Source organism: Acanthopleuribacter pedis (assembly GCF_017377855.1).
Lineage (GTDB): Bacteria > Acidobacteriota > Holophagae > Acanthopleuribacterales > Acanthopleuribacteraceae > Acanthopleuribacter > Acanthopleuribacter pedis.
Genome location: NZ_JAFREP010000038.1, coordinates 1 through 96,430 on the forward strand (window position 1 = coordinate 1; position 96,430 = coordinate 96,430).

The 96,430-nt window shown below is 56.1% G+C and carries 62 protein-coding genes; 27 read left to right on the forward strand and 35 right to left on the reverse strand.

Annotated elements, in window-relative coordinates; all coding sequences use genetic code 11:
* Together J3U88_RS28665 and J3U88_RS28670 are read left to right on the forward strand one after the other, a co-directional pair.
* On the forward strand, positions 1–400 hold a 400-nt coding region (locus J3U88_RS28665), incomplete at its 5' end, for a hypothetical protein (RefSeq protein WP_207862451.1).
* 16 nt (positions 401–416) lie between these two features.
* Positions 417–1,187 carry a hypothetical protein gene (locus tag J3U88_RS28670; RefSeq protein ID WP_207862452.1) on the forward strand — a complete coding sequence of 257 codons (771 nt, stop codon included), beginning with the start codon at positions 417–419 and terminating at the stop codon, positions 1,185–1,187.
* 168 nt (positions 1,188–1,355) lie between these two features.
* Here the strand turns inward: J3U88_RS28670 and J3U88_RS28675 are convergent, their stop codons facing one another.
* Both J3U88_RS28675 and J3U88_RS28680 read right to left on the reverse strand, forming a co-directional pair.
* Positions 1,356–1,799: a hypothetical protein gene (locus tag J3U88_RS28675; RefSeq protein ID WP_207862453.1), complete on the reverse strand. Its 444-nt coding sequence runs from the start codon at positions 1,797–1,799 to the stop codon at positions 1,356–1,358.
* Between the two features lie 654 nt (positions 1,800–2,453).
* The gene (locus J3U88_RS28680) at positions 2,454–2,693 is read right to left on the reverse strand and encodes a hypothetical protein (RefSeq protein ID WP_207862454.1); all 240 of its coding nucleotides are present in this window, start codon (positions 2,691–2,693) and stop codon (positions 2,454–2,456) included.
* Positions 2,694–3,412: 719 nt separating this feature from the next.
* On the opposite strand from J3U88_RS28680, the gene J3U88_RS28685 reads away from it, so the two are divergent.
* Positions 3,413–4,972 (forward strand): helicase HerA domain-containing protein, encoded by a 1,560-nt coding sequence (locus J3U88_RS28685; protein WP_207862455.1) that lies wholly within the window; start codon positions 3,413–3,415, stop codon positions 4,970–4,972.
* On the opposite strand, the gene J3U88_RS28690 is transcribed toward J3U88_RS28685, so the two are convergent.
* Positions 4,926–5,495, reverse strand: a complete 570-nt coding sequence (locus J3U88_RS28690; protein ID WP_207862456.1) for a hypothetical protein — start codon at positions 5,493–5,495, stop codon at positions 4,926–4,928. The genes J3U88_RS28685 and J3U88_RS28690 overlap by 47 nt on opposite strands.
* A gap of 148 nt (positions 5,496–5,643) precedes the next feature.
* Here J3U88_RS28690 and J3U88_RS28695 point away from each other — a divergent pair, with 148 nt between their 5' ends.
* The 3 genes from J3U88_RS28695 (at position 5,644) to J3U88_RS28705 (ending at position 8,552) form a co-directional block, all read left to right on the forward strand.
* Positions 5,644–6,438, forward strand: a complete 795-nt coding sequence (locus tag J3U88_RS28695) for a hypothetical protein (protein ID WP_207862457.1) — start codon at positions 5,644–5,646, stop codon at positions 6,436–6,438.
* Between the two features lie 24 nt (positions 6,439–6,462).
* Positions 6,463–7,353, forward strand: a complete 891-nt coding sequence (locus J3U88_RS28700; RefSeq protein ID WP_207862458.1) for a tyrosine-type recombinase/integrase — start codon at positions 6,463–6,465, stop codon at positions 7,351–7,353.
* 398 nt (positions 7,354–7,751) lie between these two features.
* Positions 7,752–8,552 carry a tyrosine-type recombinase/integrase gene (locus tag J3U88_RS28705; protein WP_207862459.1) on the forward strand — a complete coding sequence of 267 codons (801 nt, stop codon included), beginning with the start codon at positions 7,752–7,754 and terminating at the stop codon, positions 8,550–8,552.
* Between the two features lie 12 nt (positions 8,553–8,564).
* Here J3U88_RS28705 and J3U88_RS28710 read toward each other — a convergent pair whose 3' ends face one another.
* A complete protein-coding gene (locus tag J3U88_RS28710; protein WP_207862460.1) occupies positions 8,565–8,852 on the reverse strand; it encodes a hypothetical protein in 288 nt (95 codons plus the stop codon).
* A gap of 193 nt (positions 8,853–9,045) precedes the next feature.
* On the opposite strand from J3U88_RS28710, the gene J3U88_RS28715 reads away from it, so the two are divergent.
* Both J3U88_RS28715 and J3U88_RS28720 read left to right on the forward strand, forming a co-directional pair.
* Complete coding sequence (locus tag J3U88_RS28715) at positions 9,046–9,990, forward strand: tyrosine-type recombinase/integrase (protein WP_207862461.1); 945 nt, start codon at positions 9,046–9,048, stop codon at positions 9,988–9,990.
* Between the two features lie 109 nt (positions 9,991–10,099).
* On the forward strand, positions 10,100–10,486 hold the full coding sequence (locus tag J3U88_RS28720; RefSeq protein ID WP_207862462.1) for a response regulator: 387 nt from the start codon (positions 10,100–10,102) through the stop codon (positions 10,484–10,486).
* 23 nt (positions 10,487–10,509) lie between these two features.
* On the opposite strand, the gene J3U88_RS28725 is transcribed toward J3U88_RS28720, so the two are convergent.
* The 9 genes from J3U88_RS28725 to J3U88_RS28765 form a co-directional block, all read right to left on the reverse strand.
* Positions 10,510–11,334, reverse strand: coding sequence for a hypothetical protein (locus J3U88_RS28725; RefSeq protein ID WP_207862463.1), 825 nt, complete (start codon positions 11,332–11,334; stop codon positions 10,510–10,512).
* A 189-nt stretch (positions 11,335–11,523) separates the two neighbouring features.
* Positions 11,524–12,954, reverse strand: coding sequence for a tyrosine-type recombinase/integrase (locus tag J3U88_RS28730; RefSeq protein ID WP_207862464.1), 1,431 nt, complete (start codon positions 12,952–12,954; stop codon positions 11,524–11,526).
* A 738-nt stretch (positions 12,955–13,692) separates the two neighbouring features.
* Positions 13,693–14,772 (reverse strand): efflux RND transporter periplasmic adaptor subunit, encoded by a 1,080-nt coding sequence (locus tag J3U88_RS28735; RefSeq protein WP_207862465.1) that lies wholly within the window; start codon positions 14,770–14,772, stop codon positions 13,693–13,695.
* 45 nt (positions 14,773–14,817) lie between these two features.
* Positions 14,818–16,065, reverse strand: a complete 1,248-nt coding sequence (locus tag J3U88_RS28740; protein WP_207862466.1) for an ABC transporter permease — start codon at positions 16,063–16,065, stop codon at positions 14,818–14,820.
* A gap of 14 nt (positions 16,066–16,079) precedes the next feature.
* The gene (locus J3U88_RS28745; RefSeq protein WP_207862467.1) at positions 16,080–17,327 is read right to left on the reverse strand and encodes an ABC transporter permease; all 1,248 of its coding nucleotides are present in this window, start codon (positions 17,325–17,327) and stop codon (positions 16,080–16,082) included.
* Positions 17,324–18,013, reverse strand: a complete 690-nt coding sequence (locus J3U88_RS28750; protein WP_207862468.1) for an ABC transporter ATP-binding protein — start codon at positions 18,011–18,013, stop codon at positions 17,324–17,326. Before J3U88_RS28750 ends, J3U88_RS28745 begins: the two co-directional genes overlap by 4 nt.
* Positions 18,014–18,349: 336 nt before the next feature.
* A complete protein-coding gene (locus tag J3U88_RS28755; protein WP_207862469.1) occupies positions 18,350–19,687 on the reverse strand; it encodes a DUF92 domain-containing protein in 1,338 nt (445 codons plus the stop codon).
* A 36-nt stretch (positions 19,688–19,723) separates the two neighbouring features.
* Complete coding sequence (locus J3U88_RS28760) at positions 19,724–21,934, reverse strand: LPS-assembly protein LptD (protein WP_207862470.1); 2,211 nt, start codon at positions 21,932–21,934, stop codon at positions 19,724–19,726.
* Positions 21,935–21,939: 5 nt separating this feature from the next.
* On the reverse strand, positions 21,940–22,554 hold the full coding sequence (locus J3U88_RS28765) for a hypothetical protein (RefSeq protein ID WP_207862471.1): 615 nt from the start codon (positions 22,552–22,554) through the stop codon (positions 21,940–21,942).
* Positions 22,555–22,809: 255 nt separating this feature from the next.
* Between J3U88_RS28765 and J3U88_RS28770 the strand changes: the two genes are divergently transcribed.
* From J3U88_RS28770 to cutA, 5 genes are all read left to right on the forward strand, one after another.
* Positions 22,810–25,401 (forward strand): protein kinase domain-containing protein, encoded by a 2,592-nt coding sequence (locus J3U88_RS28770; RefSeq protein WP_207862472.1) that lies wholly within the window; start codon positions 22,810–22,812, stop codon positions 25,399–25,401.
* Positions 25,402–25,461: 60 nt separating this feature from the next.
* Positions 25,462–25,695 carry a hypothetical protein gene (locus tag J3U88_RS28775; protein WP_207862473.1) on the forward strand — a complete coding sequence of 78 codons (234 nt, stop codon included), beginning with the start codon at positions 25,462–25,464 and terminating at the stop codon, positions 25,693–25,695.
* Positions 25,696–25,905: 210 nt separating this feature from the next.
* Positions 25,906–26,793 carry a M23 family metallopeptidase gene (locus J3U88_RS28780; protein WP_207862474.1) on the forward strand — a complete coding sequence of 296 codons (888 nt, stop codon included), beginning with the start codon at positions 25,906–25,908 and terminating at the stop codon, positions 26,791–26,793.
* A 340-nt stretch (positions 26,794–27,133) separates the two neighbouring features.
* Positions 27,134–29,776, forward strand: a complete 2,643-nt coding sequence (gene secA / locus J3U88_RS28785; protein WP_207862512.1) for a preprotein translocase subunit SecA — start codon at positions 27,134–27,136, stop codon at positions 29,774–29,776.
* Positions 29,777–29,882: 106 nt separating this feature from the next.
* A complete protein-coding gene (cutA, locus tag J3U88_RS28790; protein WP_207862475.1) occupies positions 29,883–30,215 on the forward strand; it encodes a divalent-cation tolerance protein CutA in 333 nt (110 codons plus the stop codon).
* Between the two features lie 150 nt (positions 30,216–30,365).
* Here the strand turns inward: cutA and J3U88_RS28795 are convergent, their stop codons facing one another.
* The 13 genes from J3U88_RS28795 to J3U88_RS28855 all read right to left on the reverse strand — a co-directional run bounded on the left by J3U88_RS28795 (position 30,366) and on the right by J3U88_RS28855 (position 49,344).
* The gene (locus tag J3U88_RS28795) at positions 30,366–31,373 is read right to left on the reverse strand and encodes an NHL repeat-containing protein (protein WP_207862476.1); all 1,008 of its coding nucleotides are present in this window, start codon (positions 31,371–31,373) and stop codon (positions 30,366–30,368) included.
* Positions 31,374–31,500: 127 nt separating this feature from the next.
* Positions 31,501–32,595, reverse strand: coding sequence for a glycosyltransferase family protein (locus J3U88_RS28800; protein WP_207862477.1), 1,095 nt, complete (start codon positions 32,593–32,595; stop codon positions 31,501–31,503).
* A gap of 11 nt (positions 32,596–32,606) precedes the next feature.
* On the reverse strand, positions 32,607–34,082 hold the full coding sequence (locus J3U88_RS28805; RefSeq protein ID WP_207862478.1) for a GH3 family acyl-acid amido synthetase: 1,476 nt from the start codon (positions 34,080–34,082) through the stop codon (positions 32,607–32,609).
* Positions 34,079–35,332: a hypothetical protein gene (locus tag J3U88_RS28810; RefSeq protein WP_207862479.1), complete on the reverse strand. Its 1,254-nt coding sequence runs from the start codon at positions 35,330–35,332 to the stop codon at positions 34,079–34,081. Before J3U88_RS28810 ends, J3U88_RS28805 begins: the two co-directional genes overlap by 4 nt.
* A 76-nt stretch (positions 35,333–35,408) precedes the next feature.
* The gene (locus tag J3U88_RS28815) at positions 35,409–36,530 is read right to left on the reverse strand and encodes a DHH family phosphoesterase (protein ID WP_207862480.1); all 1,122 of its coding nucleotides are present in this window, start codon (positions 36,528–36,530) and stop codon (positions 35,409–35,411) included.
* 84 nt (positions 36,531–36,614) lie between these two features.
* Positions 36,615–38,186 (reverse strand): murein biosynthesis integral membrane protein MurJ, encoded by a 1,572-nt coding sequence (murJ, locus tag J3U88_RS28820; protein WP_207862481.1) that lies wholly within the window; start codon positions 38,184–38,186, stop codon positions 36,615–36,617.
* 70 nt (positions 38,187–38,256) lie between these two features.
* Positions 38,257–38,727 (reverse strand): hypothetical protein, encoded by a 471-nt coding sequence (locus tag J3U88_RS28825; RefSeq protein ID WP_207862482.1) that lies wholly within the window; start codon positions 38,725–38,727, stop codon positions 38,257–38,259.
* A gap of 135 nt (positions 38,728–38,862) precedes the next feature.
* Entirely contained in the window at positions 38,863–39,423 is a 561-nt protein-coding gene (locus J3U88_RS28830; protein WP_207862483.1) for a hypothetical protein, read from the reverse strand.
* Positions 39,424–39,482: 59 nt separating this feature from the next.
* The gene (locus tag J3U88_RS28835; RefSeq protein WP_207862484.1) at positions 39,483–40,571 is read right to left on the reverse strand and encodes a WD40 repeat domain-containing protein; all 1,089 of its coding nucleotides are present in this window, start codon (positions 40,569–40,571) and stop codon (positions 39,483–39,485) included.
* A gap of 35 nt (positions 40,572–40,606) precedes the next feature.
* A complete protein-coding gene (locus J3U88_RS28840) occupies positions 40,607–44,728 on the reverse strand; it encodes a DUF6531 domain-containing protein (protein ID WP_207862485.1) in 4,122 nt (1,373 codons plus the stop codon).
* A complete protein-coding gene (locus J3U88_RS28845) occupies positions 44,725–46,032 on the reverse strand; it encodes an ATP-binding protein (protein WP_207862486.1) in 1,308 nt (435 codons plus the stop codon). Before J3U88_RS28845 ends, J3U88_RS28840 begins: the two co-directional genes overlap by 4 nt.
* A gap of 219 nt (positions 46,033–46,251) precedes the next feature.
* Complete coding sequence (locus J3U88_RS28850; RefSeq protein ID WP_207862487.1) at positions 46,252–48,258, reverse strand: type VI secretion system Vgr family protein; 2,007 nt, start codon at positions 48,256–48,258, stop codon at positions 46,252–46,254.
* 303 nt (positions 48,259–48,561) lie between these two features.
* Positions 48,562–49,344, reverse strand: coding sequence for a DUF6503 family protein (locus J3U88_RS28855; protein WP_207862488.1), 783 nt, complete (start codon positions 49,342–49,344; stop codon positions 48,562–48,564).
* Between the two features lie 388 nt (positions 49,345–49,732).
* On the opposite strand from J3U88_RS28855, the gene J3U88_RS28860 reads away from it, so the two are divergent.
* A complete protein-coding gene (locus J3U88_RS28860) occupies positions 49,733–50,614 on the forward strand; it encodes a sigma-70 family RNA polymerase sigma factor (protein WP_207862489.1) in 882 nt (293 codons plus the stop codon).
* Entirely contained in the window at positions 50,611–51,468 is an 858-nt protein-coding gene (locus J3U88_RS28865; protein WP_207862490.1) for an anti-sigma factor family protein, read from the forward strand. Before J3U88_RS28860 ends, J3U88_RS28865 begins: the two co-directional genes overlap by 4 nt.
* Before the next feature lie 24 nt (positions 51,469–51,492).
* Here J3U88_RS28865 and J3U88_RS28870 read toward each other — a convergent pair whose 3' ends face one another.
* Positions 51,493–52,560, reverse strand: a complete 1,068-nt coding sequence (locus J3U88_RS28870; RefSeq protein WP_207862491.1) for a hypothetical protein — start codon at positions 52,558–52,560, stop codon at positions 51,493–51,495.
* Positions 52,561–52,724: 164 nt separating this feature from the next.
* Between J3U88_RS28870 and J3U88_RS28875 the strand changes: the two genes are divergently transcribed.
* The 3 genes from J3U88_RS28875 (at position 52,725) to J3U88_RS28885 (ending at position 59,571) form a co-directional block, all read left to right on the forward strand.
* The gene (locus J3U88_RS28875; RefSeq protein WP_207862492.1) at positions 52,725–55,823 is read left to right on the forward strand and encodes a CHAT domain-containing protein; all 3,099 of its coding nucleotides are present in this window, start codon (positions 52,725–52,727) and stop codon (positions 55,821–55,823) included.
* Positions 55,824–55,894: 71 nt separating this feature from the next.
* Positions 55,895–56,893 (forward strand): hypothetical protein, encoded by a 999-nt coding sequence (locus tag J3U88_RS28880; RefSeq protein WP_207862493.1) that lies wholly within the window; start codon positions 55,895–55,897, stop codon positions 56,891–56,893.
* A 239-nt stretch (positions 56,894–57,132) separates the two neighbouring features.
* On the forward strand, positions 57,133–59,571 hold the full coding sequence (locus J3U88_RS28885) for a zinc metalloprotease (protein WP_207862494.1): 2,439 nt from the start codon (positions 57,133–57,135) through the stop codon (positions 59,569–59,571).
* Positions 59,572–59,625: 54 nt separating this feature from the next.
* Here the strand turns inward: J3U88_RS28885 and J3U88_RS28890 are convergent, their stop codons facing one another.
* Entirely contained in the window at positions 59,626–62,502 is a 2,877-nt protein-coding gene (locus tag J3U88_RS28890; RefSeq protein ID WP_207862495.1) for a WD40/YVTN/BNR-like repeat-containing protein, read from the reverse strand.
* Between the two features lie 489 nt (positions 62,503–62,991).
* Between J3U88_RS28890 and J3U88_RS28895 the strand changes: the two genes are divergently transcribed.
* The 4 genes from J3U88_RS28895 to J3U88_RS28910 all read left to right on the forward strand — a co-directional run bounded on the left by J3U88_RS28895 (position 62,992) and on the right by J3U88_RS28910 (position 70,054).
* Positions 62,992–64,242: a tetratricopeptide repeat protein gene (locus J3U88_RS28895; protein ID WP_207862496.1), complete on the forward strand. Its 1,251-nt coding sequence runs from the start codon at positions 62,992–62,994 to the stop codon at positions 64,240–64,242.
* Positions 64,239–68,813, forward strand: coding sequence for an RHS repeat-associated core domain-containing protein (locus J3U88_RS28900; RefSeq protein ID WP_207862497.1), 4,575 nt, complete (start codon positions 64,239–64,241; stop codon positions 68,811–68,813). Before J3U88_RS28895 ends, J3U88_RS28900 begins: the two co-directional genes overlap by 4 nt.
* Before the next feature lie 100 nt (positions 68,814–68,913).
* Positions 68,914–69,471: a hypothetical protein gene (locus tag J3U88_RS28905; RefSeq protein ID WP_207862498.1), complete on the forward strand. Its 558-nt coding sequence runs from the start codon at positions 68,914–68,916 to the stop codon at positions 69,469–69,471.
* A gap of 49 nt (positions 69,472–69,520) precedes the next feature.
* Entirely contained in the window at positions 69,521–70,054 is a 534-nt protein-coding gene (locus J3U88_RS28910; protein WP_207862499.1) for a hypothetical protein, read from the forward strand.
* Between the two features lie 288 nt (positions 70,055–70,342).
* On the opposite strand, the gene J3U88_RS28915 is transcribed toward J3U88_RS28910, so the two are convergent.
* The 5 genes from J3U88_RS28915 to J3U88_RS28935 all read right to left on the reverse strand — a co-directional run bounded on the left by J3U88_RS28915 (position 70,343) and on the right by J3U88_RS28935 (position 84,804).
* Positions 70,343–73,807 (reverse strand): transglutaminase-like domain-containing protein, encoded by a 3,465-nt coding sequence (locus J3U88_RS28915; protein ID WP_243436215.1) that lies wholly within the window; start codon positions 73,805–73,807, stop codon positions 70,343–70,345.
* On the reverse strand, positions 73,699–74,349 hold the full coding sequence (locus J3U88_RS35475) for a DUF3857 domain-containing protein (RefSeq protein ID WP_423842092.1): 651 nt from the start codon (positions 74,347–74,349) through the stop codon (positions 73,699–73,701). Before J3U88_RS35475 ends, J3U88_RS28915 begins: the two co-directional genes overlap by 109 nt.
* 725 nt (positions 74,350–75,074) lie before the next feature.
* The gene (locus tag J3U88_RS28925; RefSeq protein ID WP_207862502.1) at positions 75,075–78,227 is read right to left on the reverse strand and encodes a non-ribosomal peptide synthetase; all 3,153 of its coding nucleotides are present in this window, start codon (positions 78,225–78,227) and stop codon (positions 75,075–75,077) included.
* A 405-nt stretch (positions 78,228–78,632) separates the two neighbouring features.
* Entirely contained in the window at positions 78,633–80,183 is a 1,551-nt protein-coding gene (locus J3U88_RS28930; protein ID WP_207862503.1) for a sigma 54-interacting transcriptional regulator, read from the reverse strand.
* A 661-nt stretch (positions 80,184–80,844) separates the two neighbouring features.
* Positions 80,845–84,804, reverse strand: coding sequence for a protein kinase domain-containing protein (locus J3U88_RS28935; RefSeq protein WP_207862504.1), 3,960 nt, complete (start codon positions 84,802–84,804; stop codon positions 80,845–80,847).
* 278 nt (positions 84,805–85,082) lie between these two features.
* Between J3U88_RS28935 and J3U88_RS28940 the strand changes: the two genes are divergently transcribed.
* The 3 genes from J3U88_RS28940 (at position 85,083) to J3U88_RS28950 (ending at position 88,028) form a co-directional block, all read left to right on the forward strand.
* On the forward strand, positions 85,083–85,967 hold the full coding sequence (locus J3U88_RS28940) for a CsgG/HfaB family protein (protein WP_243436219.1): 885 nt from the start codon (positions 85,083–85,085) through the stop codon (positions 85,965–85,967).
* Between the two features lie 6 nt (positions 85,968–85,973).
* Positions 85,974–87,527 (forward strand): alcohol dehydrogenase catalytic domain-containing protein, encoded by a 1,554-nt coding sequence (locus J3U88_RS28945; RefSeq protein ID WP_207862506.1) that lies wholly within the window; start codon positions 85,974–85,976, stop codon positions 87,525–87,527.
* A 114-nt stretch (positions 87,528–87,641) separates the two neighbouring features.
* A complete protein-coding gene (locus J3U88_RS28950) occupies positions 87,642–88,028 on the forward strand; it encodes a hypothetical protein (RefSeq protein ID WP_207862507.1) in 387 nt (128 codons plus the stop codon).
* A gap of 93 nt (positions 88,029–88,121) precedes the next feature.
* Here J3U88_RS28950 and J3U88_RS28955 read toward each other — a convergent pair whose 3' ends face one another.
* Complete coding sequence (locus tag J3U88_RS28955; RefSeq protein ID WP_207862508.1) at positions 88,122–90,158, reverse strand: (Fe-S)-binding protein; 2,037 nt, start codon at positions 90,156–90,158, stop codon at positions 88,122–88,124.
* 682 nt (positions 90,159–90,840) lie between these two features.
* Positions 90,841–94,512, reverse strand: a complete 3,672-nt coding sequence (locus tag J3U88_RS28960) for a serine/threonine-protein kinase (protein WP_207862509.1) — start codon at positions 94,510–94,512, stop codon at positions 90,841–90,843.
* A gap of 777 nt (positions 94,513–95,289) precedes the next feature.
* Between J3U88_RS28960 and J3U88_RS35120 the strand changes: the two genes are divergently transcribed.
* Complete coding sequence (locus tag J3U88_RS35120; protein ID WP_207862510.1) at positions 95,290–95,928, forward strand: DnaJ domain-containing protein; 639 nt, start codon at positions 95,290–95,292, stop codon at positions 95,926–95,928.
* Between the two features lie 162 nt (positions 95,929–96,090).
* On the forward strand, positions 96,091–96,279 hold the full coding sequence (locus J3U88_RS28970) for a DnaJ domain-containing protein (RefSeq protein ID WP_207862511.1): 189 nt from the start codon (positions 96,091–96,093) through the stop codon (positions 96,277–96,279).
* The last annotated feature ends 151 nt before the right edge of the window (positions 96,280–96,430 follow it).

A 96,430-nucleotide genomic window follows, 5' to 3' on the forward strand; every position in this document is an offset into this window, starting at 1 on the left:
CGAAACACCACCATCAACCAAAGGCTCTTCACCTCAAGCTGAGAGAGCCGGGAATCCGTGTACCCACAAAAACGGTGGGTCCCTTTTCGGTGATCGAGGTGGGTCCCTTTTTGCTTGCCAAATACAGGAAGGAATGCGCCAGATTCAAGACAAGATCATCGGCTATCAGCTCTACCACCAACAAAAGGTGTTTCAGAAGTTCGGCCCCTTCTCAGGCTTCCGCGTGCTCATCCAAACGACCTCACCTAAGCGCGCCAAAAACATGCGTCATGCTCTCCTCAACATGGCCGGAACCGAATTAGCCTGGATTACTGACCGAGAGCAAGTGTGGGAAGACACGGTGCTCAGTGGTGAAATTTGGCAAGATCATGAGCTGGAAATCAAAAGCATTTTGAAATAATCAGGGGGTATCCAGGATGAATGGAAATCAACAAGAGCTTACAAATAAAGCTCTCATACTCCATGATGTTTTGAAAAAGTACAACTCCTCCCATTCATCTACCAAAAAAAGTCGCTTTGTTAGCGGAGTAGATTTTTGGAAAAAAGTATTTCGCAAATATGGCTTTGAATTCACTGAGCGACAGATACTTAAAACCTTAATCAGTCTAGAGGATCTTGTTGATCAACTAGAAAAAGATGTTTTATCAATCAGTGGCGCAGATCATCAGCTTTATTTGAAATACATACCGAACATTAGAAAAATTTTTGATTTTTCAAAACTAAAGAATACCCAGGATCGCCCCAAGGTGAGCGGTGAAATGTTTCTCTCTCTTAGATACACTTCGGAGGTATTGAAAATATCAGGATATGAAGAAATTAAACTAAGTAACGAGAAAATAAAAGAAATAAGCAAGATGGCAGAAGAAATCATTGCAAGAATTGAAGAAAGTCATCTTCCTGGCGATCTAAAAGAGATAGTAATATCTCAAATGAGGATCGTAAAAGAAGCTTTGGATAGATACGAAATATTGGGTGGAAGTCACCTTAGAGAGCCATTAGAGCAACTTATTGGAAAATCTTATTTGGCAGCACCTATATTAAAAGAAAACCAAGAAGAAGAAATCGTCAAAGATGCAAGTGATGTAGTTGGCCGATTTTCAAAAGTGGCCGAAAGTGCTCATAAGTACACCGGGTATCTTAAATCTGGTGAGTATATTTTAAAGTTGCTTGGAATGAACCAGGACTAATGTCAATCGAAATCTTCGAGTAGAGGCATTAAATTTTGTTCCTAGCCCTGATTTCCTTGGAGTCAGGGTTTGGTGGGCTGCTTATTAACATCCAGTCATTCGATAAATCTTGATTCATTCCTCTTGCGTCATGAATTTTTGAAATACTTCAATGCCAAGCACAGAAAATCATTTATTATCGTCTTTGAGAATGCGAAGAATTTGCATTAGTTTGTTTTCAATGTTGGCAAAATTTTCGTCAACACTCATGCCATTCGATACCATACTGGTATTTTCTTCGCCATAAAGCAATGCCATCCACGATACCTTCAAGAGCTTCGCAACTATTTCCAATTCTTTGAGGCGTATTTTTCCTTGCCGGAGGTTTCGAAGGAGGCGGGAGTAATACTCTCGTTTATTGGCTCCCGATGAGTTCTTTGGTGCGCCGAGGGCTTCTCCCAGGTCAGATATTTTGATCTGGGGAGAGGTCTTTATATACAGGTCTACTCTTCGGGCTAGTTGTTCGGAGAAGGTTTTGATGTCCATTAAATTTAAACAAAATTTAAGAAAAGTGAGGATCGCATAGTACGGTAATTTCTCCTCGGGCGCAAGTTTTTTTACTTGCGCTTTCAATTTGAATGCTTGCCATTGAAATAACTCAAGAGTAGCATCGCGCCTTCTTTTGGTTTTTTAAATACACAATGGTTTTTTGGATCTTTCAATCATGGCACCACACTATTCGAGGGTTTCCTTAGAAAACTGCCCAGTCATCCCCCTCACTTTCTCACCTTTTGACTTTTTCTTCTGACCATGAACTCTTCTCATCTGCTTCCCATTGGCCACTTGCGCAAAGTGCGCGGGCATTTGTTTCAGATTCAAACTCTCCTGGGGCACCTTCAAGCCCAAATGCCGGATGACCGCTGGAAATCTTGTTTCGACCAGATCCAATCGGCGCTTGTTGCCGCTTTCAAAGGCATCTCTCGGTTTGGCAAATACTGCGCTTCACCAAATGACTAAGGCTCTGGGATCGAACTCTTTTTCTCTTTTTGTTTTTCCATGCCTCCCCCTTCGTTCACTGCCCCAACTCTTTCCCGGCCTTCGCAACTGGTCACCACCATCTCTGACCAATACACCTCTTCGCCTTCCCGCCTTTTCCCAGATCTTCCGGATTTTGAGCATTGGATCGCAGATCAATACTCTCGTCTGCCATTGCGGGTGGAATTCGTTGATTTTGACCCGTATCGCGCTCTGGAGCCAATGCGAGCCGAAGTAGCCTCTACTAGAGTGCTACAAATTACCACTCGGCATAATGAATCTGTATTTGACCCCCGGATCAATCTGATGTTTCGAGCGGTTCATGACGTTGATCATATCCACCATCGCTGCCGGTTTGATTTGCATGGTGAGGTGAAGGCTTGTCGGGCTATCTCTGCTCGTTGTGGTGATGAGATGGGCCGAGCACTCCTCTTTAGCGAAATTGTTGGCCAAGCCTGCGTGGCTTTGGCTGAAGGCGATTTCCAGCAACAAAAATTTGTGCTCTTCCCACTCACCCTCCGTGACCAAGTTCTGCGGGGAACTCTGGAGTACTGATTTGCCGGATCATTTTTCTTTTTGCTCTATGCTGCTTGTTTCTGCTCGTCCACCGCCATTTTGGGAGTTTCTGGCTCTTCTGTTTATGATTCTCTGTTTTTCTGCTCTTTTTTGATTTTCGTATGTCATCTGCTGGCTCCGGTTCTTCGTTATTGTTCGTCATTGAATATTTGGAACGTGCATTCGTAAGAATGCGCGTTCACCTTTCCGCTATTCATCGGTTTTGGTATTGGGATACAGAATTAATGCGACATGTTCGAGCATTGCATGTTCGATTGGAAGTAGTACGAAATGTCTTACGGATTTTGAAGAGATAGTGTGGTGTTTTCGATATTCTCTTTAGAATTCTCTCCAAAAGGAGAGAAAGGGCCAAGGTCACTTTGGTGCAACTACCGCTTTTAAACTGGGAATTGCCTGTAACAGTGGTGATCGCCAAAATTGCCAGCAATATTGACACGTAAATTACCACCATAATTGCATTGTTTTGTTTCTGATACTGTTTCCAATTTTTTACCTTCCAACTTTCGGCTTTAAAAACTTTTGACTTCTGCCTTTTGAGATCCCGGATATTTTTCTCCGTTGCACTGCGAAAAATTCCGGGATGACATAGCCCTTGACTTTCGACTTTCGACTTTTAACTTTGTAGACTTCCCCCCATGACCCTCAAACAACTTTTCCTCTATTTTTTCGGGTTTGTTGGCGGCACTCCAGGTGTACCCTCCCTGCGTCTGGGTTTCTGGCCGTTTCCGATCTTCGGAAAATGGCTGGCTCTCTGGCGATTCAAACGCCGATTACGGATTTCGGCATTGCAACGCCATGCAGTGGTGATTGGCAAAAGTGGCAGCGGAAAATCGGAACTCTTGAAGCTCATCATTTTGGCCCTAAAATCCAAATGGATTCGCTTTGTGCAGCGCAAACGAACCGTTCTTGTGCTTGATCCCCACGGGGAAGTGGTACAGGAATGCGCCAAGAACACATTTTTTGTTCGAGAAGCGGAGGCGGCCTTGGCAGCCGGAAAAAAGCCAGATTTGGTGCTGATCTCTCCGTCCTTACGTCCTGGCTACTTGCCCACCCTCAATCCTTTTGACCTGCGTGGACAGTCCGTTTCATTTCGGATGGCGGAGGTGCTGGCCCAACATCTCACCGCAGCCTTTACCACCATGCTCAGCAAAGGTGATATGAAGCTCAGTTTTAACATGGAAACCCTTTTGACTCCGATGTTTACCGTACTCATCTCCATGTCGGCTGCACGCAAACGTACTCCATTGACTTTATTTGATCTGGAACAGTTCTTGGACGATGAGCGTAATTCTCGATTTTTGAGTTTTGCCCACAACCGCTTTCACTCCGAGGGATTGGGACAGTTTTTTCGGAGCACTTTTCATTCCCCACTGTTTCGTGCGACCAAATTTGCCCTCCGAGTGAAGCTCTCTCGGTTGCTCACTTCTCGGCTTTTTGTGAACCTTTTGGCCCGCCCTCGCAGTACCTGGAACCTCGAGCAGTGCATGAAGAGCGGAAAAACCGTGCTGATTGATGCTTCCCAGTCAGCCCTGGGACGTGAAGTGAGCGAAATCTATGGGCGCACCATTACCGCATTGGTTCAGAGCTATGCCTTTCTGCGCAATCCCTCTCAGTTCCATACTCCGGTCTTTTTTCTGATCGATGAGGCCGCCTCCTTTATCACCCCTGAGATTGAAACTATCCTGACGCAATCGCGCAAATATGGATTGCACCTGCTGCTGGCGATGCAAATGGTCAAACAGGGCGGGATCTCTTCCGGCCTGCACGATGCCATTATGGGCAACACGGCGCTCAAAATTCTTGGTCACAGCGGGCACCGCAGCAAAAAAGTTCTGAGTGACGAAATGGAACTGAGCACCGGCACACTGCCCAAATTGTCCGTGGGTTGGTTTGTGGTGCAACGAGACGGAGCGAAAGCAGAAAAACTCAAAATGCCGACTTCTTGGTTGGGTGAGAAGCACACCGTTTCCGATTCACGGTTTGCAAAGCTCAGAACTTTTTTTGTCCGGCAATACCATGCAGCGGTATCCGTTCCGGCTGCCACAAAGTCATCCGAATCCAAGTGTCAGGGCGCTCATCAAAATCTGAATCAACTCTTGCCTCATTGCAATGTGCCCAGTCCGTTTGAAGCCAGAGGAAATAATGAAATCAGGCACCTACCGGAACATGGTGAAAACGTTCCTCATGATCTTTAATCTGGTAATCGGTGTATAGCATGGCTTTCTCATCGCGTGCATCCAAACGGGCAATGACTTCCTCTTCGATGAGCGTAACCAGTGCATGATGTGAAATATCTTTGTCCTTGCGCATCTCCTCCAAAGTGGTTTCAATCCGCTCAAACCGCTCCGCATTCTCAGTATTGATGACAATTTGTTCCGCTGCAAATTTGCTCAAATCATCCAAGACTTTATCCCGCCGTTGTCCAGAAGTTTGTAATTCGGCAGTCATGGTTTGTAATTCGGCAGTCATGGTTTGTAATTCGGTAATTGCTTCATCTCGCTTTGCGCTGGAAGCTTCGATATTTTCTACCTTCTTTAAAATGAGCAGCAGTGTTTCTTCTTGAGTCATGGGAAATAGAAAGGTGACACCATGTATCCTACTCCTCAAATGAAAAAAATCAACAGCGGGTTTGGAATCGTTTTTACCATGTTTGTTTTCACTGGAAATCCCGGATATTTTGTTCCACATTACCCGAAAATCCGGGGTGGCATGGCTCACTGCCCCTCGCTCCCAAATCCCGACTCAGATTTTCCCACCCTCAACTTTCGATTTTACGACTTTTGACTCACGCCCCATGATCCTCACCCCACTCCAAAACTCTATCCTCCTGAGTTTGGCAACGTACCATTTCCTTACTCGAAGCCAAATGCACGCATTGCAGCTTGGCTCTATGACCGCCTTACATCGCGCTTTGCGGGCATGGTCGCAGATGTCTTCGTGCTCCTCCTTGGTGAATGTCCACTCGTTTCCCCCTTCAGCTCGTTGGGGCCGACTGGAATATGTCTACAGCCTCACTCCGGCCGGATATTCCGCTGCCAAGGAATCTGCACCGGACATGATGGATTCAGCGACTCAAAAGGAAGTTCTGCCAATGTATCCACTGGATTATTTCCACCGTTTCCACACGATTTCCTTTCGTATTGGATTGGAAATAGCCCTGAAACGTTCCTCATTCTCTCTGGTCAAATACGACCAGTATTTTGAAAAAATCCCCCAAGGTCAGGGAGTATCCTGCATTGCCACACAAGTACCGCTCACCGAACAAATTTTCTTTCGGCCCGATAGCATTTTTATCCTCGGTAACGGCCGCTGCCAAGGGGTTTTTTCCCTGGAAACAGTTTGGACTCCCAAGCTTTCCCGGGTTTTGCACCATGTCCGGCAGCATATGGATGGCCTCAGCAGTGGAATGGTAAGTGCCCAATATGGGTTGCCTGGCCAAGACTACCGGGCACTTTTTCTGATCCGTGATGAATCCATGCTTTCCAACGTACTCACCCAGCTCCAACGCAGCACACAATTTACGCCGTTTCGCAGGCACTTTATGTTTGCGTCCATTACCGATTCCCACAGAGATGTTTTGCGCTGCTGGCGCATCGTCGGCGATGCCAAGCACCTCTATCACTTCTTTATGGGACATAAGACCTTTCGCCTATCTCGCTAATTTTTTTTCTTCATTCTGCCGTTTATGTTACTTCATTCTCTCCACCACGAATTTAAAAGTTTCTGTTTAGCCGAACGCAATATTGAGCCCAAATCATATCGAACTATTTGGAACGCCCTGCTTAAAGCAGCTCAAGTGCTCAAGACAGAAAGCTTACTCGAATTTTCCGAAGAAAAGCTTCGCCAGTTCCTCTATAAAGGGAAATGGGAATGGCAGTGGTCACCAAAAACCTTTCGCAATTACTGGCAATCGTTTAAAACTTTTTTTGATTGGTGTGTCTCAAGAGGGCATTCCTCAAGTAATCCAATTTTGAAAATCCAGCGCCCCAAGCTTCCTGAAGTGTTACCACGTTGCATATCTCACCAACAAGCCAAAAAACTGTTGGAGACGAGCTTTGAGTTTTCCTGGAACAGTCGGTTTCAAAAGGCTCGCAACACCTGCATTATCGCCACCTTTCTCATGACCGGAATACGCCTTAATGAATTACTCCACCTCACGTGTGCCGACATAGACCTACCGGCAGAAAATATTGGAGTGAGAAAAGGAAAAGGCCGCCGTGAACGAGTTGTCCCAATATACCCCCTTCTTACGCCGATACTTCATCAATACGTACAGGAACGAATGCGAGCAAAAAAGAATTCCGAATGGTTTTTTACCGGACTACGCTCTCATAAACGACTGTATCCAAAGAATATCTATACTATTTGCAAAAAACTATCATGTGCTTCTGGTGTACGCTTTACACCACACATGTTGCGCCATACTTTTGCGCGTGAACTTATAGACAATGACTTTGATATTCGTAAGCTTATGGATCTCATGGGACACAAACACGTCACTACCACGCAACGATACACCGCCCTTACTCAAAGCAGAGTGCGAAAAAGCTTTCTTACCACTTCCATCTACACATGATTTTACAAAAAATATAGCACATGGTAGCGTAGAGTTGGTGTCTCAAATGTGACCTCCCCGAAAGACCGATTTTCTCATTTTCTTGTTGTCGTACAAACCGTACTTCGCCGCAGAACACAGAGAAAAACCTGAAAATATGATGGGATAAACGGGCTCATAACCCGAAGGTCGACGGTTCGAGTCCGTCCCCCGCAACCAATGGCTTCATACAGCCATAAAACAGCGATCATCTCCATCAATTTTCACCAAAAATCTTTCGGGCACAACCCCATGGTCAAACCCCGTTATTTTCTTATGTGTTTATGATGGATCTTAATAAGCTTGTCAACTGCTTTTTGGAAGAGTCATTCCGACTCAAAGGAAACACTCCTGATACAATTCGAGGATTCCGGTCGATCTTGAATTCTTTTTTGAAGTATTCCGATATTTCATCACTCGATGGAATGAACCGAATTCAGATTAAACATTTCATCATGGAACATGGGAACAAAAAGAAGTGGTCTCCAAAGACCACTCGGAATTACTTACAAACGCTGAGTTTATTTTGTGATTGGCTTGTGGCTGAGGAGTTTATCTCTGTAAATCCCGTGAAAACTATTCAGAAGCCTCGGTTGCAAAAGTCAGTTCGCTCGTTTCTTTCGGTTGAACAGGCTGAAGATTTGTTGGAATGTGCAAGGGTGTTTCCGGGGAAATCAAAATTTGAACGACTTCGAGCATATGCCATCCTGGCGACCTTTTTGTTTACAGGTATTCGCAAATCTGAACTTTTAAATCTAAAAATTGAGCATATTCTTTTTGATCGTGAAGATATTTTGATTCAAAAGGGGAAAGGCCAAAAAGATCGACTTTTGCCCATGATTCCTCGTTTAGTTGATATTCTCACTTTGTATTTTAAAGTTCGAGAACAGGAAGGCTATACGACCAGCTTCTTCTTTCCGGCTCTGCGAACCAATAGCAGACTCGGGAGTAAATCTCTACAACGAATGGTGAATATTCTCAAAGAGCAAAGTGGAATCAATTTTTATCCGCATCTATTGCGCCATACGTTTGCGACACAACTTCTCTCACAGGGGGTAACATTACCGGATGTTTCGTTTTTCTTGGGACATGCGAATGTGCAATCAACACTTCCCTACTTACACTCAGCGGTGAATCCGTATCGCACAACCATTAGGAAGCTGCCTTTTGCTCATCGCTAATTTTTAACGCCCTTACCACGGCTCCCCCTTCACAGTATGAACAGCCCCCATCCACCGCCACCCAAACCAACCTGGTACGGGTGGTTGGCCTTGGAGGGTCACAAAGCCGTCGCCTTCGTCAGGAAAGCGGTGATTGTTGGAGAGTCGACCCATGGCGATGCGGATGCGTTGGTAGATGAGACGAGCTTCTTCTTCGTCGGAGAATTCCACCATGCCGTGTTCAAAGGCAAACATGGCAATGGTAGCTGGGGTGTAGATCTGGTCTTCGTCCAGTTCCAGCAAGATGTGTTTGTATTTCATGGGTCGTCCGGTGGGTGCCATCTCTGTTCCTTAGGGAAAGCATCGCAGCTTTGACTTTGATCAAAGATCGAATTCCCGGTAAGCTGATTTGCGACAACCACTTGCGGATTTAATTGGCGATATTATTCGTTATCACAATAGACCTCCGGCTTTCCTCCACACCCTTTCTCGCTGCTGGCAGAAGCTTATTCGCATGATCCAAGGCGAGCCCCTTTCCACTCTGTGTGCTCAATTCCTGCAACTCCAAAAATCCGAGCGCACCAAACGTGCCTATCGCTGCGACCTACGTCAGTTTTTGGCATTCATGAGTTTGCAGAATGCTGGTTGCCATGCCCTTACTCGATACGGCCGTGCTGATCTGATTGGGCATTGCTCACGATTTGTGGAATCCTTTGCCAAACACGATGCCCATTCTCTACATCTGACCAATGGCACCACGCTCAATCGCAAGCGGTTCACGCTGGTGAAGTTTTTCGATTTCCTTATCGAGGTACAAGAGTACCCATTCAATCCAGCGCGCAAACTGCCCGTCTATCCGGCCAAGGAATACAGCAACACCCCAACACTCAGCAAAGACCAGATCAGCCACTTAATCGCCGCCATGAGCGTGGATCGCATCAAGAGTAAAGCTCATTTTCGCAATTACTTGATCATTAGTGCTCTGTTCCACTTTGCCCTGCGTCGTCATGAACTGGTGAACCTCAAGTGGTCACAGATCTACGAACACCCCATTCCTCACTTCCAGGTGAGACAAAAGGGTAACCGCTGGAAGTACTTACCCCTCTTTTCCAAATACCAACGCCGTCTTGATGAGTTTGTATCGCTCCATGGAAATTCAGGCGACTACCTGTTTTCACCCCTCAAAAACAATCGCACCAAGGATTTAGCAAAGCCCCTTTCCACCAACGCGGTACTCTTGATCGTCAAAAAAGTCTCAGACACCTACCTCAAAGGAATTCCCTTAGTGCCCCACAGCTTCCGCGCTACCTTTGTGTGTTTGGCTCGTGATGCGGGAATCGATGACAAGTCGATCATGAATACCACAGGGCAAAAAAGCACCCGCATCCTGAATTATTACGACATTCGATCCTTGCTCCAAGCCAATGCCGTACATCATTTGGCTGAGATTTTTGTGTGATCCTCGCTTTAGAACTGGGTCAAGATATGGTAGTTTGTATTCGTGAAATCAACTTGCGTTTATTGGTGATAACGAATAATATCACAACTGAACTTTTTCTTTCTTTTTTATGAAACAACAAAAGAAACCACGGGCATTACTGGCCGAGGATCACCCCAAGTTACGTGATCTGTACGGCACGTGTTTGGATGCCTTGGGATTTACCAGTGTCAGAACAGCAAACGGCGCTGAGGCCTTCCAACAGTTCCAGGCAGCACGATTTGATCTGCTGGTCACGGATCATGAAATGCCGGAGATGAACGGCTTGCAACTCATCAAAAAGATTCGCGCCTATGAACAAGAAAAAGCCCTCCCGCGAATGCCTATTGTGGCGATCACGGCAGGGCATGGGGAGCTTTTACAGCAGCTTAGCGAGGCAGGGGCGGATGAGGTGTTGACGAAACTATGTGTTCCGAGTCAGCTTGCTGAAAAAATAAAAGTCCTTCTTAGAGACTGACTTATTATTGCTGATCTTTAGCTTTATTCAAACATGTTTCGTCGTATTTTGTCTTTCAATGCCTGGCTATCAGTCCAGTTAAATATCTCTCTAAGGTCGTTCTTGTATTCGCAAGAAGCAAAAGCTTTTTCTGGTATGTTTTTAACCAGTATCATCTCGAGCACTGGTTTTAATTTAGTATCTTTGCAACGCTCGTCTGTAGCTATGCAGCTCACCGCGCTTATTACAAAATCTCTACCTACGTAGTCACTGTGCCTGTTGAAAAATGTCAATATCTCATTATACCTTTCAGTGTCTCCGTCTAGGGATTGTTTGTCAGCCAAAAGCTCAAACTGCGCAGCTTCATTAAACATAGAAGGATGTTTCTCCAAAAAAGAAAGGAATTTATTGATGTCTTTTGTTTTATTGAGCAGACTATTCAATCTGGACGAATGACCATGAAAAGCCTCATAGCTTTCTTCAACCTCTCTCATGATGATAGAATACGCATCAGTGTCTTCAAGAGGATAATCTTTTTTTTCTTCAAGCAAATTTTCGCGTACCAAACGCTGGTCATTTATCTTAACATGCGTAAACTGCATACGTAGTTCTTTGGCACATCGGTTAATAGTTCTAGTGACTTTCTTAACCATATCTGTATCACAACGACGAGGAAGCCCCATAAGCTCTAGTAGTCGATCTATTTGACTTGAGAAAACTTCTGTATACGGCAAATTATACATCCCTGTTCTCTCGTTGAAAAAACCAAACCCTGCATACCCCTCCTCCAGATCGTCGAGTGTATTATCCCTCGCTCGCATCATACTTTCTGCGATCGTTAAAACCTCTCCCATATCTTCCTCATTCACAAACGGATCCACACCCCATGTTTTATTACCTATTTCCATACAAAATATGATAAAAATTTAGACAAAATAATACATCTTAATAATATTTTGTCAATACAACAGATCTTTCATCTGCACAATCTCTATGGGGTCATGCTGAGTAAACAAAAACAGGCATTGCTATTCGATATAAAATTATTACGCAACGTTTCACGCCACCCATCCCACCTCTCCCTCAGTAAAAAACAGCCTCAAATCCTCATCACTCAACCCCAACTCCAACGCATACCGCTGCACCTTAAGCAGGGCTTCCTTGTGATTGAAGTCCTGCTCTTGGCGCCGTTTCTGCCCCAAAAACTCTGCCTTGCAGCGCAAGATGTAGTCACAGACCAACTGGAAGTATTCTCGGCGTTTGGCCGGGTTAAAGCTGGGATTGATGTACCCACCGGTAACCCCACCTTCAAAGCTGTGGTTGAGGGATCGTTTCACCTTGAGGAAATCCAAGCCCACCTCATCGGCAATTGAGGCAAAGGTACGCCGACAGGCATGGAGGGCAAAGGGAATGCCCACCAGCTCACTGAGTTCTTGCGGTGCCGTTCCGTATTTGGAGAAGGGTTTGTGCGGTGATGATACCGAAGGAAACACAAAGGGGATCATGCTGGCACGGCTCTGATGGAGTGTTTTGAGTAATTTTGCCGCTTCAGTCGACAAAGGAATCAGGTGATCCCGTTTATTTTTGGTGCCCTCGAATCCCATTCCTTTGGTTTTGACTTGTCCGGGTAAGATGATCACTTCTTCTTGGAGATCGATGTATTCCCACCGCAGGTTCTTGGCCTCAATGCCTCGCATTCCGGTAAAGAGGCAGAGCAGCACCAGATGACAAAACCGTTGCTGGAACACTGAGGACGGATGCCCTGTGATCTGGTTTTCGCCCCACTGTTCCACCAGCGCCACGAACTTTCCCAAATGGGCTGCCGGAATAATGATGCGCTGGGGTTGGTCTTGTTTGATGTGCCGGATCATCTGCCGGGCTAAGGGCACGGGGTTTTCTTTGAGGATACGTTTGTCCTCTGCATCCAAATAGAGCGGAGCGCAGGTACTCCAGACATTATTGAAGACCTTCAAGAACTCAAAACAGCGATCCCGTGCGGTTTTTCTGATCTCATGGAACTGCTGCACCAACATTTCCGGGGTGATGCTGGTGATGCACTTGCTTTTCCAGGAGGCTGGAAAATGGTTTTTTGTCTCCGTGCGGTATTTAGATAGCGTTGCGGCATTAAGGTGGGCTTTCATGGAAAAAAACCGGTTGATAGCTTCTTGCAGTGGCACACCGCTGGATTCGATGTGATGTGCTGACGGTTGTTTCTGCTTTCTGGGATCGATGCCTTTTTCGCAAAGGTTGGCCAGTCGTCTGGCTTCTTGCCGGGCTTCTTCAATGGAAATAACCGGAAAGGCTCCCAGGGTGATGGTGATGGGTGACCCTTTACGACCGGAGATACGCTTCTCGAAATGGAAAGTCGACCGCTTTCTCCCCACGGAAAACTTGAGGCCAGAAACTTCGGTATCACTGATGGTCACTTTCTGTTGCTCACGGACGAGATTTGAGAGCAGGGTTTTGTTGAATCGTTTCTTTTTGGACATGTGTAGTCTCCTTCTTTTTTAAATGTGAGAAGGAGAAAAGCGCTTTTCTCTGCCGACATCCCGCCGACAAATCCAATGTACAGGCCAGGTGACCGGAAGTAAAATCCGTCCCCTGTCATGACCTTTACATATCATAAAGCGCTCTATAAAAAGACGTTATTCGATTCGAGCTGACATTTTTAGACACCAGTTGATTTGGCATCTTAAGCCCATTCAGGGCCTTCCGGTTCGTGAACCCCATAGACCCAGGGTGCGACCATTTTCAATGGTCGTACCCGGGGCTAATATATGGCACCCCTTTGGGGTGCGTCCAGTGTGGCCGGGCTTCGCCCGGCGTTCAATCAAAGCATGGTCCATGGAGGGGGTGGTGCGGCCCGCTCCGGGGCGCGCCGGGTCAGCGCCAAACCATGCCGGGTTGCAACCCCAGCACCGGGGCTAATATATGGAATCCCTTCAGGATTCGTCCAGTGTGGCCGGGCTTCGCCCAGCGTTGAATCAAAGCATGGTCCATGGATGGGGTGGTGCATCCCGCTCCGGGGCGCGCCGGGTCACGGCCAAACCAAGCCGGGTGACGACCCCAACACCATGGCACGCCGGGTCCATACCAAACCAAGCCGGGTGACGACCCCAACACCATGGCGCGCCGAGTCCATACCAAACCACGCCGGGTGACGACCCCAACACCATGGCACGCCGGGTCACGGCCAATCCACGCCGGGTTCCCGGCATCTAGGCGGCTCAGTTCTTTTTGATGGCGGTTGAGGCGTCGAGGCCGGCCAAAACCTCCACGTGGATGCCGTCCGATAAACCCAGTTCCACCGCGCGCTTTTCGAAGGACTGTTCGGCGACTTCTACCTCGACGAAGGGTTTGTCGTCTTCGAAAATCAGGTCAGCCTCCCGCACCGCCAACACGTTTTCACGCTTGTCCAACACGATATCGGCGTTGGCGCTGTAACCCGCGCGCAAGAAGGTGCCCGACGGCAAGTCGATTTTGGCGCGGATCTCAAACTGAATCGCGCCGTCCTGCTCCACGCCCTTGGGCGCGATGAATTCCAAGGCCGCACCAAAACTTTCTTTGTCGAGCGCGCCGATTTGCAATTCCAGTGGCAAACCTTGACGGATTTTGCCAACCTCGGATTCGTCGACCCAGCCCTCAAAAATCATTTCGTTCATGTCCGCCACGTTGGCGATGGTGGTGCCGTCGTTAAAGGTGTTGGACTCAATCACGAAATTGCCGATTTCAATCGGGACATCCAACACCATACCGCTTGCCGTGCTGTAGATCAGGTTGGATTCGGTCGTGCCCGCGCTTTTGGAAACACCCTCGCGAACCACTTCCAAATGGCTGATTGCGTTGGCCAAATCCTGCTCTTCGATTTTCATCGTGTCCTGAAAACCCAAATACTCGGTCTCCGAGATCAGCTTCTGCTCGAACATCGCCTTTTGTCGGGCCGCCTCGCGTTTGGCGGTATCAAACTGGATTTGGGCGGCTTTGACCGAGGACTGCGCATTGTTCAGTTGCACCATGCTGGGAATGATGCGGATCTTGGCCACCAACCGACCCACCTCAATCTGATCTCCTGGCTGAACGTAGAGTTCGTCAACGACCCCGGAGACGTGGGATTTGATTTCGATTTCCTTGCGCGGGTTGATCGAACCCGTCGCCACCGTTTTTTTGACGATGTCCTTGTGGCTGGGCTTCACCGTCTCATAAACCACCGGCGGTTCCTGGTTTTTTTGGTAAAGAAACCAGCCGGTGCCGATGAAGCCGGCCACCACGGCCAAAACAAACAATGTGACAAAGGCTTTTTTGATCATAAAAGTCTCCCTGGAGCAACGTAAGCGGTAATTGGGTGAAGCGCTTTAGCTTTGAATGGCTTCGATGGGTTTGATCGAGGCGGCGCGTTGGGCCGGAATCAGGCCCGCACAACAACCACCGATCACCAAAATGAGAAAGGATGCAATGGCCGTGGGTAGATCGACCGAGGGGCGCAGGAACATGGCGGCGCCGTCACCGATGGCCAAATTAAGCAGTTCGACGACGCCGATCCCGAGCAAAAGGCCGATGTAACCCGCGAATGCGGTGATCACCACCGCCTCCTGCATGATCAGTGACACAATGGAAAAAGGCGTGGCGCCGATGGCGCGGCGAATGCCGATCTCGCGGGTGCGTTCCCGCACCACGATCAGCATAATGTTGCTGACCCCGATCACGCCTGCCGCCAAGGTACCCAGGCCGACGAACCACACGAACCAGCGAATGCCGTTGAACAAACCCAACATTTTGTTGAATTCTTCCTCGAGGTTTTCGTGGCCCAACGCGCTGATGTCGTCGGGATGAACCCGCTTGCGTTGCCGCAACAGCGCCATCATGTCGTTTTCAACGGTCATCGCCGACACGCCCGGTTTGGCGATGAAGCCGAACCAGCCGACCTGGTTTATGCGGTTAAAGGCTTGCTGTGCCGTGGTTAACGGAACATGAATCATTTGCACGTCGCGCGAGGCGTTGCGACCGGAGCGTTTTGAGGAAAACACGCCGACCACCTTAAAGAAAACCCCGTTAATGCGAATATACTCGCCAATCGGATCGACGCCCTGAAACAAAACCCGTTGCACCTCGCTGCCGATCACCGCGACCTTGCGGCGTTCCGCCACGTCGAGTGGGTTCAAGCCACGGCCTTTGTCGAAATTGACCAACAGCAATTTGTGGAAGGCGTCGGTGTCGCCGTAAATGCTGAAGGCCGCGGTTTTTTCTCTGTAAACCACATTGTTGCTGCCACCGAAACCGCCCAATTGCAGGCGCGGTGCCAGATGGTGCAAACCGTCCACCTCGTTTTCAAGCGCGGTCACGTCGTTCATATCGAAACGAATCGGGCGCCCCGGGCGCAGGCCTTGGTAGGGCATGGTGGTGCGTCGGCCCCACACAAAACCGGAACTGGTGGCCCAGGCCCCAAAATCCTTGGTGACCCCGTTGCGCAAACCTTCGCCGGAGCCCAGCAACAACAGCATGAGGAACAAACCCCAAAACACGCCGAACATGGTCAGCACGGTGCGTAATTTGTTTTTGCGGATCGTGGCCCAAATCTCCTGCCACTTGTCGTAATCAAACACGAGACGGCTCCTTGTTACTCATCACGCAGGGCGACGATGGGGTCGATGGCCGCGGCACGCCGTGCCGGAATCAAACCGGCGACCACGCCCGCCAAGACCAGAATCAGGGCGGCGCCCGCGGCGGCGTGCACGTCCACATGGGGGTCGCGGAAGAACTCGGGCGGGTTGCCCATGGTCCCCAACACGTGCTGCACCAGCTCCACCGTACCGATCCCCGCCACCAAACCAATGTAACCGGCGAGCACGGTTAAGGTCATTGATTCCAGCAGGAACAGGCCGATGATGTCGCTGGGTGGCGCGCCGATGGCCTTGCGCAAGCCGATCTCCTTGGTGCGTTCTTTGACCGAAATCAACATAATGTTGCCAACCCCGACAATGCCCGCGATGATGGTGCCGATGCCGACAATCCAAATGAACAGGGCGATTCCTTGGAACAACTGCAAAAACCGCTGGTAGTTTTCCACGTGGTTAAAAAGCCGTATGGCGCGCGGATCGTCGGGGCTGTAGACATGGCGTTCCGCCAGCAGGTTGCGCACATTTTGTTCGATGCGTTTGCTTTCTTCCAAATCGGCATCGCCCATGGTGAACATCAGGCGGTGAATGCGGTTGGCGCCGCCGTAGGCCGCTTGACCGGTGGTAATCGGAATATAAATCATGCGCTGTTCGCCCACGCCGCCCACGTCCGTGAAGACGCCGACCACCTTGTACTGAATCCCGTTAATGTCGATCCATTGGCCGATGGGATCGGTTTGCTTAAACAGGGTGTCAACCACGCGGTTGCCGATGACAGCCACCTTGCGGCGTTCGTCAATATCGCGTTCATTCAAAAAACGCCCCCGACGCATCTCTGTTTTTTCCAAGTACTTGTGGCCAGGATGGACGCTGCGAATGGGAAAGCGCGAGAATTGCAGACCGTTGCGAACCAAAAAATTGCCGCGAAGGTTGAAGCGCGCCGTAATGTGTTCCACGCCGGGAATGGTATCGCGTACCATCTCATAATCTTCAATCGTCAGGTTCACCGAACGGCCCGCCTTAAGCCCGCGGAAGGGTTCGCCGGTGATGCGCGGCGTAATCCAAATCGAGTTGGCCGCGTCGTCGCGAAACTGGTAGCGCACCCCGTTTTCCAAGCCGCGCCCGGCCGCCAGCAGCAGGATCAGCATAAAAATGCCCCAGGCGATGGAGAACATGGTTAGCGCGGTGCGCAACTTATTTTTTCGAACCGTTTGCCAAATTTCGAGCCAGTGATCCAGGTTGAAAATCACGAGGCGACTCCCGCGTTGTGGGTGTCGTTTTGGACCACGCCGTCGCGCAGGTGAATGGTGCGGCTGGTTTTTTCGGCGACTTCCGCCTCGTGGGTCACGATCACCACGGTTTTGCCCGATGCGTTCACTTCTTTAAATAGGTCCATCACTTGGTCGCTGGTTTGGGAGTCAAGGGCACCGGTGGGTTCGTCGGCGAGGATTACCTTGGGATCGCTGATCAAGGCGCGTGCGATGGCGACCCGTTGTTTTTGACCGCCGGACAGCTCGTTGGGCATGTGCTCGGCACGGTCGCCCAAACCCACCCGTTCCAGGAGTTCGCGCGCCTTGCGGTTGCGCTTACGGCGGCTGACCTTTTGGTAATAAAGCGGGAGCGCCACATTTTCCAGGGCATTCTTGAATTCGAGTAAGTGGAATGATTGGAACACAAATCCCAAGTAATGGTTGCGGTAATAAGCCGCCTTGCGTTCCGACAGACTTTTCATGAGGGTGCCGGCAAGGTGGTATTCGCCTTCTTGGTATTGATCGAGAATCCCGAGGATGTTGAGCAGGGTTGATTTGCCCGAGCCGGAAGGACCCATGATGGAAACCAGTTCGCCTTCCTCAATGTTGAGATCAATGCCTTTGAGTACTTCGAGAGAAAGTGAACCCATTTGGTACGACTTTCGGATTTGGTTGATGTGAATCATGAGCGCCTTTTCCAGGAGATGTGACCGAATCGTAGAGCAACAGGCGGGGAAACGGGAGAAAAAATCAAAGGTGGCGGAAAAAAGCGCACCTTGTCCCACGAGGCCGAGATGGGTCTTGCAGAGCGTATCACTTCTATAAGACGTTGGCTTTTCCGATAAGGTTTTGACGAGGTGCATTTTCTTTTAAAAAAAACGGCCCTTTGTTGTGAGATTTTGAAACTACTTGGCATGATGCTGGTTACGCGGGTGTTTTTTCGGGATGAATCAAGACGGGTTGGCCGGCTGTGGCCACGCGGGTGGTTGTGGTGGCGGCATGAGGGAGTCCCGTGAAAACCATCAACCCACAAAAGCGACCAAGGAACCCGTAACGACGGCGCCGATGAGGGTGTTGGCGAAATTCACCGAATCGTTGGTCATCAGGTCTTTGCGTTGGAAGGTGGCGCCCAGGATGCTGTCGGCGAGGTTGCCAACCGCGCCGCCCAAGACCACCGCCGCCGCGCCCCATAATCCCGCGCCGCCCCAAAAAGCGACCGCGGCGATAACAACCGCACCGATCAAACCCAACAAGGTGCCTTCCAGGCTGACCACGCCGTCATCGCCGCGTTGGCCGGATGTGAAGGTGACCACGTCCAGATAGCGGCGACCGTAGACATTCCCCAATTCAGAGGAAAGCGTGTCGGCCGTTGCCGAGGCCAGGGCACCCGCCGCGGCAACCGTAAAAACCGCTGCATGTTGGGGGAGCAGCAAGGCCAGCGTTGCCGCCGTCGCCGCCACCGCGCCGTTGCTGACCGCGTGCCGTACCGAGCGTTTGCCACCGTCTTCCTGGGCCACCCCGAGTTGGGTTTTCTCGGCGAACTTCCACTTAGAGGCGCCGACCGCCAACACAAAAAAAGCGAACAGGGCGGTAAAACCGGCCGGTCCGGCGCCGAGGTACAGAAGCGCCGCGATGACAAAACCGGCGATGCCGCCGGGAAGATCCATTTTTCGGGTGGCGATGCTTGCAAAGGCCAGAGCGCCGGCCAGACCGACGCCAAGCCACCATCCGCCTGGCAAGGGTGGCAATGCCTGCACTTGGCTCAGGGCAAAGACGGTGCAGGCCGCGGCGGTGGGTACCACCAGGTTGTCGTCAATCGTGCCTCGTGCCGATTCAAAGGCGGCCGCAACCACCAAAGCCGGTGCCAACCAAAGCAGCCAGGTGGCGCTGTCCGCGCCGAGTCGGCTCGCTTCCGGTAAACCCATGATCAGCAGCCAGGTTGCCGGGGTGCCGAGTAACACGAAAGCCGTCAGGCCTGAAATGCTTTTGTGGGGGTTCCAGGGAATCCGTGGTCCGCCCAGTTTTTCGCCGATAAGCCCGGCAAAACCGTCACCAAACGCCATCGCGCCCCAGCCGACCGCCATAAACACCTGGTTCTCGTAAAAAACCAGCGACAAAACCAGCAGGATCGCCGGGTAACACAACATGCCGATGGAGAAACCGCGGCGGCGATCCTCGGGGCGTTCCAGCATGTGACGGCTCACCAGGGGCAGGATCTTCCAGTTGAACACAAAGGCCGCGACGCACAAGACCGTGATCAACCACGGCGGTAGGCGTCCGATACAGAGGGCGAAACCAACCATGGAGATGTGGACCAAGCGGCGATAAAGGCCGCGGTAGGGTGAGGGTTGCGAACGCATGATTGGGGGAGGTTCCTTCGCGCGACCTGAAGCGGTCTAAAATTTGGTGCCCAGCTCGCCCAAGTTGCGCAGGTTAACCGTGAACCGCAAAAAGTCCTGGTTGTTGGCGTTGCTTGAGTCAAATGGTGAGCGTACATAATTAATCGTGAACCCGACGCACTGGCCCTGGTAGCCGTAGAGCAGTTGTTGGCTTTTGACATCGCTTTGGAGGATGTCGTAGTCAATGTAGAGTTTGAAGCGGGAACGGAACCGATCCAACCGCAATTCGCTGATGCCGATGAAGCTCTCTTGCTGGACCTGATTCATATCGGTGCTGGAACGGCGTTTGACGTAACCACCGTAGCCGCGCCAGTTGCCCTTGTTCACGCTGCCGTAAAACGAGAGGGCGTCGAGTACGCCTTCGTCCGGGTTGTAGTCGATGAAGCCGTTGCCGTGCAAGCCGCCCAAGCCGGAAAGTCGGAAGCGGGCCTTGATGGGTTCGTTGGGACGATCCGCGCCGTTGTCACTTTCCCAAGAAACTTCTTGGCTGACCTCGATTTCGCCCAGGGGACGCACTTTGCCGCGTGGTCCCGTGAACAGGCGGTGGTTCATGCGCCAAACCGAGGAGACATCGTCCCGGGTTTGGTTCAAACGGATTTCCAGTTCGTCCATTTCAATGCTTTCGATGAAGGAATCCTTGCGGCGACCGACCCCGGCGCGGATGTCGACGCCGGTATCGAAGTAGTGGACCAGACGGCGGTCCTCCAAATCGTAGGTGCGCCTGAGGCGGGGTCCCAGCAGTTCGGCGAACCCAAAAGCGCTGCCGCGCTCTTCATCGCGTTTGACGTCGTTGTCGTTACCCGGCGTTTCGTTGCCGTCGGGTACGGCACTGGAGAGGTCACCGGAATAAGACGCGCCGAACGCGGCAACGCCGAGTCTTGCGTGCAGGAAGGAGGTGAGCTCCACTGGTCGCGAAAGTTCCAGATCCATCCCGAAACGCGACAGGTCGCCGTCCAGTTGGTTGCCGCCGAGGTTGTCGAATTCGTACCAACCCGCGTAGATCTGGTTGCGGTAATAGAAACCCGCGCCGATATGGCGTTTGGGTTGGTAATAGCGCACATCCGGTAAGGCGTGAATGCCGATCACCGCGGGGTTGAGCCCGTTGGCGCGCTCGGCCTCGGTCAGGGACAGGATGCGGTCGAGACGGCCGAGGTTAATCGAAAGATGATCGCGGCCGACACCGCGGGCCCAGCGCGCGCGATAGGTATAGTCGCGGATGCGGGTTTGCTCGGCTTCTTCCAGAAAGTCGCGGTCGACGCTGAAGTCGGAGCCGGATTCGATGTCCATGGTGAAATCGGCGTTCCACAGTTTTTGGCGGTGAAACCAGTCGGCGCGAAAGCGTTTCTTTTTAAGCGGCTTACCGTCCTCGGTCGGGCGGTCGGCGACCGCTTGATCACCGATAATGTTGTCCAGGTAAAAGGTGCCTTTGAGTTCGCCCAGGAAGTTGTGGCGCGGCATATAGCGCATTTCTAAATCGAGGTTAAAACCGGCTTTATCGGCGTAGGCGGGTACAAAGGTCGCGTCGAAATCAGCGCGCGGCGCCCAGTAATAAGGCACGCTGAAGAAGGACCCGTTGCGGTCCGAACTCCCGGTGTCGGGTTGGAGGAACCCGGATTGGCGCTGACTCAATACAGGAATGATAAACCAGGGCAAGTAAATCACCGGCAGGCGTTTAATGCGAAATTTGGCATTGCGCACCACCGCATAACCGCCCCGTTCAATGGTGGCGTGGCTGATGTCCATCGACCATTGGGCGACGGGTTGGTTGCAGGCGGTGACCTTGCCGTTGTTGATGACGAAATAGGTGCCGCGATCATAGGCCTCGAGGCGGCTGCCGACGAAATAAAATTCGTCGCCGAACTGAGAGAAGACTTCCTCAAACACCGCGCCGCGGTTGTTGACGTCGTAGCGCACGGTTTGGGCCGCGATTTCAATCACGCCCATTTCGGTTGTGTAATCGATTTTGACATTGCCGGCCGCTTCAATCACGTTGGTGTTGGTGTAGTAAATCAGCTCATCGGCGGTCATGAGGATGTCGCGTCCGATGGTGACGCGCACGCCGCCGGTCACGATTTGACGGCCCTCGGCGTCGCGGTACTGATCACCGAGGTGTTGGATGATCAGTTCACGGTCGGCCAGATCGGCTTGGGCGCTCAAGGGCGCGCCACCGAGCATAAGCCAGGCGGCGAGAAGCAATCGGAAAAGCATGGATCTCACTTTTTGGCCCTTTCGCGTTTCAAATCATAGCGGCAGGCAAAATTCAGCAAATCGACACCGTGGTACAAACGGGGGATGCTGAGGGTGATCTGCTTGGGCCAGGTTTGGCCGGCCATTGGGCGGAACACCAAGAGTTGAAAGGCCTTGCCGCCGGGTGGGATTTCGGTGGTGCCGCGGATGAAGAGGCGCGCGAACCGTTCTTGTTCGACGGCGCGACCTGGCAGGGCCGACGGCCACAAATCGAGCATGCCCAATTTGGTGCCGACCGGGCGTCGTTTGCCGCTGAGGAGCTCGATTTGGTCCGGGTTAAACAGCAGGCGGTCCATGCCGCGGTTCTCGAGGGAAATCATAAAGGAGATCGATTGTTCGAGTTTTCGGGCGATGAGTTGGTGTTCCTGAACGGCCTTTGCGGCACCCATTCCGGCGAGGTAATCGCGCAATTCGTCGGCGGTCAGGTGGGTGATGCGGCATTCGACAGGTTCGCGATGGAGCACGACAGTGCGGTCCTCAACCTGGCCGATCTCGGGGATAACCGGTTGACCTTGGCTGACGAGAATGGTTTCGGGACCTTTGAAGAAGGCAATTAAATAAATGATAAGGAGTGTGTTCACCCAAACCTCGATTGGCGGTCAGACTGCGGACCCGGTTTCGCGTTCGGCGGACCAAGACAACCGATTTTAGCTCAAAGCGTATCAGCGCGCAAAAACTGTTTCGCGCCAAGTCTTTGGCCACCCTACCTGGGCGTTGCGTCGGGGGGCGGAAAATACAGAGGTCGGCGGGTATAAGGTTTTACAGCGGCTTTGCGAATGTGATATGTTGAGGCATTCGAGGCCCCAAAATAGTATTGCTTACTGGATCAAAATTTCATGACAAAGCAGGCGAAGATTCTCATCGCGGAACACGAAGAAAAAAGCCGTGATTCGTTGCAAAACCTCCTGAGGTCGGTAGGTTTTGAGGTGATTACAGCCCAAAACGGTCGAGAGGCCTTAGCCGTGGTGGATCGGGTGCTGCCGCAAGTCGCGATCATCGATCCACTCTTGAGCGGGATCGACGGTTTTTCCGTGAGTCAGCAGGTTTCCAAGAGTCATCCAGAGACGCGGATCATTATTTCCAGCGGCTCCCATCGCGGTGATCGTTACCGGCGCGACGCCCTTTCGAAGTATGGCGCCGCCGTGTTTTTGGAAAAACCTTACGCGGAACGCGATCTCATCGCCGCGGTCAAGTCGTGCCTGCGGCAGTTGGGTTTTAAGGAAGCCGCGGCCTCCCCGGAAGGTGAGTTGGATGCGACCTTACGCGACGAGAGTTTGGCGGGGTTGGCCCGTTCTGAATTTGACGACGGCGACGATATGAGCTTGGATGAAACCTACCGCGACGCCAGTCTCGACAATGTTGCGGTGGAGTTTGGCGGGATGACCGGCGAAGATATGGATGAAACCGTGCGGGACGAACCCAAGTTATTTGAGTCTTTTGGCAAGAAAGAGGGGTTACCCGACGAAGTGAATGAATTGCTGGATCGCCAAATGGGCGATTTTTCCCTGAAGCAGGGCAAAGCTTCCCCGGCCGCCGGCGCGGCCGGCTCGAAATCCGGTTTCTTGGGCAAAGGTGGTAGTAAACCCAAGCGCGAAGAAAGCCCGGCCATGACCATGCAGGTGCGCCCGGAAGACCTGCAGCGGGAGATCGAACGCATCAAAGAGAAAAACAAACAACAGTTTCCCGAGAACAAACGGGAGGAGCGCAACGCGGCTTCCCGCGTAAAAATCACCCAGTCCGAGGACGATACCTCCGGTATTTTGACCAGCAACGACATTTTTGGCGCCCTGATTGACGATATTGAATCGGGATCGGTGCCCGATTCGCCCAATGAGATTGCCGCCAATGGGGTGATTCACGCCTCCGATAACGATGCCGGCGTGGCCGCGGAGCAGGAAGCAGAACGCGAGCGGTTGAAGGAACTCAAGGCGGCCCGCGCCAAACAGAAAAATCAAAAAGGCGGGAAGGGCAAAAAAGCGAAAAACGCCGCGGCTGAAGCGCCTTCGACGGCTGAGTCGCCTTCGACGCCTGAGTCGCCTTCGAAATCCGAGGCGAAACCGGAACCCAAAGCGGAGCCTGTCGCCGAGCCGTCTCCTGCTGCCGGCCCGGAGCCCGTGATGGCCGAGGACGCCAAGGTGCCGCTGCCGCGGGAAACGCACCGGGACAGTCCCTTTGCGACCCAGCCGATTAGCGAAGAAGACCGCAAAAAAGCGATTTCCACCAAGCCGGTTGAGGACGATCTCGACCTGGACGATTTTCCCGATTACAGCAAAGAGTTGTTTTCCAACAACGCTACGGGTGGCAGCGGTAGCAACGAATACCAACTGCTCAGCAAAATCGCCTCCGGCGGTATGGCCGAGGTTTGGAAAGCCAAATTGGTTGGTGAGAAGGGTTTTGAAAAAATCGTCGCCATTAAGAAGATCCTGCCGCACCTGAGCGACAACGAAGAATTTATTTCGATGTTCATCGATGAGGCCAGGGTCGCCGCCAACTTGACCCACCCCAACATCGCGCAGATTTACGAACTGGGTAAAATGGACGACAGCTTCTTCATCGCCATGGAATACGTCGCCGGGCACAATCTGCGCATGGTGTTGAACCAGCTGAACCAGTTGAAGGTGACCATGGCACCCGAGGTGGTGGTGTTTGTGGGAATGAAGCTGTGTAACGCGCTGCAGTATGCCCACGTCAAAAAGAGCCACGACAACACCGCGCTGAACATTGTGCATCGCGATATTTCACCGCAAAACATTTTGATTAGCACCGAGGGTGAGATCAAGCTGGTGGACTTTGGGATTGCCAAGGCCTCGATCAAAGCAACCCAAACCGTGGCCGGTTCCCTGAAGGGTAAGTTGCTGTACATGTCGCCGGAGCAAGCCGAGGGCAAACCGCTCGACGGCCGCTCCGACATTTTTAGCTTGGGATCGGTGTTGTACGAGGCGTTGACCGGCAAAAAATTGTTTGCCGGCGACTCGGAGTTGTCGATTCTGAAGAACGTGCGTCAGGCAAAGTTCACCCGGCTCAGCGATGTGAATCCTCATGTGCCGGTTCGTCTGGAAAAAATCATTCTCAAGGTGCTTTCGAAAGATCTCGACAGCCGTTATGATCGGGCGAAAACCCTGGAGAAAGAGTTTAAGACGTACCTCAAAGAGGAGAAGATCCACATCAACGAAAGCGATGTGGCCGACTATATTCGCCTCATTTACGACAAAGACGTCGAGCGCCTTAAAAAGTTTGGGCGACCGGACGACGAACCCGGTGCCGATGAGGTGCCGAACAAGCCGAAGGTGATTTTGCCGGATACCGGTCAAATTGAGGCGTTTGAAGAGGAAGCCGTCGAAACCAAAAAAGGCATATCGCCGTTGGTTTGGGTCGGCCTCGGGCTCGTGGCCGCCGCCGCGGTTGCCGCTGTGATTTTATTGACTTGATTGAGCGACGGCTCTAGCCCGTCCAGGTACCGTCATTGACTTTTATTTGGGAGGACCCTTTTGATGGATGAAGAACGCAAGCAACGATACGAGGTAATGCTCTCCGAAACCCAAGAGATCATTCAAAGTATCGAACAAACGATGGAAGATGTGATTGCCGAAGCCAAACGCAAGGTTGAGGAGCTCAATGTCGAAAAAGACATCCAGCTGAACATCTACGGCAACTACTGTAAGTTGTTGGGCGTCGAAAACAAACTCGCCGGCGAGGATGACGACGACGAAGACGACGAATAATGTGATCGGGCCTGAAAAAGCGCAACGCGTTTCTTTTCAGGCCTTTTCTTTTGTGGATGCCGCATAGTGACCTCGGCCGTTTCGGCCGGGGACGCCGTCCCTTTTTTTGAAGGGCTTTTCAATTTGCGAATCTATGCTAGACTAACCCCCGGCTTGGGCAAGGTATGCCCATGAAACGCTGTACAAGCACCGAGTAGGTTCACACCCTCCATGAAAAAAACCAAGTACAACATCGTCGTTTTTAGCGACGACGACGGTTGCCACCGCCAATTTCGTATTACGTCCCGGTCGCTGCAAGTCGCAGCCGGTGTGGTAGGAACGGGTTTTATCGTTCTCGCCGGGCTCGCGCTGGTGGCCTATAAGAATTTTTCCCACAAAGACGAATACCTTAAGGTGGTTGACGAGAACGCCCAGCTTCACGAAGCCAACGAGCGTTACCTTTCCGCGACCATCGAGATCGAAAAAAAGTTAAAACACTTCCAAGAGAAAACCACCAAATTGGCCCAACTTGTCGACGCGGACACGGCCTTGATGGGATCCGGCGGGATCGGCGGTGCCGATGTTTTTGCCGAGGAGGAACTCAACCAGTTCCTGCGTTACGATCTTGGATTGTTGCGTCGACGAACAGAATTACTGCAATCGGAACTTGACGACGTTGAGCGTGATTTCGTTACCAAAAGCGAGATCCTCGAATCGACACCGTCGATCATGCCCACCCAAGGGTGGATTTCCAGCACCTTCAATTATCGGAAAGATCCTTTCACCAAACGGCGAACGTGGCACAACGGCCTCGATATTTCTTGTCCAACGGGCACGCCGATTTACGCACCCGCGCGGGGGAAAATTTCCTACCGCGGTTACCAGGGTGGCTTTGGCAACCTGATTGAAATCAATCACGGCAACGGGATCACCACCAAGTATGCGCATCTCAGTAAGTTCAACGTCTCGAAAGGCCAGATGGTCAAACGAGGCGATTTGATCGGTTTCGTCGGAAATACCGGCCGATCGACCGCCCCTCATTTGCACTACGAAGTGCATAAAAATGACAAGGCGGTCAATCCTCGGAAGTTTATTTTCGACGAAAGCCTAACTTACTGAGCCCGGAGCCGCATACATTCCGATAGACAATGAAACGGTCGCCGTTTCGTTGGGGAGTTGTTGCTAATACCCGTTGCCTCAACCTACATTGTTATTCCGTGGGGAATCGCCCTCACCCGCGCCCGCGCGACCGAACCCGGTTGGCCCGGGTCGTCCGGGATCGGCGATTTTTCCCGTTTGACGCACGCGCCCTCGCGTGCTTTTGCCTTTTCGAGCGGTTCTCTTTCGAGACAGCCCCTCGGAAGCGCGGTTTTGAATCTCTAGCGCGTTCCTTACTGCATCGGGTATTTCGCTTTGTGGCGCATAAACTTGGAAATACACCCACCTTGGAGTCTTAGACATGCTGAAAGCATTAAAAAAGGTTTTTGGTTCGAAAAACGAACGAGAAATCAACAAATTAAAGCCGGTTGTCGAATTTATTCATAGCCTTGAACCCGAGTTTCAAGCCCTTTCCGACGACCAACTGAAAGCAAAAACCGGTGAGTTCATGGAACGCATCGAGGGCGGCGAACCTGTCGATTCCATCCTGCCCGAGGCCTTTGCCGCGCTGCGCGAGGCGTCCGTCCGGGTGATGGGCATGCGCCATTACGATGTCCAGATGATGGGTGGCATTATCCTCAACCGCGGTTCCATCGCCGAGATGCGGACCGGTGAGGGTAAAACCCTGACGGCAACCCTGCCCGTCTACCTCAACGCCCTGACCCGCCGCGGCGTCCACGTTGTTACGGTGAACGATTACCTGGCCAAACGGGACTCGGAGTGGATGGGTCGGCTTTACAACTGGATGGGCTTGTCCACCGGTTGCATCCTCAACCAAATGAGTGATGACGAGCGCAAAGCCGCCTATGAATGTGACATCACCTATGGGACCAACAACGAATTCGGCTTCGATTACCTGCGCGACAACATGAAGTTTCAACCGGACACCTTGGTTCAGCGCGAGTTCCACTTCGCCATTGTTGACGAGGTTGACTCGGTTCTGATCGATGAAGCGCGTACCCCGCTCATCATCTCCGGCCCCTCCGAGGGCAATACCCAAAAGTACTACGACGCCAACCAGTTGGTACTGAAACTGTCGCCGGAACACGCCGATGTTGATGAAAAAGACCACCTCGCCATGTTCAACGAGGCGGGCATCAAACGCCTGGAAGAACTGCTCAAGGTCGAGAACCTTTACGACATCGAACACATCCAAATCCTGCACGCGCTGGAACAAGCATTGCGCGCCCACAACCTGTTCACCCGCGACGTGGATTACGTGGTTAAAGAAGGCGCGGTTGTCATTATCGACAGTCACACCGGGCGTCCCCAGCCGGGTCGTCGCTATTCCGACGGTTTGCACCAAGCGCTGGAAGCCAAAGAAGGCGTGACCATCGAGAAGGAAAACCAGACGCTGGCGTCGGTTACCTACCAGAACTTCTTCCGCATGTACGAAAAGTTGAGCGGCATGACCGGTACCGCCGAAACCGAGGCCACCGAATTCCAGAAGATCTACAAGCTGGAAACCTATGTCATTCCCACCAACAAACCCATGATTCGCGACGACCGCAACGATCAGGTTTACGGTTCGAACAAAGCCAAGCTCGAAGCCTTGGTGGAACAGATTCAAACAGAAAACGCCGTCGGCCGACCGGTTCTGGTCGGTACCGTGGCGATTGAATCCTCGGAACAGGTTAGCCAGTTTTTGACCCAGCGCGGCATTAAACACGTTGTTCTGAACGCCAAGTTCCACGCGCAGGAATCGGAAATTGTCGCTCAGGCCGGCCGTCTCGGCGCCGTGACCATCGCCACCAACATGGCCGGTCGTGGGACCGACATCATCCTGGGCGGTAACCCCGAAATGCTGGCCCAGTCGGAAGCGGCGCGCAACAAAGACGCCGATTACGAGGAACTGCTTGCGAAATACACCGCCCAGTGCGAAGCCGACAAAAAGAAAGTGCTTGAGTTGGGCGGCTTGGCCATCCTGGGCACCGAGCGCCACGATTCGCGCCGCATCGACAACCAGTTACGCGGCCGTGCCGGCCGTCAAGGTGACCCCGGTATGTCGCTGTTCTTCCTGTCCTTGGAAGACAAACTGCTGCGGTTGTTCGGCAACGAGCGCATGAAAAAAATGATGAAAGCGCAAATGACCGACGGGCTGCCCATCGAACACTCATGGATTTCCAAGGCCATTGAGCGGGCCCAGAAATCGGTTGAAGGCCGTCACTTCGAAGCGCGCAAACACACGCTCGAGTACGACGACGTCAACAACAAGCAGCGCAACACCTTCTACGCGTTGCGTCGCCAAATGCTGTTCGGCAACGCGCGCGAGTACCTGTTCAAGCGCGCCCGTGCCATTGTCGAATTCACGGTGAACGACTACCTGGCCCTCCAGAAAGCCAATGAAGATGATCGCGGTCGTGTCGAGGAAACCCTCAAAAGTATTTTTGCCTTTGAGTTGCCCGAGGATCGCAAGATCGAGGAATCGCTGATCGAAGAAGTCATCACGCGCATGCAAGAAGACTACAGCGAGAAATGGGACCATCTCGGTTTGCCCGAGGACGTGATTGAAAACCACGAGCGTTTCATCATGCTCTACATGATTGACCAGCAGTGGAAAGACCACATGCGGGTGATGGATTCCTTGGAGCGCGCCGTAAAACTCCAGGGTTACGCCCAGCAAGATCCGCTAACCGTGTACAAACGGGACTCCTTCAAAGAGTTCAACGCCTTGATGGACCGTTTGGACGAGGAAGTCGTCAAAACCTTGGTTCACGTTCGCCCGCAATTGCAAAGCGAATCGCTGAGCCAGATGAAACGCGAACGCGAAAAAGAAGAGAAGGCGATGCAAATGGCCGGCGGCGGCGAAGACAAAGCGGAAGAACCGCAAAACGTCAAAGCGAAACCCGTGCGCCGCACCGAGCCCAAGGTCGGCCGTAACGAGCCGTGCCCCTGCGGCAGCGGGAAAAAGTACAAAAAGTGCCACGGCCTCGCCAAGGTCTAAGCAGCGTTTTTCGTTAGCATAAAAAAGGCGTGTCTCCCCGGGGACACGCTTTTTTGCGTTTCGGCGCGGCGTTATACTGACAAAACCAGACAGGGGAGGGGTGGTTATGAGCGCGGTTCAATCCGATTATGTTTGGGTGTATATGACCCATGGTCAAGTGGACGAAGCGAAAGCCATGGTGCGTCAGTTACTGGAAGAGCGGCTGATTGCCTGCGCCAACATCAACGACGGCATGACCGCCATGTACTGGTGGGACGGCGCGGTTCAAGAAGACAGCGAGTGTTTCATCATCGCCAAAACGCGGCGCGACCTGTTCGAGCAATTGACAGACCGGGTCAACGCCCTACACCCCTACGAGGTGCCTTGCGTGATCGCCCTGCCGATCCAGGGCGGCCACGAACCCTATTTGTCCTGGCTAGAAAAAGAGACACGCGGCTGATTAAGTCTAAGAAGTGCGATTAACCGGTCTGCTTATCTTTCACTTTCCGTGTGTCTCGTTTGCGCCGATTCGCCCATTTTGCTAGGAAGGTCTGGTGCTGCCTTGTTCGTGATAACAGAGCTTTTCAGTTTGGATGTGGGGCTTGCTGATTTATCGGTTCTTGCTTGCGGCTAAAATGGCCGGCAACTCAGAAAGCTGAGCTTTTTGGATGAAAACCTCTTCATTTTTGAAGATATTGACATAGGCGAACCCGTTGTACTGCATTAATACCCTGAAAATTTTATCCTCTGGGCCTCCCTTTATGGGGACGCGTTTGCCTGATAGATCGAATGCGAAGTCGGGTTTAATTCGTCCCGGCCTTAATAAGCCATAGGCGATAAGATGGTCGTCCACCGTGTATTCCAGTTTCTGAATAGGCGGGAAATAGTTAGGGAAATTAAAAGACGAAGGGGTCGAATCCAAAGCGTTATACGCTGTTAGCATTGCAAGCATTCTTTTTGCCGATATTTCTCCCCATTCCCGGTCATAGGGAATGCGTTCTACTTTTTCTTTAATCGTATGCAGTAACGTCCCCGTGTGTGTATCGAAAACCTTAATAGAAAAACGTTGTTTATCGGCGATTGCCATTCGATTTCGCATTTTTGAAAATGCGGGCGGAATCGGTCGTCCTTCTGGATTGAAGGAGGTTCCTTCAAAAGAAGTATCAAGGTCGGTGGCCAGAATTCGTTGCTGCTTGAAGTCACGGGAAAGCCAGATAAGCTCAATGTACTGCATGCTTTTTGAACGTTTAAGCGCAATCCAACTTTTTCCGGTGGGAAACCAGTCAGCATCAAAGGGTTTTCGGATTTTTTCACGTGGCTTACCATCATCATGAAAAAGCGTAAAGAAGCCCGTGTCCTCCACATAAACAGCGCCGTCTAGGTAGTTGATGCTGCTCGAAAAGCTGAATTCACCGGGACCTTCGCCTTTTCCGCCAAAGGTCTTTAAGCGTGTTATCTGGGTAGAATAATGGCGCACTTGATGCTCTTCAGGATCTAAAATGTAAAAGGTCCCATCATCTCCCTTGGCAAAGTTCCTTGGAAAAAGGGGTTGGTAAAGATCTACAGGTCCTATCGTGGTTTGGCTCTGCAGCGCTAAAGCAAAAAGAAGATATATCATAACTGCCCTTTTATTAGCTTGTTGGTTGCATTTGTTGTGCTTCCCCAAGTGAATTTTGATGATATTCAGCAGGGGATAATAAAGACCTGGATTTTTTTGCCGAAATCACCGTGAGTTATCGCGCTTCTTAGGTTAAAGAACCCAGGCGTGGGATTAAGTAATTCGCGACTTGGTCCGCGCCGTTGATCTTTTCTTTGCGGTTGGGCGGCAAGGCCAGGTAATCGCCCAATTGATCCAACCAGCGACCGTTGTGGAAGTCGCCCTCGGCCATGGCGCGGGCCGGCATCTTCGCCTTGATAAAGGCTTCGATGGCAATGGATTCGCGAAAGTTGTCGCGGGGAATATAGGCGAAGGGCACACCCGCGTGGTACACCTCCGCGAAGGTGCTGTAACCCAGCTTGCCGACCACCAAATCACAGGCCGCGATCAGGTCGGGATGGTAGGGATTGTCCTCCCAGCGCGGGCAAATTAAGTTATCGCCCGCGTGGTCGGTTCCTGGCATCATGAAGGTGATGTCGTGCCGCGTTTTTAACGCTTCGATATAGTTCATCTCTTGGCCGAACCCGCCCATGGTGATGAGGACCAGCGGACGCGCGTCGGCCAAACCGAGCCGCCGACGTTGTTCCACACGGCCCAAGCGAATCGGCCGTGCAATGGGTTCGAAGCAAGGGGCGCCCGGTTGGGGATCGCTCACGGGTTTGGTTTGCAAATGGAAATCGGCCTTTTCGCACCAGGTTCGCAAGATATCGATGATTGGCTGAAAGCCTGGCTCGTCCTCCAGGAAATCCTCGTAAATCCAATGAAAGGTGAAGTTTTCAATCAGGACCGAGGGCACAGCCGCTTGCGCCGCGACCGCGATGCCCAAGGGCGCGATATCGCAAAACACCGCGCGCACCGCCAACCGTTTCACCTGCTCGGTCAAATGCGAAACCTTGTCGGGATCGAGGGGATAAAACCGATTAAGGGCCGCGAGGCTCGCGGTTAAGTCTACTTCCAGCGCGCTTTGCTGAATCAAACCCACGTCGGTTTCGGTTGGGAAAATGGTGAAACGATCCCCCAAAACCTGGCGAAACAAAAGCTCGGGCAGCTTGGAGAAGATGTGGAAATGGAAACGGGGTTCCCGCGCGGCAAGGGCCGCCATCACCGCCGCCGCGCGCGTGGCATGCCCGAAGCCGTGGTGGGTGATGAAATAAGCGACATTCAAGCGATCCGAACCGGGCATCGGGGACCTCCCTAACCAAAGGTGTCGAGCAGGGTTTGCACTTCCTCCGGGCTGAGTAGGCGCGGGAATTTTCGCTGGCCGCCCTCGGCACGACCGATGGCTTCCAAGAAGGTGCCCCGTTGTGGGACCATCACCAGCCGCGGCGGGTTGATGCGCCCGTCGCCGCGGTAATCGTCATAATCCTGGTTCTCACCGCGCAAGCCTTGGTCCAAGCGGTCGGCCCAGGCGGCATCCGGCTGGTGTTCCCCGATGAGAAACCAGACGTGTCGCCGTGTTTCGATGTCGGGACCCAGCGAGAAGTCGGCGAAGGAGGGGGTGACGGCCATCATCGCACGTTGGAGTTCTTGTTCCGTGACCTTTTCGTCAAAGGCGCTGGTGGTTTTGTCGCGCCCGACCCGGTCGAGGACGAGCGGGTTCACTGAACGGAATATCAGCACGTCGCCGATACGGTAACGCCACAGGCCGGAACAGGAACTGACCACCACGCGATAGGGGGTTTCGACCTCTAAGTCAGCGTAACCGTGGAGTTTGCCTTGATCATCCTCAAATTCGTAGAACACGCCGTAGTGATGCTGGAAGCGCATGCCCTGTTCGCCGGGCACTTGGAAGGCGCCGATCCCGATTTCCGAGGCCGCGTAGACTTCCACGGTGGTGACCCGCGGCCCGGCCAGCGCTTCAATTTTGGCGCGGTAGGGTGTGATCGCCATGCCGCCGTGAATCAAAAATCGCAGGTGCGGCATGGTTTCTTCAATCGAACGACCGCTTCGTGCGGCAACGGCCTCCAACAACGTGAGTTGCCAAATGGGAATGCCGGATATGGCGCCGACGGCTTTGCCCGAACAGCAAATGTCGACGAGGGCGTTGAGGCGACGTTCCCAGGGTTCGAGCGACGCCACCTCGGGCGGCGGTTGGGTTAATCGGTCTAACAAACGGGGGGCGAGGTATTTGGTTAGCGCGGACATATCGCCTGCCAAGACGCCGTTTTCATCACGGGCCAGGTTGGTGCTGCCCGCCATGTACAGGGTCTGGCTCAAAAGCGGTGCTTGTCCCGGCTGGTCGGCGAGCAAGTGCGCGAAAAAATCGATGGCGGCTTTGCGGTTGATCGACGCCATTTCGGCGGAGTAGGGCACGAATTTGGTGCGGCCGCTGGTGGTTCCCGACGACAGGCAAAACATGTCGACTCGGCCTGGCCAAGCTTCATCAACCAGGGGTTGAACGCCCGCGGCGGCGAGCGGACTCCGTGCGCCGAGCCATTGCACCCAGGTGTCGTAATCCAGCACCGGCACGCGCTGCTGGAAGGCGGCAAACAGATCGGGCTGCCGCAACACATCCGCGAAGCCGTACGCTTTGCCGTAACGCGTGTTTTGGGCGCGGGTCAGCAGGTCGCGCAAGGTGTCGTGCGGGGTGCCGCTTGGGCGTCGTTGTGTGCGGCGACGGGCCCAGGCGCCCGCGAGCGGTTTGATCAACGGCGCCAAGAGTCGGGTCATAGGGTTAAACCCTCCAGCCAGGGGTCCAGGTGTTCAATAAAACGTTCCGCCTGGAAAATCAGATCCGAGTGGGTGACCTTGCGACTGGGATCCTTGCTGTACACAAATTCGACCTTTCCGTCGGGGAAAATGGTTTTGAGGGTGTTGATGTCGGAAAAGGATTTGAGCGTGGGCGAGTTGGGTGCCATCACGTCGCCTTCACCCTCGGCAAACAGCACCATGGTGGGAACGTTGGACAAATAGCTGTTGGTCAGTGGCTCCAAGTCTTTGAGGTCCAGGTAACGGTGGAAGTAACCGGAATCGGAGCCGATGTCCTGCTCGAAGATGGCCAGGACCTCGTCCTCAATGGAAAACACCGGGATCAGGTCCTTGGAGGTGAAGTTGAGAAAGTCGCGGCCGGAGACAAACATCTTCTGGAAAATGGCGCGGGCCTTTTTCATGGCTTGGGCGACGGCTTCCGGGTCGTTGGGATCGATCCCGACGAGGTTGGAAATGGCGCGGCCCACCAAGGTTTTTTGGCGTTTGGTGGCTGAATCGACCACGTCGTCGAGGCAAAGGACCGGGCTGATGAGGGCGACGCCGCGAATTTGCACGCGGTCGATGTTGCCGGTTTCGTTGAGCCAGCGCAGGAAGTTCACAATCACGCTGCAGCCGAAACTGGTACCGATCAGGAACGGCGAGCCTTTTTTGCCGACGTGTTTAATTTTGCGGTTGTTGATATCGAGGATCAGATCGAGGATCTGGTGAAACACTACTTCCTTGTGGAACCGACGGGCGGGGTAGTTGATGTAATAAGCGGAGCCGTACTTGAGGAAGGCCTTGCGCAGCAGGTAAAACGCCTCGTTGCCGTCGGGCACGAACCCGGGAAAGAGCAGGGCGGGGTTGTTGCGCATGCGGTAGTGTTTTTCTTTGTAAATCGCGCAGGCCAGTTCGTCGAAAGGGCGCGAGGTGCTTTCGATATCGCGGCGCAGTTCGTGCAAGCGCGGATTGGCGCGGCCTTTGAGCTTGAAGCGTTTGATTTTACGGCTGAGGTGGGTCCGCGCGATTTTGGCGACGACCAAGTTTTCGACGATTTGAGAAATGGCGTCGTCGTCGAGGGGTCCGCGTCGGTTATCGATACGGCCGACTTTGGCGTTGATTTGTTCGGCCACTTCCTTGATTTTGAAGAAGCGACTTAGTTTTACAAATTTCAGATACCAGCGAACCTTGGGATTTAGGTTCTCACCGATCTGAAAATAATCCTTGTCCATGTGTGCTCAACAAAAGACACGGCCTCGGCGCCGCGTCGTGGGATTCTTCCGGTCGGGGTGAGCCGATGTCGCGGGTTTATTGGCCGGAAATTTTGTCGATGATTTCGGCGGTGAGCTTGGTTTTGAGGGCTTCCCACACCAGGTTGCGAACTTCTTCTTTGGCGTTTTTGGGGGCCATCAAGCCCAGTGGTACGCGGGCGCCGCCGGAGCCGGTTTTGGCGCCGGAATAACTTTCGCCAAAGATGGAATGGCAAATCGAGTTGAGGCTGATGGACTTGTTGGTGGTGCGCAAGCTGGCGACCAGGTAGTCGTCGATAATGCCGAAGACGACGACCGTCTCAATGCCCTCCATGCGCAGGAACTTGTCAGCGATGTAGGGTAGGGCGTCGCGGCGGTCGGGTTTGAGGAATTCCAAACCGGTGACGAGCACGGAACCGACGATTTTTTTGTTCTGGTTGGCAATCTCTTCCAGTTCAAAGAAGTAACGGGGAATGGGGTAGTTGCGGACATTGGTAATGATGTTGATATCGACCCGTTTGAGCAGGTACAGGAAACAATCGATATCGAGCTGACGGGTGTTTTCCGAAACCAGATTGCCGGTATCGTTTTCGATGGCGAACAGCAGGGCGGTGGCGACGTTGACATCTTCCTCGGACTCTTCATTGAGTTGGAAGCCGGAATTGAGCAGGTACTCGCAAATCATGGTGGCGGTGGCGCCCATGACGCGAATGTCTTTGAGGATGTAGTCGCCCTCGGGATTGTCCTCGTGGTGGTCGATGATGATGTCGGGCTGAACGGTTACGCTCTGCAGGTTCTTTTGACCGGAGCTGGCCACGTCCACAAAAATTTTGAGGCTGTATTCGTCGTAATCTTTGGCGTTGTCGACGCGCCGCATTTGGATGTTGAGCAGATTGACGAAGGTGCGGTTCTGGGGATGGGAAATCTCGCCCCCGTAAAAAATAACCACACTGGCGCTGGAATTGATTTTTTTGATCAGCCAGGACAAACCAAAGGCCGAGCCGATGGCGTCGGGATCGGGATTGTCTTGGGTGAAAATCGCCACTTTGTCGCCACGTTTCAGGTCTTTCACCGTTTCGGCAAGAATTTCATGGGGTTCGGTGGGCGCGGGTTTTTCAGTGACCGCAACCGCCGTCTCTTCATTCTCGCTCGGTTTTGTCATGGGTTCGACACTACTCATGGCTTGTAACTCCAAACTTCTTTGATCACGGGGTGTGAAAGGGGCTGAAACAAAGGACAGACCTTTGACGAGTGGGCCATTCTATCACGGCTTACCCCGTTTGCGACGGAGCCGTGTGACCCAAGAGACGCGCATGAAAACGATCAGAATGCCATACACCAATATAGAGGAAACCAAACGCAAGATCAAAGGAAGTGGTTCGGGATCCCCCGCACCGGGGGTAAGCCAAATGGGTACGAAGGCCAGTGCCGCGGCCGTAACCTTCGTTAAATCAGTGGTAAACTCGCGTGGCCAGCGCACCTGAAAATGGTGATAAGCCTGTTGTAAGGCCAGCGCAAACAGCAGCCAAGAACTGACCAAAGTCGCCAATGCAACCCCGCAATGGGCCAAATTTTTCGGGAAAAATGAGGGGAAGATAAAACAGCCCGCCATGTTGACCACGGCCGCGATGGTGGCGACGACGACGGAAATCGATACTTTTTTCTTGGCGTAAAAGGATTGGCTCAGAATGCGGTACCAGGAAATCGGCAGCAGCGCCATGCTGTGAAAGATCAGCGCGCTGTAGGTTAGCGTGAGGCTGCGGTCGTCGAACGCGCCGCGTTGAAAGAGCAGGCTGAGCACGGGGGCGCCGGAGACGAGCAGCCCGACGGCGGCGGGGAGGGTGACCAGGCTCATGGCGGAAAGGCCGGCCCACAGGCTTTGGTTCATGCCGTGTTCGTCTTTTTTGCCGGCTTGGCGGGCCAGCAACGGCAAAATGCTGGTGGAGATGGCGGCGGCGAACACGCCCAAAACCAATTCGATCATGCGGTTTGAGTTAAACAGCGCCATGGAGGCGCCCTCAAACAGGTTAACCGCCACGGCGGTGCTGACCAGCGCGTTAATTTGCACGACGCCCGCGCTGAAGGTGGTGGGCAACCACAGGCGGAAGGCTTCGGCGGTTTTGGGGGTCCACATGCGCGTGGTGGGGTTGAGCGGAAAACCCAAACGCATTAACTGGAGCCATTGCAGGAAAAATTGCAAAAAACCGCCGCACAAAACGCCAATGCACAGGCCCCAAATCGGGCTGTCCCAGTGGTCGCGCAGGGTCCAGCCGAAGCTGATGATGCAGATGTTGAGCAGGATCGGCGTGAAGGCGGGCAGGGCGAAGCGATTTTTGGTGTTGAGCACGCCTTGGCAGATGGCGGCGAGGCTGATAAAGATCAGGTAGGGGAACAGCATCCGCGTGGGTAGGATCAGGCGAGCGAGGAATTCGGGATCGCTGCCGCCGCCGCTGCTGGGCGTGAGCACCCGCAGGATGAAGGGCAGCATGACCGGCATCAACAAGATAATGGATCCGACGACCAGGGTCGCGGCCACCAAGATCAGGCTGAACATGGCGCGGGCGAATTCGCGGGCGCGTTGTTCGGCTTCCTCCGGCGGTTCGCCGCCGAGTGTTTCCGCCAGGATCGGCACGAAGGCGGACGACATCACCCCTTCCGCCATCAGGCGGCGGAACAGGTTGGGGAGCATAAAGGCCATCACCCAGATGTCGGCGGAACGACTGGTGCCCAACAGGTAGTTGGTCAACAGGTCGCGCATCAGGCCGAACACGCGGGAGCAGGCGGTCATCATCGCCATCACTTGACTGTTGCGGAAAAACTGTTTCAGCTCACTCATAACCGGCGGAGCATAGCAGATTCAACCAGGGAAAACAGGCTAAATCCTTCGGTTATTGCACTTCTTAGGTTTAAGGCGTTGTGGCAAGGTGTTTCAAAAAGCGCTTCAGTTTGGGGTGCAGATAGGTTTCGGAGTACAGGATCAGCAGATCTGTCTGGTGCTGAATGATCATAAATCGGGTTTGGATGAGGGTTTGCCTCAAAAAAGGCGGTTGGATGTGTTGGAGGTGTTTGGCGGCACGAGTTGCGGCGGCTTCAGCCTCATACGATAAAGAGAGGATGCCCAAGTGATGGCGGTAATGCTCAGGATCCCGAGCGAGGAAATAATCGGTTTTGGTCACGCTTTGAAGGCCGATCAAGAGGTCCGCGTGAAGGTGGCGGCTCACGTACTTTTCGGCATGAGGGCCTTGCTGATGGTATTCGGAAAGCTGATAGCCGTCCCAGTCGGCGCTGATGTGGGCGACAAAGGTGGCGCGGATCCTGTCGGCATGCGCGGAATCGGAAAGGGTGATCACAAGTGCAAAGAACCAAAGCAGCGGCATCAGGGGGTCCTTGTCGGGTTTCAGGGCGGGTTAGGGTCATTGAACAATGAGGTCTGGGATAGGTGCGAGGATGATGCATTCTTTAGCGATTTATTTCATCCGCGAGGCGGCGTTCGCCAAGCCCGGCCGTTTGGGTTATGGCGCCTTTTTTAACGGGGGACGGGTGGCCTTGTGGTACGTGATGGTCATGTTGCGGGCTTTGCCGATTTGCGCGAGCCGGTCGGCGCGCCCGGCGGCGGTTGCCCCGGAAAGAGCGATGAGGTAATCGTTGAACATGTCGAAGCCGCGTGGACCGTTGCAGATTTCAATACAACCAATGGAGGCGTAAACCTCGGTATGGGGATCGTCGGGACCATCGTGGATGAGAAAGTTGTCGTAGACCTGCCACGCGCCCCGCTCCACGGAACGAGCGGAGTGGACGGTATAGTGCGGCAACCAACTTTTGATGACGTGGGTTTGTAAATCGGCCAAGCCGACAACCCGTGCCTCGGGTCCCTTACCCCGATCTTTGCCTTGAATGCCAAAGCGGAAGACTTCAAAGTGACGTTCGGCTTTTTTGCCCAGATCATCGCTGCCCGCGACGGTCAGTCGGTAGGTGGGAATGAGGAAATGACCCAATGCGTGGCCGTCGGGGTACGCCCAGGTGAGGGCTTCGCCCACAATGACGTTGGTCATGGTCAGTTTGATGGGTCTCACGGTTCGACTCCTCACGGACGGCGGTTGGGTTGCAGGGGCGGGACGGTCGCGGCCTATGGTTAGGGGGCTTCGATGACCGCCAAATCTTCTTGACGGGGAAAGGGGGTGGTTGGTCGCGCGCGCGCTAGAAAACCCTGGGTTCGCGACGCCTTGAGATCGGCCGTAACCGGTTCGTTTTTCGGCGTTTTCCATAGGCAGACGCGGCCGTCGCGCCCGGCGGAAGCCATGCGACCCGAGGCGTGATGGGCCTGGATGGCGCAAACCGCTTCCCGGTGGGCGGGAACGCGGCGCGCGACTTGCCCGGAACCGAGGTCGACGGCGACGAGGTTGCCGGAGGCGCCGGGGCACCAGAGCGTGGTGCCGTCTGCCGAAAAAGCCTGCTGCGCGACCAAGGGCGTGTGATGGGAAAGGGTCCAGGGTTGGGCGGGCGGCGGGACGTCGTCCTCGCCGTACCATTCCAGTACCTGTTCGCATTCCGGGAAGCGAAAGACGCAAACCTCGGGACCGGGAAAACCGCCGAGGGCGGCGAGGTAGGCCCCGTCGGGACTCCAGGCGAGGTGCGGTGTATCCATGAAATTTTCAAGTTCGACGTTGAGCGGGACCAAGTTTTCGCGATCCAAATGAAGAAAACGAACGGCGCAGGCGCCTTGTTCAAAGAGGGTGTTGGCCATGAGTTGCGCCTCGGGGTGCAGGGCGAGCGTGTCCATGCTGCCGCGGCCCCAATAGGTGAATGCCAGGCGCCCGTCGCTGAAGTTAAATACGTCGGTGCCTTCAGAACCCCAACGGGCGGCAAAGAGCCGTTCACCCCGCGCATCGAATGCCAGCGATGTGTAACCCGGTTGTGTGTCGGCGGCGGGCGGTGTCCCCAGTTCGCGAAGTTTTTGGCCGGTCGCGCTGTCGTGAATCTCAATCATCCGTTCGGCGCCCGCGGTTGCCAGCAACGGCAGGCTTGGATGAAAGGCGGCGTCAAAAAGTCGGGGGTCCGAGGGGTTGCCAAAGGTGTAGGCCGGGATCAGTTCTTGGTCTTGAAGGGTGAGCACGGCGTTGTGGTTTTTGTCCGCGGCCAGGATGAGTAACTGGTTGCCCCGCGGGCTGAAAAATACCTTGGCAATGGGGCCCCCAAAAGAATAACAAGCCGTCAAATCCATTGTGATTTACTCCCTTAAAACAAGGTGATGGTTGTTTAGCAGTAGGGCGCTACGGTTTTCGAATGCAATTTTTTTCCGGCCGTACGGGTGGGTCCCTTGGGATTGTACTTGAAGTGATAGGTCACGGTCGCATTCGGGGCGTTTTGTTGTAGGAATTTACCGCATCCGGCGTAGTCACAGGGCTCCAGTTCGGTATAAACCCTTTTGATGCGGCTGGTGTCGTTTTTGACGTATTGGGGGAGGGCGGCGAAGGCGTTTTTTTCCGCGTGTTTGCCGCCGAAGGTACTGGTTGCCACCTTGTACATCTTCCTGCCGGTTGGGGTGACGTATTCGAAAACGGCCACGCACTGGCCTTTGGTCGTGGATTTGGCTGTTCCTTTTAGGCGGACGCGGTGGTTCAGGGCCCTTTTGCTCAGCGGGTGCACGCCGTACTTCGATTTGAGTTGGCGCGGCATTTTGGCCAAACCGTAGGGGTCGATTTCGACGAAGGGGTTGTCCACATAGGCATAGGCGTGAAATCCGCCGTCCAAGCCGATGGGGTCCGGGGTGAGGAAGCGACGGTCGCGCGTGTCGTAGTAACGCCAGAGCGCGTAGCCCAAACCGGTTTCCTCGTCCACAAACATTCCGGGCAGGCCAAAGGCCGGCGAAAGCTCGCCCTCCGACAGCAAGGCTTCGCCGTACTCGCCAAACCAGCCGCGCCAAACGCTTTGGCCGTTTGTGTCGGTGATGAGGGTCGGTGTTCCCGTATGATCCAGGTGGTAGAAGTAGGCGTCGCCCGCGATCATTTCCACCAAGGGTTGGTGATCGACGATCACGAATTCGCGGGTTTGGGTGGCCGAGATTTCCGCGAGCAGGTCACAATCATCCCAAAGGTAGGTGAACGCGTTTTCAGGGGTGACCTTTTTGACGCGGCGGCCCAGGGCGTCGTATTCATAGGTCGCAAGCGTTTGACCTCGGCGGTCACACACGGCGGTTAATTGGTGGAGTGGGTCGTAGTGCATCAGGCTTGCTGTTTCCGGTGTATCCCCCGGCCGTTCCACCACATCGCCAAACCCGTTGTAGCGGTAAGGTAGCCCGTTGCGGGTCGCGAGCCGGTTGCCCGACGCCGTTCGGTAGCCGGCGGCGCCGATGTGGAGGAAGTTACCGTTCTGATCCAGGGACATGGTTTCCAACCCAAAACCCCGCTGGGTTTGAATGGGGCGACCCAGTTCATCCAGTTGGTAGGTGCGGCTCCCAAAGCGACTGTCGGATACCGTTATCGCGCGGTCCTCGGGTTGGGCGTCGAAGGTTCTGCGCTGGGAAAAATCGCGACCTTCAAAATGCTGGGTGACGGGTTCGGTCTCGCTTCCTTGGTGCACCGCCTCGCACGCGTTGGGGAAATAGGTTTTTTTTGAGAACCAATCCCGGTCGTACGCATAGCGAATGCGATGGATTTGCGCCGCGCTGGTGGTCACCTGAACCGATGAAAGTAAGTTTTCGAAAAGGTAGTGATAGCTTACGCGGGCGCCGCTTGGTGCGTGGCGCGTGATCAGACGATCCGCCTGATCATATTCATAACGCACGATTTGGCCGTTCTGGTCACTTTCGACGAGGTTCCCGCCGCCGTCGTAAAGAAAAGCGAGGCGGTAGGAGGGGGTCTCGGCGCGCGCGAGTCGGCCGCCTTCGTCATACCCATAGCTGTACCTTGTGCCGTCCGGCAGGTCCAATGTCAGCACCCGGCCCGCGGGGTCGCGCGCAAATTTGAAGCGTGCGTGGTCGCGCACCGGCTTGCCGTCGCCGTCCCAACCGGTTGCGACGCCGATTTCCTCAAGCAGGGTCACATGATCGGAAAAGCCGTAGCCATACTTGCGGACCACGCCTTGGAAATTCCTGGTTTCTAACACTTTGCCGGAAGCATCATAGGTAAAGGTGTAACGCTCGCCGGCGGGATTGACGACGGCGGTTAATTGCGCCTCGGTATCGTATTCAAAACCATGGGTTTCACCCAAGGGATTGGTTTCGGCAAGCGGTTTGTTAAAAGGGGTATAGGCGGTACCATGGACCTCACCGCGATCATTCTCTTCCCGAACCAAATTGGACGCGGCATCGTAGGCCAAGCGCAGAACCACTTTTCCTTCGCACTGGACCGTCGTCAGATTGCCACGGGTGTCAAAGGTGTAGGTCGTGCAGGTGCCGTCGGGATCGGTACGGCGCTGAATCGCGCCCCAAGCATTGTAGACGTACCGGGTCTCGCGGTTGCCCGGCTGGATGTGGCGCACCAGATTGCCCCGTTCGTCGTAGTAAAAGTGCGTTACCGCGTCTTGGTTGTCGATGATCCGGCACAGGCGATTGCGGTGATCGTATTCGTAGCGGTATTCGGGCCCTTGATCGCGACTTTGGCGGATCATGCGGCCTTGGATGTCGTAGCTGTACCGAACCGAGGCCTCGCCCGGCGCGGTTTTGGTGATCAGGTGCCCCCGCGCATCGAAGCAAGCTTGGTGAACCAGGCCGTCTGGTTCGGTTAGCTTGGTGACATTTCCTCGCGCATCGTAGGCGTATTGGGTGCTGTTGCCGTAGGGGTCGGTTTCGCTCAGCAGCCGCTTAAGATCGTCGTAGCGGCGTTCAATACCGCGCCCGCGGGCGTCGTATACGCGGGTAACGAGCCCGTCTTCATTCCAGAGGTAGGTGGCGGTGTCGTTCAGTGAATCGACGACTTTCGTCATACGGGCCGGGTTGTCATAGGTTAGTTGCCGGCGGTACAGGTTGCCGTCACCCCAGGTGGCGACGCATTGGGCCTCGTTTCCCGGTTGATCGTATTCGAAGAAAAATGAGAAGCCGTTGCGGTTGGTTTCACGAACAATTAAGTGGTCTTGATAGTGATAGCGGAAGGGTTTGAAATCCGCATCCCACACCTCGGTCAGGTCGCCCCGTTCATTATAAATATAGCTAACCGGGGCGATTTCCTCGTCTGGGTTCTCGGGATGGGGCGCGAAAATAGCGGTGATTCGGTTTTCCTCGTTGTAGGTAAAGCGAAGGGTGCGGTTGCCTTGATCCCGCGCCTGGATCATTCTTCCCCGCGCGTCGTACTGAAAATGGAGGACACGGTCCGCCTCAAAGAGGGTCCACTTGGGCGCCAGTTCACCGTTGGGCCGGTTGCAGGAAGCGTAACCGGTGGTTTCGCCCGCCGCATTTTTGACGAAAAAACCCGCGCCGTCTCGGCCCAAGGTCAGTTGTTCGGCGGGGAGATGAGCCTGCTCGTTCATGCCGACCATGGGAAACACCACCGCCCGACCGTCAGACGTTCGGTGGGCCACCCAGCGTTCTTCCACCAGCAGGGCGCTGTCGTGGTTGTGGTGCCAGCCGTGTCCCAGCGGGCCCTGATAAACCGAGCTTGAATACCACACGCGTTCGAACAGAAAAGGGGAACCCATCCCGAGTTGGAGATCGACCGCTTCAGTCACCATTTTGCCGGTTGCCACGTCGACGGGGTGACCCGTCAAGGTGCAGATTTTGCGGTGGGTCTTGTTGCGAAGGCGCGCGTTTTTGGGTACGCCGAGTTTGTCCATGGTTTTATCGGCGGCTTTGTGCAGTTTGTTGGAGAGGCGTTTCATGCGCTTGCTGTTTTTCATCACCTTGCGCAGTTTTTTAAAACCTTTGCCAAGGGCGCTCATGCCCGCGCGCATGCCCAGTGCGCTGAGCGAGATCGTGGGCGGTCCGCCGATCAGGACCGGCATCCCCATCGGAATGGGGAGTACCACCGAGGTTGGCAAAACCATGGACTTGAGCTTGGTTTTCTTTTTGGGATTGGCCCGAAAGGGCGGCACCATGCCGATGGTGTGGCAACTCAGAGCCGGATGCAGCATGTGCGATGCGGCGTCGCCGTCAAAAGCGACCGTGGCGCTGCCCATGAACATTTCGCACTCGTTGCCCGGTGGTTTCACAAACACGCCGCCGAGCGGAATGTGCGGGGGGACCGCGATACCCGCCGTTCCCGCGATGGCGCGCGGCATGCCGTTGACCAAAATGGTCGCCCCTAGGAAAGGGACATAATCAAACGGGTCCATCACAATGCCGATAAAAGGGTGGGGAATGGGGAGGGGCGGAACCGGGCCGGGTGGCTGAATTAAGTGGATATCGATCCCGAGAACCGGGTCCAGGTGTTTGGCCGCGGGCATCATGGGGCACCGCCTACGGAACCCGCTTGTTCTTCCCATTCAGGACCGACCAGGTCGCACAGGGTGGCTCTGATCTCCTTGGGGCTGGGTTGCGTGTATTGGTGGCGCTCGGCGATGCGCAACAGACCGGCGCCGAGGTAGGGCAGGTAGCTATTGCGGCGTTCTTCATCGGAGAGTGTTTGCGCCTGGGCCAAACCTGAAAGGCCGATATGCCACGCGGGTTCTGGGTCGTCGGCAGTTTCGTAGCAGAAGCAGGCCAAGCGGCGGCATTCCAACTCGAGAAAGCTGTTGCCCACGGATACCGCCGCGGCAATGGTTTCCTCGTAGGTGGCGGCGGCGGGGGCATAGCGGCCCACGCCGATGTAGGCCGAACCCAAGGACATGCCTGTTTGCAGAACCAGTTGATCGCCCCCCTCGACCTTCGCCGCGGCGGCGTCTTGTGCTTCCGCCGAGGCCGCCTCGCAGGTGCGCACGGCGGCTTCGTGATCGTTGCAACTGATCTGAACCGAGGACAGCGCGATATGGGCCACGACACTCATGGCGGGCCACTTTTCGGCGCGGCTGATGCTTAGGGCGCGGTTGGCGGCATGTTCCGCCTCGGCCTGGTCCCGCTCCTTGCCCGCGGCGCCGATTTCTATAAATGCGCGTCTGAAGCGGCCGCCGGGACTGCCGTCGTCGGCCGCCGCGGCCAAATCAGCCGCCGCCGTTTCGCCGTCAAGTTGGGGATCCTCGATAAGCATCGCGGCGGGTGGTTGCTCGTGGAGGCGGTGCCATCGTTTGTTTTTGCCGACCTCGGTGGTGAGCAGGCGAACCGATTCGGGAAAAGCCGCGCTTGCAGCCGCCGAGAGCCAGTCTTGCCAGGCCGCTTCGTCGGCAATTTCCGCCGGATCGAGCACCAGCACCAAATGTTCCATGGCCTCGCCATAGGTCGCCATGAAATGGGTACAGACCGCGACCAAGCGCTCAATATCGTGCTGACCGGGGGTTGGCGGCGGAGGTGCCCAGGCGTCAGGCAAACCCAATTCAGCCAAGGTAACTTTGGCGGCCGCGTATGCTTCCAAAAGATGATCGACAATGGAAAAGCCGTGGTGATCGACCTCAAAGGCTGCTTCGATTCGCACGAACAACTCGGCGGTTTCGCCTTGCTCCTCCATTTCCACCGAGAGGAAGGTGTCCCGAATGCTTAGGTCCTCTGGATGCAAGCACCACACGAGGAGGCGTTTTTCTTCATCGTCGCAAAAGCGCCACCAGGCCTCGCGAAGTTTGTCGATGCGATCGATGATCGGATTCGCTTTTGGTTCTGTCAAGGTGGTCTCCCGTGAAGCGTTAGGCTCATTCCTCGCGGTGACCGCGAGAAAAGCGCGAAAGGCAAGCGCTGCTCGTGTTGTGCGTGTCAAGAAGGCGATGGATGAGCGTGGATCCCACCACCGGTAAGGTTGTCTCCAGGCATCGCGCGGTGACAGGGCTTTTGTCCCGACGCCCCGGGTTCGGCATCTTGGTGGGCGAACCTCGGCGAAATCCCGGTATCAGTTCAGTTTGATCATCATGCCGTTGATGGTAATCATGGCTGGGTCGATGCTGATCGCGTTTGGACCGACGGCAAGGGTAAGTGAGGCCGGGGTCATCGAAAGGGAGGCCGCGCCACTTGTGAGATCAATGCCGCCCGCGTGCGCCGACAGCGAAATCTTGCCCGTCATGGCGTCGAGACCGGCGTTTTGGGTTACCGAAACGTTTTGGTCGCCCATGACCGTCACATCGTGGTTTCCGCTGATCGCCGCGGATCGGTCGCCGCTCACATTCAGCCTGTCATTGCCGGTCACGGATACCGTACGCTTGCCGCCGACGTCGTGGGTTTGATCCCCCTTAACCGTTAACCGGTAGTTGTTGGCCACCGTTAGGGTTTTGTCATGATTGACCGTGACCGTGCGGTTGTTTTCAACGGTGAGGGACTGATTGTTTTTCACCATGTGGGTTTGGTTGTTTTTGACCGTGACCGTGCGGTTGTTTTCAACCGTTGTATCCGCATTGTTCATGACCAGGGTCGTCATATCTTTTTGGGCGCGAATATCGAGCATCTCTTTGCCGTCTTGGTCGTCGAACAGAATATGGTTGTCCTTAATGGTTTTAATGATATTTTGCCACTTGTTGGCCGGCTTGAGGGGGCAGGCATTGCTGTCGTTAAAAACCCGTCCGACGACCACCGGCAAGTCGGGGTTGCCGTTAATGAACTGAACCAAGACCTCGTTGCCGATGCGCGGGATCCATTGAATCCCGTAATCTTTACCCGCGTAGTTGTTGGAAACCCTGACCCACATCGAGGAGCGGTCGTTTTTCTCGCCCTCGCGATCCCAGTGGAATTGCAATTTGCAGCGCCCGAGGTCGTCGAGGTACACCTCGGAGCCCGGTGGTCCCGTGATCACGGCCGTTTGGAGACCGTCAACCTTGGTCTGTTGGGTAACGCGCGGCGGTCGATAAACCACATCGGCCGGTGTGGCGGTAAAGAAACAGTGGTAGGTGTTTTGGTGCGCGGTCACCCTGGTATCAATGAGCAACCACTTTTTATTAAGCTCCTCGCAATAGTGATGTTTCAAATTGAAAACGAAACCTGGCGAGAAGGATCGGCAGTTGGATTCGGCTTGAATCCGTTTGGCCGAGGCATGGGCTTCCTCTTTGAGGAGACGGGCGTAGGTTTTCCCCTGGCCGCGATCCAAGTGGCTCATATTGTGAGTGTAAACCTCAAGCTCGGAAAAACCTGGCGATTGGGTAAGCTTGTCTTTTTGTGAGAGATTGGTCTTGGCTTTTGTGTCGTTGTAGTCGTGGACCTCGAAGCCGCCGCTCACCGCCGCCATCTCATAAGACAAGGAACTGACACATTCCAGCTTTCGCTGTTGGAAAAGATCACGCAGCCCCTCGCTGTACGAAGCGTCTTCATAAGGACGGCAGGGTAGATGACAGCCCGGCGCATCGCAAAAAACCACCGCGCCGTTCTCATGATCGTTATAAAAGTAAATCCCCTCATCCTCCATCAGCCGACTGATGAAATGGAAGTGGGATTCCTGAAATTGGAGGGTGTACTCTCGGGTTCGATAAGTGCCGCACAGTTGCCAACGTTGCTTGACGCCCGCTTCGGTTAAGGTTTCCTTGATGATTTCCGGTGCACTTTTTTTCTTGTGAACATAGGAACGGAACATTTTGGTCAGTTTCCATACCTCGGGCTGAATGACCGCCTCGTAGAAGTAGGTTTTGGTGGAAGATGTTTTGATGTGATTATGGCCGGTTCGTTTGTGTTCAAGTCGTGTGATGATCCCAGAGAACGAGCGTCTCTCTGTCAAATGGTCCCCTACCGAAAGCGAAATGGACGCCGGTTTGTAAAGCATATCGGCCAGTGGCAAATTAGCTGATTCCGAGATCAGCATCGTTTCGATGAGGGGAATTTTGGATAGACCTTCAGTAGCTGAAAATTCGACGACCGAAAGATGTTCAGTCGGACCTTCCCACGAGATATCTGTTTGTAACAGAAGCTCAGCAGTCATGGAGTTTGCCTTTTTGTGTAAGTTGCTTAGAAAAAGTGGTTTCTGAGGAGTATGTTCTTCTCCGAGGCGTGGGAACGCAGCGTTCAGAAGCGGAAGAACAACCCGGTAGACGCGGGTCTTGCAACATGGGAAAGGCGAAAATATGGGGTAAGGTGAATATTAGTGGGTGGAAAATGTGTGTGCAATGAGCCGGGGTGGGGTTTTGGTGTAAAGTGACGTGTGTCACGTTTTTTAGGGGGCGCAAAAAAAGCGGCCCGCCTGAACCAAGACGGGCCGGTTGTGAAATCCTTCGCGGTTCACGGGTTAGCCGCCACCTTTGCTGAAGTCAGTCTTTTTGAAGCCGTTGTTGAAGGTGATGTCTTGCATCACTTCCAAAACCCAGCCGTCGCCCTGGGGTTCCGCTTCCCAGTTCGAGGGAATGTACCGCCGCATGGTCGGCAGGGTGACGCCCTCGAAGGTTTCGTAATCCACGCGCATCAGCAAGGGCTCCTTGCGGTCGAAGTCCATTACCGTAAACAGGAACTGGTCGACCAAATGGGTGAAGGGGTTGATGTACAGCAGGTAGGTATCCTGCACATCGCCAACCCCGTTTTCAAAGCCGACTTCCACCAACTGGTAGGGAATGCCTTCCAGGGTTTTGGTGCCTTTGCTTTTGTATTGCAGGCCGGGGTCGCCGAGTTTGTGCATCATCGCGAACCAGTAGTAGTTGGTTTTGCGCAGGAAATCGGCGCGTTTAACGACCTTTTCGTCGCTGCTGAGTTGGCCGTCGATGGTGGCCCACGCGGTTTTACCGTCGTAACCCTGAACCACTTTGCCCTTGGTTTCGGGCATGGTGGCGTCGCCTTTGGTGTATTCGGCCCAGGAGGCCTCACCGTCGAAGATGTAGCGTTCGATGGAAACGTCTTGTTTGCCGTTGGGCAATTGATAAATGTAGGTGTATTGCACGTCTTTCAGGCGGTGCAGGCCGTCCATTCCGCCGACGCGGGCGACGACTTTGTCGATCCAAGCTTTGGCGTCGGTGTCTTGAAATGCAAACAAGGGCTGACTGAGAAGCGCGATCAGCGTCATGGCAATGAAACGGGACATGGGGTCTCCTTTACGTTTGATCGAACCAGGTAACAGCCGGTTCCGTTCCTTTATTCACTTTTTTGCAACGGACCTGGGGAAACGGGGTGACTGTGCGTTGGCTTGTGGTTTTTGTGGCGATTTGCAAAATGAAGCATTGGTTTGGATTGTCTTTAAACCTAAGAGGCGTGATAAGAGCGAGGGATTTTGGCTAAAGATCTGGAGCGAAATGGCTTGGAAAAAGCGGAGGCGCACCCGGTGGGTGCGGTGAGCATTTTTACAGGCCGTTGCAGCCCAGAGATTTAGCGAAAATCGCCGCGAGTTATCGCGCTTCTTAGGTTAAAACCTGCTTGTTGGGTGGTTGGCGGTTATCTATAATTTCATCAAAACACAATGGTTTGGAAATTATATGATTTCTTCCCGTGATTCTGGTTTAAGCGCGGAGCCACAACCCCATTTGTTTCAAAAGCACCTCCCCGTCATTGATGCCGTGGTCCGACTCGTTGCCAAACGTCAAAAGGTCGGCCCGGATGAGCTGGATGATTTTCGCGCGGATGTCCACCTCAAATTGCTCGAGGAAAACTGCCGCGTCCTGCGTGGTTTTCGCGGCTCAGCCACCCTGAAGACGTTTTTGATCGGCGTGGTGACCCATTTTTTGATCAACCGTCGCGAAAAAGCTTGGGGCAAATGGCGCCCTTGTCAGGCGAGCAAAGATGCCGGGCCCGAGGCCGTTTTGTTGGAGCAATGGGTGGTTCGCGACGGGCTGAGCCACGCCGAGGCGCGTACCCGTCTGGCGGTGAACCACGGGGTCGCGCTGGATGATGCGCGTTTCGAGGCCTTGACCGCTTTATTCGCCGCCAAAACGCGACGTCGTGAGGTGGATCCCGCGCTATTGGAAGCGACGGTTGCCGACGATCCCCACGGCGAAACCGCCCTGCTCCGTGACGAACAGGCGGAGGGTCAGGCGGCGGTCACCCGGGTGTTGCACGCCGCATTGGCCGAACTCTCCAAACAGGAGCGTTTTTGGTTGCGCCTGCGTTACGCCAAAGGGCTTAAAATCAAAACCATTGCCACCAGGACCGGCACCGAACCGCGCACTTTGTATCGGCGCTTTGAGCAAATCAACCGACGGCTGCGCCAAGATTTGGAACAGGCGGGATTGTTCAAAGAGACCGTCATGCCCTTGTTGGATGATGCCGGTTTCGTGTTACACCTCGCCCCGCACCAAGAAATTTTTGAGGCCGAGCTGTCTCATACCCATGAAGCCGAACCGCAAACGGAGCCACGATGATCGATCCGCCCGAACACCATCAACCTGATTTTGAAGCCCTGGCCGCCTTGGCGGACAACCGTCTCGACGCGGCGCGCCGTGAGGTGGTGCTTGCTCACCTGCACGATTGCGCTCACTGTACGGATCTGTTCGCGGAAATGGTGGAAACCATGGCGCTCGACGAAGAGGAGGACGAAGCCGTTCCGCCCGACCTAACTACGCCCGTGGTTCCGATTCAGACGCAAACCCCCCCGCCATCCGCGCGGGGTTTCGCGCCGGGGCTTTGGGTGTTGGCGGCCGCGGTGTTGGCGGCCGGTTTGCTTTTGGTGTTTCGTCCCGCCGCGGAGCAAACAGCGGAGCGGGGCGCGCTGGTCCAACAGGCTTACCGGCAGGTGGCCGCAATCGATGGAACCCGCCTGTTGCGGTTCCACTATCCCACCGCCGCTGAACCGACCACGTTAAAGCAAGCGCGGGGCGTGCGGGGCGGCGGTTCATGGGCGCGGCTCGAGCATGCGCCTTTGTTGCAAACCTTGGCGGAACTCGCGGCGTTGCTCCAGCAACAACCGGCGGATCACGGCCTGCGCGCCGATTTGGCGGCGGCCAACCTGGCCGCGGGTCGCCTGGACCACGCGTTGGTGATCGCCGCTGAACTCCCTCGCGACGGTCCCGAATACGGCTTGGTTTTTCTCGCCCGTTACCTGGCGGCCGAGGGCGAGGCGCGCACGGAAGCCTTCCGCGCTTTCCGCGCCCACGCCGAACAGTTCGACCAAACCCCGTTCCTGGTGTTCAACCTGAGCGTGATGTTGGCGGAACAGGGCGAGCCCGAGGCCGCCGACCTTTGGCGCGCTCGTTATGAGGCCCTGGCAAAACCCTAACATTCCCTCGGCCGACAAAGTGAATCATGTTTCGGTTTCAGTTTCAGATTCGGTTTCGGTTTCAGATTCGGATGCCGGGGGCGAATCGAGAAAGCTGTCCAGCTTCGCTGGTAAGCAGTTTTTCGCTTCTTGAATCGATGGGTTCATAGACCAGAAGTCCAAGTTTAAGGTTTCTTCATTGCTGGTAGGGCGCATACGTTTCACCAGCTCCCGTCGTGCTTTGCTTTGGTGGACGATAGGCCGTCTTAGTAGAGGTCCCGGGGTTTTGGTAAATATGGCTTGGTAGCGATCAGCGGTGCTCCAACCTTCAACCAGTGAATACAGCAATAGAAAATGGTCGCTGTTGGGGGAAGGCTGCGGTTTACTGATATTGGCAAAAACCAAGTCAATAGGTTGGTTGGTCTTCACCGGTTGAAGCGCCATGGTTTGTGGTGCCTTGCCCTTATTCGTGAGGGGGTTACGCTTGATTTGGATTGATTTACCGGTAAAGTGGATGGTTGCCACCGTCCAAATCGACATGGGGCGACCGTTTTGCGCGTTAATTGGTGACCACTTTTTCGTTTTTTTGTCCTCGAACCCCGGACACTGGGTGGTTTCTCCCGTATCGCCCGCCCAGGTGAAATGCGTGGCGCGAATGACGCCGGTTTCGAGTTTGATCCGTGCACTTAACAAATCCAGAACGCCTGCTTCTTGTGTCTTTAGGATTGCCTTCGCACCTTTGAGATTCCTGGTGTGATCGAGTTCGTTAAAGTCGACCAGCCAATCTAGACTGTAGTTGTCGGGGTGGGGGGAGCTATGTTTGGGACCATATCCCCCGGACATATCCAGGCGATCATTACCGCCACACACGGACAACTCATAACCGTCACAATCCCAGACCTTTTCTTTTTCGCCGACCCCATTGTTGATTTCCTCAAACGTGCCGTTAGGTTGAGTATCACAAAAAAAGAGGTAAGGATGGTGTTCGAGATGGTGACCAGCGCCGCGTGTATTTGGTGCAAATCCCCAAAAAGTTTGGTCCGTATCTTTCGCGTCTTTTTCGCGAACAAATAGTAACAAGTCAACCATGAAAATACGGAGGGTTCCGGGCATATGAAACTCCTTTGTGTACGAGTTTTCAGTGTTTGGCGCGATGATTAGTCGTGTTTTTTTGTTTTGGAGTATTTGGTTGTCAGACCATCTATATTTAATGCTGAAAAAACGGTAAAGTAAAAGTAGAATTTTTATGCAGATCAACCACGAAACAAGGCGGAATCATGGAAACCCGCGTTATTCGCGACTTTTCCCCGCGGATTTGGGGAGATGTTACGCGGTTCACCCTGCTCGCGGTTTTGCTGCTTCTACTCGGTTGCACTTGGAGCGATCCCGCCGCCACCGAACAGCAGCGTTTTCAGCAGCGCCTCAACGAATTGGCCGCGGGTAACTGGCCGGTGGCCGGCCGCCTCGCGGGGGTGCGGCAAAACGGGTTGCGGCGCACCGCCACCGCCGACCCCGTACAGCTTGCCGCGCTGCGCTTGAAGTGGGCCGAATCAGCGAATGAAAGCCAACGTGGTTGTGCGGCCCTGTTTGATTTACTTGCCGGGAAACCCGAGGCCGTTTTGGGCGAATCCTCGCTTGGCGCCCAACAACAACAGGCGCGCGATGCCGACGACCTCAACCATCGCGTGGTCGCCCTCATGACGCGGGGGGCTGAACAAGAGAGCTGGTTATCGTGGCATAAGGCCTTGGAAGCCCTGGAAATCGGTTTCGCCCGCGGCTTCGATTCCCCGGCCTTACAGACCAATTACGCGCTCGTCCTGCAACAACTGTGGCTCAATCAAGACGCCGAAACCCAATGGCGCAAGGTGTTGGCCGACGAAAGAGATCCGATCTGGCGCGATGCTGCCGCGACCGCCTTGGCCGATTTGGAAGAACGCAAACGCCTCGGTTCACCCGCCGAGCACCGCGCTCGCCTGGCACGGGCCTTGGCCGAGAACGATTCCGCCGCGGTAGCCGCCTGGACCCGACAATTTCCCGGCTTGGCCTGGCAATGGCTCGAACAAAGCTTGCTGCTGCCCGACCCAAATCACGGCGAATCGGCCGCTCGGGCGCGGGCCGCCGCGGTGATCGTCCACGATCCGGCGCGGTTTCGGGTTTGGGGTGATCTGCTGGCCGAACTCGCGGACAGCGGCACCGTGGCGGAACAAGCCTTGCGTGACCTGCGCGCGCTCAAAGCGGTCGAGGACGGCGACGACGAGCAGTACATGTGCGGGGTATTGGCCGCCGAGGCCGTCACCGCGCGTTTTCCAGAGGGTTCGGTCTTCTCCGTGCTCGCCCGCTTTTACCTCGCCCGGTGCTTCTACTACCTCAATCAAAAAGCCGATGCCGCTCAGCAGGCCGAGTGGGTCGACGGCCCGACCCGTGTCTTGGGTTACCCCACCTTGACGGGCAAGAACCTCGGCCTGCGCGCTATGCTGGCCGGGCAGCGTGGTGACTGGGCGCGTTTCTATTCGCTGCACCGCGAGGGTCTGCGCCTTTTCAAACATTTGGGAGACCGCCGCAACATCAGCCATTTCCGCGATTCCGTGGCCGACAGCCTCCATTTCTTCGGGCAGGAACGGCGTGCCTTGGAACAACACACCGCCATCCTTTCGCAATCCGTGTTTTATGCCCGGCCCAAACGTCGGGCGCTGTTGTACAGTGCTGTTGCCCAGGGTTTGCTCGCCGAGGGCTTGCCCCACGCCGCCGAACGTTTTGCCCAAACCGCCGCGGTCTACCTGGACCAACAACACGATTGGTTCGAGTGGTATCGTGCCCGGCGCGAGTTGGCGCGTTGTCGCCGCCAGAAAGGGGACCTTGACGCGGCGCTCGCCTTGCTCGACGACACGCTTGGGGTCCTGGCCCGGCACGGGGGGGATCATTGGGCCGTTCAAAACGAGGCCGAATTACTGGCCCAGCGGGGTCATTACCGCTTGGCCGCCAACCGTTTGGAAGGGGCTCGCGCGGATTTGACCCGTGCACGGGGCCTGTACGAGGCCGACCAACAGCAGGGCCCCAAGATGTTTCGGATCGGCGCCGCCCTGGCCCGGTGCGCCAGGGGACTGGGTGACGACGCCGCCGCCTTGCGTTACCTGCGCGAAGAAGTTGACTTGATTGAGGCGCGGCGACCCCGAGCCGTGGATGAAGTTAAGGTCGGTTTTTTCGACGCCGTGCGCGCGGTTTACGACGATTTAATTCAGCTGCATCTGGACCGCGGCGAAAGCGAGGCCGCCCTGCAGGCCGCCGAACGCGCGCGGGCCAGGTTCCTGGGTGATCGGGTCGACAACCCCACGGGGACGCTTGATCCGGCCCGGGTTCAATCAGCACTCAAACCCGGCGAAGCGCTGCTGTTTTACCACGTTTTAGCGGATCGTCTCGCCGTCTGGGTGTTCACCCCCCAAACGCTTGAACACCGGGTTGTGCCCCTATCCGAAACCGATGTCGCGGCTTTGGTACGTCTGGTTGCAATAGCGCGAAAGCCTGGCCAAGTCCCTGCCGTCAATCGACACAACCACCGGCTTTACCAGTGGTTGTTGGCGCCGACCCGCGAAGTCTGGGCGGAGGCGACCACACTCCTTTTCGCTCTCGACGGCCCCTTGTGGCACCTTGCGCCCGCGGGTTTGCGCTTACCCGACGCGCGGGGTTACTTGGTGAATCGGGTTGAGGTCGCCGTGGTTCCCTCGCTGACCATGTTCCAATTCTTGCGGAAGCAAACACCGCGGCCCTCGACCAACCCCGCGTGTGTGGTGGGCAATCCTCGTTTCGACCGCCAGTTGTGGCCGTTGTTGCCCTTACCCCACGCCGCGCAAGAGGCGCGTCAGGTCGCCGACCGTCTCAATGGGACGCCGCTGATTGGCGCGGCCGCCACCGCCGAAGCCTTTCTACGCGGTGCCCGCGACGCGCGCCTGATTCACTTTGCCGGGCATGCCGTCGTGCAACCGGCCGATCCCTTGCGTTCCTATCTCTTGCTCTCGCCCAATCCCCACACCGGCTCGGGTGGGACCCTCAGCGCTGCGGACCTCTTCGCCCTAAATTTACCCCAGACCCAACTGGTGGTGTTGTCCGGCTGCGATACCGGCGGCCCCCACCAATCGCGTTCCGAGGGCGGCGGCAACCTGGCGCGCCCTTTCTTGACGGCGGGGGTGCCCTCGGTGCTGGCCACCCTGGCCCCGCTCCCCGACGACGAAGCGACCGTTGCATTTATGAACCGGTTTTACGATGGCTGGTTGGCGCAAGGTGACCCCGGTCGGGCTTTGCGTGCCGCCCAAATTGCCGCGATTGAAAACGGGGTTCCCGAAGAAATTTGGGCCTCCTGGCAACTTTTCGGCATGCCCTGAGGGGAATTTTTCCCCTTGGTCTGTCTCCTCGGATGTAGCTTGCAAAACAACATCCTTCAAGGAGAGAAAACATGCCTGATTCCTTTCTGGGATTGGATCGGCGGCGCATGGCCGTGCCGTCGGGAACCCAATCCGTCCTCAAGATTTTTATGGCTGATTTGCTGTGCTTTGCACCTGCCGCCGATGGTCGCTCGCTCCAGGTGTTGGCCCCCAATACCCCGGACGGCGACCAAAAACACGAACCCATCCTGTTTCTCGGCAACGCGCAACGGAGTTCCGGTACGACCAGTCTGCGATGGGGGCCGGAAGGCTGGCCCCTGGCGGGCTGCACCTTACGCGTGGAAAACGCCTTGGGCGGTCTCGAGCTCAACACCACGCCGTTAAACGGCTTAACCGTTCCGACGCAAAACGCGACCAGTTTGGCCTGGTTGGCCAACCTCAGCGAACTTCACGGCAACCCTTGCCGGCTCATGGCTGAACCTTTGGCTGTCGCGGCCCGCTTCCCAATCACCCAGGGCCGCATTACCGTTTGCGAGCACAGCGTTCATCACAAGGGTAACCAGATCCGCAAGATTCGTTTTAACCGAATCAACCAAGCGAACACGCCCGCCGCGGCAGTCCCCCGTTGTTATGGGACCATGGTTTTGGCTGAAATCCCCCTGTCAGGTGAAGAAGTCGTTTTGTCACGCACGCCTTTTGACGGCGCCCCGGTGGAGCGGCTTGTGCTCAAGAAACAGGCCGGCGAAAAAGAGATTGTTCTGGCGTTCGCCAATTACGGTGCCGCGGCTTCCTCGGACCCCCATTCCGAAAAAAATCACTTTCAGCACTACTATCAAATGGTGGAGACCTCGAGTACCAAAGTGTTTGTTCCCAGCGAAGATCAAAGAATGGTGAACAAAACCAGGAGCTTGCCCGCGACGCAGCCCTTTGTCCATCCTGTTCTGGCAAACCTGGCCAATCGTCTGGCGCCGATCCATACCGCCGATGCATCGACCAGGGCAAGCATCACCGTTCCCGGCTACAGCAAAAATTGTTTGCCGATTGTGGTTGATCCACCCGACGGCGGCTAATCGGGCAAAAAAGGCGCGTTTGTGATCCTTGCGAGGGCATGGGGAGTGTCACCCTTTTCCCTAGGTACGCCGAAACCAGGAACCCGCCTAACCCAATAACCCCTTAAAACCGGGATCGCCTACCGCCCGGACCTTTACCCACGCCAACCTCGGTTTCCTTCTGAGAAACCCAAGGCATGTCTGTGCCTTCAATCAGCCCGCACGGGGTGCGGGTTCACCTTCTAAAAAAGGGGATAATTATGGTTTCAGAACGCAAAAGCGGTCTCTACGCCGGGACCATCGGCCGCTACCATTTTGAACTTCGTCTCGATGTAGACGGAGATTTTCCGCAACATCAAGTCAGCCTCACCTTGCGCAATCACTTTCCCGCCCACTGGATTGCCGAACTCACCGCCGTGGGTGAAAGCGTTTGGGACGGTGCTATTTGGTTTCGTCACCGCGCCGCGGAAACCCTCACCGTGGCCGGCGAAAAACCCGACGGACTCAAAATTCGCTGGTCGGCCGGCCCCGAGCGCGTCCAAGTTGTGTGTGACTTTGTACGCGAAGGGCGTCATCTGGCCCGGCTCCAGCTTCCTTTTGTCGGGGTTCACCTTCACGATGTGGAATTTGAGCTTGATTTTGAGGAAGGCGTTGCGGTCGTCACCGAGGTGGATGTAGCCGCCCAGACGCCCGGTTTACCACCGCGACCCTTGGACCTGATTGAGGTCTTTGACGCCGTGGGTATCGCGGCCTCCTACAGCAACGGTGCCAATCAAATCGACAGCAATTTATCCGGTTTCGATGCGGCTTGGACCGAGGCCGAGCTCCACGACGCCATGCTGGAGGAATGGTCGCGCCGGGACGGCACGCCTTGGTCGATGTGGGTGCTTTCGGCCAAGCGCTACCGCGATTCACCCGACGGTGTGATGCTCGGCATTATGTTCGACGACATCGGCGACTATCACCGCAACGGCTGTGCGGTGTTTAACGAATCCATTGAATCCCAGTACAACCGGCAGGGACCGCAAGCGGTTCGCCGTGCCCAATTCCGAACCCTGGTCCACGAGATCGGTCACGGGTTCAATCTGGCCCATTCCTGGCAAAAAGAGGCGGCCTTCTTTGGGCGCGGCTGGCATCCCGGTCTTCGCAACGAGGCCGATGTGCCCAGTTTCATGAATTACCCCAGCGAATACACCAACGGCGGCTCGGATGGTTATCACCGCGATTTCAACTTTGAATTCTCCCAACAAGAGATTCTGTTCATGCGCCATGCGCCCGAATCTTTTAAAGCCATGGCCGAGACGTCTTGGTTCACCGATCACGGAATGCGCGCGCAGGTCTTGTGTCCGCGTGAACTCGAAGCCGGCTTGCCGGACCGCACTTTTTCCCTTGAAATGCGTGTCCATCGGCCACATCCCGTTTTTGAATTTATGGAAAACGTGCAGGTCGAATTGAAGTTGACCAATCGCAGCGCCACCACCTTCTGGGTTCCGTCCGACTGCCTAAAAAACAACCGCTCGCTTTTGGTGGATGTGACCCGTACCGGCGGGGCTACCAAAACCAAACGGCATTTCGTCCAATATTGCTGTCGGTCCGCCTTGGTGCCGCTGGGGCCGGGCGAATCCTTATACGCACCCTTGAATGTCGCCCACGACAGTGAGGGCTGGTTGATGGATGAACCGGGGCGTTACGATGTCAGTGTTTCCCTTGATTTTGAGGCCTGCATCCCCGCGCGACGGGCCCTGGCCTGCGTTTCCGCTTCCTTCACCCTTTTCGTCCAGGCGCCACCCGCCAACCTGCGCAAAACCGCTTACCGTCTGGCTCAAGACTACTTCCACAAAGATGTGGGCCGGGTCTACACGGTCGGTGGCACCCGTTACCTGGATCACGTGAACGCGGTGTTTGCCGAGGTGTGCGCTCAGATGAAGGGTTCCAATCCGGCGCTCCAGGCGCGCGTGACGGGTTCGCTCCCCAAATGGGAACCCTTTAAAACCATCGAACGCGACCAAAAGGGCGCGCGCTTGAAAAAAGCCAAGGTCGATGTGGCCGAACTGGCGGCCTTGCAAAAAGAGGTCTTGACGGGTGAGGCCGGGTTGGCCGCCGAGCGGGTTTTGGGGCATATCCCGTTTGCCGAATTATGTGCGCGTGCAAGCCGGGCCTGGTCCCAAGCGCGCGAGCCGGGTAAGGCTGCAACCGTGATGAATGGTTTGGCCGAGGCCTTTACCGCCCACGCGGTCACGCTGCCCAAAGCAACCGCCCTTGGTTTCGAACAAGCCCGCCGGCGCGATAGCGGCGAAGAGGATCGCGCCCTTCCTTTTCCCGCGGGTTCCAATCAGGCAGCGACACCGGTCATCGACAAAACCTTTAGCTTGGCGCAGGGCGATGTCTTTTCGCTTTCCTTTGTGGAAGAGGGCGGTGAAAACCAATGTTCCGTGGCGGCGACGTTGTGGTGTGATCTTCGGGAAATCGGGCAATGGTCGGATATTGATTTTTCCGCGGGGGACGCGCACTACACGATGGGCCGAGACAAGGCGGTGTTGGTTGAAGTGATTGCCCGTTTTTTCAGCCCAACCGCCAAAATCGCGTTAACGGCGCGCAAAGAAGCCGAGGGTGGGGCGTTCTTCCAGAAAACCCTGGATGACGGAAGGCGCGCTTATTATTTCCTGTTAAATCCCAAACCGGCTGCGGCCAAAAAGTAAGCTGCCGTAACCAAACAAAGGGACGCGTGCGTCGTGCACGCGTCCCGGTTTTGCTTAGCGCGGGGATTCTTTGATGGTGAAGGCTTTCTCCACCGTTTGGCCGAAGCCTTTGACCACCAGCGTGTAATCGCCGGCGACCGCGTAGGTTTGGCCTTCTTGACCGCGGTGCCACACCACTGCTTTCTCCGCTTCTTCGTCTTTGTTTTTCTTTTTCTTCTTTTTCTTTTTGGGTTGCTTGGTTTCGGTCTCAACGCTGACGCTGTAGGGCCAACCCAAGGTTTGCGGGCCTTGGACCACCGCGTGTTCCTTGCGGTAAACCACCTGATCGCCGTGTTTCACTTCCACGGTGACCGTACCCGCTTCCTTGGCGTAAAGCGGAATGTCCCAATGGTCCGGCTCGTAGTCGTCGCCGACCCAAGCCCAAGGCAAATAACCCCAGCCAGGAGAGAAGGTTACTTCGCTTTGCTCGAAGACGAAGAGGGCCTCGTCCAGGGTGTTTTCCTTCAGCTCGCCAATCCAGTTTAGGGGCAAGGTGAAAATCGAGCGGCCGTGGGTCGCCACAATTAGCTCGTTTTCGCGGGGATGGATTTCCATCGCATATACCGGCACGTTGGGCAGGTCGTTTTCGTAGGGCAGCCAGGTTTTGCCTGCATCGAAGCTGACCCACAGACCGAGGTCCGTGCCCAGGTACAGCGCCTGTTTGTTTTTGCGGTCTTGACGGATGACGTTACAGGGTTCGTCCGGCAGGTTTTCCGTCAGGTCGCGCCAGGTTTTGCCGTAGTCGTCCGAGGCGAACACGTAGGCGCGGAAATCGTCGTTGCGGTAACCGGTCAGGGTGACAAAAACGCTGCCCGCATCATGGGGTGAAATTTCAATGCCGGACACCCACAAACCTTGGGTGATGGTTTGGCCGATTTCCGCCCATTCCGCGCCGCGCGTGATCCACAGGCGGCCGTCGTCCGTACCCGCGTACAGCGTGCCGAAGGCGTGGGGCGATTCGCGGAGGGCCGTCACCGTGGCGAACGGCACGTCGCCCGTGCCTTCGCTGGGGTTGGTGGTGAGGTCGGGGCTGATCTCGGTAAAACTTTCGCCGCGGTCCATCGACCGCAAGATGCGGTTGCCGGCCATGTACAAAATGTCGTGGTTGTGTTGGGACAACACAATCGGCGTCATCCAGTTGTAGCGGTAGGCCGGTTCTTTGAGGCGGTGACGGGGGAAAATCGTAAGCGGTGCGCCGCCTTGGGTATTGATGCGGCGGTAGTTGCCGAATTGGTAACCCAGGTACACCGTGGCGTTGTCGCGGGGATCCACCTGAATGAAGGCGCCGTCACCGCCGCCCAGTTTGCGCCAGGAGGCGCTGTAGCGATCTTGTTCGCGGCTGGGGCCCATCCACACGCCGTTGTCTTGCAGGCCGCCGTAGATGTTGTAGGGCGTGGCCATGTCGTAGGTTACCGTGTAGAACTGACCGACCGGCAGCGTGTTGAAGTGCTGCCATTGGTCGCCGCCGTCCCAACTGATGTTGACCCCGCCGTCGTTGCCCAACACCAAATGATTGGGATCGTAGGGGTTGATCCACATCGCGTGGTGGTCGACGTGGACGTTGGGGCGCAGGATGTTTTTGAAGGTTTTGCCGCCGTCGGTTGTTTTGAGCAGCGGCACCGCGCCGATGTAGACCGTGTTCTCATCGCGGGGGTCGGCGAACACCGTTCCGAAGTAATAACCGTAACTCCAGGCAAAATCGGGGATGGGTTCCGCGTGGGTTTTGCGCCAGCTTTTGCCCGCATCGTCGGAGCGGTAGAGTTCCACGCCCAAGACTTCCACGTCGAACATATCCGCGTTGCCGTCCGCCATGAGGTAGGCGCGCAGGTCGTCCAGCGCAATTTCGTCCGCGGTCAGTTGCTCGCGCACCGTTTTGGCCGTGATCTCTTCATGGAAGCCGTTGCCGCGCAGGAAGCGGTCGATCACCTTGTCGGAAAGCGCCAAAAAGGCCGCCTCGTCCATGTCGCGCAGTTTTTTGCGGGTCAGTTCTTGGTATTCGGGTTTGGGATTGGGATTGGGGTTTTGGTTGTCGACCGCCGCGTAAACCACGTCGGGATTGGCCGGTGAAATCGCCAAGGCGATGCGGCCCATGTTCTCGCCGACGGGCAGGCCCTCGTTGACCTTGGTCCAGTTATCGCCGCCGTCTTCGGTGCGGTAAAGCGCGGAGCCGGGACCGGCTTCTACAAAGTTCCAAGCCGTGCGCGAGCGTTCCCAGGCCGCCGCAAGCAAGACCTTCGGGTTGCGGGGGTCCATCTGCAGGTCGATTACGCCGGTGTTGTCGTTGATGTACAGGACCTTTTCCCAGGTGGCGCCTTTGTCGCGGGTACGGAACACGCCGCGCTGCGCGTTTTTGCTGTAGAGTCGGCCGATGACGGCTACGTAGACCGTGGCCGGATCCGTGGGGTCTACCAGGATTTGGCTGATGTGATGGCTGTCGGTCAGCCCTTTGTGGGTCCAGGTCTTGCCACCGTCCTCCGTGTGGTATACGCCGGTGCCCGCGTAGGAACTGCGGCTCGAGTTTTCTTCTCCGGTGCCCAGCCAAATTTCATCTGAATTGTTGGGGTTCACGCCGAAATCGCCGATGGTGATACTTGCGCCGCGTTCCCACAGGGGCTCCCAGCTGCTGCCGGCGTTGGTGGTACGCCACAGGCCGCCGCTGGCGTAGGCGACCAAATAGGTGTGGGGTTGACCGACAAAACCGGTCAGGTCGACAACGCGACCGCTCATGGCGCGCGGGCCGACGGACGTGATGGGCCAGCCTTCGAAAAAGGTCTGTTCAGCCAGCTTTTGGCGCGCCTCGTAGGCGGCCATCCTTGCCTCGGGGCTGGACGGTTCCGTCGTTTGTTGGGGCGAGGCGAATAGCATGAGCAACAAGAGATACATGGGCGACATGAGGTGTTCCTCCGCGGATGAGTTAAAAATTGGGGATCCAGGCATCGCGTGATGGCTTGACCGGCCGTGGTGACGTTCGGAAAACAAAAGGGCCGGTAGGTGCGCCGGCGCGGCGGCGCCTTGGGTTCGGATATCATCGGATCGCCCCAAGAGTAACACGGCACCGGCTTTGTCGTGACCGGTTCGCGACCGACGGAAGAAAAAAGCGGCTTTGGAATAAAGGGTTTGGCGGGGAGGCACTGGTTTGTGGTGCCGGGCGACCCGTATATTTATAGGGTTTTGGGGTGCTTTCCCGCTGTGTGCTTGCTTTCGCGGGTGCCTTCCTTTATCTAATAATGTGTGTATCCCTTATCAGTGCCGTTCGTGGTTCAATAGGACCCTAACGACCCCTCCCCATTACCCTTTCTATAACAACTCCGTAAGCACTTACCGTTTCCGTGTTGAAGCGTTGCGGCGATATGGCCGCATCATCCGCCGGGAGGCTTTTCTTTGCTCAAGCTATTTGATGCGTTGCGAACCGAACTCGCCGCCTTTGTCGAAGGCGCGCAACACCGTGCCCTGCTGCTGGCGAGCAGCGACAACGACATCGCCTTTCCACTGAAAGTATTGCGCGAGGTCGAGGAAGGAGCTCCCGCCGATGTGTTCATGATGTACTGCGACAACTTCCAGGAACCCTCGGCTTATGCCGACGTTGTCATGGAACGCCTGCGCGAGGAACACCAAATTGCCGTTGAATGGCAGGTGGCCGATGGACGTGACCCCCTGCCTGATTTACCCGAATCGCTGTTTGACAATGCCCGCGCGCCGCAAGATCGCTTGGTAGAAGCCGTGCATGTTGTGCACGGTTGGTTTCCCCCCGAGGGGGATCACCGCTTGGTTTGGATCGCTGCACCGATGGAAACGGCGCGCGGCGAGGCTTGGCCGCAATTTTGCGAGCAACTGTACCGGGCTCTTGACGGAAATCCTTGGCTACGCTTGATTTTTCGCATGCCCGCCAACTTGCCGAAGCTGATTGAAAAAGGCAAAGCGCCCGCTTGGATGAGCCACAACGATGTAAAGCTAACGGGTTGTGATTTTGGGCCCAAGGCGATGGAAGAAAGTTTGGCCGAACAAGCCGAGGATCCCGAATTGGACGAGGACCAGCGCATGAATGCCTTGATGATGTTGGCCGTGCGCGATACCGGCTTTAACCGTCGCCGTGATGCCGAGGCCAAATACGCCGAGCTTTTGGAATACGGCCAACGCAAGGAAGATCCCTCCATCAAAGGCATGGCTTTAATGGGGCTGGGCGATCTCTACAAGCGCAACAACGAACTCAACGAGGCCGCGACCTGGTACGAGTGTGCCGTACCTGAAACCGTCGCGAGCAAACAAACGATGCCCATGTACCTTAATGTCAAGGGTTTGGCCGATACTTACTTCTTGCAACGGCGTTTCCCCGAAGCCGAGGAGGCTTATTTACAGGCCGCCCGCTTGGCGCAGGCCAATCAGGACACCGAAAGTTTTGCGCGGATGATCAACGGTCATGCCAAGGCCCGCGCCAAACAAAAGAACTGGGCCGGCGCGGTCGATCGCTGGGACTCGGCCGCCATCATCTGCCGGGACTACGACCACGACGACCTGCTCAAGGAAATCCTGCCTTCGCTCCGCAAGGGCTACGAAAAGCTGAACATGAATGATCACGCCAAGGCGATTGCCGCCGAGTTGACCCAACTCAAGACCAAAGGTGGTGTCGTATGAGTGATTTCTTTCAGAAACGCCATCCGCGTCCCGCCTCGGCCGCCATGCAAAACCGGCCGACCAACGTGCTCCACACCATCGCCGACGGCATCAACACCGTGGTCGGCGCCCCCGCGCGGGTGGTTGACAAGGTTAACGAGGGTTTTGCCGTGGCCACCAACGCCATTGCCGAAGCCCTGCCTTCCTTCCCGGCCGCGACTTTCGGCAACATGGCCCTCGGCATGCCCCACGCCCATATTCTTCACCCACCCAGTGGCCCGCTTCCCATTCCACCGATTCCGCTGCCGTCCCTCGGTCCGATTATGCTGGGCAACTGCGTGCAGGTCCTGATTAACGGCAAACCCGCCGCCCGCGCCGGCGATATCGGCTTGGGACCAACCTGTTGCGGTTTGCCGCCTTTCTACGAAATTTTTACCGGCTCGTCCAAGGTCTTCATCGGCGGATCCCGTGCCGCCCGCGTCACCGATGTCACCATGCACTGCACCTGTGTGCCCGCCGGCGGGGCCGCCCGTGCCGCCAAGGCCGCTCAGCAGGCCACCAAAATGGCCAAATTTATGAAAGTCGCCGGCGCGATTTTTTCCGGTGCGCAAACCGCCATTATGATCGGTGGCTTCACCGCGCAAGGGCTGTCCGCGGTCGGCGATGCGATTGAATCGGTCGAGGCGGACAATTCCGCCATGGCCGACGCCTTGGCGCTTAGCGCCGCCATGGGAGCCGCCCAGTTGGCCAACGACGCCGCCGCCATGGCCGCCAGTTTACTCATGGGCAAGGACATCTGTATTGCGCCCGTCAATCCCGGCATGATTCTCAATGGCTCGCCCAACGTGCTGATCGGCGGTTTTCCCATGCCCTCGTGGATGGACCTCGCCAAAGGTTTGTTGAAGCTCGTCAAAGGGTTGCGTAGCCGCATGCGTCGCCGTCAAAACAACACCCCGAGCGCGGCCGACAACGGGCGCCCCGCGCGCACCGTTGACAGCACGCCCACCAACGGTTGCCCGATCAGCATGATCAACGGCGAGGAATTGCTCGACCTTTCCGACTTTGACCTGCGTGGCCCGCTGCCGTTTAAATGGCGCCGCATCTATCGCTCCAGCCACAACCGCAATTTCGGACTGGGTCACGGTTGGACCTTTCCCGGCGTGGAACACTTGCGCGTCGAGGCCGAGGAAACCGTTTACTTTACCGAGGAAGGCCGCAACATTTTCCTGCCGCGTTTGGCCGAGGTTGGGGACGAAGGCGGTCATTCGCGCGAGCGCATGAACCTGGTGTGGGAATCCGATACCTGCATGCGCCTGACCACCCGCGGCGAACCGGACAAGTTATTCGCGCCCAGCAAGCACCGCGCGGATTACTGGGACCTGAGCGCCGTCGTCGACCGTTACCAAAACCGCATCACCTTCGAACGCGACAGCCAAGGTCGCCTGGAAACCATCACCAATGGTTATGGGCGCGGAGTGCGTTTGGTTTATGGTTCCGCGGGAATGATCGAACACATCGTACCCGAGGGCGAGGCCTATGAGGGCATTGAACCCGCCTTTGTCAGCTACGAGCACGACCTCGACGGTGATTTGGTTGCCGTCCGCAACCGCGCCGGCAACGGCGAGCGATACCGCTACGAGAACCACGTCTTGCTGCAGCGGACCATGGCTTCCGGGTTTAACTTTTTCTTTGAATGGGACCGCCACGACATTTACGCCCGCTGCCTGCGCAACTGGGGCGAGGACGGTCTGTTCGACTACCACTTCATTTGGTCGCCCGAGGGCAATCGCTCCGAATGTGTCGACAGCCGCGGCGCCCGAGTCGGTTACGATTTCGACGAACACGGCATGGTGACCTGCCTCAAGGATCGCAACGGCCGCACCACCTATACCTTCTACAACGACCTGGGCGATCCCACGCGGGTGATGGGGCCCGGTTCGATCCGCGAAACCTATGAATACGATGAGCGCGGCAACTGTACCCGCTTTACCAACGCCGGCGATCAGGTCTTCGAAATGACCTACGACGGCGAGGATTGCCCGATTACCTTCACCGACCCCGCCGGGTTTTCCCAGAAACGCACTTACAACAAACAGGGATCGGTTTCGGAAATCCTCGACCCGCTCGGCAACGCAACCCGCTTTGCCTACAGCGCCCAGGGGATGCCGACCCGCATTGACTACGGCGGCAAGGGCAGCGTGGCCCTCGGTTGGAATGCGACCCACGACTTGTTGTGGAAACGCGACGGCGCCGGGCGCACCGTGCGTTACCAGACCACCCGCGACGGTTTTGTCGAAGCCGTCACGCTCTCTGACGGTTCCAAAATCAAATACGAACTGGACGGGCACGGGCTCCCGATTGGGATGACCGAAAACAGCGGGCGCCGTCACCGGTTCGCCTACAACGCGTTGGGCCGGATGACCAAATACACCGACCCAACCGGGCGCACCATGCACCAGGAGTTCCACCCCTTCGGTTTGTTGACGCGGCTCAAGCGCCTCAACGGCTCCGAGTTGCGGTTTGGATACGACAGCGAAGCCAACCTGACCACCATCCACAACGAGAAAGACGAAACCTACCGCGTCCACTATGACTTTGAGGGCAACATCATTGGCGAGCGTGGTTTTGACGGCCTGGAAACCCTTTACAAACGGGACGAGCGCGGTTTCGTCAAAGAAGAGCAAATCGGCGGCACCCAGCGGCTGCGGTACCAGCGCGACAATTTAGGTCGGGTCCTGCAAAAAACCGGCAGTTCGCGGGCGGGCAACAGCTGTTCCGTGAATTACACCTATGATGCCGCCGGCCATTTGGTGCAGGCGCGCAACGAGGAACGCACCTCCAATTTCACCTACGATGTGTTGGGTAACTTGCTGGAGGAAGCGGGTGATTGGGGTTTTGTACGCCACGCCTACGATACCTTGGGCCGCCGGACCGCCAGCCAATACGGGTTGGATCATTTACTGGAGATTGAACGGGGCGAGGCCGGTTTTGTCGAAAGCATGCGTTGGAACGGCGAAAGCTTGGCCGATTTCGCGCTTGATGGCTTGGGCCGCGAGCGCCGCCGCAAGCTGGCCAACGATCTGACCATTGATTTTCAGTTGGACGAGCACCAGCGCTGGAAAAATTACCGGGTTACCCACAACAAAAAAACCAACGGTGATCGCTTGGTCGTCGACCGTTATTTCCAGTACGACGACCACGACCGGCTCAGCCAGGTCCATGATTCACGGACCGGCCTCACCGTGTATAAGTACGATCTCAATGATCGCTTGGACTCCGTGGAAGGCTTTTTGGACGAGGTCTTCCACTACGATCCCGCCGGCAACCTGCTCGCGACCCAAGGTCGCAAGCCGGAACCCGAGGCCGCGCCCGACCCATCGCCGGGGAACCGGCTGGTGGAAGTGGACGGCCGTGCGCTCGAATACGATGCGGTCGGTAATGTGATCGCGCGCTTGCACAAGGGCAGCCGCGTGGACTTGGAATACAACGCGTTTAACCAGCTTATTCGCAGCACGCGCGAGGGTAAGGTTACCGAATATGGTTACGACGCGCTGGGCCGCCGCGTGCGCAAAACCACCGAGGGCGTGTCGACCTGGTTCACCTGGGACCGCGACACCATGGTGCAGGAGCGGACCGAGGACGCCGCGCTCATCACCTACCTTTACGAGCCCGGTCGTTTCGCGCCCTTGGCAAGGACCCAGGGTGCCGAGACGCTTTACTACCACAACGACCATCGCGGCGCCCCGCGCGAAATGACCGACACGCTCGGCCAGGTTGTTTGGTCCGCGCAATACAGTGCTTACGGCCGCATCATTGAGGAAACGGGGGAGGGCGACAACAAGCTGCGCCTTCAAGGCCAGTATCAAGATGACGAAAGCGGTTTGTACTACAATGCGTACCGCTATTACGATCCCGAGTTGGGCCGTTATATCGGCCAGGATCCGATTGGTTTGGACGGCGGGCTTAACGCCTACGTGTACACCGCCGATCCCTTGCGCGAGACCGATCCGCTGGGGCTTTGCCGGAGCCACCTCAATGCCACCTCCTGGCAGCATTTTCAGCAGGTAACCACCGGCTGGTTTACCAACAAAAACAACTACATGGGTGATGTCCCGGCCAATCCCACCCACCACCGTACCTTTGCCGCTTCCGGCTGGCAGGTTTACCGAAACACCTCGGCACCGGGTGTGATGCCGATTATGGGACGCACGCCGCATCTAGACGTGTTTGAAGCAAACAACGGTTTGGCCGGTTATGATCGGCTGAATGCGAACAACTGGTCCCTGCATGTCAACGATGCGTGGATGATGGGCGGCGTCGATTCCGGGAAAACCTTCCGCATCGTCAGCGATCCGTTTAATCCCGAAACCCACATTCGCCGCGACCAAACGACCCAGGTGGTTCAGGGTCCGAGTGTGACCAACCGCGAACTAGGTATTTTGAGCAACTTTGGCTACACTTTTTACCCAGACGGCCCGGACGGCGGCGGGTATATGGTGCCGCCCGGGGGGTCACCGCCCTCCGGTGTCACCAGTTCGGGCGTGCCGATCACCTTCCCGATGGTTCCGGCGACCGGGTCGGGACCGCCCTGATCGAAGCCTGCTTGACGCGGGAGGCGACTACCACGAAGCGGTATCTCTCGCGCGGCAAGCGTGCCTGGCCGGGCAGCATTGAAAATGAGGAGTTGTTGCGATGGACGGTGCACTGAAGCAAGGGTTGCTCGATTTTCACGCGGCCTTCAAGAAAGGCGGCTTCGCCGCGGTGGATTACACCCAGAAGCGGATTGGGGCGACCCTGCGCGACGCCCTGCCCGAATTTTTGGGGGAACAAGGCCCGAGTATCCCGTTTCACGAGCCCTGGTGTGCCTTTGAAGCCAACGCCTTTTTGTTGGCCGAGCTCTACCGTGACGGCGATGAGGCGGAACGCGCCGAACTGCGCGCCTTCCTCCAGGAACACCCGCCGATGCGCGTCGGCTTAATGCACGTGGTGGAATGGAGCCTGCCGATGATGCACCGCGGTGTGTTCCCGCGGGAGCGCATCCAAGCGTTGTACGATTTTTTCGCCATCATGGATGAACCCATGAACTTTCGCCGCTTCACGGGCACCCTCAGCGCCCTATGGGATGTGTGCGACAGCAGGGGGTTGGACCCAAAAAGTTACCAATTGGCCGCGGCGGCGATTGCGCGCCCCGCCTACGCCCCCGTCCTCGAGGCATTCACCCCGGTCAATCTCGGTACGTGGCCTGGTTAACCCTTGGGGAAAAAAGGGATTAGTGCGAATGAAGTGAGGAGGGTTCACCGTGGGCCACGATTATGTAGGATTCGCCAATCGAACCCGTAAAGAATACATAAGACCGCTGGGGGGTGGTTCGACCAGTAACCTTGACTTTATGATGCGCGATCCGTTTTTGGCACCGGCGGCCCTGCATTTAATCACGGTGCCCCATCACTTCTTTATGCCGGAGGGGGATACCGGTGTTCTTTACCCCGGAATATGGGCGAGATGCGACTATTTTTGGGTGAGCGATTACGATGAAGCATACGATTGTGCGCAATGGGACGAAGAATGGACCGACGTGACGGCAGATGCGTTCGTGATGTTGTTGGCTTTTCCTTTTGTTGGCGGGGTCGACCAAATCCTAGAGGATCTGACCACATCTAAAAGAACCTTGATTACCATTGGCGACATCTACGAAAAAACCAAGTCGAAAGCCGTTGAAAAACGATTGATCGACGCGTTCGGAAAGGCCTGGTCAAAATGGTATTACGACGCCTTGGCGCACCGTTTCAAAGCAACGCCGACCAGGCCAAAGATCAAAGAACTCGGAAAATGATAAATAGTGGTAACAAACGTTTTTCCGCCGTTCCAGTTCCGCCTTTCCAGTGCCGGTCGCAGCGCAAAAAAGGGTCGGGCGAGGCCCCGACCCTATGGTTCAACGTTAGCCCACATTGCTTACAAGGTGCTGCGCCGCGGGGCAACCGGCCGCTTTACTCAGTCGCGTGATACGCACCGAAACGCTGCACCGCCGAAAGGTCGGGCTCGCTCCGTTTGCGCTTGGTCGCAACCTTCCTACCCACGAGGCTTTCAGCTTCTCGCGACGCATCCGTGTGAGAAAAACGGGTTAGGGCATCAAAACCGCCGCGTCCAGTTCGGCCGTTCGGCGTTGTACCAAGTGGCCCGTGTCGAGGGGGTCCTCCAGATCTTGCGGGACGCGCGCGTAGTAGGTACGCGCGATGTCGGGGAAATTGAGCTGCTGCGCAATGAACCCCAGGACATAGAAATCAACCCCTTCCGGTCGGAAGCGCCGGCCGGCGAGGGCGGTTTTCCGCAGGGTCTCCACCGCGTTGACATACCGGCCCGTTGTCGCGTAAAGCGTGGCCAGCGTATGGAAGGATTCGCTGCTGATGTGCATTTGCCCTTTGCCGGGGTCGGCCGTGCCCACCCGGCGTTCCGCGACGGTGACGGCCTCGGACAAGGGGATCACGTCTTCGAACAAGGCATACCACGCCAAGGTGTTGTCCACCGTTTCTTTACGGCCTTGCGGATGCTCGGCCAGCATTTTCAGGAGCTGCTGGTAGCCGGCCATGTCGCCTTTTCCGCGTAAGTACACCATTTGGTGTCGTTGGAACGGATAGCTGTTGTCTTCCTTGCCCAGCCAAGCGGCGAGTAGTTCGTCGTGTTCTGTGAACCGGCCCGCCTGTTCCAGCCGTCTGAGCAAGGTTAAAGCGTTGCGCGCGTCCGTGTGTTGTTCGTAATGGGGTTTGTAGATGCTGAGCGCGCGTTCGTGTTGTTCGTTTTCCGCCCACATCGTCGCGACCGACATGGTCAGGTAATCAACCACCTGCTCGTCCGCCGCCTTTGCCAACGCGGTTTCCAGGCGGGCCAGGCGTTTGGGAGGGCTTTCGGCGGTAAGGCCGAAAACCATGGCAAAAAGCTGTTCCGGGCGGCGGTCATGTGTTTTGAACAAGGTCCAAATCTTGCGAATGAGCGATTTTCCGATGCGGGGCCACCGGCCCGCGTTTTCTTTGGCGGTTGCCACATCGATGAGGCGCACGGCTTCTTTTTTCTGTTTGTTGTCCAGCAGGTAGGCGAGGCCGTCGGCAAAATGCCAGACCGAATCCATTCGGGTCACAATTCGGTAGCCCCTTTTGGTTCGGGTCACCCAGTAGGTATTGGGTTCCTGAAGGCCGAAGGTGGGCAAGGTAATGGAAATGAGCAGGTTGCGATCCCCGGCTTTGGCGTCGCCGTCCAGGAACTCAAAACGCATGTTGCTGGACACGGTATCCCAAATGTTTTGCTGGTTGTTTCCGTACTGGGTTTGGCTTGCCAAACGCAAGCCGTACCGCAGGGCTTCCAGGTCGTTCAATCCGAGAAAGGCCCCTTCAATGCCCATTTCGTGTGCCTCAAAGGGTCTGCTTCCTTCCGCCAGGGCGATGCCGTTGGCAAAAAGGCGGTAAAGCGGGGTGCGGGGATCTTCTTCAGGGTACGCGGTGATGTCCACGGGTTGGGTCTCCCGCAATATGGCCAAACGCATTTTCAGGCCGTCTTCCTGTTGGGTTTCGGGAACTTCTTCTAGAAACCGTACCGCGGCCGGGTAATCCCGCATGCGCGATACCAGATCGGAGGCGTGGATCAATGCGGCCAATCGCTTTTTCGGGTCCGCGATCCGGCCGGCTTCTTCAATCGCCGCCTGAACACCGCGCCGTTGACTGATCAGGATCAAGTTGATATGTTCCAGATCTTTGCCTTGCATGTCGCGATAAATTGTACCGACCGCGTCGAGATTGCCCGCCAGCAGGTGGTTCACCAGGACATGGTTTTTGTAAGTGGCACCATAGTTTGCAAAAGGGATCAGTTTGTAGTTCTGGGCATTTTTTTTGAGCGTGGCCGGTTCGGTGATCAGCACACCCCCGTCCTGGTGATCTGCGACATAGGCGCGGTACACCTTTAGCAGGTTGTTGTCGGGATGGCGTTTGATGCTGCGGTCCAAAACCGCCAGCACCCGCGCGCGATGAAAACCGGGACCGAGCTCCTTGCCCAGAAAGTTCACGTTAAAAAGCGACAACGCCTTGAGCACTTCTTCCGGCTCATGCTGCAGCGCCAGACCGGCTTCAACCATGCCTAAGGCCGGTTCGAGCATACCCAAGGTGGAGAAACCCTGGGCCAAACGCAGATGCGTGGTGGTGTTGTTGAGGGTTTGTTTTTCCTTTAACAGAATGGCAAAGGCCTCTTTGATGTCGCCTTTTTCCAATAACTTCAGTCCTCGGTGCTGGTAGGTTTGGGTGAAGTTCATGGTTTTCAAATCCTGCAACCAGCCGTGAATTTGGGTGACTTCTTCCAGCGGATAACGACCGGCTTTGAAGGTCAACAGGATTTCGCCGCGGTTGGGGTCCTCGGCAAGGGTGGCCGCTTTCATGCTGAAATGCGTGCTCGTGTAATCAATTCGCGGAAAAGGCGCGGCCACCTCGAAGCCGGGCAGGTCATGAATTTCGAAGGCCATGCGGTAGGTACCGGCCCCGGTGACGGCGACGGGAACCAAGGTTTCCTCGGCTTCGAAATTCAGGAAAAAAGGAATCTCCTCGGTAATCCAAAACAGGGGCACGGTGATTTGGGCGAAATTGAACTGGACCGCGATCTTGTCGGTGGGTTCGATGGTGATTTCCCGTGCCCAGGGTTGGCTCAGGTCCGCCGGGTCGACTTGGTGGGTTTCTTCCACCGTATCGTCCTTCTTTTTTTGGTGTTGTACCTCGCGGTGGTGTTGGCGGAATTCGATTTCCTTGTTGCCGCGGCCTTCATAACGGGCTACGGCGCGACCTTGGCCGACGGCGGCCGGGTAGAAATCCCAGCGGGCGATCATGCCGTGGTCGGCCGGGTCGGGTCCGGGAATGGTCACCAGCGCCGCGTTTTCGGCCGAGGCGATCAGGGCCGGGCTGTTGTGCAGGTCAAAAGGCAAGGTCCCGTCGCGGTTTAATTCGACGGTGGGATCAAGCCATAAGTCGGTACCGTTTTCGAGGCGAACCACCACAATGGCGTGGTCAAAGGCGCCCAGGCCGGGTGTGTCGGGATTCACGCCGCCGCGGATGCTGTTTACCAGGGCCACGTCGGCGGCCAGACCGACGTCGCGCAACATGCCGACCAAAAGGGTGGCTTTGTCCTTGCAATCGCCGTAACCGCGTTTGAGTACCTCGTTGACCGCGGTCGGGGTGACGCCTTTATCGCCCAAGTACAGGCCGGTGTAGCGAATGCGGCGGTTCATTTCGTTGAGGATCCGTACCGCGGTGGCGCGGGGATTGTCGGCGACCACCCAGGCGGGTAATTCAGCGGGAAAATCGGCGTCGGCCAAGGCTTTTTGGACACGCGCGCTGTACGCCGTCCCGACGGCCTGCCAGGAGGGTGCGGTGCCGAAGGAGATGCGACCTTCGAAATATCCGTCGGCTCGGAAGACATCGTTCACCGTGATTTCCTTAACCGGTTTGGTCAGGGTCCAGCTTTCCCGAACCACGCCCCGTTTCTTTTTACGGCGGAAGGCGGCCTCCACCGACGGATCGATCCGATGGGTGATCTTGAGTTTGGCGGGCCGTTCCAAAATGAGGCGTTGGGGGTGTTTTTCAGAAGAAAAGTAAAAGGTCCAGGCGTCGCCGGCGTCGAAGAACGGACGGAGGCCGGGAATGGTGGTTTCCGTCTCGATAAGGGCGCCGACACGGACGTTGGGAAGGGGGGGTCTTCATTAAATTGGTTTTCCTCGCTGTCGGCGGCGGCGCTTTCGACGATATCGCTTTCGTTCAGCTCGTGTACCGCGCCGTCCGGGGTAATCACCCGAGCACGTATGACGGGCCGTGCCTGGTACCAAGGGCGCCAGGATGCTTCGACCGTTTCAAGGTCGCCTAACTGCTGGTGGCTATTGATGAAATAGGTCCGGCGGAAAACCGTCGTGCGGCGCCCTTCATGGTCGATGACGATTTTTTGCTCCGACCACAAGGTGTTTGAAACATCCTCAGGGTTCGCCGCGTGCTGTGCTTGTGCGGCTTGAATCAGGGTCTGGGGGTCGCCCTGCCAAAAAGGGAAGGCCCATTCGCGAAGCTCGCCCGCGTGCGCTGAATGGGAAAAAAGAAGGACGGTACCGAGCATCCATCGAAAAAGAGTCACAATGCCTCCTGTGGCCTTAACGCAAATAAAGCGTCTTTGGGTTTGAACAACGCGCGACCGCTTGGGGGCCGGCCTCGGGGATGGAGGCCGCGGGCCGCGTTCTCTATTAACAAAGCGCAAATAAGCGGAAAATACGCCAAAACCAAAAAAAAATATTTTGGTGCTTTATAAATGGCGACCTATCCGGCGCAGGCCGCGGAGAAAAAGGGCCGGAGGATGCTGAAACGGTTTTTTCCGGAAATATTTAAAAGAAGCGGCAGGCTGGAAAACATTGTGACATGCGTTATTTTTGCAAGTCAGGGCGAGGTCGCGGTGTCGCTCGGGGGCGAAACGCCTCGAAGGCGGGAACGGCGAACCCGCATTGCTCACAAAGTCTTCTGCCGCGGGGCGGCCGGCCGCTTTACTCAGCCGCGCGGTATACGACGAAACGCTGCACCGCCGAAAGGTCGGCCCCGCTCCGTTTGCGCACCGTCGTTTTCATCGTACCCATAAGGTGTTTCGCTTCCGCGACGAATCCTCGTAAGCAATGCGGGTTAACCGCAACGGCGTTTCGATTCAGGGAACCCAATCATGCCGAACCACCGCGACCGGCGTCAACGTCGCTTTGAAACGGCGGAAGCGATGTTCGGGTCATCTACGAACCTCGATGAGGACAAGGTACTTGCTACACCCTCGCGCGTGGTAAAGCCGTTTCGCCTTTTGCGCGGCTAGCTCTGCTGGTGGGGTTCGGGATCGGGCAAGGCTTTGCGGTCCAGCTTGCCGCTGGGCGTGCGCGGTAGCGCGGGCAGACGCACAAACCAGCGCGGTACCATAAACTTGGGCAGGCGTTCGCCCATCCACGTGCGCCAAAGTTCAATCAGGTTCGGGTCCTTGAGGGCCGAGACCACGTAAGCGGCGATATGGGTGCGGCCGTTTTTGTCGTGGCGCCGCACCGCGCAGGCGGCAATGTCGGGATGTTCCCCGAGCGTTGCCTCGATTTCGTCGATTTCAACGCGGTAGCCTTCGATGTTGATTTGGTCGTCGAGGCGTCCGAGGAACCGCAGTCGGCCGCGCATGTCAAAGCGGGCCAGGTCACCGGTGCGGTACATGCGCGAACCCGGATTGCGGGCGAAGGGATCGGGTAAAAAACGGCTTGCGGTTAAGGTGGGTTGCTCCCAATAACCCCGCGCTAAAATCTCGCCGCCGAGGAAGAGCTCGCCCGGCACGCCGATGGGCGCGGGTTGCATGTATTCGTCGAGCACGTAAGTGCGCGCATCCACAATCGGGGTGCCGACGGGTGGCAGGACCGGCCACACGTTGGGGCTGCCTTTGAGGGTGAGCTCACAGGCCACGTGGGTTTCGGTGGGGCCGTATTGGTTGATCAAACGCGCGGCGGGGTGTTTTTCAAAGAAGCGGGTCAGCGCCGGGGTGACGTGGAGCGCCTCGCCCGCGCAGACAATTTCGCGCAAATCGGCGATGCAGCGTTCGCCGATATTAAAACATTCGGCTAGGTTTTGTAGGGTGGTGAACGGCACGAACAAGCGCTCGATTTTATGAGAACGCAAATGCTCGATCAGCGAACGCGGCTCGGTGCGGGTTTCCTCGTCAACGATCACCAGGGTACCCGCGGCCCCCCAGGTACTAAAAATTTCTTGGAACGACACGTCAAAGGAAAGCGAGGCGAATTGGAGCGTGCGTGGTTTTGACAGGGAATGAGCGATTTGGTGGCGGATCAAATTGGAAAGGGCGTCGTGGGTCATGGTGACGCCTTTGGGCTGGCCGCTTATGCCCGAGGTGAACATGATGTAGGCCGCGTAGCTGGGATGGATCAGGGTTTCCAGGGGGATCGGGTCACCCTGTTCCTGAAGCTCGTGCTCGCTGTTGAGCGATAGCGTAATGGCTTCCGGCATGAGGAGTTGTGGCTGGTAATCGTGGTTGGTGATGATCACTGCCGGACGCGTCATTTCCAACATGCGCATCAGGCGCGGGCGCGGCCATTCGGGATCGAGCGGCACATATGCGGCACCGGCTTTGAGTGTGGCGAGCAAGGTGACCATTTGAAAGGCGTCGCGTTTGAGGCAAAGGGCGACCGGGCGTTCTTGGTCCGCGCCGAAATCCTGGAGTCGGCGGGCCAGCGCGTTGGACAGCTCTTGCAGGCGTGCGTAATTAAGCACGTTTGCGCCGTCTTGGATCGCGGCCACGTGGGGGCGTTCCGCCGCGGTGCGCGCGACCATGTCGGTTACCCGAACACCGGCGGCTTCGCGGGTCGCCAGCCATTCAGGCACCGGTGAGGCAACGGCCTGCCAGCCGTGAAGGAGCAGCCGTTTCTCCGGCAGCCCGAGCAGCGGGATTTGGGAGATGGGTAGGTCGGGATGCTTGGCGACGGACTCCAGCAGCAGGATCAGCCGTTCCGCGAAGCGAGCCACGGTGACCGCCTCAAAAAGGTCCTTGCTGTACATCATCGCGAAATGCAAGCTGACGCTGTCTTGGCTGACCTCAAGGCCCAAATCGTGGCGCGACACAATGGTTTTTTGGTATTCCGGCACCACGGTCAACCCGAAAATATCGGGCATGGGGTAGAGCTTGCGGTAGCGGAAAAAGACTTGGAAGAACGGGGCGATGTGATCGGCGGAGGGGCAACCCAGCGCTTCTTCAAGCCAACAGAGCGGCAGACGGTCGTGCTGGGCGATCTCATTCATCGTGGTTTGGATCTGGTCGAGCACTTCCGAGAAACGCGGGTTGTGACGCAAATCGCATGGGAACGGGAATTGGTTGTTGTAGGGACCGATTAACCCGTGGTTCATGGGGTGGTCAAAGCCGGATTCAAGGCCGATGAGCAGGCGTGGTTCGGTGCGGTGGCGCTTGAGCAACACGGCGAAGGCGGCGAGCAGGAAGGCGTCGACGGTGCCGCCGCCGGCTTCGCAACGGGCCTTGATGCGGGTGAGCAGTTCGCGCCCGCCGTTGAACCGGTGGAAACCCGCCTGATGGGTGGGGTCTTTGCCGCGCTGACGGTCGACAGGCAGGCTGATCACGCGGGGGAACCCGTCGAGCCGCTTGCGCCAAAAGTCGAGATCCGCGCGCAAGGCGGGCGAGCGTTCATACGCGGTTTGCGCCTGCATGTATGCCGCGGCTTGGATCAGCGGTTTCGGGCTGGGTCCTTTTTCGCGGTTGTTGCTCATCTCGTTGCGCAGGGCGGCAAAGAAGTCGTAGACCAATTGGGTTTGGCTGGGCCGGTCAACGGCGATGCGGTGCGCGGTCAGGGCGGCCATCCACTGGTGGTTGTCAAGGCGCAGCAGCATGGCGCGGAACGGTAAATCATGGGTCGGATCGTACCCTTGGCGGAACCAGGAGCGGAACTCCTCGCGGGTTTCGCGTTTGCGGGTGGACGGCGGCGAGGCGCGCAAGTCTTGGAAATGAATGGAAACAGCGCTCTGTTTGAAGGGATCCGCGACCGGGCCTTTGTCGGTGTTGGGAAACAGGGTGCGCAAAATGTCGTGTTGTTCGAGCAAGCGTTTGACCGCGATGCGGAAGGCATTGACGTCGAGTGCGCCGTGGATTTGGAACACAAGCGGGGTGAAGGGTTGATCGAAACGGCGCCCTTCCATGGCGCGATGCCACCAAACCCGTTGTTGGCGGGTGAGCCCGGTGCTTTTTTGCGGCGGCGGTTCGGCGTAAGCTTGCAAGGGCACGCGCACGCCGGGGAAACAACCGGGCATGGCACGGGCCAAACCAATCAGATCCGCGCCGCGTTCGGCGATTTCTTGCGCGGTTCCGTCGTCCAGGCGTTTTCCGGGATCGCCGATTTGGAGGCGTCCGTCGCACACCGACAACGTTACGCCGAGCTCGCGACACCGTTCCAGTAGTGACATCAGCTCGCGCATGCTACCCCTTCGTTTCACGAAAACGTGGACAGATTAAAAATAGATCCGGCGCGTGATCCGGCAACCACAAAGCACAGCCCATGCTTGCTGATGGGGCCGAACGAGACGGTGGGCCGCTTCAGCGAAGGCTGAACCCATGGTGGATAACGGGATTCACGTCGAGGGAATTGGCTCTATTTTAGAGCAAGTCTCAGAAAACGCAATCACGGACGACAACTCATGCCTATTTCGGAAAAATTGGGCGGGTACGCTTTGAACGCGTCGGCTTTTCTTTTGGTTATCTACCGGGAAGTTAATGAGATAGAAGCTGTCGCCCAATCATTCCAAGCGCGGGTTTCTATTGGACGCGAACCGCGTTGCAACTTCTCCCTCGCACAAGGCAAATCGCCTGGCTTCTCACGTTCTTCACACATCCTTGATTGCGTACTTCTTCATGCGCGCCAGCAGCGTGGTGCGTTTCATGCCAAGGATGCGGGCGGCCTGGCTTTGGTTGCCGCTCACCGCTTTGAGGACGTAGCGAATGTAATCGCTCTCCACTTCCTGAAGGGTTTTGAAGGCTTTTTCGTCGGGGGTTTCGTCGGTGTTTGTCGCGACCGGCTCCTGTTCGGGATCGAACCACGTCGGATCGTAATTGAGGCGATCATCCGGTGAGAGCACCATCATGCGATACAGGAAGTTCTTTAATTCACGGATGTTGCCTTTCCATTCGCGGTTGATCAGCATGTCCATCACCTGTTTGGGGATCAGGTGGATCGATTTGTGGAGCTTGCGGTTAAACTCTTCAATGAAGTGGTTCACCAACAGCGGGATGTCCTCACGGCGTTCACGCAACGGCGGCAAATGGATGGGGAACACGCTGAGGCGGTAAAACAAGTCTTCGCGGAAGGACCCTTTCGCTACCTCCGCCTTGAGGTCGCGGTGGGTGGCGGCGATGATGCGCACGTCGGTCGCGCGGTCCGTGGTGTCGCCGACGCGGCGGAAGGTGCCGGTTTCCAGCAAACGCAACAGGCGGACCTGCATCGCGGGGGAGGCTTCCCCCAATTCGTCGAGGAACACGGTGCCGCCGTTGGCGATTTCAAACAAACCGATTTTGTCGGTGGTGGCGCCGGAGAAGGAGCCCTTGCGGTGTCCAAACAACTCGCTTTCCAAGAGGGTATCGGGCAACGCGCCGGTGTTTTGTGCCACGAACCGTTTGTTTTTACGGGAGCCCTGGTAGTGAATCGCGTGGGCCACCAGCTCTTTACCCGTACCGGATTCGCCCTGAACCAGCACGGTGATCGGGTTGTCGAGTACCTTCTCAATCGCGTGGCGGATGCGTTGCATGCCGCGGCTTTGGTACACAATCATGTCGAAGCGGTCGGCCTCGTCGAGCGGTTCTTTTAAAAACAAATAGTCCTGTTTCAGCTTGAGGTGGAGCTGGGCGTTTTCCACCGCGACCGCGGCTTGGGCGGCAAAGGCTTCGACAAAAGCGCAATCGACCTCGTTCAGACCGTGGGCTAATTCGTCGGAATCCACATACATCACGCCAATTACTTTCTCCCGCGAGATCAAGGGCACGGCGAGAATCGCTTTGAGGCCGAGGTTGACCACGCTGTGGTTGTTGGCGACCTGTGAGGTGGGCACATCCTCAACCACGATCAGGCGTCGTTCTTTCACCGCTTGTTGCGCCAAGCCGCGGCTGATGTGGAACTCCGGGGATTCTTCCATGTTGACCGCGCGTTTCATGGCGAGTGACCCGTTTTTTTCGACCAACATCAATAGGCCGCGGCAGGTGCCGGTCATGTCGATCATGTGGTCCAGGATCAGTTTCAGGACCGCGTCGAGGTCCAACGAGGAAATTTGCCGGGAAATTTCGAGGAGTTTTTCCCAGGCCAAGTTTTTGCGTCCAATCGCTTCCATGCTTTTTTGACGGGCTTGGCCGAGTGAATTAAGAAATCGGGTTTTTGAATCGCTCACGGAAATCTCCTGGGTTAGTGGTTTGGGGGGGCGAGGGTGCGGAACGCCGAACGTCGATCACCCGTATTTTAGCTTGAATGGCGCCTTAATTGAACGAGGGTGTTCGTCGCGCGGGTCGATGGATTTACGCGCCATGGGATTTTATTGGGGCGGTTGGCGAATAAAGGGATGTCTGCAAGTAAGTTAGGCTTCGAGGATGCGGCGGGGGCTGGGGCTCTTGTCGGCAGATACCCGTCCACTGATGATGCCGTAACTTCGGTGAGCGCTGAACAGGTTCTCAGGATGGGCAGGATGATTAGAGGATGCGGGGGGGGGCTTTGGAGCCCTCGGCTGCAGATCCCCGTCCGCGGATGATGCCCTAACTTCGGTGAGCGTCAAAAACTTCGCAAGAGCAAATACACGACCTTTGTAGGTCGTGGGTAACTTATTAATCGCAATCGACACCAAAGCAAAACGAAGTTCAGGCAAGACAGTCGCGAAAAGGAGCAAAGCTCTTAAATGAGGGTGGTCATAAGTTGAAGCATTTATTGGGTTGTGTGGTGGTTGGTGAACTCGAAAATATTCGGTTAACCGGAGCAACGGATCTATCCGCATGCGCGATCCCAGCAGCCCAACATTTGTTGGGCGGGCAAAGGGAAAACGGCGCCTCGCCATCCCCAACCTATCCTGATTCGAGGTTGAGCCGCTCCATAAAACCCATCACTTCTTCCACCTCGAACTCGCGTGCGTAGGTTTCCCAATGATCCTCGGACAAGTCGACAGTGACCTTTTCCAGATCATCAATGCACTCGCACATCGCCAGATGGGCCTCGTGTAGGTTGCGGGCCGCGTGTAATTCTTTGGCACGCAGGAAATGCGCGCGCCATTGGCCCGTTTGGTCTCGGACCGCCGCGGGCCAGTCACTCTCGGGCGTTGGGGCCGGCGACGCGGGTGGGGTGACCGCCGGCGGTGCGACGGCCTTGGGGGGTTGGGCGGCGAGCCCGGTGGTCGGGGCGATGTTGATGAGGGTTTGGTCAAAGGCGCCGCCGCGACTCTGCTCTTGGAAGTCCGCGAGCGCCTCATACAGGGATTGGGCGTCGCTAAAACGTTGGTCCGGTGAAAAGGCCAGACTTTTCATGATGATTTGGGCCAGGGGTTGCGGGAGCTCTGGGACCGTATCCGTTAGGGCGAGCACCGCGCCTTTGCGAATGTTGCCGATCAAACTGATTTCATGAGAGCCGGAGTAGGGCAGGCGACCGGCCACGGTTTCGTACATCAACACCCCGAACGAATAAATGTCCGAGCGGAAGTCGCCGCGGCGGTGGATGATCTGTTCGGGGGCCAGGTAGGCGAGGGTGCCGATCAGCCCGCCGCCGCGGGTTAGGGTTTTGGTGCCGCGGTGACGTGACAAGCCGAAATCCATCAACTTAATTTGGTCCGATTTGAGGCGACCGCTGACCAGGGACGCGATTTCGCGGGAACTGGTGCGCCAAGCCGGACTTTGGAACATGGTTTCGTGAATGATGAAAATGTTTTCGGCTTTGAGATCGCGGTGCTGAATGCCTTGCTGGTGAATGTAGTCGAGGGCTTTGGCGATGGCGGTGAAAATGTCCAGGGACGTGCGCCAGTTGATTTGCTTTTGCTCGGCCACGATGCGCTTGAGCGTGACGCCTTGCAGGAGTTCCATGGCGATAAAGCCGCGACCGTCGAATTCACCGGTTTCAAAAACGGGCACGATGTTGGGATGCTGCAGCGATTTGAGGATGGCAGCCTCGCGTTGGAAGCGTTTGCGAACCTCGCGATCCGAGGTCAATTCAGCCGGGAAGGTTTTGAGCGCGACAATGCGGCCGCGCACCACGTCACGGGCGCGGTAGACCACGCCCATGCCGCCTTCGCCGACGATGCCCAGTATTTTGTAGGGACCGATGAAATGGGCGCGGTACCAGGCGGGCAGGCCACATTCGACGAGGGCGGCACCGGCGATCAAGGCGCTGTACAGCGCGACCGCGGCCAGTTGGACCGGGGCCGTGTAGGCCGTGGTTGCCAGGGCGATCAACCCATAGAGGGGAAAGACGGCCATGATGAGCGCCCGGAAGGGGTAGGAGAGCGGTGTGGCTTTTCGGCGTACCAAGAACCGGTTGGTTAGGCCGATGCAAGTGAAAAACAACAGCAGCTTGAGCGCTTCCAACCAGAGCCGTGCGAAACGGGGGCTCAGTTGGATGCGGTACATCAGGGTGTGAAGGCCGTCGACAATGGGTGGGTGGGCCTGCAGGGTGATGTGTTGGCCCGGCATCACCTCGGCAACGCTTTGGTGGAGCCGGCCGTTAAAGCGAACTTCCAAGCGGTGTGGGCCCTCGTGGGGGGTGGCGAGGTGGTGCCGTCGATCCAGGCTGTGTCCCCAGCCGTGATGGTTGACCGCCTCGACGGCGCGGGTTCCAACCAGGTCGACCCGGCCATTGGGGTGTTCTCGGTACAAACGGATGTCGGCACCCATCGCGGCGCGGTTTTGGGGCGGGCCGATCAAGGTGATGGTGATGGCGCGGTCCCCCTGTATTTGGTTTTCATAAAAGGTGAGCCTGCTGTTTTCCAGGCCGATCAAGTCCAGGTCGCCGTCGTGGTCTAAATCCACGCCGGGGAAAAAGGCGTCGGGGGGGCGGACGAGCATTTGGTCGGCCACATTGACCCAGTCGCCGCGTTGGGTGCGGGTCAGCAGATAATGGGCGCCGGTGCTGTGCAGGGCCAGGGAAATTTCAGGAAAACCATTGTGGTTGAGGTCGCCCAGGTTCACGATTTGACCAAAAGAGTCCGGCTTGAGTGGGATGTTCGGGAACCGTTCTTCGGCTTTGGTAAAGAAGCCGCGGCTGTCGTTTTGCCACGCTTCCAGGCGATCACGAACGCTGAGGATGTCTAAATCGCCGTCCACATCAAAGTCTACGAGCAGGAAGGAACCGTATCCGTAGCCGGTCGAGCCTTCCATGCCGATGCTGTCGGCAAAAGGGGTGAAGGTGAAGTGCCCGTCGTTGCGGTAGGCAATGGTGGTTTCACGCGAGAAACCCTGGTCGAGGGCGTCCAAATCACCGTCGCCGTCCAGATCGCCCCAAACCAAAAAGGCTGAGGTGGCGGGTAAGGTATCGGCCGGCAGCGGCACCATCCGTCCGTTGCGGTTTTCAACCAGTCGGTGGTTGGCCGAGGTATTGATGGGTTGGATCTGGTACAAATCAAGGTCGCCGTCCCCGTCGAGATCCAGCACCTTGTTGATGTCGGGAAGGGCGCTTCGTTCGGTGGCGGCGATGTCGTTTTGGAGCACCTTGTAGCCGAGATTGCCGGAAGCCAGCAGTGGGTTGGTGTCGGGTAAGTTGGTGATGACGAGCCATTCCGGCAGGTTTCCGTCGAATAAAAACGCGGGCAGGCCGTGGGTTACCGCGCCCTGCCCATTCAGGTGCCACAGCTTTTCCGGGGAACCGTACAAGCCAAGCCCGTCATTGGGGTAAGCCATGAGGGATTGGTCGTCGGCGATGACCAGATCAAGGCGCTCATCGCCGTTGGCATCAACCATGTTCAGATGGTTTTTAGAGGGATAAAAGGGTATGGCTTGCGGGGTTTGGATCGCGCGTAATTTGGGCGGACCCGCATCGGTGTTTTTGTAGATTTTCCCGTCACCCAGAATCCAAAGGTTGCCCAGAGCGTCTTCCTCGATTAACTGGGCGTGCACATCGCCTGGCAACATGGCGTTTTGCCAGCTTCTGCCGTCGAAGAAGAGGACCATGCCGTTGTGGCCCACCGCATAACCGCGGTCGGGGGCCTGAATGCACAGATCGCTAATCGGGCCGCGTGTGGGGAGGTCGTGCCAACTGGTCCACTTGCCGCCGTGGTAGCGGGCCACCGCGGATTCGGCGGCGAGCCACAAGGCCCCGTCCCGGTCAACGTGCTGGCGGTTAAAAATCAGTGTTTCCATGTCGCGGGGGAGATCCAGCATCGCCCATTCGCCGTCGCGGTATTCGACGACAAGTCCGTTGCTCCCGGAAGCAAAACCGTGGCTGGGACTGGTTAGGGTGACATTGAGGAAATTCATTTTTTGCAATTCGCTCAGGGGTAACGCGGCGGCGCGTTTGTTGGGTTTGGCTTGGAAAACCTTGAACCCGGTTTTGTCCAGACGCATGATGCGACGGTTGTTACCCACCAGAAACCCCAGATTCGCATCGACCATCGCCATACCTTGCGGCCACAACCCGCTTTTTACAATGGGCCGGGCTTGCCAGGTGTTGCCGTCGAAATGCCAGATGTCGAAGTGTTGGCGTGGGTCGCCGTTTTCGGTATACGGGGCAAAAGGAACCACCCAACAGTGGTCTTGCCCGTCAACCGCCAGAACATACGAACGTTTGGTGGTGACCGGAAAGTCGGTGCGCGGTCGCCAGCGCCGACCGTCGAAAAACCACAAGCTGTGCCGTGTTGGCTTGTTGAACACCCCGCCGAGCCAGCCGCGGCCTTGGCTGTCAAACACCATGCTCGTTTTCCAGCCGGACACGTCGGCCTCGCCGTAGACGTACCAATCCGTGGGGCGGTTGGGCAACGCCTGAAGCGGCGGCACCACGATGAGGCACAGCAACCACGTGTGCAAGAGGATGGGGCGGAAAATGCTCAAGTTGGCGGGCTCCGGCAAGCAGGACAAGGTCTTTCGTGGCGGGGCGGCTAGACCGCGCCCTTTGTAAAAGGGGTATTAGCAAGGTGTTTGCCGGAATCCGAATGGAGGTCGCGGCACCGTCGGTTTCGTTCTGTGATTGCGATGCGCCTCGCGCGGCATTATGATGCATGGTATACCGAATGATCAATTGCAAGGAGGCAACGATGGTTGTTGAAACGCACCAATCACGCGTTTCATTGCTGTCCGCGTGCGCACGATGGGGATGGATGTGTTTCTTGATGCTCCCGTTTGTGACACACGTTCAAGCACAAGGCGGGCTGCGGTATACGGTGCAAGTGAGTGATTTTGAAAATCGCGCCGGGGCCAGTGCTCGGTGGAACCTGGGCGATGCCTGGGATGCGGTTCTCACCGAACGACTGAATAACTCGGGCCACTTTATCGTAATCGCTACCGCGGATATGCGCAACCGGGCAATGGACGAGCAGGATTTGGCGCAATCCGGCAGGGTGGTCACCGGCGATAAAACGGCCAAAACCGGGCTCATGACGCCCGCCCAACTCATCATTAAAGGAACCATCGATTCATTTGACGATGGGACCTCCGGTAAAGGTGCCAATGCACGGGTTCAGGGCATCGGTTTACGCTTTAAGGGCGGGGCTTCGATCATTTCGGGAACGGTGTCGCTTGTGGATGTGACAACCGGTCAGGAGATCGCCTCGCACCGGTTCGAAGAAAAAGTACGGCAGGCCGGCGTGCGGGTGACCGTGCAGGACGTTGATTATGCGGGCGATTTTGATGCCTTTAAGAAAACACCTGCCGGTCGCGTGATTGCGAAAGCCTGCGATAATGTGATCGCCTTCTTAAAAGATCGTCTCCCTTCAATTACCTGGCGCGGAAAAGTGATTAAAGCGCGTGGCGAAACGATTCTGATCAACCGCGGCACCCGCGAAGGGGTTTCCGTCGGCGACATTTTACGCGTTGGTTTTGTTGAAGAAATTCGCGATCCCGACACCGGGGAACTTTTGGACCAGGACTTGGTGTCCAAGGGTTTTCTTCGCGTTACCCGTGTCAAAGAAAAAATCAGTTATTGCGCGCCCCACGCTGAGAACGGCAAGAAACCCTACAAGGCGAAGGAAGGGCAGACCGTATTTCACCGGGAATAAGCAGCGATGGGTACCATGGCAGACATGGTGGGAGAAATCATGGAAGACATCCGCTTTTTAGCGTCCGAATATACCGAATCCGGCGGATTTGAGCAGGCGGTCTATCATTATCGCGGCAGTGCCGCGCTGGGCTGGGAGGTTTCGCGCAACAAGCAAAAACGCTTGTCGCTCGGTCCTGGCTACGAGGCGGTTCGCGTGGAGCGGTGCGGCGTTTGCTCCACCGATTTGGCGCGACGTTTCCTGCCGTACCCTTTGCCTCAAGTGATCGGCCATGAAATGACCGGTTTCCACCGCGGCCGGCGGGTGGTGGTCGAAATCAACGCGTCCCACAAGAGCCGCAACCTAGAGGTGGACTGTCCCTTTTGCAGCAACGGTCTCGAAACCCAATGTCCCGAGCGTATTACCCTCGGAATAAATGAGTTGCCAGGAGGTTTTGGGGCCTGGGTGCTGGCGCCCGTGGGGGGGATTGTGGCCGTGCCGGAAGCGGTGGATCCGCTCGCCGCCGCCTTGGTGGAACCCTTTGCCGCCGCCCTGCACGGCGTGAAAGCATCCGCGCCGCGCGACGGTGAAACCGTGGCCGTGCTCGGCCCACGCCGGCTCGGTCTGCTCACCGTTGCCGCCCTCGCCGCGTGGCGCGAACAGAGCGGCCGTCATTTCGAAATTCAGGCGCTTTCACGTCATCCCGCCTTGTTGGATGTGGCCAAACAGTTAGGTGCCGACAACGGCGTGGACCTCAACCAAGTGGACGCTACTGCGCTGGAAGGGCGATTCGACTTGGTGTTTGATACCACCGGGCGTCCCGCCGGCTTACGCGACGCGCTGACCATGGCCAAACGCGCCGTGCACCTCAAATCGACCCACGGTCGCGAGGTGATGGGTTTGGACCAGCTCACCGCGCTGGTGGTGGATGAGCTGACCTTATTGCCGGGTCGTCATCACCACCTGCATTTCCAGTGGCCGTTCCAGCGCCGCGAACGCGGCAACGTGCATATTTGGGTGTCGCCGTCCGTGCCGGACGCCGTGGTTGAAAGTGAACTCATGCAAACCGCCGTGTGCGGGGAAACGCGGGTGTTCCATCGTTTGCCGGTTGAAAAGGCGTACGCACGACTCAAGCAAAGCCAGGCCGACTGGGCCGATTCCAAGCGGCGTTTTCCGAAGGGCGGCGACCTGCCGCGGTTTGACGCTGCCATCGTGGGAAGTTGGGACGAGGTTGACGCCGTGATTCGGCCGAACCCGGCCGAGGAGGTCGGTTTGGTACGGCCGCGTGGTGCCGTGCTGGTGTGGGCCGACGACCAGGTGCCGGCGGCGGATGCACCGGTTGCGCCCTTGCACCGCGCCCTGTGCGAGCGGGGCGTGGCCCTGATGAGTAGCCGTTGTGGCGATTTCCGCGAGGCCGTCGCATTGTTGGCGGAGCAGCCGCAATTGGCGGAATCTCTGGTGCGTTTGATGGTGACCCATGTGTTTCCGGCCGATGATTTGGGACGGGCTTTTGAGGTTGCCGCGGACAGCGAACAGAGCATTAAAGTGCTGGTGAACGCCGGCATGGGCTTGGGTGCCTAATTTTTTTTGTGAAAAAACTTGCTTATTGAACCTTTTAGGCACCACATTGTCTGTTGGGGTAGCCGACACATAAAAGGATTCGTCTGTCGGTGAGCAGTTGACCACGGAGGGAACATGGAACTCAACGGACTTTCTTCGCAATCGCAATCCTTGCTAAACAGCTTGGCCGCGGGGGGCACCGATCAAACCGCGCAAACGGACAGTGAAGAAACCACGACGGTGACGCAACCTGAAGCAGACAGCGTGGAAATTTCCGAGGAAGCCGAGGCTCTGGACCAGCTTGACAGCGCATTGCCCTCGTTAATCGCCGCCGACAATGCGACCTCGATCCTCTCCACGATTAATAACGGCGAAAGCAGCGGCACCACCAACTTGCTGAACCTCGCCAACGCCCAAGCGTTAAGTGAATCCCAATTGGGCCAATCCTCTGCTGAAGACGCCCTGAGCAGCGTCCAAAACAACGGAAGCAACGACAGTGATCTGTTGTCCCTGATTGGCTAACCGCTTGCGCCTCGGGCGCGGCGCTCACATCCTCAGCCAAAACAAAAAAAGCCCGGCGACCTGCCGGGCTTTTTGTTTTGGGTTCCGCGTTGGTTAGGCCATGGCCTCCGCCACCAACTCGGCGATATCCTTGGTTTGGATCTCTTCTTCCTTGTTGTGGTGGGCCACACCGTCCGTCAGCATGATGGTGCAGTAGGGGCAAGCCGTGGCGATCACCTTGGGGTTCTTTTCCATGGCTTGGTCCACGCGGGTCACGTTGATGCGGGAACCGATGGTTTCCTCCATCCACATGCGCGCGCCGCCGGCACCACAGCACATCGACTTCTCGCGGTTCATGTCGAACTCGAGCGGGGTGTCCTTGGTGAGTTTGTTGATGATTTGGCGCGGTGCCTCGTATTCCTTGTTGTGGCGACCGAGGTAGCAGGGCTCGTGGTAGATCACGCGCTCAAAGTCGGCGTTGACCTTGATTTTGCCCTGGGCCAGCAATTGGTTGATCAATTGCGTGTGGTGAATGACCTCGTAGTTGCCGTTGAACTCGGGATACTCGTTTTTCAACGCGTTAAAGGCGTGGGGATCGCAGGTTACGATTTTGGTAACCTCGTACTCGTTCAGCGTCTCCGTCAATTGCATCGCCAGCATTTGGAACAGCAGCTCGTTGCCCGCGCGGCGAACACATTCGCCGGTGGAGCCTTCTTCCGCGCCGAGGATGGCGAACTTAATGCCGGCCTCTTTGAGGATTTTCACAAAGGCTTTGGCGACTTTTTGGTTGCGCGAGTCAAAAGACTGCGCGGAACCCACGTAAAACAGGTAGTCGAGTTCCTTGACCTGCTCGGCGTCTTCAACGACCGGTACATCCAAGTCCTCGGCCCAGTCGCCGCGGGTATCGGAGTTCAGGCCCCAAGGGTTGCTCGCGCGTTCGTAGTTGTCGAAGGCGTTTTGCAGTTCCTCGGGAACCTCGGCGTCAATCATGACCTTGTACTGGCGCATGCGGTAGAACTTGCTCAAGTGCTCCAGTTCGATGGGGCAAGCCTGTTCGCAGTAACCGCAGGTGGTACAAGCCCACAGCGTGTCCTCGGAGATGACGTCGCCCACCAAAGGCGGTAATTCGTCTTCTTCGATTTGGTCGGCGTCTTTCAAGAGGGTGTCGCGGTGGTCCAAGAGGTGGTGTTTGATGCTGTCGTTGACCCATTTGAGCGACAAGGGTTTGTCGGTGAGGAACGTGGGGCAGGCGTCTTTACAGCGGCCGCATTCGGTACAGGTAAATACGTCGAGTGCGTCTTTCCACAACAGGTCTTTGGCCGTATGGGCTCCGACCTTAAATTCGTCCTCATCGTCCTCGTCCTCCTCCTCTTCTTCCTCTTCCTCGTCGAAAAAGGCGCTGAGGTCGGCGGAGGGCACCTTGTTGAGCGGGCCCTGGGCGCTGAAGAACAGGGCGGGTAAGGCAGTCACAATGTGGAAGTGCTCGCCCATCGGCAGGATCACCAGGAACGCCAAAACCGTTACCATTTGAATCAGGTAGGAGCCTTTGTAGAGGATCTCCAAGGTTTCGGGCGGAATGCCGGAAAAGGCCTTGCCGAGCGCGCCGCCGATAAAGGCAAAGGACGCCTCGTGTGCCAAACCTTCGTTGGTATCCACGTAGAGCGCGAACTTAAAGCCGTCGTACAAGAAGTCGGTAACCATAATGGTCATGATCATGCAGAGGATGACAATGGCTTCTTTGTTGGGTTCCAGACGTTTGGGTTTTAGGACGAAACGGCGGTAAAAGGAGTAAAGCACGGCCAAAATGACCGCGAACTCGATGAAGTCTTTAAAGGTGGCGTACAAACCGCCGATCAGGCCGGGGTACACGAAAAACTCGTCGTACGCGATGATGATCAACTGAATTTTGCGGAACAGCAGGGTGGTGAACCCGTAAAAGATGACGAAGTGCATGAGGCCGGGTTTGAGGTCCATGGACAACATGCGTTTTTGGAGAAAACCAAGATTAATGAGATTGGTGACACGATCGCCAACATGATCCCAACGCACCGCGGGTTGCAGGGCTCGCACAATCGATAATTTCACAAATGAAAAGTACGTGAAGCCGATCAAACTCGCGGCGAGTAGAAGAGAAATGACTACAGGAAACATACTACCTCGCTCCGAAAAGGGTCGTGTTGCAAAAGCCGGCGGGGGAAGGGTACGGCTTGGTGGGGGTGTGGCCGGCGGCGCCGTGCCGTGGGTTGTGGGGTTGTTATAGGTAACTCATACCACAATCTCACCTAATCCCCGAGCGCTTTTCACGCATGGGAAAGGTGGTCGCCGGCCGAAAAGGCGGTTAACCGCTTGCGGAATTGGGGCGTTCCTCGACTGTCGCGCCGTCCATGGCCATGCCGCCCGGATTGCGGGGGCCCGACCCGGGAGGGTGGGGAAAATTTGAAACTGCACGACGGTTGGTCAAGAATCATCCTGCAGGTCAATCGCTCGGTAGGTGGTAAACGCATTCCAATCCGCATTCATATTAAGGACTTGCGTGACCATGTGTCAAGGAGAATGCCGCAATGTGTCAAGGATAGGACCTTTTCCGCGCGAGAATGTTGGGATCGGTTGAATGTTGCGCCCTTGGGCTTTGTTCTTTCCTTGGGAACAATGCGCCGCTCGCACCGCCGGGGTTTCTCCCATACCGCGTCGCTTCCCGACGGTAGGCATTCGGTGGTGGTACAGTTTATTTCACCATCGCGATAGACCCCGAGGTAACAACGGAGGATTGTTGCCGGGGCGGTCTCGCGACGGTGACAACTTCACGGATGTCTGAATCAAGCAGGCGGCGGTTTTAGTGGACCGTTTTGGGTGCTGCTCTGGCGCGTGCCGCTTGGGTGAAATAGTGACGGCTCCCCAGCCGATCCTCCAGGGCTTGGAGGCTGCTGTCAAGCAACGACCGGGCTTCGTCGGTTTGACCCGATTCACGTAAAAGGAAGCCTCGAATCGACTGCACCACCAGATGTTTTTCATGGTTTGCGGGTAGGTGGGCGCCGAAGTATGCCGCCGCCTCGGTTAACAAAGGGTTCGCCTCCTTCATGTTACCGCGCACCGCGAGAAGGTCCGCCAATTCAAGACGAATTTCCGCGCCTTCTTCAAATGCCCTCGCCTTTTTTCCTCCGTGCTCGGCCAGCAGGCGGCGCAGCAAGGATTCGGCTTTTGCAAGGGCCCCCTCCTGCCGGAACTGAAGGGCCCGAACCTTATGAACCATGGCGAGGGGACCCTTGGTACTTAATGATTGGGCGACGGTTTCCGCCTGTAACAGGTTGGCTTCGGCAGCGGATGGATTGCCGCCCAGTAGCAAGATTTCGGCAAGTGCGGTGCGCCATTCAATTAATTCGACATGGGTCTCCTCCAACAGGGCACTACCGAGGGTTAAGGCGGTGCGGTAATGCTGTTCCGCGCGTTTTAGATCCCCCATCGACAGATAGAGTTCGCCCAGGGCCGCTTCACACACAATGACCCGTCGATGCTTGCGGCCAAGCGCCGCCGTGTAGACCCGCAATGCTTGTTGCAGTTGGGTCTCGGCTTCTTGGTAGGCCCCTTTGGCCGCCAGCAGGGCACCCCAATTTTGGGTGCTCACCGCGGCGCGGAGGTGATCCACGCCGTAGGTTGCGGTTCGCGCGGAATAAACCTTGTGCAACAGGGGTTCGGCATCTTTGTAGCGACCTTGGGTCAGGTACAGGGCGCCCAGATTGTTGAGGGTGCTCAACATCCTCGGATGGGTTTCCCCGAAAAGTTCCCGCCTTAGGATCATTGCCTTGAGGTAGCTGTGTTCCGCCTCTTCGAAGTTTCGTTGTGCGTGGTAAAAGGCACCCAACGTATGGTAATTGGCTGCGACGAGCGGGTGCTTTTCGCCCAGCGCCGCCATGTTGATGGCCAGGGATCGGCGGTAAAGCGGTTCCGCCTCATCGTAGCGGCCTTGGTTTTTTAGCAGCACCGCGAGGCTGTTGAGAACCTGACCCACGTGGGGATGCCGGTCGCCGATTTGGGATACCTGAATCGCCACCGCGCGTCGGTACAAATGTTCCGCCGTTTCCGGTTGTCCCTGATGGTTCAGCAAAACGGCGAGATCGTTAAGGCTGCCTGCAACCAAGACATGTTGTTCACCGAGTAAAGCGATGCGCATGTTCAATGCTTGCCGATAATAGGTTTCCGCCTCGGTCAACCGGCCCTCGTCATGGTGAACCGCGCCTAAAATATTCAACATGGCGGCCGTTTGTAAATGATTTTCACCGTAATACTTACGCGCCATTTCGAGACCGGCGGTCAGCAGGGGGGCGGCCTCAGCGTAGTGAGCTTGGGCTTTGAGAATCTCGGCATGCCGCGCGGTGCAAAGGACCCGCCATGGATGGTCGTCCCCAAACAACGATTGGTAAATTTCTTCGGCCTGGCCGAGAGTTTGCCGGGCTTCGTCGAGTTGACCCAGATGCATTTTCTGAGTTGTCACGGCCATAAGGGTTTCGGCAATTTCTGAATGGGTCTCGCCGTGTCGGTCGCGCAAAACGGTTAACAAGCGGCGTTGTTCGGTCAAGGCGTCTTGGTAGCGACCCAGCAGCGAAAGGAGTTCCGCGCGATGACGGTGGTAGGTTTCTTGTTCACGGGAGGGTAGCCGATGAACATCGGGTGCCAAATTTTCAAACAACGCAAAGGCTTGCCGGTAGCGCCCTTGGAGCAAGTAGAGGTGGGCTTGGGTGTGCGCCAAGAGGCGTGCTTTCTCAGGGGCGGTTTCCAGATCCCAGCGGTCTAACAGTTCTTCCAGATGTTTCTCAGCAACGGTGAACTGGTTGCGTGCGATGAGGGTCCGTACGAGTTCCAACTTGGCGGGGTAGGCTTCGTGATCCTGCTCGGGAACGCGGAGCAGGGCTTTTTCCAGCAGCGCTTGCGATTGTTCGTGGAAACCCAAGGCGCGATACACACGACCCATGGTCGTCATGAGCCGACGTTGAACCTCGGGCTCGTCGGCGAGGGTATGACTGACCTGTCTGCGCCCTTGTTCCATCACGTCATAGGCACTGACTTGGCCGGAGGGCGTTAAATCTGGATCGACCTGTTCAAACAAAGAAATGAGAAATTGGGTGACCTGCTCGGCAGTCCGTTTTTCTTTGGCCACGCGGTCGCGTTCCTGCATGATGGCGACCCGTTGCGAGGCCGCGAAACTCGAAAATAAGGTTAACCCCAGGATCAATACACCGGCAAAACCCATCGGCCAAGGGTTGCGTGCCAGAAATTTACGGAACCGGTAGAGCCGCGTTGCGGGGCGCGCGCTGATGGGTAATCCGCCCATATAGGCGCGAACATCCGCGGCAAAAGCTTCTACACTGGCATAACGTTCGGCCGGATCGCGTTCCAAGGCTTTGAGCGCGATTCGGTTCAAGTCACCCCGCAATTGTCTTTGAAATAAACCAATGTGTGGGTTGTTTGGATCCTGAACCAAACTCGGTTTGACAATCGGCGCCTCGTTCACCGCGTGAACCAGATCACGCAAATTATGGGTGTCGACCTCATAGGCGCGTTTTCCGGTGAGGACTTCATAAAATACCATGCCGAGGCTGTATACGTCGGATGTGGCACTGAGGCGCCCGCCGTTCACCTGTTCCGGTGAGGCGTAAGCGGGGGTCATCATCTGGTCGGCTTGAATTGTCACCGTATTCTGTTTTCCCGTATCGGGATTAAGTGAAGCGGCCAACCCGAAGTCCAACAATTTGGGCGAGCCGTTGGTTTGCACCATGATGTTGTGCGGTTTTAAATCGCGGTGAATGATCATGTGCTGGTGGGCGTGACTCAGCGCGCTGCACACGGCCAGAAACAAGGTGAGCCGCGCTTTGAGATCGGGGCGTTCGTTGGTGAGGTACCTATCCAGGGTTTGGCCCGCCACGTATTCCATGGCAAACCAGGGGTGCCCGCTCGGTAATGCGCCTGCATCAATGACATGGGCGATATTGGGATGGCGTAAGCCGGCCAAAATGCGGTATTCCCGCTGAAACAACAAGCGTGATCGTTCATTCGGCAGGAACAGGGTTTTCAAAGCAACTTTCAGGTCTAGGTCGTCAATGCGGTCGGCGAGGTAAACCGTACCCATACCGCCGCTACCCAACACCCGTTCGATGCGAAAGGGACCGCAGGTACTTCCCGGTTCCAGACCCGAGCGCTCTTTTGGGCCCATCGCCGCTTCCACGGGGAAGGCAGGTTCCGGTGAAGGGTCGAAGGAAAGCGTTGCGGTAGGGTCTTCATGTTGTGTTTTCGCCGGGTCGGCCGCATGGGTTGTTTCCGTTTCGCGTAGCAATAGAGCCAGCCGATTCGCAACATCCGGGTTGGTATGGGCGGTTTGTTTAAGCACCCACTGTTCGACAGCCCGCGGGTCCGCGCCGCGGAGGAGATCAAACAGCCTCGCTGCTTGGCGTTCGTTGTCGCGCGGGTCCCCGGATGGGTCGGTGTGCTCGGGGTTGGGATGAGGAGCGTTCATATCGGCCTACTCGAATCGGAAAAAAAGATCGTAACCTGTACCAAGAGGGGCGCCCAAAATGCGCGAATGGCTAGGTTCAGGGGATCAGGTGCTTTTTGCTTCGATGATCTTGCAACATCAAGATGTGCCTGGTTTATCGGGGTCAGGCCGATAAAACTAAAGATCGGAAGTAGCCCGCCGCTGGGCATAGGCTGCTGGGCGTCGTGAACCGGCTAAAGGATTTGGATTAGGGCATTTCTCAGGTATTAAAGCATCGCGGGATCGGTGGGTGAGGTTGGTCGACCTCGGGAGGCTGTGATCCGTCACGGATGGCGAGGGACCGTTTTCCCTTTTTTGTTGGATGGCGCATGAGGATAAAGCCGTAGCTCCGGTTTGGTTTTTTTATTTCTCAGGATGGGCAGGATAGGATGAGGATGGCGAGGGGCCGTTTTCCCTTTTGTGTTGGATGGCGCATGCGGATAAAGCCGTAGCTCCGTTTGCCCAAAATTAAAATTGTATGGTCGAAGTAAAACAACACTTATAAAACCATTAGTTTACGCGTGACTGTTACCCTGTGGGTATGCTGTGTTGGTTTTTGTTTCCCGAAGTGACGGCTTCATCCGCGGTCGGGAAGTGGGAGAAGAGGGTGGCAACGTTCCCGCCGCATCTTCTAACCATCCAGCCCATCCTGAGAAAGTGTTTTGTAAGCGCGGGTTTAAGGGTGACTGTCCCTGCTTGGGTCGTGAGTCCAGATATCCTTTGCTACAATTGTCGGCATGATTCCCTGCTGAGGTGGTTGTGTCGCCTTCTTGTTATGCTTTGATTTCGGATTACGTCAGCCGTCCCGAGTGGCTGCGTTATGAGCGTCGCTTGAGCGAGGGGTATCCCGGTATTCCCGAGCACTGGGGGCTGCCGGCCGGGGTTGCGGCCCGTTTGGTACTCAAGCTGCAATGGGAATATTTTAACCCTGACCGGGTAAGTGATATTGCGGAGAAACGTGCGTTGTCTTGGTCGTTTTTGCGTGCCTTTTTGGATGAGGCCTCGCTGCGTAAGTATTTCTTTTTGCGGGATCGATTGGAACCGAGGGCCAAGGAGCAGTGGGATCGGCGCTTTGCCGACATGGAAGCCTTGTTGCAATTGAGTGCCATGGACGAAACCCTGCGGCTCGAGTACCTGTCGCAACAGGATGCAACCGCGCGTTACGGAAAGTCGCGACGGGTCAAGGTGATTAAAAACAAGGGGTTGGGTTTGTCGAGCGAGGTGTTGGGTGTCAATGTGTTGATGACCTGGGACGAAATCAAGGCCCGTTACCGCTTCCTGTTGAAATGCCATCACCCGGATGTGGGCGGTGATCCTGAGAAAACCCATGAAATCATCGAGGCCTTTAAGGCCTTGGAGCAGGAGCAGGCAAAACGGGCCGCGCGCGGCCGCGGGTAAACCCCAATTCGACGGCGCGTAGCGAGAAGGGTCGCGGGGCAAGGATAAGCGATGATCCGGCCAACCCCGCCGGGGTTGGCACACCGCGAAGCGGGGACCACCACTCATTTTAAACGTGAGCCGAAGGCGAATTACCCCTGGTTAGGCTGAAAGGGGTTGGGTTTGTCGAGCGAGGTGTTGGGTGTCAATGTGTTGATGACCTGGGACGAAATCAAGGCCCGTTACCGCTTCCTGTTGAAATGCCATCACCCGGATGTGGGCGGTGATCCTGAGAAAACCCATGAAATCATCGAGGCCTTTAAGGCCTTGGAGCAGGAGCAGGCAAAACGGGCCGCGCGCGGCCGCGGGTAAACCCCAATTCGACGGCGCGTAGCGAGAAGGGTCGCGGGGCAAGGATAAGCGATGATCCGGCCAACCCCGCCGGGGTTGGCACACCGCGAAGCGGGGACCACCACTCATTTTAAACGTGAGCCGAAGGCGAATTACCCCTGGTTAGGCTGAA

Coding starts and splice junctions, on each gene's coding strand:
- J3U88_RS28670 (WP_207862452.1), top strand. CDS start 417: ATGAATGGAAATCAACAAGAGCTTACAAATAAAGCTCTCATACTCCAT.
- J3U88_RS28685 (WP_207862455.1), top strand. CDS start 3,413: ATGACCCTCAAACAACTTTTCCTCTATTTTTTCGGGTTTGTTGGCGGC.
- J3U88_RS28695 (WP_207862457.1), top strand. CDS start 5,644: ATGCACGCATTGCAGCTTGGCTCTATGACCGCCTTACATCGCGCTTTG.
- J3U88_RS28700 (WP_207862458.1), top strand. CDS start 6,463: ATGTTACTTCATTCTCTCCACCACGAATTTAAAAGTTTCTGTTTAGCC.
- J3U88_RS28710 (WP_207862460.1), bottom strand. CDS start 8,852: ATGAAATACAAACACATCTTGCTGGAACTGGACGAAGACCAGATCTAC.
- J3U88_RS28715 (WP_207862461.1), top strand. CDS start 9,046: ATGATCCAAGGCGAGCCCCTTTCCACTCTGTGTGCTCAATTCCTGCAA.
- J3U88_RS28720 (WP_207862462.1), top strand. CDS start 10,100: ATGAAACAACAAAAGAAACCACGGGCATTACTGGCCGAGGATCACCCC.
- J3U88_RS28730 (WP_207862464.1), bottom strand. CDS start 12,954: ATGTCCAAAAAGAAACGATTCAACAAAACCCTGCTCTCAAATCTCGTC.
- J3U88_RS28735 (WP_207862465.1), bottom strand. CDS start 14,772: ATGATCAAAAAAGCCTTTGTCACATTGTTTGTTTTGGCCGTGGTGGCC.
- J3U88_RS28750 (WP_207862468.1), bottom strand. CDS start 18,013: ATGATTCACATCAACCAAATCCGAAAGTCGTACCAAATGGGTTCACTT.
- J3U88_RS28755 (WP_207862469.1), bottom strand. CDS start 19,687: ATGCGTTCGCAACCCTCACCCTACCGCGGCCTTTATCGCCGCTTGGTC.
- J3U88_RS28760 (WP_207862470.1), bottom strand. CDS start 21,934: ATGCTTTTCCGATTGCTTCTCGCCGCCTGGCTTATGCTCGGTGGCGCG.
- J3U88_RS28770 (WP_207862472.1), top strand. CDS start 22,810: ATGACAAAGCAGGCGAAGATTCTCATCGCGGAACACGAAGAAAAAAGC.
- J3U88_RS28780 (WP_207862474.1), top strand. CDS start 25,906: ATGAAAAAAACCAAGTACAACATCGTCGTTTTTAGCGACGACGACGGT.
- secA (WP_207862512.1), top strand. CDS start 27,134: ATGCTGAAAGCATTAAAAAAGGTTTTTGGTTCGAAAAACGAACGAGAA.
- cutA (WP_207862475.1), top strand. CDS start 29,883: ATGAGCGCGGTTCAATCCGATTATGTTTGGGTGTATATGACCCATGGT.
- J3U88_RS28795 (WP_207862476.1), bottom strand. CDS start 31,373: ATGATATATCTTCTTTTTGCTTTAGCGCTGCAGAGCCAAACCACGATA.
- J3U88_RS28800 (WP_207862477.1), bottom strand. CDS start 32,595: ATGCCCGGTTCGGATCGCTTGAATGTCGCTTATTTCATCACCCACCAC.
- J3U88_RS28805 (WP_207862478.1), bottom strand. CDS start 34,082: ATGACCCGACTCTTGGCGCCGTTGATCAAACCGCTCGCGGGCGCCTGG.
- J3U88_RS28810 (WP_207862479.1), bottom strand. CDS start 35,332: ATGGACAAGGATTATTTTCAGATCGGTGAGAACCTAAATCCCAAGGTT.
- J3U88_RS28815 (WP_207862480.1), bottom strand. CDS start 36,530: ATGAGTAGTGTCGAACCCATGACAAAACCGAGCGAGAATGAAGAGACG.
- murJ (WP_207862481.1), bottom strand. CDS start 38,186: ATGAGTGAGCTGAAACAGTTTTTCCGCAACAGTCAAGTGATGGCGATG.
- J3U88_RS28825 (WP_207862482.1), bottom strand. CDS start 38,727: ATGCCGCTGCTTTGGTTCTTTGCACTTGTGATCACCCTTTCCGATTCC.
- J3U88_RS28835 (WP_207862484.1), bottom strand. CDS start 40,571: ATGGATTTGACGGCTTGTTATTCTTTTGGGGGCCCCATTGCCAAGGTA.
- J3U88_RS28840 (WP_207862485.1), bottom strand. CDS start 44,728: ATGATGCCCGCGGCCAAACACCTGGACCCGGTTCTCGGGATCGATATC.
- J3U88_RS28850 (WP_207862487.1), bottom strand. CDS start 48,258: ATGACTGCTGAGCTTCTGTTACAAACAGATATCTCGTGGGAAGGTCCG.
- J3U88_RS28855 (WP_207862488.1), bottom strand. CDS start 49,344: ATGTCCCGTTTCATTGCCATGACGCTGATCGCGCTTCTCAGTCAGCCC.
- J3U88_RS28860 (WP_207862489.1), top strand. CDS start 49,733: ATGATTTCTTCCCGTGATTCTGGTTTAAGCGCGGAGCCACAACCCCAT.
- J3U88_RS28865 (WP_207862490.1), top strand. CDS start 50,611: ATGATCGATCCGCCCGAACACCATCAACCTGATTTTGAAGCCCTGGCC.
- J3U88_RS28870 (WP_207862491.1), bottom strand. CDS start 52,560: ATGCCCGGAACCCTCCGTATTTTCATGGTTGACTTGTTACTATTTGTT.
- J3U88_RS28875 (WP_207862492.1), top strand. CDS start 52,725: ATGGAAACCCGCGTTATTCGCGACTTTTCCCCGCGGATTTGGGGAGAT.
- J3U88_RS28880 (WP_207862493.1), top strand. CDS start 55,895: ATGCCTGATTCCTTTCTGGGATTGGATCGGCGGCGCATGGCCGTGCCG.
- J3U88_RS28885 (WP_207862494.1), top strand. CDS start 57,133: ATGGTTTCAGAACGCAAAAGCGGTCTCTACGCCGGGACCATCGGCCGC.
- J3U88_RS28890 (WP_207862495.1), bottom strand. CDS start 62,502: ATGTCGCCCATGTATCTCTTGTTGCTCATGCTATTCGCCTCGCCCCAA.
- J3U88_RS28900 (WP_207862497.1), top strand. CDS start 64,239: ATGAGTGATTTCTTTCAGAAACGCCATCCGCGTCCCGCCTCGGCCGCC.
- J3U88_RS28905 (WP_207862498.1), top strand. CDS start 68,914: ATGGACGGTGCACTGAAGCAAGGGTTGCTCGATTTTCACGCGGCCTTC.
- J3U88_RS35475 (WP_423842092.1), bottom strand. CDS start 74,349: ATGCTCGGTACCGTCCTTCTTTTTTCCCATTCAGCGCACGCGGGCGAG.
- J3U88_RS28925 (WP_207862502.1), bottom strand. CDS start 78,227: ATGCGCGAGCTGATGTCACTACTGGAACGGTGTCGCGAGCTCGGCGTA.
- J3U88_RS28940 (WP_243436219.1), top strand. CDS start 85,083: ATGCTCCCGTTTGTGACACACGTTCAAGCACAAGGCGGGCTGCGGTAT.
- J3U88_RS28945 (WP_207862506.1), top strand. CDS start 85,974: ATGGGTACCATGGCAGACATGGTGGGAGAAATCATGGAAGACATCCGC.
- J3U88_RS28950 (WP_207862507.1), top strand. CDS start 87,642: ATGGAACTCAACGGACTTTCTTCGCAATCGCAATCCTTGCTAAACAGC.
- J3U88_RS28955 (WP_207862508.1), bottom strand. CDS start 90,158: ATGTTTCCTGTAGTCATTTCTCTTCTACTCGCCGCGAGTTTGATCGGC.
- J3U88_RS28960 (WP_207862509.1), bottom strand. CDS start 94,512: ATGAACGCTCCTCATCCCAACCCCGAGCACACCGACCCATCCGGGGAC.